This is a genomic window from Microbispora sp. NPDC088329, assembly GCF_040685655.1.
GTDB lineage: Bacteria > Actinomycetota > Actinomycetes > Streptosporangiales > Streptosporangiaceae > Microbispora.
Genome location: NZ_JBFBIP010000017.1, coordinates 1 through 114,527, shown reverse-complemented (window position 1 = coordinate 114,527; position 114,527 = coordinate 1). Strand labels below are relative to the sequence as shown.

At 70.8% G+C, this 114,527-nt stretch carries 102 protein-coding genes (1 of these 102 running past the window's edge); 54 read left to right on the top strand and 48 right to left on the bottom strand.

Translation table 11 applies throughout. The features are described 5' to 3' along the window. The 4 genes from AB0O28_RS27880 to pulA form a co-directional block, all read right to left on the bottom strand. On the bottom strand, positions 1-2,023 hold the 5' portion of the coding sequence (locus tag AB0O28_RS27880; RefSeq protein WP_363645146.1) for an N-acetylneuraminate synthase family protein. Its footprint begins 56 nt before the window's first position; only the first 2,023 of its 2,079 coding nucleotides appear in the window; it begins with the start codon at positions 2,021-2,023; the stop codon falls past the left edge of the window. Positions 2,024-2,133: 110 nt separating this feature from the next. Continuing rightward, positions 2,134-3,531, bottom strand: coding sequence for a HAMP domain-containing sensor histidine kinase (locus AB0O28_RS27875; RefSeq protein WP_363645144.1), 1,398 nt, complete (start codon positions 3,529-3,531; stop codon positions 2,134-2,136). 139 nt (positions 3,532-3,670) lie between these two features. Continuing rightward, positions 3,671-5,101, bottom strand: a complete 1,431-nt coding sequence (locus tag AB0O28_RS27870; RefSeq protein ID WP_363645142.1) for a serine hydrolase — start codon at positions 5,099-5,101, stop codon at positions 3,671-3,673. 87 nt (positions 5,102-5,188) lie between these two features. After that, positions 5,189-7,783, bottom strand: coding sequence for a pullulanase-type alpha-1,6-glucosidase (pulA, locus tag AB0O28_RS27865; RefSeq protein ID WP_363645140.1), 2,595 nt, complete (start codon positions 7,781-7,783; stop codon positions 5,189-5,191). Positions 7,784-7,973: 190 nt separating this feature from the next. On the opposite strand from pulA, the gene AB0O28_RS27860 reads away from it, so the two are divergent. Then, positions 7,974-8,591, top strand: a complete 618-nt coding sequence (locus AB0O28_RS27860) for an amino acid-binding protein (RefSeq protein WP_363645296.1) — start codon at positions 7,974-7,976, stop codon at positions 8,589-8,591. Between the two features lie 18 nt (positions 8,592-8,609). Here AB0O28_RS27860 and AB0O28_RS27855 read toward each other — a convergent pair whose 3' ends face one another. Then, positions 8,610-9,878, bottom strand: coding sequence for an ATP-binding cassette domain-containing protein (locus AB0O28_RS27855; protein ID WP_363645138.1), 1,269 nt, complete (start codon positions 9,876-9,878; stop codon positions 8,610-8,612). Positions 9,879-10,296: 418 nt separating this feature from the next. On the opposite strand from AB0O28_RS27855, the gene AB0O28_RS27850 reads away from it, so the two are divergent. From AB0O28_RS27850 to AB0O28_RS27825, 6 genes are all read left to right on the top strand, one after another. Continuing rightward, positions 10,297-11,592 carry an extracellular solute-binding protein gene (locus AB0O28_RS27850; RefSeq protein WP_363645136.1) on the top strand — a complete coding sequence of 432 codons (1,296 nt, stop codon included), beginning with the start codon at positions 10,297-10,299 and terminating at the stop codon, positions 11,590-11,592. A gap of 3 nt (positions 11,593-11,595) precedes the next feature. Beyond that, positions 11,596-12,558, top strand: coding sequence for a sugar ABC transporter permease (locus AB0O28_RS27845; protein ID WP_363645134.1), 963 nt, complete (start codon positions 11,596-11,598; stop codon positions 12,556-12,558). Then, positions 12,552-13,418 (top strand): sugar ABC transporter permease, encoded by an 867-nt coding sequence (locus AB0O28_RS27840; RefSeq protein ID WP_363645132.1) that lies wholly within the window; start codon positions 12,552-12,554, stop codon positions 13,416-13,418. Before AB0O28_RS27845 ends, AB0O28_RS27840 begins: the two co-directional genes overlap by 7 nt. 26 nt (positions 13,419-13,444) lie before the next feature. Then, positions 13,445-15,058, top strand: a complete 1,614-nt coding sequence (locus AB0O28_RS27835) for a glycoside hydrolase family 13 protein (RefSeq protein WP_363645130.1) — start codon at positions 13,445-13,447, stop codon at positions 15,056-15,058. 10 nt (positions 15,059-15,068) lie between these two features. Continuing rightward, positions 15,069-16,091 (top strand): LacI family DNA-binding transcriptional regulator, encoded by a 1,023-nt coding sequence (locus AB0O28_RS27830; RefSeq protein WP_363645128.1) that lies wholly within the window; start codon positions 15,069-15,071, stop codon positions 16,089-16,091. Between the two features lie 223 nt (positions 16,092-16,314). Continuing rightward, the gene (locus AB0O28_RS27825) at positions 16,315-17,247 is read left to right on the top strand and encodes a PfkB family carbohydrate kinase (RefSeq protein ID WP_363645126.1); all 933 of its coding nucleotides are present in this window, start codon (positions 16,315-16,317) and stop codon (positions 17,245-17,247) included. A gap of 188 nt (positions 17,248-17,435) precedes the next feature. Here the strand turns inward: AB0O28_RS27825 and eda are convergent, their stop codons facing one another. Genes eda through edd form a run of 3 tightly spaced genes read right to left on the bottom strand, consistent with a single transcriptional unit; the run spans position 17,436 to position 20,850 of the window. Beyond that, positions 17,436-18,053, bottom strand: coding sequence for a bifunctional 4-hydroxy-2-oxoglutarate aldolase/2-dehydro-3-deoxy-phosphogluconate aldolase (gene eda / locus AB0O28_RS27820; protein ID WP_363645124.1), 618 nt, complete (start codon positions 18,051-18,053; stop codon positions 17,436-17,438). Further along, positions 18,050-19,024 (bottom strand): glucokinase, encoded by a 975-nt coding sequence (locus AB0O28_RS27815; RefSeq protein ID WP_363645122.1) that lies wholly within the window; start codon positions 19,022-19,024, stop codon positions 18,050-18,052. The genes eda and AB0O28_RS27815 overlap by 4 nt, the downstream gene beginning before the upstream one ends. Next, positions 19,021-20,850, bottom strand: coding sequence for a phosphogluconate dehydratase (gene edd / locus AB0O28_RS27810; protein WP_363645120.1), 1,830 nt, complete (start codon positions 20,848-20,850; stop codon positions 19,021-19,023). Before edd ends, AB0O28_RS27815 begins: the two co-directional genes overlap by 4 nt. Positions 20,851-21,091: 241 nt before the next feature. On the opposite strand from edd, the gene AB0O28_RS27805 reads away from it, so the two are divergent. The 3 genes from AB0O28_RS27805 to AB0O28_RS27795 all read left to right on the top strand — a co-directional run bounded on the left by AB0O28_RS27805 (position 21,092) and on the right by AB0O28_RS27795 (position 23,242). Continuing rightward, complete coding sequence (locus AB0O28_RS27805) at positions 21,092-22,243, top strand: ROK family transcriptional regulator (RefSeq protein WP_363645118.1); 1,152 nt, start codon at positions 21,092-21,094, stop codon at positions 22,241-22,243. A gap of 264 nt (positions 22,244-22,507) precedes the next feature. Beyond that, a complete protein-coding gene (locus AB0O28_RS27800; protein ID WP_363645116.1) occupies positions 22,508-22,822 on the top strand; it encodes a hypothetical protein in 315 nt (104 codons plus the stop codon). A gap of 60 nt (positions 22,823-22,882) precedes the next feature. Continuing rightward, positions 22,883-23,242, top strand: coding sequence for a hypothetical protein (locus AB0O28_RS27795; protein ID WP_363645114.1), 360 nt, complete (start codon positions 22,883-22,885; stop codon positions 23,240-23,242). 19 nt (positions 23,243-23,261) lie between these two features. Here AB0O28_RS27795 and AB0O28_RS27790 read toward each other — a convergent pair whose 3' ends face one another. Beyond that, positions 23,262-23,813 (bottom strand): helix-turn-helix transcriptional regulator, encoded by a 552-nt coding sequence (locus tag AB0O28_RS27790; RefSeq protein WP_363645112.1) that lies wholly within the window; start codon positions 23,811-23,813, stop codon positions 23,262-23,264. A 319-nt stretch (positions 23,814-24,132) separates the two neighbouring features. Here AB0O28_RS27790 and AB0O28_RS27785 point away from each other — a divergent pair, with 319 nt between their 5' ends. The 3 genes from AB0O28_RS27785 to AB0O28_RS27775 are packed head-to-tail and all read left to right on the top strand — an operon-like array spanning position 24,133 to position 25,757. Next, positions 24,133-24,918 carry an ion transporter gene (locus AB0O28_RS27785; RefSeq protein WP_363645110.1) on the top strand — a complete coding sequence of 262 codons (786 nt, stop codon included), beginning with the start codon at positions 24,133-24,135 and terminating at the stop codon, positions 24,916-24,918. Beyond that, on the top strand, positions 24,915-25,538 hold the full coding sequence (locus tag AB0O28_RS27780; protein WP_363645108.1) for an HD domain-containing protein: 624 nt from the start codon (positions 24,915-24,917) through the stop codon (positions 25,536-25,538). Before AB0O28_RS27785 ends, AB0O28_RS27780 begins: the two co-directional genes overlap by 4 nt. Positions 25,539-25,550: 12 nt before the next feature. Continuing rightward, positions 25,551-25,757, top strand: coding sequence for a hypothetical protein (locus AB0O28_RS27775; RefSeq protein ID WP_363645106.1), 207 nt, complete (start codon positions 25,551-25,553; stop codon positions 25,755-25,757). A gap of 58 nt (positions 25,758-25,815) precedes the next feature. On the opposite strand, the gene AB0O28_RS27770 is transcribed toward AB0O28_RS27775, so the two are convergent. From AB0O28_RS27770 to AB0O28_RS27715, 12 genes are all read right to left on the bottom strand, one after another. After that, positions 25,816-26,118: a hypothetical protein gene (locus AB0O28_RS27770; RefSeq protein WP_363645104.1), complete on the bottom strand. Its 303-nt coding sequence runs from the start codon at positions 26,116-26,118 to the stop codon at positions 25,816-25,818. A 7-nt stretch (positions 26,119-26,125) separates the two neighbouring features. Further along, complete coding sequence (locus AB0O28_RS27765; RefSeq protein ID WP_363645102.1) at positions 26,126-26,707, bottom strand: hypothetical protein; 582 nt, start codon at positions 26,705-26,707, stop codon at positions 26,126-26,128. Continuing rightward, positions 26,707-26,871, bottom strand: coding sequence for a hypothetical protein (locus AB0O28_RS27760; protein WP_363645100.1), 165 nt, complete (start codon positions 26,869-26,871; stop codon positions 26,707-26,709). The genes AB0O28_RS27765 and AB0O28_RS27760 overlap by 1 nt, the downstream gene beginning before the upstream one ends. A gap of 7 nt (positions 26,872-26,878) precedes the next feature. After that, positions 26,879-27,364 carry a hypothetical protein gene (locus AB0O28_RS27755; RefSeq protein ID WP_363645098.1) on the bottom strand — a complete coding sequence of 162 codons (486 nt, stop codon included), beginning with the start codon at positions 27,362-27,364 and terminating at the stop codon, positions 26,879-26,881. Between the two features lie 98 nt (positions 27,365-27,462). Then, positions 27,463-27,627, bottom strand: coding sequence for a hypothetical protein (locus AB0O28_RS27750; protein WP_363645096.1), 165 nt, complete (start codon positions 27,625-27,627; stop codon positions 27,463-27,465). A gap of 7 nt (positions 27,628-27,634) precedes the next feature. Further along, positions 27,635-28,219 (bottom strand): hypothetical protein, encoded by a 585-nt coding sequence (locus tag AB0O28_RS27745; RefSeq protein WP_363645094.1) that lies wholly within the window; start codon positions 28,217-28,219, stop codon positions 27,635-27,637. Continuing rightward, entirely contained in the window at positions 28,219-30,114 is a 1,896-nt protein-coding gene (locus AB0O28_RS27740) for a hypothetical protein (protein ID WP_363645092.1), read from the bottom strand. The genes AB0O28_RS27745 and AB0O28_RS27740 overlap by 1 nt, the downstream gene beginning before the upstream one ends. Positions 30,115-30,682: 568 nt before the next feature. After that, positions 30,683-31,255 carry an AAA family ATPase gene (locus AB0O28_RS27735; RefSeq protein ID WP_363645090.1) on the bottom strand — a complete coding sequence of 191 codons (573 nt, stop codon included), beginning with the start codon at positions 31,253-31,255 and terminating at the stop codon, positions 30,683-30,685. Then, on the bottom strand, positions 31,252-31,539 hold the full coding sequence (locus AB0O28_RS27730; protein ID WP_363645088.1) for a hypothetical protein: 288 nt from the start codon (positions 31,537-31,539) through the stop codon (positions 31,252-31,254). Before AB0O28_RS27730 ends, AB0O28_RS27735 begins: the two co-directional genes overlap by 4 nt. Before the next feature lie 121 nt (positions 31,540-31,660). Beyond that, positions 31,661-33,022, bottom strand: coding sequence for a S8 family serine peptidase (locus tag AB0O28_RS27725; protein WP_363645086.1), 1,362 nt, complete (start codon positions 33,020-33,022; stop codon positions 31,661-31,663). Between the two features lie 161 nt (positions 33,023-33,183). Further along, entirely contained in the window at positions 33,184-34,809 is a 1,626-nt protein-coding gene (locus AB0O28_RS27720) for an LCP family protein (protein ID WP_363645084.1), read from the bottom strand. Between the two features lie 86 nt (positions 34,810-34,895). After that, the gene (locus AB0O28_RS27715) at positions 34,896-36,050 is read right to left on the bottom strand and encodes a neutral zinc metallopeptidase (protein WP_363645082.1); all 1,155 of its coding nucleotides are present in this window, start codon (positions 36,048-36,050) and stop codon (positions 34,896-34,898) included. A gap of 997 nt (positions 36,051-37,047) precedes the next feature. Here AB0O28_RS27715 and AB0O28_RS27710 point away from each other — a divergent pair. Both AB0O28_RS27710 and folP read left to right on the top strand, forming a co-directional pair. Beyond that, positions 37,048-37,917: a LysR family transcriptional regulator gene (locus tag AB0O28_RS27710; RefSeq protein ID WP_363645080.1), complete on the top strand. Its 870-nt coding sequence runs from the start codon at positions 37,048-37,050 to the stop codon at positions 37,915-37,917. Positions 37,918-38,081: 164 nt separating this feature from the next. After that, positions 38,082-38,984, top strand: a complete 903-nt coding sequence (gene folP / locus AB0O28_RS27705; RefSeq protein ID WP_363645078.1) for a dihydropteroate synthase — start codon at positions 38,082-38,084, stop codon at positions 38,982-38,984. A 214-nt stretch (positions 38,985-39,198) separates the two neighbouring features. Here folP and AB0O28_RS27700 read toward each other — a convergent pair whose 3' ends face one another. From AB0O28_RS27700 to AB0O28_RS27690, 3 genes are all read right to left on the bottom strand, one after another. Then, positions 39,199-40,617, bottom strand: coding sequence for an aspartate aminotransferase family protein (locus AB0O28_RS27700; RefSeq protein ID WP_363645076.1), 1,419 nt, complete (start codon positions 40,615-40,617; stop codon positions 39,199-39,201). 8 nt (positions 40,618-40,625) lie between these two features. Next, positions 40,626-41,978 (bottom strand): ATP-binding protein, encoded by a 1,353-nt coding sequence (locus AB0O28_RS27695; protein ID WP_363645074.1) that lies wholly within the window; start codon positions 41,976-41,978, stop codon positions 40,626-40,628. A gap of 122 nt (positions 41,979-42,100) precedes the next feature. Beyond that, positions 42,101-42,775 (bottom strand): response regulator transcription factor, encoded by a 675-nt coding sequence (locus AB0O28_RS27690; protein ID WP_363645072.1) that lies wholly within the window; start codon positions 42,773-42,775, stop codon positions 42,101-42,103. 135 nt (positions 42,776-42,910) lie between these two features. Between AB0O28_RS27690 and AB0O28_RS27685 the strand changes: the two genes are divergently transcribed. From AB0O28_RS27685 to AB0O28_RS27670, 4 genes are all read left to right on the top strand, one after another. After that, entirely contained in the window at positions 42,911-44,107 is a 1,197-nt protein-coding gene (locus AB0O28_RS27685) for a DUF2092 domain-containing protein (RefSeq protein WP_363645070.1), read from the top strand. Between the two features lie 85 nt (positions 44,108-44,192). Further along, a complete protein-coding gene (locus AB0O28_RS27680) occupies positions 44,193-45,350 on the top strand; it encodes an ABC transporter ATP-binding protein (RefSeq protein ID WP_363645068.1) in 1,158 nt (385 codons plus the stop codon). Further along, positions 45,337-46,290 carry an ABC transporter permease subunit gene (locus AB0O28_RS27675; protein WP_363645066.1) on the top strand — a complete coding sequence of 318 codons (954 nt, stop codon included), beginning with the start codon at positions 45,337-45,339 and terminating at the stop codon, positions 46,288-46,290. Before AB0O28_RS27680 ends, AB0O28_RS27675 begins: the two co-directional genes overlap by 14 nt. Before the next feature lie 64 nt (positions 46,291-46,354). Further along, the gene (locus tag AB0O28_RS27670) at positions 46,355-46,825 is read left to right on the top strand and encodes a hypothetical protein (protein WP_363645064.1); all 471 of its coding nucleotides are present in this window, start codon (positions 46,355-46,357) and stop codon (positions 46,823-46,825) included. Here AB0O28_RS27670 and AB0O28_RS27665 read toward each other — a convergent pair. The 4 genes from AB0O28_RS27665 to AB0O28_RS27650 are packed head-to-tail and all read right to left on the bottom strand — an operon-like array spanning position 46,755 to position 49,536. After that, a complete protein-coding gene (locus AB0O28_RS27665) occupies positions 46,755-47,555 on the bottom strand; it encodes an ATP-binding cassette domain-containing protein (RefSeq protein ID WP_363645062.1) in 801 nt (266 codons plus the stop codon). The two genes, AB0O28_RS27670 and AB0O28_RS27665, sit on opposite strands and share 71 nt — an antisense overlap. Positions 47,556-47,557: 2 nt before the next feature. After that, a complete protein-coding gene (locus tag AB0O28_RS27660) occupies positions 47,558-48,346 on the bottom strand; it encodes an ABC-2 family transporter protein (protein ID WP_363645060.1) in 789 nt (262 codons plus the stop codon). Between the two features lie 6 nt (positions 48,347-48,352). After that, complete coding sequence (locus tag AB0O28_RS27655) at positions 48,353-49,153, bottom strand: ABC-2 family transporter protein (RefSeq protein WP_363645058.1); 801 nt, start codon at positions 49,151-49,153, stop codon at positions 48,353-48,355. Continuing rightward, positions 49,150-49,536, bottom strand: a complete 387-nt coding sequence (locus tag AB0O28_RS27650) for a hypothetical protein (RefSeq protein WP_363645056.1) — start codon at positions 49,534-49,536, stop codon at positions 49,150-49,152. Before AB0O28_RS27650 ends, AB0O28_RS27655 begins: the two co-directional genes overlap by 4 nt. A gap of 116 nt (positions 49,537-49,652) precedes the next feature. Here AB0O28_RS27650 and AB0O28_RS27645 point away from each other — a divergent pair, with 116 nt between their 5' ends. The 4 genes from AB0O28_RS27645 (at position 49,653) to AB0O28_RS27630 (ending at position 54,309) form a co-directional block, all read left to right on the top strand. Then, positions 49,653-50,633 (top strand): alpha/beta hydrolase, encoded by a 981-nt coding sequence (locus AB0O28_RS27645; RefSeq protein WP_363645054.1) that lies wholly within the window; start codon positions 49,653-49,655, stop codon positions 50,631-50,633. 129 nt (positions 50,634-50,762) lie between these two features. Next, positions 50,763-51,479, top strand: coding sequence for a type 1 glutamine amidotransferase (locus tag AB0O28_RS27640; protein WP_363645052.1), 717 nt, complete (start codon positions 50,763-50,765; stop codon positions 51,477-51,479). 268 nt (positions 51,480-51,747) lie between these two features. Further along, positions 51,748-53,460: a serine/threonine-protein kinase gene (locus tag AB0O28_RS27635; protein WP_363645050.1), complete on the top strand. Its 1,713-nt coding sequence runs from the start codon at positions 51,748-51,750 to the stop codon at positions 53,458-53,460. Between the two features lie 45 nt (positions 53,461-53,505). After that, complete coding sequence (locus tag AB0O28_RS27630) at positions 53,506-54,309, top strand: ATP-binding cassette domain-containing protein (RefSeq protein ID WP_363645048.1); 804 nt, start codon at positions 53,506-53,508, stop codon at positions 54,307-54,309. A gap of 134 nt (positions 54,310-54,443) precedes the next feature. Here AB0O28_RS27630 and aceA read toward each other — a convergent pair whose 3' ends face one another. Then, positions 54,444-55,736, bottom strand: a complete 1,293-nt coding sequence (gene aceA, locus AB0O28_RS27625; RefSeq protein ID WP_363645046.1) for an isocitrate lyase — start codon at positions 55,734-55,736, stop codon at positions 54,444-54,446. Between the two features lie 243 nt (positions 55,737-55,979). On the opposite strand from aceA, the gene AB0O28_RS27620 reads away from it, so the two are divergent. The 3 genes from AB0O28_RS27620 to AB0O28_RS27610 all read left to right on the top strand — a co-directional run bounded on the left by AB0O28_RS27620 (position 55,980) and on the right by AB0O28_RS27610 (position 59,514). Next, positions 55,980-57,452: a helix-turn-helix domain-containing protein gene (locus AB0O28_RS27620; RefSeq protein ID WP_363645044.1), complete on the top strand. Its 1,473-nt coding sequence runs from the start codon at positions 55,980-55,982 to the stop codon at positions 57,450-57,452. Positions 57,453-57,754: 302 nt separating this feature from the next. Then, positions 57,755-59,212, top strand: coding sequence for an arabinofuranosidase catalytic domain-containing protein (locus AB0O28_RS27615; RefSeq protein WP_363645042.1), 1,458 nt, complete (start codon positions 57,755-57,757; stop codon positions 59,210-59,212). A 164-nt stretch (positions 59,213-59,376) separates the two neighbouring features. After that, positions 59,377-59,514, top strand: a complete 138-nt coding sequence (locus AB0O28_RS27610; protein WP_363645040.1) for a hypothetical protein — start codon at positions 59,377-59,379, stop codon at positions 59,512-59,514. 153 nt (positions 59,515-59,667) lie between these two features. Here the strand turns inward: AB0O28_RS27610 and AB0O28_RS27605 are convergent, their stop codons facing one another. After that, positions 59,668-60,267 (bottom strand): TetR family transcriptional regulator, encoded by a 600-nt coding sequence (locus AB0O28_RS27605; protein WP_363645038.1) that lies wholly within the window; start codon positions 60,265-60,267, stop codon positions 59,668-59,670. A gap of 118 nt (positions 60,268-60,385) precedes the next feature. Between AB0O28_RS27605 and AB0O28_RS27600 the strand changes: the two genes are divergently transcribed. Genes AB0O28_RS27600 through AB0O28_RS27590 form a run of 3 tightly spaced genes read left to right on the top strand, consistent with a single transcriptional unit; the run spans position 60,386 to position 63,880 of the window. Then, positions 60,386-61,615, top strand: coding sequence for an MFS transporter (locus AB0O28_RS27600; protein ID WP_363645036.1), 1,230 nt, complete (start codon positions 60,386-60,388; stop codon positions 61,613-61,615). Between the two features lie 35 nt (positions 61,616-61,650). Then, a complete protein-coding gene (locus AB0O28_RS27595) occupies positions 61,651-62,616 on the top strand; it encodes a glucosyl-3-phosphoglycerate synthase (protein ID WP_363645294.1) in 966 nt (321 codons plus the stop codon). A 52-nt stretch (positions 62,617-62,668) separates the two neighbouring features. Continuing rightward, a complete protein-coding gene (locus tag AB0O28_RS27590) occupies positions 62,669-63,880 on the top strand; it encodes an acyl-CoA dehydrogenase family protein (protein ID WP_363645034.1) in 1,212 nt (403 codons plus the stop codon). A 115-nt stretch (positions 63,881-63,995) separates the two neighbouring features. Here the strand turns inward: AB0O28_RS27590 and AB0O28_RS27585 are convergent, their stop codons facing one another. The 5 genes from AB0O28_RS27585 to AB0O28_RS27565 are packed head-to-tail and all read right to left on the bottom strand — an operon-like array spanning position 63,996 to position 69,246. Next, positions 63,996-65,984 (bottom strand): hypothetical protein, encoded by a 1,989-nt coding sequence (locus AB0O28_RS27585; RefSeq protein WP_363645032.1) that lies wholly within the window; start codon positions 65,982-65,984, stop codon positions 63,996-63,998. Further along, positions 65,981-67,144, bottom strand: coding sequence for a 5'-methylthioadenosine/S-adenosylhomocysteine nucleosidase (locus tag AB0O28_RS27580; RefSeq protein WP_363645030.1), 1,164 nt, complete (start codon positions 67,142-67,144; stop codon positions 65,981-65,983). The genes AB0O28_RS27585 and AB0O28_RS27580 overlap by 4 nt, the downstream gene beginning before the upstream one ends. A 4-nt stretch (positions 67,145-67,148) precedes the next feature. Beyond that, positions 67,149-67,874 (bottom strand): NUDIX domain-containing protein, encoded by a 726-nt coding sequence (locus AB0O28_RS27575; RefSeq protein ID WP_363645028.1) that lies wholly within the window; start codon positions 67,872-67,874, stop codon positions 67,149-67,151. A 56-nt stretch (positions 67,875-67,930) separates the two neighbouring features. Further along, on the bottom strand, positions 67,931-68,890 hold the full coding sequence (locus AB0O28_RS27570) for a hypothetical protein (protein ID WP_363645026.1): 960 nt from the start codon (positions 68,888-68,890) through the stop codon (positions 67,931-67,933). Positions 68,891-68,898: 8 nt separating this feature from the next. Further along, complete coding sequence (locus AB0O28_RS27565) at positions 68,899-69,246, bottom strand: hypothetical protein (protein WP_363645024.1); 348 nt, start codon at positions 69,244-69,246, stop codon at positions 68,899-68,901. A 261-nt stretch (positions 69,247-69,507) separates the two neighbouring features. On the opposite strand from AB0O28_RS27565, the gene AB0O28_RS27560 reads away from it, so the two are divergent. Then, entirely contained in the window at positions 69,508-70,488 is a 981-nt protein-coding gene (locus AB0O28_RS27560; RefSeq protein WP_363645022.1) for a patatin-like phospholipase family protein, read from the top strand. 128 nt (positions 70,489-70,616) lie between these two features. Here AB0O28_RS27560 and AB0O28_RS27555 read toward each other — a convergent pair whose 3' ends face one another. Then, complete coding sequence (locus AB0O28_RS27555; RefSeq protein ID WP_363645292.1) at positions 70,617-71,786, bottom strand: IS701 family transposase; 1,170 nt, start codon at positions 71,784-71,786, stop codon at positions 70,617-70,619. A 335-nt stretch (positions 71,787-72,121) separates the two neighbouring features. On the opposite strand from AB0O28_RS27555, the gene AB0O28_RS27550 reads away from it, so the two are divergent. After that, positions 72,122-72,994, top strand: a complete 873-nt coding sequence (locus tag AB0O28_RS27550; protein WP_363645020.1) for a class I SAM-dependent methyltransferase — start codon at positions 72,122-72,124, stop codon at positions 72,992-72,994. Positions 72,995-72,998: 4 nt separating this feature from the next. Here the strand turns inward: AB0O28_RS27550 and AB0O28_RS27545 are convergent, their stop codons facing one another. Beyond that, a complete protein-coding gene (locus AB0O28_RS27545) occupies positions 72,999-73,514 on the bottom strand; it encodes an NUDIX domain-containing protein (RefSeq protein WP_363645018.1) in 516 nt (171 codons plus the stop codon). A 57-nt stretch (positions 73,515-73,571) separates the two neighbouring features. On the opposite strand from AB0O28_RS27545, the gene AB0O28_RS27540 reads away from it, so the two are divergent. The 6 genes from AB0O28_RS27540 (at position 73,572) to AB0O28_RS27515 (ending at position 80,618) form a co-directional block, all read left to right on the top strand. Beyond that, the gene (locus AB0O28_RS27540) at positions 73,572-74,609 is read left to right on the top strand and encodes an alcohol dehydrogenase catalytic domain-containing protein (protein WP_363645290.1); all 1,038 of its coding nucleotides are present in this window, start codon (positions 73,572-73,574) and stop codon (positions 74,607-74,609) included. Between the two features lie 199 nt (positions 74,610-74,808). Continuing rightward, a complete protein-coding gene (locus AB0O28_RS27535; RefSeq protein WP_363645016.1) occupies positions 74,809-75,948 on the top strand; it encodes an aminotransferase class I/II-fold pyridoxal phosphate-dependent enzyme in 1,140 nt (379 codons plus the stop codon). A 34-nt stretch (positions 75,949-75,982) separates the two neighbouring features. Continuing rightward, positions 75,983-76,870 carry a hypothetical protein gene (locus tag AB0O28_RS27530; RefSeq protein WP_363645014.1) on the top strand — a complete coding sequence of 296 codons (888 nt, stop codon included), beginning with the start codon at positions 75,983-75,985 and terminating at the stop codon, positions 76,868-76,870. Further along, positions 76,867-77,907: a hypothetical protein gene (locus tag AB0O28_RS27525; protein ID WP_363645012.1), complete on the top strand. Its 1,041-nt coding sequence runs from the start codon at positions 76,867-76,869 to the stop codon at positions 77,905-77,907. The genes AB0O28_RS27530 and AB0O28_RS27525 overlap by 4 nt, the downstream gene beginning before the upstream one ends. Then, positions 77,904-79,547, top strand: a complete 1,644-nt coding sequence (locus AB0O28_RS27520; protein ID WP_363645010.1) for a thiamine pyrophosphate-binding protein — start codon at positions 77,904-77,906, stop codon at positions 79,545-79,547. The genes AB0O28_RS27525 and AB0O28_RS27520 overlap by 4 nt, the downstream gene beginning before the upstream one ends. A 51-nt stretch (positions 79,548-79,598) precedes the next feature. Further along, positions 79,599-80,618 (top strand): fatty acid desaturase family protein, encoded by a 1,020-nt coding sequence (locus tag AB0O28_RS27515; protein WP_363645008.1) that lies wholly within the window; start codon positions 79,599-79,601, stop codon positions 80,616-80,618. A 15-nt stretch (positions 80,619-80,633) separates the two neighbouring features. Here AB0O28_RS27515 and AB0O28_RS27510 read toward each other — a convergent pair whose 3' ends face one another. Further along, complete coding sequence (locus AB0O28_RS27510) at positions 80,634-81,470, bottom strand: hypothetical protein (RefSeq protein WP_363645006.1); 837 nt, start codon at positions 81,468-81,470, stop codon at positions 80,634-80,636. Between the two features lie 304 nt (positions 81,471-81,774). Between AB0O28_RS27510 and AB0O28_RS27505 the strand changes: the two genes are divergently transcribed. The 7 genes from AB0O28_RS27505 (at position 81,775) to AB0O28_RS27475 (ending at position 90,624) form a co-directional block, all read left to right on the top strand. Then, positions 81,775-83,493, top strand: a complete 1,719-nt coding sequence (locus AB0O28_RS27505) for a carbamoyltransferase C-terminal domain-containing protein (RefSeq protein WP_363645004.1) — start codon at positions 81,775-81,777, stop codon at positions 83,491-83,493. 251 nt (positions 83,494-83,744) lie between these two features. Further along, positions 83,745-85,094 (top strand): aminoglycoside phosphotransferase family protein, encoded by a 1,350-nt coding sequence (locus AB0O28_RS27500; RefSeq protein WP_363645002.1) that lies wholly within the window; start codon positions 83,745-83,747, stop codon positions 85,092-85,094. Positions 85,095-85,576: 482 nt separating this feature from the next. After that, entirely contained in the window at positions 85,577-86,446 is an 870-nt protein-coding gene (locus AB0O28_RS27495; RefSeq protein WP_363645000.1) for a class I SAM-dependent methyltransferase, read from the top strand. A gap of 226 nt (positions 86,447-86,672) precedes the next feature. After that, the gene (locus AB0O28_RS27490) at positions 86,673-89,054 is read left to right on the top strand and encodes a beta-ketoacyl synthase N-terminal-like domain-containing protein (RefSeq protein ID WP_363644998.1); all 2,382 of its coding nucleotides are present in this window, start codon (positions 86,673-86,675) and stop codon (positions 89,052-89,054) included. After that, complete coding sequence (locus AB0O28_RS27485; RefSeq protein ID WP_363644996.1) at positions 89,051-89,389, top strand: PqqD family protein; 339 nt, start codon at positions 89,051-89,053, stop codon at positions 89,387-89,389. Before AB0O28_RS27490 ends, AB0O28_RS27485 begins: the two co-directional genes overlap by 4 nt. 7 nt (positions 89,390-89,396) lie before the next feature. Further along, entirely contained in the window at positions 89,397-90,371 is a 975-nt protein-coding gene (locus tag AB0O28_RS27480) for a TIGR03560 family F420-dependent LLM class oxidoreductase (RefSeq protein ID WP_363644994.1), read from the top strand. Then, complete coding sequence (locus tag AB0O28_RS27475) at positions 90,364-90,624, top strand: acyl carrier protein (protein WP_363644992.1); 261 nt, start codon at positions 90,364-90,366, stop codon at positions 90,622-90,624. Before AB0O28_RS27480 ends, AB0O28_RS27475 begins: the two co-directional genes overlap by 8 nt. A 22-nt stretch (positions 90,625-90,646) precedes the next feature. Here AB0O28_RS27475 and AB0O28_RS27470 read toward each other — a convergent pair whose 3' ends face one another. Then, positions 90,647-91,303 (bottom strand): thioesterase domain-containing protein, encoded by a 657-nt coding sequence (locus AB0O28_RS27470; protein WP_363644990.1) that lies wholly within the window; start codon positions 91,301-91,303, stop codon positions 90,647-90,649. 181 nt (positions 91,304-91,484) lie between these two features. Here AB0O28_RS27470 and AB0O28_RS27465 point away from each other — a divergent pair, with 181 nt between their 5' ends. The 6 genes from AB0O28_RS27465 (at position 91,485) to AB0O28_RS27440 (ending at position 99,543) form a co-directional block, all read left to right on the top strand. Further along, positions 91,485-92,321 (top strand): hypothetical protein, encoded by an 837-nt coding sequence (locus tag AB0O28_RS27465; RefSeq protein WP_363644988.1) that lies wholly within the window; start codon positions 91,485-91,487, stop codon positions 92,319-92,321. A 180-nt stretch (positions 92,322-92,501) separates the two neighbouring features. Next, positions 92,502-93,776 (top strand): MFS transporter, encoded by a 1,275-nt coding sequence (locus tag AB0O28_RS27460; RefSeq protein WP_363644986.1) that lies wholly within the window; start codon positions 92,502-92,504, stop codon positions 93,774-93,776. A gap of 87 nt (positions 93,777-93,863) precedes the next feature. Beyond that, positions 93,864-94,100: a phosphopantetheine-binding protein gene (locus AB0O28_RS27455; RefSeq protein ID WP_363644985.1), complete on the top strand. Its 237-nt coding sequence runs from the start codon at positions 93,864-93,866 to the stop codon at positions 94,098-94,100. Next, positions 94,097-95,617 (top strand): amino acid adenylation domain-containing protein, encoded by a 1,521-nt coding sequence (locus AB0O28_RS27450; protein ID WP_363644983.1) that lies wholly within the window; start codon positions 94,097-94,099, stop codon positions 95,615-95,617. The genes AB0O28_RS27455 and AB0O28_RS27450 overlap by 4 nt, the downstream gene beginning before the upstream one ends. 136 nt (positions 95,618-95,753) lie before the next feature. After that, the gene (locus AB0O28_RS27445) at positions 95,754-98,879 is read left to right on the top strand and encodes an amino acid adenylation domain-containing protein (protein ID WP_363644981.1); all 3,126 of its coding nucleotides are present in this window, start codon (positions 95,754-95,756) and stop codon (positions 98,877-98,879) included. A gap of 136 nt (positions 98,880-99,015) precedes the next feature. Next, complete coding sequence (locus tag AB0O28_RS27440; RefSeq protein WP_363645288.1) at positions 99,016-99,543, top strand: NUDIX hydrolase family protein; 528 nt, start codon at positions 99,016-99,018, stop codon at positions 99,541-99,543. 6 nt (positions 99,544-99,549) lie between these two features. Here the strand turns inward: AB0O28_RS27440 and AB0O28_RS27435 are convergent, their stop codons facing one another. The 4 genes from AB0O28_RS27435 to AB0O28_RS27420 are packed head-to-tail and all read right to left on the bottom strand — an operon-like array spanning position 99,550 to position 103,287. Continuing rightward, positions 99,550-100,533, bottom strand: coding sequence for a nucleotidyl transferase AbiEii/AbiGii toxin family protein (locus tag AB0O28_RS27435; RefSeq protein ID WP_363644979.1), 984 nt, complete (start codon positions 100,531-100,533; stop codon positions 99,550-99,552). Then, positions 100,530-101,150 carry a hypothetical protein gene (locus AB0O28_RS27430; RefSeq protein WP_363644977.1) on the bottom strand — a complete coding sequence of 207 codons (621 nt, stop codon included), beginning with the start codon at positions 101,148-101,150 and terminating at the stop codon, positions 100,530-100,532. The genes AB0O28_RS27435 and AB0O28_RS27430 overlap by 4 nt, the downstream gene beginning before the upstream one ends. Further along, positions 101,147-102,064, bottom strand: coding sequence for an ADP-ribosylglycohydrolase family protein (locus AB0O28_RS27425; RefSeq protein ID WP_363644975.1), 918 nt, complete (start codon positions 102,062-102,064; stop codon positions 101,147-101,149). The genes AB0O28_RS27430 and AB0O28_RS27425 overlap by 4 nt, the downstream gene beginning before the upstream one ends. Continuing rightward, entirely contained in the window at positions 102,061-103,287 is a 1,227-nt protein-coding gene (locus AB0O28_RS27420; RefSeq protein ID WP_363644973.1) for an MFS transporter, read from the bottom strand. Before AB0O28_RS27420 ends, AB0O28_RS27425 begins: the two co-directional genes overlap by 4 nt. Positions 103,288-103,426: 139 nt before the next feature. On the opposite strand from AB0O28_RS27420, the gene AB0O28_RS27415 reads away from it, so the two are divergent. Then, the gene (locus tag AB0O28_RS27415; RefSeq protein ID WP_363644971.1) at positions 103,427-104,413 is read left to right on the top strand and encodes a helix-turn-helix domain-containing protein; all 987 of its coding nucleotides are present in this window, start codon (positions 103,427-103,429) and stop codon (positions 104,411-104,413) included. An 8-nt stretch (positions 104,414-104,421) separates the two neighbouring features. On the opposite strand, the gene AB0O28_RS27410 is transcribed toward AB0O28_RS27415, so the two are convergent. Beyond that, the gene (locus tag AB0O28_RS27410; protein WP_363644969.1) at positions 104,422-105,705 is read right to left on the bottom strand and encodes an alkaline phosphatase; all 1,284 of its coding nucleotides are present in this window, start codon (positions 105,703-105,705) and stop codon (positions 104,422-104,424) included. A gap of 352 nt (positions 105,706-106,057) precedes the next feature. Here AB0O28_RS27410 and AB0O28_RS27405 point away from each other — a divergent pair, with 352 nt between their 5' ends. The 3 genes from AB0O28_RS27405 to AB0O28_RS27395 are packed head-to-tail and all read left to right on the top strand — an operon-like array spanning position 106,058 to position 111,222. Next, a complete protein-coding gene (locus AB0O28_RS27405; RefSeq protein WP_363644967.1) occupies positions 106,058-107,113 on the top strand; it encodes an ABC transporter ATP-binding protein in 1,056 nt (351 codons plus the stop codon). Then, the gene (locus AB0O28_RS27400; RefSeq protein ID WP_363644965.1) at positions 107,110-108,465 is read left to right on the top strand and encodes an ABC transporter permease; all 1,356 of its coding nucleotides are present in this window, start codon (positions 107,110-107,112) and stop codon (positions 108,463-108,465) included. The genes AB0O28_RS27405 and AB0O28_RS27400 overlap by 4 nt, the downstream gene beginning before the upstream one ends. A gap of 3 nt (positions 108,466-108,468) precedes the next feature. After that, the gene (locus AB0O28_RS27395; protein ID WP_363644963.1) at positions 108,469-111,222 is read left to right on the top strand and encodes an alkaline phosphatase family protein; all 2,754 of its coding nucleotides are present in this window, start codon (positions 108,469-108,471) and stop codon (positions 111,220-111,222) included. 112 nt (positions 111,223-111,334) lie between these two features. Here the strand turns inward: AB0O28_RS27395 and AB0O28_RS27390 are convergent, their stop codons facing one another. The 4 genes from AB0O28_RS27390 to AB0O28_RS27375 form a co-directional block, all read right to left on the bottom strand. Then, complete coding sequence (locus tag AB0O28_RS27390) at positions 111,335-112,510, bottom strand: glycosyltransferase family 4 protein (RefSeq protein WP_363644961.1); 1,176 nt, start codon at positions 112,508-112,510, stop codon at positions 111,335-111,337. After that, entirely contained in the window at positions 112,507-113,394 is an 888-nt protein-coding gene (locus AB0O28_RS27385; protein WP_363644959.1) for a sulfotransferase, read from the bottom strand. Before AB0O28_RS27385 ends, AB0O28_RS27390 begins: the two co-directional genes overlap by 4 nt. A gap of 11 nt (positions 113,395-113,405) precedes the next feature. Beyond that, entirely contained in the window at positions 113,406-113,972 is a 567-nt protein-coding gene (locus AB0O28_RS27380; protein ID WP_363644957.1) for an HAD domain-containing protein, read from the bottom strand. A gap of 120 nt (positions 113,973-114,092) precedes the next feature. Further along, the coding region (locus AB0O28_RS27375; protein WP_363644955.1) for a cellulose binding domain-containing protein at positions 114,093-114,527 on the bottom strand (435 nt) is incomplete at its 5' end.

Genomic DNA, 114,527 nt, shown 5'->3' with positions numbered 1-114,527 from the left:
GCTTGACGCCGTCGCCGAGAGCGGTCTCGATGATGCGGATGTCACGGATCAGGTGCTCCAGGCCGGTGGGCTCCAGCGAGGCGGCGTGGTCGGAGCCCCACATCGCGCGGTCGAGGGTGATGTGCCGCTCGACGGTCACCGCGCCCAGCGTCACGGCCGCCAGCGAGATCTGCAACCCGCGCTCGTGCCCCGAGTAGCCGACCGGCACGCCGTACCGCTGCCGGAGGCTGGTGATCATGAGGAGGTTGGCCTCCTCCGGAGGCAGCGGGTAGGTGGAGGTGGCGTGCATCATCACCAGGCGCTCGGTGCCGAGGATCTCCACGGCCGCGTCGATCTCCTCGATCGTCGACATGCCGGTGGACAGGATGACCGGCTTACGGGTGGCGGCCAGCGCGCGCAGCAGTTCGTGGTCGGTCACCGAGGCCGAGGCCACCTTGTGCGCGACGACGTCCATGTCCTCGAGGAACTCCACCGACGGAACGTCCCAGGGCGAGGCGAACCAGTCGATGCCGCGCTCATCGCAGTATTTGGCGATGTGGGCGTACTCGTCCGCGCCGAACTCGGTCCGGAGCTTGTACTCCATGTAGGTCATCTCGCCCCACGGCGTCTGCCGGATCTGGTCGCGCTGCTCCGGCGGCACGCAGATCTCCGGCGTGCGCTTCTGGAACTTGACGGCCTGGCAGCCGGCGTCGGCGGCCACGTCGATCAGCTTGCGGGCGATGTCGACGTCGCCGTTGTGGTTGATGCCGATCTCGCCGATCACGTAGACGGGCTGCCCGGGGCCGACCAGCGACCGGCCGATCCGCACCGGCCGCGGCGTGCCGGAGACGGCACGGCCGTACGCCACGGGCGCGGGGACCGGGACGGTCTCCAGCGCGGCGGCCGGGCGGGCCGCGAGCACCCGGTCGGACAGCTCGCGCACGGCTCCGGCGCCCCCGGGGGCCGACAGCACGACGCGGGCGGCGGCGCGCACCCGGGGGTGGGCGTCGGGCACCGCGACCGGCCAGCCGACGATCGCCATGCAGGACAGGTCGTTGACGTCGTTGCCGACGTACGCCACCCGCTCGGGAGCCAGGCCCTCGGCGGCCAGCCACTCGCGCAGCGCGACGTCCTTGGCGCCGAGGCCCTGCACCACCGGCACGCCCAGCTTGGCGGCGCGGGCGGCGACGACCGGGTCGCGCTCGGTGGACAGCACGAGCACCTTCACGCCGGCCCGGCGCAGCAGCGCGATCCCCATCCCGTCGGAGCGGCTGACCGCGACCATCTCCCGGCCGTCGGAGCCGACGAACGCGCGGTCGTCGGTGTGCACGCCGTCGAAGTCGGTGACGACCGCGTCGACGTCGATCGGCAGCGGCTCGTCCACGAACGGCGCGAGCGCCCGGGCGATCTCCAGGTCCTCGGGGGTGTCGATCTCGACCGCGTGCCGGGCGGGCACCGGCTGCACGGCCACCCTGCCGAAGAAGCGGTGGCCGCGCTCGCGCAGGCCCTCCGCCCGCATGACGTAGAACGCGCCGGTCTCGCGGAAGTGGGGTTCGCGGTCCTGGCGGCGCGGGCGCACGGCCGGGTCGTGGTTCACCCCGTCGCCGGCGCCGGTCCAGACGAACTCGTAGGTCTCGGTGCCGGAGAAGACCGAGTCGGCCGCGCCGTCCAGCACCTTCGCGACGGCGGCGTCGAGGTCGCGGGGGTCGAGGAACGCGCTGGTGCACTGGACGAGCACGACGATCTCCGGCTCCTCGCCGGCACGTCCTGACAGCTCCGACAACGCGTGCAGCACGGCGGACTCGCTGGAGGCGGTCGAGCCGCTGAGATCGGCGGGCCGGCGCACGACCCGGGCGCCCGCGGCCTCGGCCACCGCGGCGATCCCGTCGTGGTCGGTGCTGACGACCACCTGGTCCACGAGTTCGGCGCGCAGACAGGCGTCCACCGCGCGGGCGACGAGAGGGATGCCGCCCACCTTCTCCAGGTTCTTCAGCGGGACGCCCACCGAGCCTCCACGGGCGGGGACGACGGCCAGCACTCGCACGAGTGACTCCTCTACCTGCGACATCGGGAACCCGCGTGACCCAAGGGGGCCGGGGGTGTCCCGAAAACTAGCCAGCAGGTCCTTTCGTTCGGGGTTACTCGGCTGAACGATCAGGGGCGCGGCTCTGAATTCTGCGTGTCGCCGCCGTCGGCGGGGTCGTCCGGAGCCAGCGGCAGCGTGATCACGAACCGCACGCCGGGCTCGCCGTCCGTGACGTCCTCGACCCTGATGGAGCCGCCGTGGGCCTCGACGACCTCGCGGGCGATGGCCAGGCCGAGGCCCGTGCCGCCGCGGTCGCGGCTGCGCGCGGCGTCGGTGCGGTAGAAGCGCTCGAAGATCCGCTCGCGGTCGGCCTCGGGGATCGGCCGGCCGTCGTTGCGCACGTACAGGACGGCCTCGTCCCCGGTGCGCTCGACCCGCACGCACACCAGCGTCAGCGCGTGCCGTTCGGCGTTGTCGAGCAGGTTCGCCACGACCCGGGCGAGGTGGCGGCGCATCCCCCTGACCGTCACCCCCGGGGTGTTGTGGAGGTGGGTCGGCAGCCGTTCCGCCCGCCGCCCGACCTCGGTGACGACCAGGTGGGACAGGTCGACCTCCTCCCGGGCGGCCTCCGGCACCGTGGGGATCCGGGCGAGCAGGAGCAGGTCGGCGACGATCGCCTCCAGGCGTTCGGTGTCGCGCAGCGCGGCGCCGACCGCCTCGTCGGTGTCCTCGGGATGCAGCCGCGCGCTCTCCAGCTGGGCGCGGATCCCGGCGATGGGAGTGAGCAGTTCGTGCGAGGCGTCGGCGGCGAACTGCCGCTGCCGCTGGATCGACATGTCCAGCCGGGACAGCGCGTCGTTGGCCGCCTGAGCCAGCCGGGAGAACTCGTGGTCGCCGGGCGGTTCGGGCACCCGGCCGCCCGGGTTCCTCTCGCTGATCCCGGCGAGCTCCGACCGGATCGCCTCCACGGGCCGCAGCGCGCGGCCGGTCACCTTCCAGGCCGTCCAGCCCGCCAGCGCGGCGAGCAGCAGGGCCGCGAGAAGCAGCGCCGGCAGCGTCAAGGGGGTGTCGAGGATCGGCGGGGCCGCCCGGCCCGCGTAGACGAGACTCGAGCCGGAGCCCGGGGACACCCGCAGCACGGTCACGTAGAGGCAGTCGTGCCCGGTGGGCGAGCAGGCCGTCGTCTGGGTGATCTCGCGGCCGGGGGCCGTGCGTAACGGGCTCAGGCGCGGCAGGTTCTTGGCGGCGGCGCTCTCGGCGACGATGCGGCCGTCCGGCCCCGTCACCTCGATCAGGTCGATGCCGTCGTCGCCGACCGGGATGGGGTCGCTCAGGTGCCCGTCGCGGATCTGCCCCGCGACGTGGGTGGCGGTGTCCAGGCTCCGGTCCCAGATGCGGTCCGCTACCGCGTCGCGGACGAGCACGTGCACCACGACCGCGAGCGGGATCAGCAGGATCGCCGCGGTCCCGGCGGCGAGAAGTGCCAGCCGGGCTCGCAGTGACGGGGAGCGCCTGGGGAGGAGCATTACCCGAGGCTACTGATGGTCATCTTTAGGAAAACTCGCGACACCGAAAAGCTCCCACCAAAGTTGCTCAAAGTCTCCTAATTCTCCGCAGTTCGTGCTCGGTGCCGCGAGGCCGTCGTCACGGACCGGTACATGTCGCCTACGCCACGTCAGGCCGTGTCATCAGCGGCGACCGCAGATGCAACGCCAGATCGGGGCCGGTCAGGGGCACGGCGTTCCACGTCGCCACCGCTGTGCCCGCGGCGGCGTCGACCACCAGCCGCACCCGGTGCGGCGTGGTGATGACGAAGAGCTCGGCGACGAACGTGTCGCCCTGCCAGGCGCCGGCCGCGACGACGGGGCGGCCGAGCGGCGAGGTCTCCCGCCATTCGCCGTGGCCGGCCTCGACGTCGAGGAACGACCCGAATCGCAGGAGCCATCCGCCGTCCACGGGATCGACGATCACCGTGGTGCCGTCGGGCAGAGCCGAGTCCTCGGCGGAGGCGTCGAGTCTCGCCGTGACGGAACGCTCCGGGGCGGCCAGACCCGGCACCGGCGCGAACGACAGCCGCCGCAGCCGCTCGGCGAGGATCTCGTCGTCCCGGCTGCTCCCCGCCTGGTCCACGCCGGGCAGCAGGCACTCCCAGATCGCGCCGAGTATCTCCTCCCCCTGCGGCACGGCGGCGGTCACGGCGATCACGAGATCGTGTGACGGGACGACCACGCACAGCTGGCCGAGGGCGCCCTCGCCGCGGTAACCGTGACGTGACATCCAGAACTGGTAGCCGTACCCGCACAGGGCGTCGGGGTTGTCCGACCAGCCCTCGACCTGCTGGGTGTCGATGTGCCGTCTGGTCGCGAGCTCCACCCATTCGCGCGGGACGAGCCGCCGGTCGCCCCAGAGGCCTCCGCGCAGCAGCAGTTCACCGAAGGCGGCGACGGCCTCGGTCGTGAGGTGCAGCCCGTGGAATCCGAAGGCGGCACCGCTCGCCACCCGGTCCCATTCCGCGTGGTCGACGCCCATCGGCGTGAAGAGGCGCTCGTCGAGCAGTTCGGGCAGGCCCCGGCCCGTGACCCGTTCCACCATCCGGGCCAGGATGAAGGTGGTCGAGTTGTCGTAGGCGTGCCGTGTTCCCCCGGGCTCGGGAAACGGCAGGCGCAGGAAGCCCTTCACCAGGTCGCCCGGCTCCAGCCGCCAGGCCTCGGCGAGGCTGTCCGCGGGGTGTCCGGTCGTCATGGACAGCAGGTGGTGCACGGTGAGGCGGCGCCCCCGCTCCGAGATGCCGGCCGGAACGTGGTCGGGCAGCACGTCCACCACCCGGTCGTCCAGCGACAGCAGCCCGTCGGCGATCGCGAGCCCCACGGCGACCGAGGTGAACGACTTGGTCAGCGAGTAGAGAAGGTGCGGGCGTCCGGCCGAGTACGGCGCCCACCAGCCTTCGGCGACGACGTGACCGTGGCGTACGACCATGAGGGAGTGACACTCGACGGATCGCGCGTCGAGCCGGTCCAGCAGCGCGGCGACCGAACGCGACGACATCCCCGAGGCGGCCGGCGCCGAGCGCGGCAGTAGGGGGCGTTGAGTAGGCATTCGGGGACCCTACCGATCGCCCGATCACGTGGACGACTGATTTTCCGGGGCCACCGATCACGTGAGGCCCGTTCCGGTCCGGCCACGTCACCGAGGCCGCGCCGGGTTCCCCTGATGAGTCTGGGTGAAGACCGCGACCGTGCGGGCCGGCACGGTCAGCGTGCCGGTCGCCGGGTCCGCCGACGCCCGCCGGACCACGGGGTCGCCCGAGGCCGCCTGCACGGGGTGCAGCGCGGCCCCGGCGCCCCTCAGCGCGGGCACGGCCGGCGTGGCGGTCCTCCCGGTGGCGTTGAACACCACGTAGATCGCCGTGTTCACGGGATCGACGCCGGTGGTGTCGATGCGCATGACGATCACGCCGGGAGCGCCGGACGGCGGGAAGGAGACCCGCCTGCCGATCTCCGCGGCCGAGCCCAGCGAGAAGGCGGGGGAGGAGTAGCGGATCCGCAGGAACTCGCCGAATCTCGCCCGGGCCGCCCCGATCGCCGCGCAGCCGGGCCGCAGCGCGGGGTCGGCCAGCAGGGGCCGCGCGTACGGCCAGCGCGCCTCGTTGTCCTTCGCGGGCGGCAGGCCGCCACCGAAGCCGTTGCCGTCGCGGCAGTCCCACAGCAGGCGGTTGAACCAGTCGCCGGAGTCGTAGGAGTTGCGGTCGAGCGACTTGGACCGCAGGCGCTCGCTGCCGGCGTGGACGAAGGCGGTGCCCTGGCCGAGCAGGACCGCCGCCAGCGACAGCGACTGCATCCTGACCCGGTCGGCCATCGGGGTGTCCCCGGGCAGCTTGTAGGCGAGCGCGTCGAACAACGTCTCGTTGTCGTGGGCGTCCACGTAGGTCACCGTGTCGCCGGGACCGGCGGCGTACCCGGCGGGGCCGCCGTTGTAGTCGACCTCCGACCCCTTGACGGACGTGCCGGCCGAGCCGGTGAACGTGAAGTCGCGCAGGTTGCCCGCGAGCCCGAGCTTGATCAGGTCCTCGTAGTGCGCGAGCCGGTCGCAGGGCCGATCGCCCAGGCCGGAGCCGAAGCCCTGCACGCCGGGGTCGGCGTCGAACGGCGTGCCGCCGCGCACGGCGTCGCGCAGCCGGTCGCTGAACGTACCGATCCCGGTCCCGGCCATGCCGGTCTGGGTGGCCTGCTCGAACCGGGCGTCGCCGGCCACCTCGCCGAAGCTCCAGCCCTCGCCGTACAGGATGATCGACCTTCCGTCCACGCCGTCCTCCGCGAGCGTGAGCGCGTCGAGGGCCGCGCGCACGGCGAGGATGTTCGCCTTCGGGTGGTGGCCCATCAGATCGAACCGGAAGCCGTCGATCTTGTACTCCCTGGCCCAGGTGACGATCGAGTCGACGACGAGCCGGCCCATCATCGTGTGCTCGGGGGCGGTGTTCGCGCAGCAGGTGGAGGTGGCCACCGTGCCGTCGTCCATGAGCCGGTGGTAGTAGCCGGGGACGACGCGGTCGAGCACGCTCGCGGGGTCCTGCCCGGCGGCGTGGGTGTGGTTGTAGACCACGTCCATGACCACCCGCAGGCCCGCGCCGTTGAGCCCGGCGACCATCTCGCGGAACTCCCTGATCCTCCGGTCCGGGTCGGTCGCGTACGAGCCCTCGGGCACGGTGTAGTGCAGGGGGTCGTAGCCCCAGTTGAAGGAGTCCTTCGCGGCCGTCTCCGCGACGCACGCCTGCTGCCGGTCGGAGTCCGGCGGCAGCGCGGTCAGGTCACCGGCGGGCTCGGTGCGGTCGGCCTTCCGGTCGGGCACGGTCGCGAAGTCGAAGACCGGCAGCAGGTGGACGTGGGTCAGCCCGTCCTTCGCCAGGCTGCGCAGCTCGGTCATCCCGGCGCCGCCGCTCTCGGTGAAGGCCTTGTAGGTGCCGCGGGCGGCCTCGGGAACCGTGGCGTCGGAGGCGGAGAAGTCGCGGACGTGCAGTTCGTAGATCGACGCCCGGTCCTGGCGCACCGCCCGGGGCTTTGCCAGCGCCGTCCACCCCTCGGGCCGCAGCGACCGGTCGCCGAGATCGACGATCTGGCTGCGCCCGGAGCCCGCCGAGACCGACAGGCTGTAGGGGTCGGTCACCTCGTTGGTCACGATCTTCCCGGCGGCCGGGGCGTAGACGGTGACGAGGTAGGTGTAGTACCGGCCCCGCCACGACGCCGGGCCGTCGACCGACCACACGCCCGTCGCGTCGTCCCTGCGCATCGGGTGGACCGTCCGGCGATCGGTGGACGCGCCGTCGTAGAGGGCCAGCTCGACCGTGCGCGCCGTCGGCGCCCACACCGCGAGCCCGCCGTTTTCGGTGGGGCCGAGCGGGACCTTCGCCGCCCCGGCGTACAGGTCGTCGAGCACGCCGGGGATCTGCACCCCGGTGGCGGCCAGCAATGCGCCCGAAGGCCCGCGCTCGATGGCCAAGACCTGCCCGCGCAGCGCGTCGCGCACGAGGTCCGCGTCGCGCGGGTCCACCTTCAGCGCGCCGTACGCCGCCAGATGCGGCCACGTGGCCTTCTGGGCATCGGTGAGCTGCCCGGGAGTCAGCCGGACGAGGTGGACGTCGCCGGTCAGGTCGCCGTCGGCGCACGCGATGTCGCCCTCGGCGGAGCAGGCCAGCGCGTAGTGGTTCGCCGCGACGACCTCGCCCTTCCACACGACCGTGGCCCGGTCGATCCACTGGGCCGTCGCCTCGAGGTATCCGTCCACACCTGACAGTTTCCACGCCCCGTGGCCGGTCATGCCCGAGGCGCGGGCGGCGCACGGCGCTGCCGCGGGGTCCGGAAACATCGCGGCCAATCCGTGACCCACCGCTGTAACAGCCGCGAAACGCGTGTCCGACACTGTTGGTGTCGACGTTGGGCCGCGTGAAGAGGATCGTGAAGAGGATGTGGTGGGGATGTTGCTGCGGCTGCGGGTTTCGCTCCCCGACCGGCCCGGGGTGCTCGGTCAGGTGGCGCGCGCGTTCGGGGTGATGGGCGCGGACATCCTGCAGGTCACCGTGCTGGAGCGGCAGGCGGGCCGCGCGGTCGACGACTTCACCGTCTCCTGGTCGGGCGTGTTCGAGCCCGGCGAGCTGCGCGAGCGGATCGGCGTGGTCCCCGGCACGCGGGTGGAGGCCGTGTGGCCGACCAGGGAGGTGCCCGGCACGAGCCCCGACTACGACCTGCTCGGCCATGTCGCCGCGGACCCCGACCGGGCGTACATCACCCTGGTCGACGCGGTGCCCGACCTGGTGAGCGCGGAGTGGGCGGTGGCGGTCGAGTCGGCCGACGGCACGATCGTCCACGGCAGCTGGCAGGCGCCGCAGATCGTGCCCGCGGCCGAGCTGACCCCGCTGCGCGCGTCGGCGTTCGAGGAGGGCGGGCTGCACCTGGCGAGCGTGCCGATGGACGGCGTCCACCTGGTGGTGGCCCGCGAGCAGGGCCCGGCGTTCCACCGGGCGGAGCTCGACAAGATCGTCCGCCTGGTGGGGATCGTCTCCGTGCTGGCCGGCGGCGTCAGCCGCCCGGTGTGAGGGGCGGCGTGAGCGGCGTCAGCGGCGCGGCGGGTCGATGCGACCGCCGTCCATGGTGAACAGCATGAGCCGGGAGACGTCGACGGCGACCCGGCCGTGCTCGCCCGCGCGCCACACGGGGCGGTTGCCGAGCCTGACGATCAGGTCCGCGCGGCGGTGCGTGCCCGACTGCGAGATCGGCGGCGGCTCCTCCTCCACGGGGGCGGAGCCGTTCAGCAGGCGGCGCATCATCGACCGCGCCCTGCCGCCGCCTCCCGAGCCGTTCAGCTGACGGCGGTCCGGCGGCTCCGGCACCACGACGCCCGGGATCCCGGCCTCCAGATAGGCGAGCCACTCATGGCCGTGATACTCCAGCGTCCGCACCCGCCCGAAGAAGGTCGGCCCTTCGGTCTTCTCCGGTACGGGGACCAGCCCGTCGGGCCGGATCCCCACGATGATCTGCATGCCGGTGTGCTGGGACACGGCGTACGCCCGTGGATCGGTCCAGGGCATGGTGAGCTGATGTGGACCGAAATCGAGCATTATGTACTGATTTTGCGGCGTGCGGACCGTGGCCGCGAGCAGGTTGAGCTGCTGCGAGTTGAGGAACGCCGCGGTGAACGCGGTCGCGGGGTCGTTGTAGACCTGCGCCGGAGTGCCGATGTCCTGCAGCACGCCCCGGTTCATGATGGCGATGCGGTCGGCCAGGGTGAGGGCCTCGACCTGATCGTGTGTCACGTAGATGGTGGTGACCCCGAGGGCGCGCACCAGCGACGAGATCTCCATGCGCAGCTCGGTGCGCATGCCCGCGTCCAGGTTGGACAGCGGCTCGTCCATCAGGAACAGCGAGGGCTGGCGCACGATCGCGCGGCCCATCGCCACGCGCTGGCGCTGGCCGCCGGACAGCGTGCCCGGCCGCCGGTCCAGCGTGTCGCCGATGTGCAGCGCGCGTGACAGCTCGACGACCCGCTGCTTGACCATGGCCGGGTCGGCCTTGGCGATCTCCAGCGGGAAGGACAGGTTGCCGCGCACCGTCCGATGGGGATACAGGGCGCCGTTCTGGAAGACCATCGCGACGTCCCGGTCCCGGGGGGCGAGGTTGTTGGCCAGCTGCCCGCCCAGCCACAGGTCGCCGGAGGTGATGTCCTCCAGGCCCGCGATCATCCGCAGCAGCGTGGACTTCCCGCAGCCGGACGGCCCGAGCAGGACGAGGAGTTCACCCTCTTCCGCGCGCAGGTTCATACGGTCGACCGCGAGATACCCCCCCGGGTAGACCTTCGTCACGTTGTCGAGGACGACGGTGCTCATGCCACCTCCTCGACTTCGGCCCCGATTGGGGTCGTGCCGTAGGCGCGCAGGTAAACGCCTTGCCAGACGCCGTCTTCACTGATGCGCTCGCTACGCTCGCTCATGCAAGCTCGTTCCTCCCGAGCAGGCGCGCCCGGATCCCCAGCCGTCGGTGTAAATGATGAGGTAGTACATCGCGTTGCGGGCGCCCGTGTCCATACGTGTCGTGAAAGATCCGGCATCTGCGTGCAACTGCTCGTTACTCGTTACTTTCCCCTCGCTCAAGGCGCCTGTCAGGGCCCGGTCGTGACCTCCCGATGGCCCTTCGGGAAACGTCAAAGGTAACGAAATTGCTGAAAGTTTCTGCAAGGCCTTTCATCCCCTCCCCGCCCCTGTTACGTTCCGCTCAAATCCCCCCTGAGCAAGGAGTGCGACGCAGATGAGGCGAGTCCTCACGTCCGCGGCGGTGGCCGCGGCGCTCGCTTTGGCGGTCACCGCCTGTGGCAGCTCTTCCGGCGGCGCCGGATCGGCCCCGGCCAAGAGCGCCGTCCCCGCTGAGGTGTCCGGCACGGTCACCTGGTGGGACACCTCGGACGCCACGACCGAGGGCCCGGTCTTCCAGGAGATCATCAAGGGTTTCGAGAGCACGTACCCGAAGATCAAGGTCAACTACGTCAACGTGCCGTTCGCGGACGCGCGGGACAAGTTCAAGACCGCCGCGCAGTCCGGCTCCGGCGCTCCCGATGTGCTGCGCACCGACGTGGGCTGGGTCGCGGAGTTCGCCTCGCTGGGGTATCTCGCCCCGCTCGACGGCACCCCCGCCCTCGACAAGCCCGAGGAGTTCCTGCCCGTCCCGGCCGCCAGCGGCAAGTTCAACGGCAAGACCTACGGCGTGCCGCAGGTGACGGACACCCTCGGCCTCCTGTACAACAAGGAACTACTGAAGAAGGCGGGCTACGACGAGCCTCCGGCCACGATGGCCGACCTCAAGAAGGTGGCGCTCGACGTCAAGTCGAAGACCGGAGCCGGCGGCATCGCCCTGAACGTGGACGCCTACTTCCTGCTTCCGTTCATCTACGGCGAGGGCGGCGACTTCGTCGACGTCCAGAACAAGAAGATCACGATCTCGTCCCCGCAAAGCGTGGCGGGGGTGAAGATCGTCGAGGACCTCATCACGTCCGGCGCCGCCGTCAAGCCCGCGCTGCAGGACAGCTACACGAACGCCGAGACCGCGTTCAAGGACGGCAAGGTCGCGATGATCTTCAACGGGCCGTGGTCGAACGCCGACAACCTCGGTGGCAAGGTGTTCAAGGACAATCCGGACAACTTCGGCGTCGCCCCGGTCCCCGCCGGTTCGGTGAAGGCGGGCTCGCCGCTGGGCGGCCACGACTACACCGTGTACGCGGGGTCGCAGAACCTCGACGCGTCCTACCTGTTCGTCCAGTACATGGCGAGCGCGGAGAGCCAGGCGAAGATCGCCGGCAAGCTCGGCCTGCTGCCGACCCGGCTACCCGCCTACAGCGCGCCGGAGGCCACCGCGAACCCGAAGATCGCCCAGTGGGCGAAGCCGATGGAGACGGCCGTCGAGCGCCCCTGGATCCCCGAGGCCGCCTCACTGTTCCAGCCGCTGGTCGAGGGCTACCAGAAGCTCGCCGGCGGGCAGACGACGACCGAGCCCATGCTCAAGGACGTCGCCACCGCCTACCAGGGCATCCTCAAGGGCTGGAGCCTGTAGGCCATGACGGCTGACGTCGTCGCGACGAGAAGGGCCGCGCCCCGCAGTGGGGCGCGGCGCCTCCTGTCGCGCCACTGGTACGCCTGGGCGATGACCGCGCCGGTCGTCATCGTGACGCTGGTGCTGGTCGGCTATCCCCTCGTGCGGGGCGTGTACCTGTCGCTCACCGACGCGACCGAGGCCACCATGGGCCGCACGATCGGGATGAACGTCATCCCGTCCACGTACGAGTTCGTGGGCCTGCAGAACTACGCCGACATCATCACCTCGTCGGAGTTCCTCGGCCGGCTCGCCTGGACGGTCGTGTGGACCGTCGCGTGCGTGGCCCTGCACGTGGGCATCGGCCTCGGGCTGGCCCTGCTGCTCAACCGGCCCATGCGCCTGCGGTCGTTCTACCGCGTGCTGCTCGTGCTGCCCTGGGCCGTGCCCGCCTTCGTGTCCGCCTTCATCTGGCGCTACCTGCTGAACGGCGAGTTCGGCGTGGTCAACGCCATGCTGCGGGCGGCCGGGTTCGCCGGGGTGGCCTGGCTCGACGACCCGTTCTGGGCCAAGGTCTCGGTGATCGCCTGCAACGTCTGGCTGGGCGTGCCGTTCATGATGCTCGCGATGCTCGGCGGCCTGCAGGCCATCCCGCGCGAGCTGTACGAGGCCGCCGAGGTCGACGGCGCCACGCCGTGGCAGCGGTTCCGCCACATCACGCTGCCGGGCCTGCGTCCGGTGTCGAGCACGGTCGTGCTGCTCGGCACGATCTGGACGTTCAACCAGTTCCCGGTCATCTACCTGCTGACCAAGGGAGGACCGGGCGGAGCCACGGAGATCCTCGTGACGTACGCCTACCGCCAGGCGTTCGAGGGCATCAGGAACTACTCGGGCTCCGCCGCCTGGGGCATGGTGATCCTCGCGCTGCTCGTCGTCCTGGCCGCGGTCTACCGGCGCGCGCTCAAGCAGCAGGGGGAGGCATGGTGAGCCGGGCCGCTCCCACGGGCGCGTGGAGCCGAGACAGGCGCAGCCCGGGCAGGTCGATCGCCCTGCACCTCACGCTGATCGCCGCGAGCATCGTGTCGGTGTTCCCGGTCGCGTGGCTGGTGCTGACCTCGCTCAAGCCGCGGACGGTCATCGAGACCGCCTCGGTCGCGCCGATCGACCACCCCACGCTCGCCAACTACACGCAGGTCCTGGGGGAGACCCGGTTCCTGACGTGGGCCGCCAACTCCGTCATCGTCTCGCTCATCACCGCCGTGCTCGGCGTGCTGCTGGCGGCCACCACCGGCTACGCGGTCAGCCGCTTCCGCTTCCCCGGTTTCCGCTCGGTGATGTGGATGCTGCTGATCACGCAGATGTTCCCCGTGGCGATCCTGATCGTGCCGATCTACAACCTGATGGCCGGGCTCGGGCTGATCAACCAGTTCCCGTCCCTGGTCATCGCGTACCTCACCTCCACCGTGCCGTTCTGCGCGTGGATGATGAAGGGCTACTTCGACACCGTCCCCGTGACGATCGACGAGGCGGGCCGGGTGGACGGCCTGACCCCGTTCGGCACGTTCTGGCGGCTCATCCTGCCGCTGGCCAAGCCCGGCCTGGCCGTGGCCGCGTTCTACTCGTTCCTCACCGCCTGGGCGGAGGTCGCGTACGCCAAGGCGTTCATGACCGGGGACGACAAGTACACGCTCGCGGTCGGCCTCGACCAGTTCGTCGGCCAGCACAAGGCGGAGTGGGGCCTGCTCACGGCGTCGTCGGTGCTGATCGCCATCCCGGCGGCCGTCGTCTTCCTGCTCGTCCAGCGCCACCTCGTCACCGGCCTGACGGCCGGCGCGACGAAGGCGTGACCCTATATGAGAATCGGGGGATCCCAATGACCGAACTCGTCGTCCAGCCGTCCGCGGTCACCACCAGATGGTGGCGCGACGCGGTGATCTACCAGGTGTACGTCCGCAGCTTCGCGGACGGCAACGGCGACGGGGTCGGCGACCTGCTCGGCGTCCGCAGCCGCCTGCGGTACCTGTCCGACCTCGGCGTGGACGCGATCTGGCTGACGCCGTTCTACCCCTCGCCCATGGCCGACTTCGGGTACGACGTGGCCGACTACCGCAACGTCGATCCGATCTTCGGGTCGCTGGCGGACGCCCAGGCGCTGATCGCCGACGCCCACCGGCTCGGCCTGCGGGTGATCGTGGACGTGGTGCCCAACCACACCTCCGACCGGCACCCTTGGTTCGAGGCGGCGCTGAAGGCCGGGCCGGGCAGCCCGGAGCGGGAGCGCTACATCTTCCGCGAGGGCAAGGGCGCGGCGGGCGAGTTGCCGCCCAACGACTGGGAGTCGATCTTCGGCGGGCCCGCCTGGACCCGGGTCGGGGACGGCCAGTGGTATCTGCACCTGTTCGCCCCCGAGCAGCCCGACCTCAACTGGGAGCACCCCGAGGTGCACGAGGAGTTCGCCGACGTGCTGCGGTTCTGGCTCGACCTCGGGGTGGACGGCTTCCGGATCGACGTGGCGCACGGCATGATCAAGGCCCCCGGGCTGCCCGACGTGGGGGCCACGGGCCAGGCCGAGATGATCGGCGCGCAGATCGTGCCGTTCTTCGACCAGGACGGCGTGCACGAGATCCACCGGGCCTGGCGCCGCATCCTCGACTCCTACGAGGGCGAGCGGATCGGGGTGGCGGAGGCGTGGGCGCCCTCGCCCGAGCGCCTGGCCAACTACGTCCGCCCCGACGAGCTGCACCAGGCGTTCAACTTCCACTTCCTGAAGACGCCCTGGGAGGCCGCCCGCTTCCGGGAGGTCATCGACGAGTCGGTGCGCACGTCGGCGCTGGTGGGCGCGCCCGCGACCTGGGTGCTGTCCAACCACGACGTCAAGCGGCACGTCACCCGCTACGGCGGCGGCGAGCGCGGCCTGCGGCGGGCGCGGGCGGCGGCGCTGCTCATGCTGGCGCTGCCCGGCTCGGCCTACGTCTACCAGGGCGAGGAGCTGGGGCTGCCCGAGGTGCTCGACCTGCCCGAGCAGTACCTGCAGGACCCGCAGCGGCTGCGCGACCCCGACAGTGGGCGCGACGGCTGCCGGGTGCCGCTTCCGTGGACCGCCGCGGGCGAGCCGCCGTACGGCTTCACCCCGCCGGGCATCTACGAGAGCTGGCTGCCGATGCCGGCCGAGTGGCGCGACATGTCGGTGGAGGCGCAGCTGCGGGACGGCGCGTCGACGCTCAGCCTCTACCGGACCGCCCTCGCCCTCAGGCGGGAGCACCCGGAGCTGGGCGACGGCTCGCTGACCTGGCTCGACAGCCCGGCCGGCACGCTCGCGTTCCGGCGCGGCGATGCGTTCGTCTGCGTCCTCAACATGACCCCGGAATGGGTGGAGACCGGGACGCCGGGCGACCTGCTGCTCGCCAGCGGGGGACCGGAGATCGCCGGCGGAGTGGTGCGGCTCGCGCCCGACTCCGCCACCTGGTGGACCCCGAAGAATGTCTAAAGTGATGCTCATGAACACCACACGGCTCGCCGACATCGCCGCTCAGGCCGGAGTGAGCGAGGCGACGGTGAGCCGTGTGCTCAACGGCAAGGCGGGGGTCTCCCCGGCCACCCGCCAGGCCGTGCTCACCGCCCTCGACCTGATGGGCTACGAGCGACCCCAGCGGCTGCGCCAGCGCAGCAACGGCCTGATCGGCCTGGTGATCCCGGAGCTCGGCAACCCGATCTTCCCGGCGTTCGCGCAGGCGATGGAGAAGTCGCTGATCCAGCACGGTTACACGCCGATCCTGTGCACCCAGGAGCCGGGCGGCGCCCCCGAGGACGAGTTCACCGAGATGCTCCTCGACCGGGGCGTGTCCGGCATCGTCTTCGTCTCCGGCCTGCACGCCGACACCACCGCGCGGATGGACCGCTACACGCGGCTCACCGACCGGGGGCTGCCGATCGTGCTGGTGGACGGCTACAACGAGGCCATCCCCGCGCCGTTCATCTCGCCCGACGACCGGCTCGCCGCGCGCCTGGCCGTACAGCACCTGGTGGACCTCGGGCACGAGCGCATCGGCCTCGCGCTGGGGCAGCGGCGGTTCGTCCCGGTCATCCGCAAGATCGACGGCTTCCGCCTGGCGATGGCGCAGCTGCTCGGCCTGTCCGACGTCGACGACCTCATCCGGCACTCGCTGTTCTCCGTCGAGGGCGGGCAGGCCGCCGCCTCGGCGCTGCTCGACCGCGGCTGCACCGGGATCTTCTGCGCGAGCGACCTCATGGCCCTCGGCGCGATCCGCGCCGCGCGCGAGCGGGGGCTGTCCGTGCCCGGCGACGTGTCGGTCGTCGGGTTCGACGACTCACCGCTGATGGCGTTCACCGACCCGCCGCTGACGACCGTGCGCAAGCCGATCGGCGCGATGGCGGCCGCGGCCGTCGAGACGCTGCTCGAGGAGATCGGCGGCACCCCGGCCAAACACGTCGAACTGATCTACCAGCCCGAGCTCGTTGTGCGCGGCTCCACCAGCTCGGGCCCCCTCGTCAACCGCTGAGCCCTGTCCCTGAGCCCTGTCGCCGAGCCCCGCTGTCCGGTCCTGACGCGGATGGCCGCCGCCGGTCCCGGCCGCTCGTGACCGCGTGAAGCGCCGGCGCCGTCCGGCGTGCCCGCAGGCCGGTGCGGGCACGCCGCATCGGACCGATCGTCTTTCCCCTCTTCCCGCGCGGACGCGCGAGGTCACCGCGCCGGATCTCCACATGTCCTCAGGAGCGTTGCGAATGACCGATCACACCTTCGACGTCGTGGTCGTCGGCGGCGCCGGCGTCGACACGACCGTCTACGTGCCCGAACTGCCCCTGCCGTACGCCGACACCTACGCCGTGCCGCCCGTCGTGGACCGGATCGGCAACACCGGCGCGGGCGTGGCGCTCGGCTGCCACGCCCTCGGCCTGCGCGTGAAGTTCGTCGACCTGATCGGCGACGATCCGCAGGGCGCGCTGATCCGCGGCCACCTCGCCGCCCGCGGCGTGGACTTCGCCCACGCGGTGTCGGAGGCGGGCACCCGCCGCAGCGTCCTGCTCGTGGGCCCGGACGGCAGGCGCCTGTCGCTCTTCGACCCCCGGGTCGTCCCCGGCCAGCGGATGCCCGCCGGCCTCTACCTGCCCGCCCTCCGGGCGGCCCGGCATGCCCACATCTCGATCGTGGACTTCGCCCGGCACGCGTACGCCGACATCCCGGACGGCACGACGGTCTCGACCGACCTGCACGACTGGGACGGCGAGAACCCGCACCACGAGGACTTCGCCTACTCCTCCGACCTGGTCTTCCTGTCCGCCGCGAAGCTCGGCGGACGGCGGGAGGAGGTCATGCGGGCGATCGCGGAGCGGGGCCGTGCGTCGGTGGTCGTGTGCACGGCCGGGGCCGAGGGCTGCCACGTGCTCGCCGTGCCGGAACGGAGCCGCGGCGAGATCCCGGAACAGGGCCGCGGCGAGGTCCGGCACTTCCCGGCCGAGCCGCTGCCCGGCCCGATGGCCGACAGCGACGGCGCCGGCGACGCGTTCGTGTCCGGCTTCCTGTACGGACGGCTGGCCGGCCGGCCCCTGGAGGAGTGCGTACGGCTGGGCGCCGTGGCCGGGGCGCACGCGTGCACCTCGGAGGGCACCCATGAGGACCCCATCGGCCCGGACGCCCTGCTGGACGCCCTCCCATGAGACGACGCCGGGCCCGCGACCGCCGGTGAGCGGTCACGGGCCCGGCACCCATGGACGTGCCCGGATCGCGGGCACGGGCATGGCCACCGGCTCGGCAGAGGGAGGACGGCCGGACCGGCGAGCTGGGAAGGCTCAGGAAGCGCTCACGGACCCAGCGCTTATGGGCACAGCGCTTATGGGCAGAACGCTCACGGACGCAGCGCCGCGGCCTCGGATGCGAGCTTCTCGATCCTGGCGAAGTCGCCCGCCGTGACCAGGCTGCGCGGGGTGAGCCAGCTTCCGCCGACGCAGCCGACGTTCGGCAGGGCGAGGTAGGCCGGCGCGTTCGACGGGGTGATGCCGCCCGTCGGGCAGAACCGCACGTCGGGCAGCGGGCCGCCCAGGGCCTTGAGGTACGTGACGCCGCCGGCCGGCTCGGCCGGGAAGAACTTCAGCTCGCGCACCCCGCGCTCGGCCAGGGTCATCGCCTCGGTGGCCGTGGCGACGCCCGGCAGGAACGGCACGCCCGCGGCGAGCATGGCCGCGAGCAGGCCGGGCGTGGTGCCGGGGGAGACCAGGAAGCGGGCGCCGGCTCCGGTGGCGGCCTCCACGTCCTCCGGCGACCGCACGGTGCCCGCGCCGATCACGGCCTCCGGCACCTCGGCGGCGATCCGCCGGATCGCGTCGAGGGCGACCGGGGTGCGCAGCGTCACCTCGATGACCGGCAGACCCCCGGCAACCAGGGCCCGGGCGAGAGGGACGGCGCTCTCGGCGTCGTCGAGGACGACCACCGGGACGACCGGCGCGAGGTCGAGAAGGTTGCTCATACACGCTCCACATCGGGAAATCGTTGGGCGAGCCAGGCGGCCGCACCCGTAAGCGCCGGCTGCTCGGCGATGATCAGTGAGGTGGCGATCGCGGCGGCGTACTCCGACAGCGCGGGCGCGGTCGTCTCGAACCGGACCCGGAACGCGCTGCCGGGGATCCGCGAGACCAGGCGGGGGAGAACCCCGCCGCCCAGGTAGACCCCGCCCCGCGCGCCGAGGGTGAGCGCCACACCGCCGGCGAAGCCGCCGAGCAGGGCGAGGAAGACCTCGACGGTCTCCGCGCACAGAGGGTCGTCCGAGGCGGTGATCTGCGCTGCCGTGATCGGAGGCGCCGGACGGGCCCCGGGTGCGACGCCGCGCACGAGCGCGAGCCCGCGGTGCAGGCGGGGCAGCCCGGTGCCGGACAGCAGGTGCTCGGCGTCCACGTACGGCAGGCCGTCCGCGCGCAGCGCCCGGACGATCTCCATCTCCAGATCCGTGACGGCGGGAACCGCCACGTGCCCGCCCTCGCCGGGCACCGGCTGCCAGCCCTCCCGTACGGGGACGAGCCCGGCCACGCCGAGTCCGGTGCCGGGTCCGAGCACGGCCTTCGTCAGGCCGGCGGCCGGCGGCGGGCCGCCGAGCGGCACGAGATCGTCCCCCGCGAGGTGCGGCAGCGAGATCGCCAGCGCCTCGAAGTCGTTGAGCAGCACCGTGCGCGGGATGCCGAGTTCCTCCACGGACCCCGACCATCCCGCGTTCGTCAGCCGGTACCGGTCCCTGTCGACCGGACCGGCGATCGCCAGGCACGCGGCCCCCGGCCGAACTCCGCCCGCATTGTCTGCGAGATAGGCGGCTACGGCATCGGCAAGGCCGAGATGCTGGGAAACGTCGAGTACGGCTACCGCCTCCGGCTGCCCTCCGGGCCGGGCGACCAAACCGAAACGGGCATTCGTGCCGCCGATATCGGCGACCAGCCAGGGAAGGCTCATGCCACACCGCCGAAGACGCTCGCTCCGCGCTCGGCGGGGCCGACCGTGCGGCGGAAGGCGGCGAACAGCTCGCGGCCGGTGCCGGTCCACTGCTCGTCGGTCAGGGGCGCGCCCTCCGGCGTACGCCCGGTGAGGTCGGCGAGCACGGTGAGGGTCCCGGCGGCGGAGTCGAGGCGGATCACGTCGCCGTCGCGCACCAGCGCGATCGGCCCGCCGTCGGCGGCCTCGGGGGACAGGTGGATCGCCGCGGGGACCTTCCCCGAGGCGCCGGACATGCGGCCGTCGGTGACGATGGCCACCTTCTGGCCGCGGTCGAGCAGGACGGCCAGCGGCGGCGTGAGCTTGTGCAGCTCCGGCATGCCGTTGGCGCGGGGCCCCTGGTAGCGGATGACCGCGACGAAGTCCTGCCCGTCGAGCTCGCCCCGCTCGAACGCGGCGAGCAGGTCGAGCTGGTCGTCGAACACCTTGGCCGGGGCCTCGATCACCAGATGCCCGGGCTTGACGGCGGAGACCTTGCTCACCGCCCGGCCCAGGTTGCCCGACAGCATGTGGATGCCGCCGTCGGGGGAGAACGGCTCGGCGACCGGCCGCAGGACCTCGGGGTCGGTGCTGGGCGCGGTCCGCTCCTCCCACACCAGCGCGCCCTCCTTCAGCGCGGGCGCGGACCGGTAGAGGCCGAGGCCGCGCCCGGCGACCGTGAGCACGTCCTCGTGGAGCAGCCCGGCGTCCAGCAGGTCGCCGATGAACACGGGCATGCCACCCGCGGCCTGGAAGTGGTTCACGTCCGCCTGGCCGTTGGGGTACATGCGGGTGATCAGCGGCACGACCTTGGACAGGTCCGCCATGTCGTCCCACGTCAGTTCGATGCCGGCGGCCGCCGCCATGGCGACCAGGTGCATCGTGTGGTTGGTGGAGCCGCCGGAGGCGAGCAGCGCGACGACCGCGTTGACGATCGCCTTCTCGTTCACGACCTCGGCGACGGGCGTGTACTCCTCGCCGTGCGGGATGATCTCGACCGCGCGGCGCGCCGCCGCCGCGGTCAGGGCGTGCCGCAGCTCGGTGTGCGGGTTGACGAACGTCGCCCCCGGCAGGTGGAGGCCCATGACCTCCATGAGGAGCTGGTTGGAGTTGGCGGTGCCGTAGAACGTGCAGGTGCCGGGGGAGTGGTAGGAGGCCGCCTCGGCGTCGAGCAGCTCCAGGCGGCCGATCTTGCCCTCAGCGAAGGCCTGCCGCGCCCTGGCCTTGACCTTGTTGGGCAGGCCCGAGGTCATCGGCCCGGCGGGCACGAATATCGCCGGTAGGTGCCCGAAGCGTAAGGCGCCGATGAGCAGCCCCGGGACGATCTTGTCGCAGACCCCGAGGAGCAGGGTCGCGTCGAACATGTCGTGCGACAGCGCGATCGCGGTCGCCATCGCGATCACGTCGCGGCTGTAGAGCGACAGCTCCATGCCCGCCCGGCCCTGCGTGACGCCGTCGCACATCGCGGGGACGCCGCCCGCCACCTGCGCCACGCCGCCCGCCTCCCGGACCGCCCGCTTGAGCTCCGGCGGGTAGGTCTCGTACGGCTGGTGCGCCGACAGCATGTCGTTGTACGACGTCACGATGGCCACGCCGGGCTTCGCCGTACCGCGCAGGTCGAGCTTGTCCTCGGCGGGCGCGGCGGCGAAGCCGTGGGCCAGGTTGGCGCAGCCGAGCCGTCCCCGGGCCGGCCCCCGCTCGCGCAGCTCGGCCCCGGCGCGGCGCACCCGCTCCAGATAGACCCCGCGGCTGTCGCGGCTGCGCCTGACCACGCGCTCGGTGACCTCGGTGATAACGGGGTTCGTCACGGAAGGTCCTCCTCCTGCCGGGGCCGCCGCGAGGCGGGGTCCAACTCGCCCGGGAAGCGTCGTCCCGGGACGTGTGCCCGGCGGCACGTCCGGCCCCCGATCCGTTGATCGGGCACCAGGTGTCGATCAGGCACGGAAGGGACAGTATCGGGAAGTTATGCCACTTTTCAAGCCTAGTTTTGTAACTCAAAATGAATAAGTCGTTGAACTTAGGTGAGTTCCTATGCTCTACTTAGGCTCGATGTCGCGTTTAGCTACCACAGGTGAGGTCCTCCAGCTCATCCGGAGCGGGGAGGCGGTGACGCGTGCCGATATCGGCCGCGTGACGGGCCTGTCCCGCCCGGCCGTCGCGCACCGCGTCGCCGACCTGCTCCAGCGCGGTCTGATCCTGGAGGACGCCGAAGGGCCGTCCACCGGGGGCCGCCCGCCCGTACGGCTGCGTTTCGCCGCCTCCGGAGGAATCGTGCCGGTGGCCTCGCTGGGCGCCCGGCGCACGCAGATCGCGCTGTGCGACCTCGCGGGTGAGGTGGTGCGCCGCACCGACCTGGACATCGACGTCGAGGAGGGGCCGGCCGTCGTGCTGCCCTTGCTCATGGACACCTGGGAGAAGCTGCTCGACGGGCGGACCGACGTCGTCGGCATCGGCCTCGGCGTCCCCGCCACGGTGGAGTTCGCCGCCGGGCGGGTCGAGAGCGCCCGCGTGATGGCGAGCTGGACCGGCGTGGTGATCCCGCCGGTCATCGCCGAGCGGTTCCGCGTGCCCGTGCTGGTGGACAACGACGTGAACGTCATCGCGATGGGCGAGCACCGCGTCGTCTACGCATCCGAACTCGACGACCTGCTGTTCGTGAAGGTCTCCACCCGCATCGGCGCGGGCGTGATCTCCGGCGGCGGCATCCTGCGCGGCGCGCTCGGCGCGGCCGGGGAGATCGGGCACATCCCGGTGCGGGACGGCGGGGGCGTGCTGTGCCGCTGCGGCAACCTCGACTGCGTCGACTCGGTCGCCAGCGGCACCGCGATCCTGCGCGAGCTGAGGGCCAAAGGCCGTGACGTGACGTCGCTCGCCGACGTGACCGCCCTGGTCCGGGCCGGCGACGCGGAGACCATGGCCGTGGTGCGGCAGGCCGGCCGCTGGCTCGGCGAGGTCATCTCCGGCGCGGTCAACCTGCTCAACCCCGCCGTCGTGGTGCTCGGCGGCGACGTCGCCGAGATGTTCCAGCCGCTCGTGTCCGGCGTGCGCGAGGTGGTCTACCGGCGCTCCACCCAGCTCGCCACCCGCAGCCTGCGCATCGAGCGCAGCCGGCTCGGGCCCGGTGCGGGCATCACCGGCTGCGCCCTCATGGTCCTCGACCACGTCCTGTCGGCCCAGGCCGTCGACGCCGCCGCCCGCTGAGATCCGCCACCGCGGAGTGGCGATCCCGCCTCAACCCCTCCTGCGAGGAATTCCCGCAGGAGGCCGGCACGCCGCGGATGCCCGGCGAATGTCCGGTGGACGCCCTGGTCCGCCGTGCACAAAGCCATGAGAGTGGATCCCAAGAGTGATGCGTGCACGTCGATCCGCGGCAGGGCGCCCGCTTTTTCCCCCGCCCTCCGCAGCCGGCGTGAAGCCGCACGACGCGGTCGCCCGGAAACGGGTCGGCAGAAGGGAGAAACTCGCATGTTCGGACGGTTCCGGGCGGCCACGACGGTGGCTGTCGCCGTTGTGGCGGCCGGATCGGCGGTCTTCGTCGCGTCCCCCGCCGAGGCGTCCCCCAGTGACTGCCTCTCGTATCTCGCCGGTGCGGGTTACCCGGAGACGACGGCGAAGAGGATGGCCTGCGAACGGGCCGCCGGCGGCGAGATCGGCGGCTACGTCTTCTGCTACGACGTGCTCAGGGAGACCGGCGTCAGCCCCGCGCACGCCGCCGAGGCCTGCGACCGGGCCGACGGCGTGTGGGCCGCCTCGGCGGGCGCCGCCTCCGTGAAGCGCTGACAGCCGCGTCGACCGGCGGCGACGGTCACGCCCAACGGAAGCCATCGAAAGGAAGGCATCGTGACCGTGCGCTTCAAGAAGACGGCCATCGGACTGGGCACGGCGCTCACGCTGATGGCGGGTGGAATCGCCGGCACGGCCCCGGTGTGGGCGGAACCGGCTGCGTCCGGCCTCGCGCCCGCGGTGAGTTGCTCGATCTCGCTTCCCCCGTCGGGCTCCTTCCTGGAAGCCACCTACTCCCCGCCCAACGCGTGCGGGAAGTGCGTGGCCGCGGGCAGCGCGTACGAGGCGACCGGGAACTACCGCGCCTACTGCCGGAACATCCGCGACGGCGGCAGCGTCGTCGCCGTCCAGCTCTGGCTCTTCTGTGTGGTCTGCAGACGCGGCGAGCCGCTCGCGAGCCGTGCCGCGGCCGCCTGATGGGAGGGGATGAGCGGGATCAGCGCCGGGCATTCCGGCGTGACCGGCACCGGCACCGGCAGGCGGGTACGACCCTCACGGACGCGGAGTCCGCGAGCACGATCAGCGGTCTGTGGCCGGTCAGGACCGTCCGGTAGAGGCGGCCCCATTCTCCGGGGTCGCCGTTTCCGGGGGCGCAGCCTTCGGGGTCCGAGGTCGCCTCGCGAGGCGGGCGGAGCGTGCACAACAGGTGGCGGAGAACCTCGCCGGGCTCCGGCCCGCCCGACAGGTCGACGAGGAGGCACCGCTCGGGTAACCGGCGGACGAGGAGCCGGCCGTCGGACCGCACCGCCGCGGCGAGCGCGGCCCGCTCCCGCCCGTCCAGGTCCAGGGCCTCGGCCAGCCGCCGAAGCGACGCACTGCGGGGCCGCTCCACGACGTCGCCTTCGAGCCTGCCGATGGTACGTACGTTGACGCCCGCCCGGTCGGCGAGCTGCTCCTGGGTCAGCAGCGCACGAGCCCGCCAGGCCCGGATGAGCGCTCCCAGGGTGGGGTGCTCCTTCTCGTGAGTTTCGGGTGTCGTCCGAGTCATGGCTCGACTCTTCCTGCGGCGCGAAGACGGGCCAAGGGCAGCCCCGAAGACAGGTCCGGAAACCTGGGCCGTCTGTCCGTCATCCCACCTCGCGGCCGCGGCCGCGAGGTGGGGTTGTCGTGGATGACCAGGAGGATGCCGTGGCGTGTCCGTCCGACGCGCCGCCCACGCCGGACGCCCGGCGACTTCCGCTGTCCGCCGGCGTGGTGGCCGCCGTGGCGGCGAGAATTCGGCGATCTTGCCGCGCGGCCGGGAACGGATATGTCGGGCGGGGGCACTAGGCTCTGTGCCGATCTTTCATGGCCCCCAGGAGTCCTCCGTGCGTGAACGTGTCCGCCGCCTGATCGAGTCGCGGCGGTTCCAGCAGGCGATCACCGTGGTGATCCTCGTCAACGCCGCCACGCTGGGTGTCGAGACCTCCACCGAGGCGGTCGCGCGCTACGGCACCGAGTTGCACATCGCCGACCACGTGGCCCTGTACGTCTTCGTGGCGGAGATTCTGGCCAAGATCTACGTCTACGGGTGGCGGTTCCTCCGCGACGCCTGGAACGTCTTCGACCTGCTGATCATCGGCCTCTCGTTCCTGCCCACCGCGGGCGGCCTGTCGGTGCTGCGAGCCCTGCGCGTCCTGCGGGCGCTGCGGCTGATCTCGGTGGTGCCGTCACTGCGCCGCGTGGTCTCCGCGCTGCTCACCGCCATCCCCGGGATGTCCTCGATCGTCGTCCTGCTCGGCCTCGTCCTGTACGTCGCCGCCGTGATGGGCACGAAGTTGTACGGCGCCGCCGCGCCCCGGTATTTCGGCGATCTGCCCACGTCGCTGTACACGCTGTTCCAGGTCATGACGGGGGACGGCTGGTCGGACATCAACCGCGAGTTGATGGACACCCACCCCTCGTCGTGGATCTACTTCATCGTATTCGTGCTGATCTGCACCTTCGTCGTGCTGAACCTCTTCATCGCGGTCGTGGTCAGCGCGATGGAGGAGGAGGCCAGGGAGGGCAGAGAGGACAGGCAGGACAGCTTGACGCTCGCCGAGCTGTCGGCCCTGCGGGAGGAGATCAGGGGGCTGCGTGAGAGCCTGGGCGAGAGGGTTCCCAGCTCGTGACCGAGGCCTCGCGGACTCCGCGCACGCGGCTTCCGACGGACGCGGAGATCCGCGCGCTGCACGCGAGACACGCGCCCACGGAGGAGGCGTTCGCCCTCGTCCACACGCACTGCGAGATCGTCTGCGCGATCGCCCTGCGCCTGGCCCGCAGCGCCGGTCTCGACGTCGACGTCGAGCTGGTGCGGGCCGGAAGCCTCCTGCACGACGTCGGGGTCTACCGGCTCTACGACGACCGCGGCCGGCTCGATCACGCCGGCTACGTGCGCCACGGGATCCTCGGCCACGAACTGCTCCGCGCGGAGGGCTTGCCCGAGAGCCTGGGCCGGTTCTGCTCCCATCACACGGGTGTGGGAATCACCCGGGAGGACGTGGTGCGGCAGGGACTGCCGCTGCCTCCCGGCGACTACCTCGCCGAGTCGGCCGAGGAGAAGCTCGTGATGTTCGCGGACAAGTTCCACAGCAAGACCGACCCGCCGAGATTCCTCACCGCCGGCTCATACGCGGCCCACGTCCGGCGATACGGCGACGACAAGGCCGAGCTGTTCGCCGCGATGTGCGCGACCTTCGGCGTTCCCGACCTGCGCCCGCTCGCCGCCGAGTACGGGCACGAGATCGTGTGACCGGCGACCGCCGTGAACTCGGCCGATAACGGCCTCGTGATCACCAGGCGGCTGCGCGTGGTACTGGCCGAGGACGCCGCCGTTCTCCGCGACGGCACGGTCGAGCTGCTCACGGCCCGCCAATGCGAGGTGGTGGCCACCGCAGGGACGGCGCCCGAACTGCTCGCCGCCGTGGCCGAGCACCCGCCCGCGGAGGCACGGCCCTCGACCCGGAGGTGATCACGCGTGCGCTCGTAGGGCGGGAGCGGCTTCACGAGTGACGGTGTGTCCTTCTGGTTCAGGTGAGGCCGTACCTGGCGCTGATGTCCCTGGCCTGCTCGGCGGTGACCTCGGGCGGGGTGTTCGCCAGGGCGCGCCGCAGGTCGGACAGGACGGCGTCGGCGCAGCCGCGGACACGGGTGCGATGCAGGGTCAGTTGCTCGTCGAATCGCTGCGCGGCCGGCCCCGTCCACACGCGCCCGGAATGAAAGGTTCGGTACTGCGTCTCGAGATGGTCGGTGATCTCCGTGAGCATCGGCTGCGCTGTACGCAGCGTGTCCCGCAGCGCCAGATACAGCGGATTGGGCACGAGGCCGGCCATGTCGTGGTCACCCCCTTGTCGTGGACGGGGTGAGGGTAGGCGTGCTGTCCGGCTTGATCAGCTTCGGCGCGATCAGTTTCATCAATGCCACCACATCCGCCGCATTGTCCCGCCCCTCAACCCCTTTCTCTGATTTGATGAGGAGCTCTGCATGGCCTCGTGCGAGCATCGCGTGGGCAGAATTATCGTCGGTCGACGAGTTTTCGCCGTAGTAGCCGATGGCTCCGGGAATGATTGCGGGCAAAGGAGAGGCGCCGTTCTGCAGCTGATCTTTGACCCGATCTTCACTGCTCAACGGGACCAGGAGAATCTGCAACACCTTCAGCCGGTCGCCGCCTCGTTGATAGATGGCGCAGTCTCCGTCACCGGCGTCCGGCCGGTCGAGGTCCATGTAGCCGCGTACCAGCGGATTGTGTTCCCCGGTCATCAGTTCGACGGCTTTCAGTGGAATATATTTGCACACGTAGGGCGGGGCGGCGACTGTCGGCATCGGCGTTCGGTCAATTTTGATCTCCGTGTGCTGGCAGCCACTGAAAAGGGTCAACGCGCAGATCAACCCTGCCGTCCCGGCAGCTCGTGACGTTTTCATCAATAATACTCGACAAAGGCTTGCATGAAATTGGTGTTCACGCGGCTCAGCAGGTCGTCCCAGCGCTTCCCTATGAGGTTCACGTCGCGAAGCCGCATCGGCTCCGCTGTACGCAGCGTGTCCCGCAGCGCCACATACAGCGGATTGGGCACGAGGCCGGCCATGTCGTGGTCACCCTTTTGTCGCGGACGGGGTGAGGGTAGGCGTGCTGTCCGATTTGATCAGCTTCGGCGCGATTAGTTTCATCAACGCCACCACGTCCGCCTGGTTGTCCCGCCCCTCGGCCCCTCTGTCCAGCCTGACGATCAGTTCGGCATGGCCCCGGACGATGGTCGCATGAGCGGAGGGTCCTTTGTCGAACGGGTCCTTTCCGTAGTAGCCGATGGCTCCTGGCACGATCGTGGGCAAGGGGGAGGCCCCGATCTGCAGCTGATCTTTGACCTTCTCCTCAGTTCCCATCGGCACCAGGATTATCTGCAGGACCTTCAGCCGGTCGCTCTTCGGCTCATAAATCGCGAAGTCTCCATCACCGAGGCCGCTGGGGCGATCGAAGTTGAAGTCGCCGCTCACTAGAGGATCGCGTTCTCCGGTCATCAGTTCGACGGCTTTCAATGGAATGTAGTCGCAAACGTAGGGCCGGGCGGCGACTGTCGGCATCGGTGTTCGGTCGGCTTTGATCTCCGTGTGCTGGCAGCCACTAACCAGGGCCAACGCGCAGATCAACCCTGCCGTCCCGGCAGCTAGTGACGTTTTCATCATTTGTACTCGGCAAAGGCTTGAGCAGAGGTGGTGTTCACGCGGCTCAGCAGGTCGTCCCAGCGCTTACCTGTGAGGTTCACGTCGCGAAACCACATTGGCTCCGCTGTACGCAGCGTGTCCCGCAGCGCCACATACAGCGGATTGGGCACGAGGCCGGCCATGTCGTGGTCACCCCTTTGTCGCGGACGGGGTGAGGGTAGGCGTGCTGTCCGATTTGATCAGCTTCGGCGCGATCAGTTTCATCAACGCCACCACATCAGCCGCGTTGTCCCGCCCCTTGACACCCTCCTCCAGCTTAATGACGAGTTCGGCATCGCCGCGCGCGAGAATCGCGTGAGCGGAGTTGTGCTTGATCGATGAGTTGTTCCCGTAGTAGCCGATGGCATCGGGCACGATCGTCGGCAAAGGGGAGGCGCCGATACTAAGCTGATCTCTGACCCGCGCTTCGCCTCCCATCGGCACCAGGACGATCTGAAGAACCTTCAGTTGGTCGCCATCGCGTTGATAGACCGCACACCCGCCATCGCCGAGGCCACTGGGGCGATCGAAGCTGAAGCCACCGCGCACCAGTGGATTGGTTTCTCCGGTCATCAGTTCGACGGCCTTCAACGGGACGTAGTCGCAGATGAAAGGCGGGGCGGCGGCCGTGGGCAGAGGTGTCTGATCGACCTTCGCCTCCCTGCTCTGGCAACTGGCGGTCAGGGCAAGCAGGCAACTCAGTCCTGCTGCTCCGGCGGCTCGTGTCCATCTCATCATTTGAACTCTGAGAAAGCTCGCGAGTAGCTCTGGTTCAGACGTTCCAGGAGCTCCTTCCAGTGACTTCCAATCAATTTATCATCGCGGATCCATCGTTTGTATGCGTCGAGTCGTTGCTCGCCGACAACCTCACCGCGAGCTGTTCTATCGAGCATCTCGTCCCTGCTCATGATGGTCCGGCCATCCTTCAGGAAGTTGTTGGGATTTCCGCGAGGGTCTTGGTCTTTCTTCAGACTCTCGAGCGAAGCCCAGGGGTGGTTCGGCGCAGGTGGATCGGCTGAGCCGAAGAGGCCGTACTTGAGCATCGCCTGCACGGTCAGGTCACTCAGAAGTTCCTGCGTCGTCCTCGCCGCTGAGTTGGCGTTCTTTTTGGCCTTGTCTTCGGAATCGCCTTCGGCGGTGTCTTCGATCATCCCCGTCCACGCGCCGGCGACACCGGAGACTACCGGCCAGGCCCCTGACTGCGGTATGGCAAGGCCGGTGTTCACGATGGCGAGGAGGACCTTCATGTTCCTTTCCTGTGCTTCGTCGAGATCCTTGCCCTGACCTATTTCGGCAAGTCCGCCCGTGTCCGTGATCAAGCCGAACCCTGCTCCAATCCATTCGGCCTGGGTCGACAGCGCCGCGTCACGCCCGGTGAGGGCCATATCGGCGGCGCCGTGATCGAGGAGCTTCTTGGCAAACGCAGTCTGAGCGACCATGACGGTGCTGAATGCCCGGGAGTCGCCGAATGTCTCCATCATGACTTCATGGATTTCATCTCTTACGATTCGCGCACCCCAATAAGGTGATTTAGGAATACTTGGATAGGTTGTGTACGCGACGTCGGGCACGCTCTTGTCCCCGGTATCGTAGGCGACGCGATTGACGTCGAAAATGTAGTCGGCCAGGATTCTGGCCGTGGTGGTGGGGGGAACGGCGGGTGGGGAATCCGCGGAAATCCGTTCGGCCTCCAGATGGAAGAAACGAGAGGCCAGTTGGGCGGACAGGTATCCGCGGGAAGGCCGATCGGGGGTGCCCTCGTGGTCGCGGAAGGTGAGCATGGCGGCCTCCAGCGCCTCGCCCAGTGCCGCGCCGTGGTCCGGCATGTAAGGCCACGACAAGTAGCGTTCCAGTGCCTTGGGATCGCCGAGGAAGAAGTCCTGCGCCGCTATGGGATTGCGGGCAAGGGCCCGCATGAGGGTCTTCCTGATCGCGGGCTCGCCCGCCATCGCCGACGCACTCTTGTCGATTCTCCGGGCCACCGCCACGAGGAAGGCGGCGGAGGCGAAGGTGCCGTGCTCAAGCGCCAGCGCCAGGGCGTAGCCCGGACGCCAGTCGACGATGGCCTTATCGAGCGTGGCGGTCAGTTCGTCCCCGTAGACGGGGCTCAGGCGTGGGCTCGCGGTGCCGAGGGTCTTGCCGAGGGCCTTCTGCAGCCGCTGCATGGTCGCGTCATCGGTGTGCTCGACGGTTTTGATCAGCAGGTCGCGTAGCCGTGCGGCGCCAAGTGTGTTCATCAGCGCCAGAGCGAACGCCGGGTCTCCCGTCCGCTTCTCCAGCGCCGCCACGGTCTTCGCGTCGGCCTCGCCGTTCCTGCCCGCCTCGGTCAGAGTGCTGACCGCTGCGTACACGTCGGGATCCCGGCCGGCTCTGCCGTACAGGCTCTCGTCGAAGGCGGTCATGCCATCGGGCGCGGCGGCGGAGGCGGCCCACTCGTCGTGCTCGGCGCGGATCGTGTCGCGTCGTCGCCGCAGGTCGGGCCGGGCCGTCTCGATCCAGCCCCGCGCCTCGCGCAGGGCGCCCAGCCGGGAGGTGTCCAGGTCGAGCCGCTCCAACATGCCACGAAGTCTCGGCTCGGCACGGCCGATGGCGTCCTGCGCCTGGCCGAGTCCGCGTTCGAAGGCGTCCATCGCGGCCGGATCTATGCCGGCGAAGCCTCCGCTGCGGTTCACCCAGCCCTCGGGTGGTGCCGTGGGTTCCGGCCGGCCGGGCGTGCCGGGCCGCGTCGAAGGGGCCTGCGCGGGTGTGGGTGACGGAGCGGTGGGCGCCGGCTGAGGGTGCGGCGACGGGACGGAGGCCGGGCCGGGTGGAGACGGCTGAGGCGAGGCCGGTGGGGGAGTGGGCGGGGATTCGGGGCGCGGTGACGGCCGAGGGTTGCCTGACGGATGGGTCATACGGCCCGGACTCCCCTGATGTCGATGACGGGCGACGACTCAGGCAGCAAGATTATTTACATTGCTCTCGTTTCGTAAACAGCACCGATAGATCCGATATAGCGGATCAATGGCTGTCGCGCACTCCCGCATTCTCCCGTGCCGTTCCCGGGGCGGTGAAGAGGGTTCGCGACCTGCTGCTCCAACGAAATCAGGAAGATGCGCCGGTCGAATTCCCCGTGCGGCACGACTTACCGGCCGCCGATCCGGGCGGGCGGCAAACAGCGTGAAGGACCGCCCCTTTTTGCCGTGAGGCGGTGAGCGGTCAGGTGCGGGCGGAGGCGACGAGACGGTCGACCTGCCGCTCCAGTGGAACAGCCCTCAGGCGATTGTCGATCTCGTCGTACGGCACGGCGGGCGGGTCGTCGACGCGGATGGCGCGCAGGTATTCGGCGAACCTCTCCAGCTTCTGCCCGTCCCTGGCGAGGCCCCGGCGGATCAGCCGCTCACGCAGCGTCGGGCCGTCGGAACGGACCCAGACCAGGCGCACCTCGTGGCCGCCCAGCGCCTCCGCCCACGCGTGCCAGAGCGCCGCGTCGTGCACCTGTGAGGTGAAGGGCCCGCCGAGCATCACCGGGCAGCCGTGGGAGCGGATCTCCCTGGCGGTCGCCGTCATGCCTGCGTACTCGTGCCGCTTGACGTGCTCGTCGTACCACGGACCCTCGCGCTCGCCGTGCGGCCTGCCGTACGCGGCGAGGGTGGCCTCGACGAAGCCGCCGTACATGGTGTCCTTGTCGAGCAGGGCGGGCACGGGGTCGAGACGGGCCAGCAGCAGGTCGCAGACGGTCGACTTGCCCGCGCCCGGTGGGCCGGACACCACCCAGAGAGGGGCGGTCATCGCGGCGGGCCGTAGGGCTCGATGGGCGGATCGGAGTAGGGCCCGCCGTCCGCGCGCCCGCGGCCGTCGCCGGAGTCCCCGCCGTCCGCCGCCCCGGCGCCCGGATCACCGACGCGCCGGCCGGCGTCCTCCGTCACCCGCAGGACGTACAGGTTCCTGGCCGGGTCGACCGGCACGAGGCCATAGGCGGTGTCGACCTCGTCCGCGGTAAGGTCGAGCCGCCGCATGGCCTCCTCCAGCGTCGCGGGCGCGGGAAGCCGCACGGTGATCAGCACCTCGGCCACCGGCCCCGCCTCCCCCTGCTGGACGTCTCATCACCGACGGCGCGGCCGCCTTCACGGCGCTGCGATCTCAGGCCGCCTTCGCCGCGCTGTGTTCTCAGGCGGCTTTCGCCGCGCTGTGTTCTCAGGCGGCTTTCGCCGCCCGGCGGCGCAGCGCGGCGACGATGCCGGCGGCGTCCACCACGCCGTACCCGTAGTCGTTGTCATACCCTACGGCACTGCGATCATCGGCCGTCCGGCGCAGCAGGGTCCGGAGCTGGGCGGGCGACAGCACGGTGGCGGGCCAGCGGGTGCGGACGGCGGCGACCAGCCCGGCCGCGACGGGACAGGCGGCCGAGGTGCCGGAGTCGGGCTCGCCGTCGCCGAGCGCGCCCGAGCCGGCGAAGTGGGTGTAGGCGCAGACGTCCGGCTTGCGCGCGGTCAGCCGCCCCGGACCCTGGGAGGAGTAGCCCACCCGCGTCCCCGCCGTGTCGATCCCGCCGATGGACAGCGCCCGGGGATGGGAGTTGGCTCCGACGATGGGCCGGTCGGGGTAGGCGCATCTGCCGTCGCGGCACTGCGTCCCGCAGTTGCCGGCGGCGAAGAGGATGTCGGCCCCGGCCTCGGCCAGACTGCCGACGATCAGGTTGAACGGGTGGGCGGGGTTGTCGGAGTAGTTGCCGGGATTGCCCGGTGGGAAGTCCCAGCGGGGCGAGAACGACCCCCAGCTGTTGGTCACCACGAGCGCCCGCGACTCGGCCGGCTGGGCGTCGAGGACCTCGCGCAGGTGGGCGTACGCGGCGATCGCGTCGGACAGCAGGCCGTCGAGCGTCGAGCCGCCCTGCCGCCGGGACAGCAGCACGGGCACGTCCACGAGTGACGCCTTGGGCGCGGCGATGAGCGCGTCGAAGGCGCACATCGTGCCGTGGTCGACCGGGAAGTCTCCCGGCGTTCCGGAGACGCTCTTGGGGTTCCAGCTCCGCTCGTGATCGACGGTCACGTCGTGCCCGCGTGCGGCCTTGACGTACGCCGCGTTGATGCCCGTGTCGATGACCGCGAGGGGGACGCCGGAGCCGTCCAGCCCCTCGGCCGCCAGGTCGGGCACGCGCAGCAGCCGTTCGACGTCGTGCCAGTCGCCGACGGCGGGGTCGCCCGCGCACGTGAGCGTGGTCTCGATCGCCGGGTCGGCGTACACCGCGACCACATCGCGGTGGGCCGTGGGCAGGAGGGCGACCCTGCTGGTGACCTCGTCGTCGGCGATCTCCCCGCGGACGACCACCGAGGCGTCCTGCGGCGCCATGGAGAAGACCAGCGGCTGGTTGAGCGACAGCGGGTCCCCGCCGGGGAACGCGGGCATCGGGCGGGGCACGGCCACAGGGGCGTACGAATGGTCGAGGACGACCCCGGGCAGGCCGTCGGCCACGTCGGACGGCATCGACGGGACCGACGGGTCGGCGACGGCGGCGACCAGATCGGGGGACGGACGCAACTGGATGAGTACGCGCACGACGAGTCCACTCCGTTACTCAGCGGATTGTGGCTGGGTGGATACGTTACGTGACAACCTTGCTGCATCCGTGAAGGCGGCGTCCACACCTTCACCGAAAAACCGCCCGGTGCCGCCCGGCCGAGGCCCTCGCCCGAAAGCCCCGGCTCAGAAGTCCTCGGTCAGAAGCCGCACAGCTCCGAGAGGCTCTTGGCCGCCTTGTCGTTCGGGGTGGGGGTCGAGCGGGGGCTCGCCCCGGCGAGGACCGGCGTACGTGAGGGGGACGGGCTCGGCGACGCGGACCGGCTGGGCGAGCCGGAGGGACTCGCGGACGCCGGCGATCCCGTGGACGTCATCGGCGAGGCGGTGGCCGCGACGGTGCCCCTCTCGGTCATCGACTCCCGGATGGCGTCCAGGGTCAGTTTCCTGATCTTCGCCCAGTCCGGGTTGCCGGTGTAGATGAGCGGCGGCACGAACTGCAGGCTGGTGATCTTGGCGCCGCGCACCTTCATGCCGAGGGGGACGAGGTGCTCCAGCAGGTCGCGGGGAATGTCGGTGCGGAACATGTGCCGGGCCGCCGCTGCGATCTTGTTGAAGTTCGCGAGAACCGTGGCCGGGGTCACCTGCTGGGCGAGCGCGCCGATGACGCAGCGCTGGCGGGACATGCGGGAGAAGTCGTCGCTGTCCACCCGGGAGCGGCCGTACCAGAGCACCTCCTCGCCGTTCAGCGTCCGGTAGCCGGCCTTGATGGTCCCGGCGGTGCCGAACTTGCCGCCCCACTTGACGTCCTGCTCGACCCGGATCTTGAGCCCGCCCACAGCGTCGATCAGAGCCGCGAAGCCGAACATGTCGACCATCGCGTAGTAGTCGATGTGCAGTCCCAGGGTGTAGCCGATGGCGTCCTTCAGCGCCTGGGCGCCCTTGTTCTTGCCACCCATGACCTGGGGGTTGTTGTCGGCGTAGTACCAGACCGAGTTCAGCAGCCCCTGCCCCTCGGCGTTGAAGCCGTCGGGGAACACCTTGCGCAGCGGGCTGCTCGGGGGGAAGCGGATGTACTGGAGGTTGCGCGGCAGGCTGAACAGGACGGTGTTGCCGGTGGCGACGTTCACGCTGGCCACGGTCATCGAGTCGGTGCGCACCCCGACCCGGTTGCCCGCCGCGTCGCCGCCGATCAGCAGGAAGTTCACCCGCTTGCGGCCGTTCCACGGGTCCTCGGCGCGTACGGGGACGGGAGTCGTTCCCTCCGCCGGCGCCATGACGTCGTCGAGTAACTGGTTGGCCGTCCTGATCGTGTTCGCGGTCAAGGCGAACGGGGCCATCACGGCCACGCACAGCACGCCCGCGACGATGCCGGACACCACCTGCCCGGTCTGCGGCAGGCGCTGCGGGCGCAGGGCGACGAACGACAGGAGCACGAGCGTGAACCAGGCGAGCGCGCACACGGCGGCGCCGGCCATGATGGCGGTGAGCGTGCTGCCGCGCAGCGCGGCCCCCGCGTCGTCCTTCAGGCGCAGGACCAGGACCACCAGGGCGACCAGCACGACGCCGAACGTCGCCAGCAGCGCGATCCCGGTGCGGCGGTTGCCCGCCCGCAGGTGGGCCGCCCCGGGGAGGACGGCCGACAGCGCCGTCCAGCCGATCAGGGAGGCGGTGGTCAGCGGAGGGCCGAAACGCGGCGCCTCGCCGCGAGCGGCCGCCGCGGGCGGCGGGTCCGTGGGCTTCTCGTCGCTCCCACTCCCACCACGCTGACCTGCACTCTGACCTTCCCGGGGACCCCCGGGATCGTCAGCGGGACCCCCGCCTCGCATGGTTCACCGCTCTCTCCTCCGAAGCTGTGGCTAGGGATTCTAACCCCCATATCCGGACAAGGTAGACGTAAACCAAGGACTGTTGATCACGAGACGGACGCGGAGCCGACGACCCAGGTGTTGCACTGGTAGGCCATCGGGCGGGTGTACCCCTGGCGGAACCACGCGGCGTTGCTGCGCGTGTTCCCGTGGTCACGCGGTCCTCCCGGCGGGTCGCCCAGGTGGCTGTACGCCCACAGGAGCGTGTTGCGCCGGGTGGCGTCGATCGGATACGAGGCGGCGACCGACCGCATGAACATGCCGCCGAAACACGTCGCCTGCAGTTCGTGCCGGCGGCTGAGGGCCATTTTGCCGCTGCGCGAGGTGGAGTCGAGCGTCTGCCGCCACCAGGAGTCGGAGATGCCCGACAGGCTCTGGATGTGATGACCGTACTCGTGGGCCATCATGCTGACGATGATCCCGTTCCACGACCCGAGCGGGCCGTACTCCCGCGCCATGGCCGAGGTGGAGGCGTAGATCGTGCTGTTGGTGGGGCAGTAGTACGGCACGTTGCTGCCGGGCGAGGGATAGTCGCCGCACGCGCCCCTGCCCTTGCGGGCCGCGATCATGTATTTGGGCGGGCTCCAGTCGATTCCCACCCGCTCGAGCGCCGGCGCCCACGCCTTGCTCATGCACGCGCCGGTCTTGAGGATCAGCGCCTTGAACTGGGCGTGGTTGTAGATGCTGGCGTTCCCGCCCCGGCAGTTCGTCTTCGCCGGCGACCCGGCCCGATAGAGGCTGTTGTTCTTCGCCGTCCGGTTGAGTACGGGCCTCGGCCGCGTCGTGGGCTGTGACGTCGGCTTCGAGGTCGGCTTCTGCGTCGGTTGCGTGTCCGTGGTGGCGTCGTCCGAGGGAAACGACGAGAAGGTGGAGGTCGGGATCGCGATCGGCGAGACCGTCTCGTCGTGGTGCGACAGACCGGCCAGCGCGCTCACGATCACGACGAGCACGAAGACCAGTGCGAGCATGCCCATGACCGCGCCGACGATCACCCCCGCGCCCGACTTGCGGCGTGGCGGGCGCCAGGCGGGCGGCGGATAGGCGGCGGCCGGCCCGCGCGGGGGAGGCGGGGGCTGCGGCGCCCATCCCGGACCCTGGGACGCCCGCCCCGGACCCTGCGGCGCCTGCGCCGGGACCGGGGGGAACGGCGCGCCCTGCGGCGTCTGCGGCATCCCCTGGGGCGGCATCCCCTGGGGCGGCATCGCCTGAGGCGGGGGCTGTGGCGGCATCCCCTGCGGAGGCATCGCCTGAGGCGGGGGCTGTGGCGGCATCTGCTGGGGCGGCATCGCCTGAGGCGGCGCGGGGACCGCCATGTGCGCCTGCGCCGCCGGGGCGCCGCCGTTCCGCGGGTACGCGAGCCCGCCCGGCGCGTACCCCTGGCCTCCCGGCTGGCCCGCCGCTCCGTCCACCGGGGCGTACGCGGGGCCGGTCGGCGGACCCGCCGGAACGGAGGGGGCCGGCGCGGGCGCGTAGGGCTGTGGGTAGGGCCCGGCCTGAGACTGCGCGGCGGATTGCGCGGGGTACGGAACCCCGCCCTGCGGCTGAGACCCGGGGTACGCCCCGGCGCCTTGCGGCGGCCCGCTCGGCGGGTAGGGGCCGCCCTGCGGCATGCCGGAAGCATGGGGACCCTGGGGCTGGGGGCCGCCCTGAGGCGAGGGGGTCGCCGGATACCCCGGGCCGCCAGAGGAGGCGTTCCCCGGATACGCGGGCGGGCCCGGCGGATTGGCCCCGGGCGGATTGGCCCCGGGCGGATTGACCCCGGGCGCCCCGGGCGGCGGATAGGGACCGCCGTAGGGCTGACCTCCCGGCGCCTGGGAGCCGTTGTGCGCCTGTGCCGGCGGCGGGTAAGGAGCGGCGCCGGCCCCCGGCTGCCACGCACCGTTCTCCGGGCCGCCCCACCCCGGTGGACCGTACGGCCCCGGCGCCGTGCCGGGGGGTCGTGATCCGTCAGGTGCACCGGATGTGGCCTCCGGTCGCGGCGGATACGGCGGCCCCGAATTCGGAGAACTCCCCCCGGGCGGCTCCTGCGGAGGGTACTGCTGCGGCACGACGTTGCCCCCTTTGTGGATTTGGGGCAAAAGAATACTGATTTCCCATCCCTCACGGATGTAGCAGATGTCGGGCACGATGTGTAATCGACCGGCGTGATCTCTGCGATGTTCCGGAATCGCCGGGCTCGTCTGCCCTAGCGTTTTTCGCATGAATCTGCAGCAGCTCCGTTACGTGGTCGCCACTGCGGAGCACCGCACCATGACCGATGCCGCCAGATCGCTCTATATCGCGCAGCCCGCTCTGTCCCGCGCGATACGCGACCTGGAACGCGAACTCGGGATGACGCTTTTCGCACGCTCGGGCCGCGGGGTCGTCGTGACGGCCCAGGGGCGCCGGGTCGTGAAGCTGGCCCGCGAGGCCCTCGACGCGGTGGCCGAGATCGAGGCCCTCGCGACGCAGGGCAACTCCTCCGGCGCCGAACTGCGGATCGCGTCCACTCCGAGTCTCGAGCCCGGTCTCGCCGGGCGCCTGCTGCCCGCCTACGCCGCCGAGCATCCGGGAATCCGGGTGCAGATCGTGCGCTGCGAGGGCCGCGAGGGGGTGGTCAGCGCTGTCCGCGAGCAGCGTGCCGATCTCGGCCTGACCGACCTTCCGGTTCCCACCGACCTGGTCAGCCACCCCCTCGAACGCCAGGAGATCGTGCTGATCTCCCCGCCGCGCATCGATCTGCCCGACCCCGTCCCCGTGGCCAGGCTGGACGGCATGCGGCTGGTGCTGCCCGCCCCCGGCAGCCCGCGCCGCAGGGAGTTCGACCAGATCTTCGCCACGTACGGCGTGCGCCCGATCCCGGCCGTCGAGTCCGACGAGCGCCGGGGCTGGCTGCGGGCCGTACGGGAGGGGCGGGCCTCGCTGCTGTGGTACCGCGGCATGGCCGAGCAGGCGGCGAGGGCGGGCCTGGTGGTCCGGTCGCTCGATCCCTGCCTCCGGAAGATCATCGCGGTGGTGCACGCCCGGCGCCGGCTTCCCGCGATGGCGCAGGACTTCCTGGCCCTGGCCGAAGGCGGATCCGCGGCGTGACGCATGTCCGGCGGTTGGACCGTTCCAGCACACCCGGCGCCCGGCCCGGCGCGACGAGCCCACCCGGGGAGTGCCCCCGTGATCTTCTGCCGTAGCGAGGCGCCATCGGGGCGACCGCAGTGGACCGGCAAGATCACGGGACACGACCTAGTACGCTGGCGGCGATGTCCACTACGCCGCCGCTGCCCGCCGCGGCGCCCGGCCGGCCGGGCGTCCTGCGTTTGCGCGGGCGTGCCTTCGGCCCCGGCGACTTCGCGGTCATGGCCGTGGTCAACCGGACCCCCGACTCCTTCTACGACAGGGGATCGACCTACGCATTTTCCGCCGCTGTGGACGCCGCCTCCCGGCTCATCGAGGAAGGCGCGGACATCGTGGACATCGGCGGCGTGAAGGCCGGTCCCGGCACGGAGGTCGATCCGGCCGAGGAGATACGCCGCGTGGCCGAGGTCGTCGCCGCGGTGCGCGACCGGCATCCCGATGTGATCATCAGTGTCGACACCTGGCGGTCGGAGGTCGCCAAGGTCGTCGCCGAGGCCGGAGCCGACCTGCTCAACGACACCTGGGGCGGCGTGGACCCCGAGCTCGCCGAGGTCGCCGCGGCCTACGGCATCGGGCTGGTCTGCGCGCACGCCGGGCGGGTGGAGCCGCGCACCCGGCCGCATCGCATCGCGTACGCCGACGTGGTGGCCGACGTGGTCGCGTACACGACGGACCTCGCGGAGCGGGCGGTCGCCGCGGGCGTGCGCCGCGACGCGATCCTGGTCGACCCGGCGCACGACTTCGGCAAGAACACCTGGCACTCGCTGGAGGTCACCAGGCGGCTCGGCGAGCTGGCCGCGACGGGGTGGCCGGTGCTGGTCGCCGTCTCCAACAAGGACTTCGTCGGAGAGACGCTGGGCGGCCTGCCCGTGGAGGAACGCCACGCCGGCACACTGGCGACGCTCGCCGTTTCGGCGCTGCAGGGCGCCCGGGTGTTCCGCGTCCACGACGCGGCGAGCGCCCGTACGGCTCTCGCGGTGGTCGCCCGCCTCGGCGGCGCGTCCGCCGGCCCATCCACGCCGTCCTGAAGGTCCGCGAGGTCGGCGTCGCACAGCCTCACGACCTGAGTGATGTCCGTGTCGATGTCCCCGATCATCTGGTCGGGATCGCCGCCGGTCATGCCGGTCAGCCGGAACCGCGGTTCCCGGAGTTCGGCGGCCGGTCGATGGTCATGCCACCGTCCCCCCCGCGCGTGGAGCACGGCGCCCATCGGATCGGAGTACGCCCGGCGTTTCAGGCGGCTCAGGAGTACAGGACCGACAGGAAACGGACGAGGATCGCCTCGCGGGTCGCGGCGGGCAGCGCGTCGAGCACCGCGTTCACGACCGCCATCCCCGGCTGCCCCGTCGCGGTGAGGTCGATTCCCACCGACGCGGCGAGTTCGGCGAACGTGGCGTCGTCCAGCGCGTCGAGGTCGAGGGACGCGATGAGCTCGGGCAGGCCGTCGGGCACCTCGGCCGGCCCCCGCCGCCGGGCGGCCGCGGCCGCCTCCGCGATCACCTCCAGCATCGCGTCCACGCCCGCCAGCGTCACGCCGGTGACCGTGATGTGGATGTTGGCCGGGATCCCGGCGTACGACAGCTGCGGCTGGAGGAACCAGCCGAGCCGGCGTGCCTCGTCGGCCAGCACGAACACGTCCACCTCGGGCGACCCGGCGACGGCGACCAGCGCGGCCTCGGGCTCGCCGAGCACCCGCAGGCCGGGGATCTTCCCCACACCCTCGACCAGCCGCCTGGCCGCCTCCACGGTCCTGCGGCCGAGCTCCAGGTAGCCCTCCCGGCCGAGGGCCTGCAGGGTGGCCCAGGCGCCGCCGAGCGGCCCGGCCGAGCGCGAGCTCTGCACGGTCGCGTTGATGATCGTGTAGCCGGGCCAGGCCGCCGAGGCGAAGTAGGCCCTGCGGCGCAGCTCCGCGTCGCGGAACAACAGCACCGACGCCCCCTTCGGCGCGTACCCGAACTTGTGCAGGTCGCACGAGATCGAGGTGACGCCGGGCACGCTCAGGTCGAAGGGCGGGATCGCGGCGCCCGCCTCGCGCAGCCACGGCAGCAGCCACCCTCCGACGCAGGCGTCCACGTGGCACGGCACGCCGCGGGCGGCCGCGAGCGCGGCGACCTCCTCGACCGGGTCGACGACGCCCTGCGGGTAGGACGGCGCGGAGACCACCGCGAGCGCCGTACGGTCGTCCAGCGCGGCCTCGAACGCCGGGACGGAGGCCCGATAGGTGATCGGGTCGACCGTAACCGGCACGATCTCCAGGCCGAGGTAGTGCGCGGCCTTGTGGAACGCCGGGTGCGCGGTGACCGGCAGCACGACCCGGGTGGCGCCCGGACGGGCGTCGCGCGCGGCCTTCACCGCCAGCATGATCGATTCGGTGCCGCCGCTGGTGAAGATCCCCGGCGCGCCGGGGCGTCCGAGCAGCTCGGCGACCGCCCCGACCACCTGCCGCTCCAGTGCGACCATGCTGGGAAAGGCCGTCGGGTCGAGCATGTTGACCTCGAGCATCTCCGCGTACGCCCGGTGCGCGGCCTCGTGCACCTCCGGCAGGCCGGTGTCGTAGACGTAGGCCGTCACTTTGCCGCCGCGGACCGGCAGGTCGGCCGCCTTCAGGGCGGTCAGCTCGGCGAGCAGTTCGGTGACGGGCCTGCCGTGGTCGGGAAGCATGAAACTCCTCAACGTGCCAGGGGGAGCCGGACGACGGCACGCAGTCCGGGGGAGGCGTCCTCCAGATGGACCGTACCGCCATGCGCCTCGACCGTGGTGCGCACGATCGCGAGGCCGAGCCCGGCCCCGCCGACGTCGCGGCTGCGCGCGTCGTCGAGCCGGGTGAACCGGTCGAAGACACGCTCCCGGTCCTCGGGCGGGATGCCCGGCCCGTCGTCGGTGACGGTGAGCTCCGCGGTCGTCCCGTCGGCCCGTACGCCGATCCGGACCGTGGACGCGGCATGCCGCAGCGCGTTGTCGACCAGGTTGGCGAGCACCCGCCGCAGGTCCAGCGCGTCGCCCGGCACGACGGGAGACGGGCCGGGCCCGAGGTCGAGTTCGAGGCCGTACCGCTCGGCCGTACGGCGGGCCATGTCGGCCAGGTCGACGGGCTCCCGCCGGCCCAGGCGGCCCTCGTCGAGCCGGGCGAGCGCGAGCAGATCCTCGGCGAGGCGCGACAGCCGGAGGGTGTCCTCGAGCACCCCCTCGGCGGTCTCCTTCCAGTCCTGCCCGTCCGGGTGGCTGAGCGCGACCTCAAGCTGAAGCCGGATGCTCGCGAGCGGGCTGCGCAGCTCGTGCGCCGCGTCGGAGACCAGCGCCCGCTGGCGGGCGTCGGCCTCCTCCAGCCGCCCGAGCATGTCGTTGAGAGTCGTGGCGAGCGCGTGGACCTCGTCGCGCGCCTCGGGCACCGGCAGCCGCCGCGACCGCGCGGTGCCGCCGACCTCGGCCGCGCCCCGCCGCAGCAGCGCGATCGGCCGCAGCGTGCGCCCGACGACCAGCCATGAGACCGCGGCCAGCAGCGCGAGCAGGATCGGCATGCCGGCGATCAGCACGTGCCCGGTGGTCACCAGGCTGCTCTCCACCTCGGCGAAGGACCGGGCCACGATCACCGTCACGCCGCGGTCCGCGCTGAGCGCCCGCACCCGCAGCGGCCCCGGCAGCGCGTACGGCCGGCCGTCCAGGAAGCGGGGCGCGCCGGTGCGCACGGCGGCCTCCCGCTCCCGCGCCGGCAACAGGGGAACCAGACGGTCGGTGTTCGGCGTGGCGTCGACGATCCGCCCGTCCCGGTCGAGCACCTGCACGATCGTGTTGTCCGCCGGGACGACGGGATCGGACAGCCGGTTCGCGTCGGACAGCGCGACGATCTCACGGCCCCGCTGGTACACCTGGTCGTCGATGCCGCGGACGAGCGCCTCGCCGAGCACCCCCACGAACACGTACGCCGACACGCCGAGGGCGAGCGCCAGCACGGCGGTCGCCGCGGCGGTCACCCGGAACCGCAGGCTCTGCCGCCGCCACCACGTCACCGGGCGCGCGAGCACGGCCGGACCGGGCGCGACCGGATCGGGCGCGCGTGAGTCCGGCGCGGGTGGCTTCGGGGCGGGTGATTTGGGGGCGGCCGGCTGCGGTGCGGGTGATCTGGGTGGGGGTGATCCGGGCACGCTCAGCCGCCGTCGCTCGCGAGCCGGTATCCCGCCCCGCGCACGGTCTGCAGGGCGGCGCGGCCGAAGGGTGTGTCGATCTTCCTGCGGAGATACCCGACGTACACCTCGACCACGTTCGGATCGGTGTCATAGGTGTCCCAGACGTGCTCCAGGATCTCGGGTTTCGACACCACCTCGCCCGGCCGGCGCATCAGGTATTCGAGCAGGGCGAACTCCCTGGGCGTCAGCTCGACCGGCGTCTCGTTCCGTGCGACCAGCCGGGCCGCGGGGTCGAGCGACAGGTCGCCCGCGCGCAGCACGGACGGCCTGCGGCCGCCGCCCCGGCGCAGCAGCGCCCTGAGCCTGGCCACCAGCACGACGTACGAGAACGGCTTGGTGAGGTAGTCGTCGGCGCCGAGGTCGAGCCCGTCGGCCATGTCGTACTCGCCGTCCTTGGCCGACAGCATGAGGATCGGCACCCAGTTCTCCTCCGCGCGCAGCTGCTTGCACACGTTGTAGCCGGACAGGCCGGGCAGCATGATGTCGAGCACGACCACGTCGTAGTCGCCGACGCGGGCCAGATGCAGGCCCTCGTTGCCGTCGTGCGCCAGGTCGACGGCGAAGCCCTCCGCCTGCAGCCCGCGGCGCAGCGCCGCCGCCATCCGCCGCTCGTCCTCCACCACCAGAACCCGCATTGTCCCAGTGTGGACCTTTTCGCGGGCGCGGGTGCGACGAGCCTGAGAGCCCTCTCAGCCCGTCTCAGCGTCAGCACAGGTACGTCCCGGCAGTCTCGGGTCGTCAGGTTTTCCGCCCATAGTGGGAGATGTGAAATGGCGAAGAGAGCCCGCGCCGTGAGGTGGGGAGTTCCGGTGGCGGCGGTGGCCGTCGTGGCGGCGGCCGTGGGGACCGGCCCGGTGATCGCCGCGGTGCGCAGCGAACCGTCCCTGCCGGACCGTACGGCTGAGCAGTTGCTGGCCGAAGTCGCGCGCACCTGGCAGAACGGCCGGATGCCGCAGATGTCCGGCACCATCGTCGAGACGGCGTCGCTCGGCCTGCCCGCGCTGCCCGGCATGTCGGGCCTGTCCGGGCCGCCCGGGTCGTCCGGGGCCTCGCCGTTGTCGCTGCTGTCGGGGTCGCACCAGCTCAAGATCTGGTACGCGGGGGAGAACCGGTTCCGCCTCATGCTGCCGGGGGAGATGAGCGAGACCGACGTCATCGCGAACGGCGGCACGGTCTGGATGTGGGACAGCGCCGCCAACACGGCGACGCGCCTCACCGCCCCGGCGGCCACCGGCGGCGGGCCGGACGGCGCCTTCCCGATGCGGCCAGGACCCGGGTCCCCGATGCGGCCCGGAGCGTCGTCGTTCGCGACGCCCGAGCAGGCCGCGCGGCAGGCCCTGAACGCGGCCGGCACCGACACCGCGATCAGCGTCGGCGAGAACGTCACGGTCGCGGGCCGCGCGGCCTACCAGATCGTGCTGACGCCCAAGGCGGCCGACTCGCTGATCAAGGACATCCGGGTGGCGCTCGACGGCGAGAAGCTGATGCCACTGCGTGTCCAGGTGCACGCGAAGGGAGCGGCGGAGCCGGTCTTCGAGGTCGGCTTCGAGTCGCTGTCGTTCACCGCTCCGGCCCCGGAGAACTTCTCCTTCACGCCGCCGCACGGCGCGAAGGTCGAGCAGGGGACGGCCGCGCCTCCGGCCGGCCACCGTCCTGAGGCGGTCGCCGAGGCGCACGACCGGGGCCGTGTGGTCGGCTCCGGCTGGGACAGCGTGCTCGTCACGTCCCTGCCCGGCGTCACCGGCCAGAAGCAGGACGGCCAGAAGCAGGACGACAAGGGGCGTGACGGCGTGGACATCGCCGCACTGCTCGACGGCGTGAAGGCGGCGGCGACCCCCGTCAGCGGACAGTGGGGGAGCGGCCGGCTGCTGCGCACGAAGGTCGTGTCGATCCTGATCACCGACGACGGCCGCCTGCTCGCCGGCGCCGTGACCCCGGAGGCCCTCTACCGGGCGGCGGTGCGATGAGCGAGCCCGCACACCGTACGGCGGCCGCGTCCACGCTGTGTGCGCCGACGCCGGGAACGGCTCGGACGCGGCAAGCGCGAGGGACATGGCGGACAGGATGGACACCAACCGGATGGACACCAACCGGATGGACACCAACCGGATGGACACCAACCGGATGGACACCGACCGGATGGACATGGACCGGATGGACACCGACCGGATGGACATGGACCGGATGGACGCGGTGAGCACGGTGACTGCGGGCACGCGCGCGGGGGCGCCCAGGGAAGACATCGGGGCGCCCCCGCCCTCCCCCGGGGACGCGGCGGCGCAGGCCATCGTCACGTCCGGTCTCACCAAACGCTTCCGGGGCGGCCAGGTGGCGGTCGACGGCGTCGATCTGGCCGTGCCGCGCGGCGCGGTCTTCGGCTTCCTCGGCCCCAACGGCTCGGGCAAGACCACGACGATCCGCATGCTGCTCGGCCTGGTCGCCCCGACCTCCGGCACGTGGTCGCTGCTCGGGACGCCCATGCCCGCGGGGCTGGCCCGGGCGCTGCCGCGCGTCGGCGCGGTGGTCGAGGGGCCGGCCTTCTACCCGTACCTGTCGGGCGAGGCGAACCTGCGCCGCTTCGACGCGGCCGACCCGGGCGCCGACCCGCGGACGGCTCGGGCCAGGATCGGGGCGGCACTGGAGCGTGTCGGGCTGACCGCCGCGGCGGGCAAGCGTTACCGCGCCTACTCCCTGGGCATGCGCCAGCGCCTGGCCATCGCCGCCGCGTTGCTGGTCCCGAGGGAGCTGCTCGTGCTGGACGAGCCGACCAACGGCCTCGACCCACAGGGCACCCGGGAGGTCCGCACGCTGATCAGACGGATCGCCGAGGACGGCACGACCGTCTTCGTCTCCTCCCACCTGCTGAGCGAGGTCGAGCAGATGTGCACCCACCTGGGTGTCATGCGTACCGGCCGGCTCGTCGCCCAGGGCCCGATCGCCGCGCTGCGCGCGTCGGGCGAGCGGCCGCGGCTGCGTGTGGAGACGCCGGACGTGGCCGAGGCGGCGGCCGTGCTGATCCGGGCCGGGCTGGAGGACGTGCGCCCGGGGGACGGCGAGGTGACGGCGGTCGCCGGCGAGCGGGCGCCGGAGCGGATCTGCGCGCTGCTCGTCGGCGAGGACGTGGCCGTGCGCGGATTCGGCGTGGTGCGTCCCACGCTTGAGGAGGTCTTCGTCGGCTTGACGGGGGAGGGGTTCGATGTCGGTGCGTGAGAAGCCGGTGAGTGAGATTCCGGTGAGTGAGGAGGCGGCGGCCGTGCCCGATACCCGGCCGGCCGAGGCGGCGCGGGACGCGAAGCCGCCGTCGGCGCCGGAGGGCGCCCCGCCCGCGCCGGTTCGCCTGCGGCACCTGACGCGGCTGCTGGCCTCCGAGATCGGTCTGACGTTCCGCCGTCCGCGCAACCTCGCGATGCTCGGGGTGCTCGCGGTCGTGCCGGTGCTGGTCGGCGTCGCGGTGCGGGTCGCCTCGGGGGGCGACGTGGGCGGCTCGATCGTCGGCCAGATCGCGGGCAACGGCCTGATGCTGACGTTCGCGGCGTTCGTCGTCATGATGCCGATCGTGCTGCCGCTGACCGTGGCGGTCGTGGCGGGCGACGCGGTCGCCGGCGAGGCGGCCCAGGGCACGCTGCGCTACCTGCTCGTCGCTCCGGCGGGCCGGACCAGGCTGCTCGCGGTCAAGTACGCCAACATCGTGGTCTACTGCCTCGCGGCGTGCGCGGTGGTGGCGCTGTCCGCGCTGGCGGTCGGGCTGGTGCTCTTCCCCGTCGGGCCGGTGACGCTGCTGTCCGGCACGACGATCCCGGCGGCCGGCGCCCTGCTGCGCGTCGGGCTGGTCGTCCTGTACGCCGCAGCGGGGATGGCCGCGCTCGGCGCGGTCGCGCTCGCGGTCTCCACGCTCACCGAGGCGCCGATCGGTGCGGTGGCCGCGAGCGTCGTGCTGGTGGTGGTCAGCCAGGTGCTGACCGCGATCCCGCAGGTCGCGACCGTACGGCCGGTCCTGCTCACGTGGTGGTGGGACGCGTTCGACGGGGCCCTGCGGGAGCCGATGGCGACCGACCGGATGGGTCAGGGACTGCTCGTCTTCGCCGCCTACGCGCTGGTTTTCGGCTCCGTCGCCTGGGCGCGCTTCACGAGCGAGGACATCACGGCGTAAGTGCTGCCCTTTACCGTTCTTTGTCGCTAGTGTTGCCGCGGACCTCTCACCCAAGGCGGTGTTCATGCGGCACTTCTTCGGGCTGCTTCTGGGCGCTCTCGTCGCGGCGGCTCTTCTCCTCGGTGGCGGATGGGCGTCCCAGGAGGCGGTCCGGGGAGCGGCGCAGAGCGTCGACCCGGCCAAGGACACGCGCATGCTGATCGCTCTGGGCGTGATGGCCGTCGTGGGTCTGCTGCTCGGGCTGGTGCTGGTGGGCCGGGTGTCCCCGCTGGCGGCGTTCGTCCCGTCGATGGCGCTGCTGGCCTGGACCGTGGTCTACGTCCTGGACGTGTCGCGCGCCGCGAGCCTCGTGCCCACCGGCCCCGCGGTGCAGGCCGAGCTGCTGCAGGCGGGCCGGGGCATGCTCACGCTGCTGTCCACCGGCGTCTACGGCCTGCTCGGCGTCGCGTTGTTCCTCCCGGTGCTCATGCCGTCCCGCTGGGCCGGTCCGGTGCGGGACGAGGAGGAGGAGTACGAGGAGTCGTTCGGCTACTGAGATAGAGGCCGGCCACCACGTCCTCGATCGACGCGGGCCCGGGCGCCGTCGCGCGCAGGTCGTCCACGGTGCCGTCGAAGGCCAGCCGGCCGTGGTCGATCAGCAGCACCCGGCGGCACAGCCTTTCGACGTCGCCCAGGTCGTGGGTGGTCAGCAGCACGGTGGTCCCTCGTTCGGCGCATCGCCTCCGCAGGAAGTCGCGCACCTCCGCCTTGCTGACGACGTCGAGCCCGATCGTCGGCTCGTCGAGCACCAGCACGTCGGGATCGTGCAGCAGAGCGGCGGCGATGTCGCCCCGCATCCGCTGTCCGAGGCTGAGCTGGCGCACCGGCGTCCGCAGGAAATCGCCCAGGTCGAGCAGGTCGCACATCTCGTCGAGCCGCTCCCGGAACACCTTACGATCTACCTTGTAAAGGAGCCGGGCCAGTTCCAGGCTGTCACGCAGCGGCAGGTCCCACCACAGCGTCGTCCGCTGGCCGAAGACGACGCCGATTTTGCGGGCCAGAGCCGTACGGCGCCGGGAGGGGTCGAGACCGGCCACCCTGATCCGGCCCGACGTGGGCGTGAGGATCCCGGTCAGCATTTTGATCGTGGTGGACTTGCCCGCGCCGTTCGGGCCGAGGAAGGCGGCGAACTCCCCGGCCGCGATGCGGAAGGACAGGTCCCGCACGGCGTGCACGACCCGGCGGCGGACCGTGAAGGTCCGGCCGGCCCCGTCTGCCTCGATCATGGTCAGCTCCCCGTCGATCGGTAGCGGCGGATCCCCGCACGCCAGGCGAGCGCGGCGACGGCGGCCAGCGCGAGCGCGGCGGCGGGGGACAGCAGGCCCGTCCAGGACGGCAGCCCGAGCGGGTCGGGCCGGCCGAGCACGTACAGGCCCGGCTGCCAGTTGACGAACGCCAGCGGCAGCACGAAGGTGAGCCCTCGGACGATGCGGGCGTCGTAGACGCTCAGCGGATACTGGTTGAGCATGGCCCCGCCGTAGGTGAACGCGTTGGCCACCTCGGGGGCGTCGGTGAGCAGGAACTGCAGCGCTCCGCCCAGCGTGAACAACGCCGTGAAGATCACGATGCCCGACGCCACCATGACGGGCACCATCCAGACGCGGCCGATGGGGATTTCCAGCCGTGCGAGGGCCACGCCCAGCACCGCGGCGGCCTGCACGGCCCGGCCGATCCGGTGCGGGCTGAAGCGGTCGGCCGCCACCTGCACGAAGAGCGACGCGGGCCGGATCAGCATGACGTCGAGGGTGCCCGCCCTGATGTGCTGGCTGATCCGGTCGACGTTGCCGAACAGCATGTCGGCGAGCGCGAAGGCCAGCTCCGACGCGCCGTACAGCAACATGACCTCGGCCAGGCCGAAGCCGGCCAGCGTGTCGGTGTTGGCGAAGATCACCCAGATCACCGCGATGTCCAGGCCGCCGACGACGAAGGCGCCCGCCGTCGTGAGCGCGAACGAGACCCGGTATTGCGCCGCCGCCCGCGTCCACGTCCAGGCGAGCAGCGCGTACGTCCTGATCACGGGCGCTCAGCCACCCTGGATCACGACCTTCCTTCGGGCGGCGCCGGTCATGAGCGCGCCCAGGGCCAGCAGGACGGCGGCCCACAGCGCCTGGAAGGCGAGGGCGCGGGCGGGCTCGGCCGTGCCGAGGTAGACGTCGGCCGGCACCTGGGCCATCGCCGACCACGGCAGCGCGCGGGCGAGTTCGCCGAACCACCCGGGGAAGATGGTCAGGGGCAGCATGAGCCCGCTGAAGAACGTGGTGAGCACCATCGACAGGGTCGCGAGGCCCCGGTCGTCCATGATCCAGCACGTCGCCAGCGCGATGATGTACCTCCACCCGAAGCTCACGACCACGCCCAGGGCGACGCTCGCGAGGAACGCGGCCGGGGCGCGCGGGGCGACGATGCCGAACAGCGAGGCGCCGACGAGAGCCGGCGGCGCGCCGCGGACGGCGAACAGGTACGCCGCCCGGCCCAGGTCCTCCGACAGGCACCAGGCCTGCAGGGACGCCGGGCGGACCAGGTCGAGCGCCACGTCGCCGCTGCGGATGCGCTGCGGCAGGTCCAGGCCGCCGCCGAACAGCTGCATGGGCCCGATGAACGCCTGCGTGAGGAACGTGAAGGTCACCGCCGCCGCGAGGTCGTACCCGCCGAGCCCCGGCCGGGCCTGCCACAGCGCGATCAGCACGTACGCGCGCAGCACCCCGAAGACGGTGTTGGTGAAGGCTCCGGCCAGCGCGGCGGCCCAGTAGGTCGCGTGCCTGCGGAAGCCGTACCAGGCGAGCCGCGGATAGAGGGCGACGGCGGCGCCGTGGCCGGGGATCAACGGTCGGCGAGGCGGTAGACGAACCGCAGCCCCGACCACACCTCGTCCACGGCGCACACCTTGTTGTCCACCAGGCCCTCGCCGAGCCCGAAGGCGCGGACGACGTCGCCCGACAGAATGGTGGCGACGCCGCTCGCCTTCTTGGGCCAGCTCACCCACAGGCCGCCGCTCCGGGCCAGGCGCTCGCGAGCCCGGGGGAACCCGGACCGCAGGGCGGCCTCGTCGGGGCAGAACATCACGATCACGTCATAGGGCGCGGAACTTCCGTCGTCCTTGTCGTGACCGTCGATCGGCAGATTTTGCGGAGCGTTTACCAGCAACACGCGGTGGCCGGGCTTGACGCCGAGCTTCCGGGGCGGCGGAGCCCCCGAATATCCAGTCATGGATGCCTCATGTCCTGCGGATGTTACCTTCTCGTAACACGGTTGTAAGGGGGGTGAAACATGCCAACCGATAGAACGGATGACCAAACGGGGAATGTCCCTTTTGGGAGGCTTTTATGGGCCATGATCTAAATGTAGACGTCCGTCCGGAATATCCGGTCAGCTGGCAGGCTGCCGCGATCAACGGGGTCCTGCGCGGCACCATGAAGCCGATCTCCACGATCCTCGTGCGCAACACCACGGGCATGGCCATGGCCAGCCGCATCATCTGCCTCGGCGAGCGGGTCTCCGGCATCCTCCCCAAGCACGTGTCCATCGTTCCAGACGGATTCGGCTCGTGCACCGGGGAATGGGTGCACGGCGGGCCCGGCCTGGACGAGGGCAAGGCGGTGCTCTACTTCCACGGCGGGGCCTACTTCGTCTGCTCCCCGGCCACCCACCGGCCGATCACCTGGCGGCTGTCGGCCGCCACCGGCCGCCCGGTGTTCTCCCTCGACTACCGCCAGGGGCCGGTCCATTCCCTCGCCGAGTCGCTGACGGACGCGCTCCGGGCGTACGAGTGCCTGCTCGGCCTCGGCTACGCCGCCCAGGACATCGTGCTGGCCGGAGACTCCGCGGGAGGTCATCTCACCCTCGCCACGCTGCTGTCCCTCCGGGACCGGGGCATGCCCCTCCCCGCAGCCGGGATCTGTCTGTCCCCCTGGACCGACCTCAGCTCCAGCCGCCGCCGCGCCAACGTCTGGTCCGACCCGATGCTCCCCGCGGGCCGCGTCGACTGGCTCGCCCGCCGATGGACCGACGGCCTCGACTGCTTCGACCCCCTGGTGTCCCCCGTGTACGGCGACTACACCGGCATCCCCCCGCTGATGATCGTCACCGGCTCCACCGAGGTCCTGCGCGACGAGGCCCGCAGGGTCGCCGTCAGCGCCCGCGAGAACGGCGTGCAGGTGACCTACGAGGAGTGGAACCGCATGCCGCACATCTTCCCCCTCCTCGCCGACGTCCTCCCCGAGGGCCGCCTGTTCTTCGAGCACGTCTCCCGCTTCCTCGACGCCGTCCACGCCCGCCATTCCGCCTCCGGCGCCGAGGCCGCCTGATCGGGGCCGCGGTTCACCGGACGTCGCTCAACGCGCGGATGAGCGCGTCGAGGTCCTTGCCGTACGCGTGCTCGGGCGGCGTCGCGTAGCCGATGACGAGGCCGGGCGGGGCCGGTAGAGTCGGGCCTCGTGCCGGAAACGCCGCGTGTGCTCGCCGTACAGAACGCAGCGAACGGAGGCCCTGGGCGGTTCGGGGAATGGCTGGACGCCGCCGGGGTCGCCGTCGACGTGGTCGCGGCCTTCGACGGGTCCGCCCTGCCGTCACGGCTGGAGCTTGACGGCCTGATCGTACTCGGGGGCGGTTACCTGCCGGACGACGACGACGGGGCGCCCTGGCTGCCGGCCGCCCGCGCTCTGGTCGAGCAGGCACTCGCCCGGTCGGTGCCGTTCTTCGGCATCTGCCTCGGCGGGCAGATGCTGGCCTCGGTCGGCGGCGGGAAGGTCCAGGGCGACGCCGGGGCGCCCGAGCACGGCAGCACGTCCATCACCGTCCGCGCCGAGGCGGCGGACGACGTGGTCTTCGGCGGGCTGCCCGCCGCCGTCCCGGCGATCGAGAACCACATCGACGCCATCACGGCCCTGCCGCCGGGCGCGGTCTGGCTCGCCGAGACCGGACGCTGCCCCTATCAGGCCTTCCGGCTGGGCGAGCGCGCCTGGGGTGTGCAGTTCCACCCCGAGGTGGGGCCAGAACGCATCCGGCAGTGGGACGTCGAGCACACCCGCAGGCGAGGTCTCGACCTCGACGAGCTGTACGCCGCCGCCGTGGCCGGCGACGCGCTCTCGCGGGCGGCCTGGGGCGAGGCGGCCTCCCGCTTCGCCGCCTTGGTCCGCGAGGGACGACCCTAGGGTCGTGGTTCCGGCGCGCGGCGTTCGCCGCGACGGACGGTCCGGCCCTGGCCGCAGCCTGTTCGCGGGTCGTTTTGGGGCTTATGAGACCTATGTGACCTGCGGTTTCTCGATCTGACCTAACCGAACGGTGGCATTGGCCTTACCTCTCATGCCGCTTGTCGCTACTTGAGCGCGTGGCGCGTTCCAAACGGCCACAGTGGCTGTGCGGCACTTCGAGAGAGGTAGCTTCCGTATGGCACGTGGCGGAACGGCCCCCGGAAACGGCATGCCTCCCGGTGTGCGCCCGCTGACGGTGGGCGACCCGGTCGTCATCGGGCGTTATCTACTGCTCGGCCGGCTGGGCAGCGGCGGAATGGGCGTGGTCTACCTGGCCGGGCATCCCGGCGGGGGATACGTCGCGCTGAAGACACCGCATCCGATGCACCTGGGAGACCCCACGCTGCGGGCCCGCTTCGCCGAGGAGGTCGCGCTCTCCCGGCGGGTGGTGCCGTTCTGCACGGCCGCCGTCATCGAGGACGGTCTCGACGGCGAGCGGCCCTATCTCGTGACCGAGTACGTCCCCGGCCCCCCGCTCTCCCATGTCGTCGCCGCGCAGGGGCCGCTCACCCCCGACCTCGCGTACGGCGTGGCCCTCGGCACGGCCGCCGCGCTGGTGGCCACGCACGAGGCCGGGCTGGTCCACCGGGACCTGAAGCCCGGCAACGTGCTGCTGTCGCCGCGCGGGCCGTTCGTCATCGACTTCGGGATCGCTCGCGATCTGGACGTCGCGATGGCGCACACGCAGGCCGGGCAGATCATGGGCAGCCCCGGCTGGGTCGCGCCCGAGCGGCTGCGGGGTCACCACGCCGTCCCCGCCTCGGACGTGTTCTCCTGGGGCTGCCTGGTCGCGTTCGCGGCGACCGGGCTGCATCCGTTCGGCGCCGGTGATCTCGACGTGCTCACCCGGCGCATCCTGGTCGAGGAGCCCCGGATCGACGCCGTGCCGAAGATGCTGTGGGACGGCGTGGCGGCGGCGCTGCGGCGCGACCCCGCCGGCCGTCCGGACGCGGCCCGGCTGCTGGCCTCCCTGCTCGCGGCGAGCGGGATCCACGCGGCCGCCGATCCCCGGCGGGCGGTCGCCGCCGTGCTCGACGAGATCTGGCAGCCCGTGTCCTACCCGGCGGGCGCCCTGCCCGGCCGGGCGGCCGTGCGCGGCCAGCGTACGGAGAGCGGGACGGCACAGGGATCGGCACAGGGGCCGGCACAGGGCCGATCGACGCAGGGCAGGTCGACGCAGGGCAGGTCGACACAGGGCAGGGCGGCGCGGCGCCGTGCGGCGCGTTCGGGGGCGCAGATGTCCCACGCGGGTTTCGCGGCGCTCGCCACCGTGACGATCGCCGCGGTGACCGTGGTCGCGGCGGGCGCCGGCTCGGCCCACATGGAGAGCACGGCGGATCCGCCGCCCGCGCTGCCCGTGGCCGTCCCCGGCGAGGACAGCGCCCTGCCGCCCGAGGACGTGCTCGGCACCTTCCGCCCGCCGGTGGTTCCCATCGCGGACGGCGCCGGGCCCCGGGTGACGGTGACGGCCACGCGGACCATGCCGCCACCCGCACCACCGTCCGCGCCGCCGTCCGCACAGCCGTCCGCACCGTCCACGCCGCCGCCCGGGACGGAGGCCCGGGACGACGCGTGGACCACTTCGGCGCCGTCGCCGCCCCCCGGGGTGATCCGGCGCCCGCCGGCGAAGGGGGACTGCGCCACCGGGCGGCCGCGGGACTGCCGTTCGCCCCGGCCGTCCCCGCCCGTCCGGCCCGGACAGACCCGGCAGCCGGGGAATCCCGAACATCCCGGACAGGGCCATACCCCGATCCCGTCGCCGGGGATCACCAGGGAGCCGCAGTGGGGAGACGGAGAGTCTTCTCCGCCCAGCCCCACTCCGCCGTCCCCGGTGGGCGAGTCGCCGGGCGTGGTCGCCACTCCGGCGCCGTCCATCCCCTGAAACGCCGTCGTGAGCGGGTGCGTTCATGCACCATGCTGTGTGTCCATGGACGCAGCTCTCGAACTCGACGACGTGACCGTCCGCGTGGTCGGCCGGACCCTGGTGACCGGGGCCGACTGGCGGGTGGAGCACGGCCAGCACTGGGTGATCCTCGGCCCCAACGGCGCCGGGAAGACGACGATGCTCTCGGTCGCCGCCGCCGTACGCCACCCGAGTTCGGGCACGGCCACCGTGCTCGGGCGTCGGCTCGGCCGGGTCGACCTGCGGGAACTGCGCCGGACCATCGGCCTGGTGGCGGCCAGTCAGCGTCTGGTGGACGAGTCGCTGCTGGAGGAGGAGGGCGCGACCGCGCTGACCGTCGTGCTCACCGGCCACACCGGGACGAGCGCGCCGCTGTGGGACCGGTACGGCGACGAGGAGCGGGAGCGGGCGCACCGGCTGCTGGCCGACCTCGGCTGCAAGGACCTGGCCGACCGCAGGTTCCAGGTGTGCTCGCAGGGGGAGCGGGCTCGGGTCCGGGTGGCCAGGGCGCTGATGGCCGATCCGGCGATCCTGCTGCTCGACGAGCCGTTCGCCGGCCTCGACCTGCCGGCGCGGGAGGACCTGATCGAGGCGCTGGAGGACCTGGCCCGCACCCGGCAGGGGCTCACCACCGTGATGGTCACGCACCACCTGGAGGAGGTGCCGGCCACCACGACGCACGCCCTGCTGATGCGCGACACCCGCATCCTGACCGCCGGTCCCGTCGAGGAGGTGCTGACAGGACCGAACCTGTCCGACTGCTTCGGCCGTCGTCTGCGCATCGACTCGCTGGACGGCCGCTGGTATGCCCGCGCGCTCCGCGTCTGACCGCGTCTGACCGTGTCTGACCCGGGGCTCGCCCGCGTCGCGGCCCCGCCGCCGATTCGTCAGAGCCCCGAGGGTGACCTGCGGATCGGCGGCGGGACCCGATCGTCCGACCTGTGTCCGTGCGCCGGCGCCGCTCAGCGAGCCCCGGCGAACTGCGCCTCCTCTGTCGAGCCGCTCAGGGCCGTCGTGGAGGAGTCCGGCGCGACGGCCGTGCTGACCAGGTCGAAGTATCCGGTGCCGACCTCGCGCTGGTGGCGGGTGGCGGTGTAGCCGAGCCGTTCGGCGGCGAACTCGGCCTCCTGGAGGCCGACGTAGGCCGTCATGCCCTCCTCGGCGTAGCCGCGGGCGAGGTCGAACATGGAGTAGTTCAGCGAGTGGAAGCCGGCCAGGGTGATGAACTGGAACTTGTATCCCATGTGGCCCAGCTCGCGCTGGAACTTGGCGATCGTCGCGTCGTCCAGGTGCTGCTTCCAGTTGAACGACGGCGAGCAGTTGTAGGCCAGCATCTGGTCGGGATACACGCGCTTGATCGCGTCGGCGAACTCGCGCGCCACGTCGAGGTCGGGCGTGGAGGTCTCCATCCACAACAGGTCGGCGTACGGCGCGTAGGCCAGGCCCCGGGCGATGCAGGCGTCGACGCCGTTGCGGACCCGGTAGAAACCCTCGGCGGTGCGGTCGCCGATGCAGAAGGCGCGGTCGCGGGGGTCCACGTCGCTGGTGAGCAGCGTCGCGGCCTGGGCGTCGGTCCGCGCGATGACCAGGGTGGGGACGCCCGCCACGTCGGCCGCCAGGCGGGCCGCGTTGAGAGTCTTGACGTGCTGGCCGGTGGGGATCAGCACCTTGCCGCCGAGGTGGCCGCACTTCTTCTCGGACGCGAGCTGGTCCTCCCAGTGCACGCCCGCGGCGCCGGCCGCGATCATCGCCTTCATCAGCTCGAACGCGTTGAGCACGCCGCCGAAGCCGGCCTCGGCGTCGGCCACGATGGGCGCCAGCCAGTGCGGGGCCTCCTCGTCGCCCTCCGCCCAGCTGATCTGGTCGGCCCGGAGCAGCGCGTTGTTGATCCGGCGGACCACGGTGGGGACGGAGTTGGCCGGGTAGAGGCTCTGGTCGGGATAGGTGTGACCGCTGAGGTTGGCGTCGGCCGCCACCTGCCAGCCGGACAGGTAGACGGCCTTGAGGCCCGCCTTCACCTGCTGGACCGCCTGGTTGCCGGTCAGCGCGCCCAGCGCGTGGACGTAGTCCTCGTGGTGCAGCAGGCTCCACAGGCGCTCGGCGCCGAGGCGGGCCAGCGTGTGCTCCTCCTGCACGGAGCCGCGCAGGCGGATGACGTCCTCGGCCGTGTAGGTCCGCTCGACGTTCGTCCACCGCGGATTGCTGTCCCAGTCCTGCTGCAGCCGCTGGACGGCTGCGGTGAGGCGATCCGACATCTCCGGTCACTCCCTTGTTGCGTACGTTGTCGTCACCTGGGGCTTGCTTCCGAGTTTGTGTCGATATCAAGACACTCACAAGGCCTCACAATCGAAAGAACGGCAGATTTTCTCCTTCTCGTAAGACTCGGGGGTATTCAAGGGTGAAGAAACGTCAAGTTTTCGCTATGGACTAGACCAATCCGTGCGAGGTGGGTCACGTCCGGTTGGAAGAAGCGCTGATTTTCCGCATAAGATCGGATTATGACCTCCGTTCTGGGCGAAGAACCGCTGTCTTTGACGCACGAGCTCGATCTCCTGGCCTTCGGTCAGCGGCTCAAGCACCTGCGCAAGCAGCGCGGTCTCACGCTCACCGAGCTCGGCGAGCGCGTCGGGCGTGCCCCCAGCCAGCTGTCGCTGCTGGAGAACGGCAAGCGCGAGCCCAAGCTCTCGCTGCTGAAGTCGCTGGCCGCCGCGCTGAGCGTGCCGGTGGAGGAGCTGCTGCGCAGACAGGCGCCGAACCGGCGCGCCCAGCTCGAGATCGCCCTGGAGGAGGCGCAGCGCGACCCGCTGTACGCGGGACTCGGGCTGAGCCGGCTGAAGGTCTCCTCGCGGGTGCCCAACGACGTGCTCGAACACATCCTCGGCCTGTTCGAGGAGCTCAAGGCCAGGGAGGCGAAGGGCACGGCCACGCCGGAGGAGGCGCGCGCCGCCAACGCCGAGCTGCGGCGCAGGCAACGCGAGCTGGGCAACTACTTCGAGGACATCGAGAAGGCCGCCGCCGAGGCGTTGACCGCCGTCGGCTACCGGACCGGCGCGCTGTCGGAGAGCACCGTCCAGGCGCTGGTGTCGCACTTCGGGTTCGCCGTGCACACCGCGCCCGACCTGCCGCGGTCGGCGCGGTCGGTGACCGACCTGCGCAACCGGCGTATCTACGTCAAACGCCAGCAGCTGGGCATGCACACGCCGCGTACCGTGCTGCTCCAGACCCTCGGGCACATCGCGCTGCAGCACCACAAGCCGCGCGACTTCGCCGACTTCCTGCGCCAGCGGGTGGAGGCCAACTACTTCGCCGCGGCCGTCCTCGTGCCCGAGGCGGCGGCCGTGCCGTACCTGCGGGAGGCCAAGCAGGACAAGGCGCTGTCGGTGGAGGACCTGCGTGACGTGTTCGCGGTGTCCTACGAGATGGCGGCGCACCGGTTCACCAACCTGGCCACGCGCCATCTCGACCTCGTGTGCCACTTCGTGCGCAACGACGCCGGCGGGATCATCTACAAGGCGTACGAGAACGACGGGATCGTCTTCCCCGCCGACGAGCAGGGGGCGATCGAGGGCCAGCGGATGTGCCAGCAGTGGTCGGGGCGCCAGGTGTTCCTGTCGCCCGACCGGTTCTCGCTGTACTACCAGTACTCCGACTCGCCCACCGGCACGTACTTCTGCGTCGCCCACGTGGACCCGTCGCAGGAGAAGGACTTCGCGATCACACTCGGCGTGCCGTACCGGGAGTCGCGGTGGTTCCGGGGCCGGGAGACCACTCACCGCACCAAGTCGAACTGCCCGAACGGCGAGTGCTGCCGCCGCCCGCCGGCCGAGCTGGCGCAGCGCTGGGAGGGCTACGCCTGGCCGTCGGCGCGCGCCAACTCCCACGTGCTGGCCGCACTGCCGCCCGGGTCGTTCCCCGGCGTCGACGAGGCCGACGTGTACGCGTTCCTGGAGCGCCACGCCGCCCAGGACTGAGCGGACCGGGGTCCGGGTGAGGCGGGCGACGGCTCACCACCCGCATGAAAGTTTCACGACATCCCATCACGCCGGTGCGTACGTGGGGCGGATAGAGCCCAGGCGGGGCGCCGACGGCACCCGGACGTCCGAGACGTCATATTTCTCCTCTTGACGCCGGGACCTTCGTTCAATTGACTCCGCACTACCGTCAAACCGCGAATCGGTGTCGGGCGCCGACTGATGTTAGCGCTAACATTGCTTGGCCAGGCCTGCCGTCTCGCCGTCGTCCGATCATGATTCCTGATCGAGAGAAGAAGGCAATGATGCTTTCCGGGAGCCTGAGAAGGGCGCTCGCGGCGGGGGCGAGCGCGTTCATCGCCGCCACGTGCCTGGTCGGGGGTGCCGCAGCCCAGGCCGCGACGTCGCAGCCGTGTGACATCTACGCCGCGGGCGGGACGCCGTGTGTGGCGGCGCACAGCACGACCCGTGCTCTGTACGGCGCCTACAACGGCCCGCTGTACCAGGTCCGGCGCGCCTCGGACAACACCACCCGCGACATCGGCGTGCTGAGCGCGGGCGGGGTGGCCAACGCGGCCGCGCAGGACTCGTTCTGCGCCGGCACGACGTGCCTCATCACGATCATCTACGACCAGTCCGGCCGCAACAACCGCCTCACCCAGGCACCTCCCGGCTACTGGAAGGGCCCCGCTCCGGGCGGATGGGACAACCTCGCCGACGCGAAGGCGGCCCCGATCACCATCGGCGGCCAGAAGGCGTACGGTGTCCGCGTGGAGCCCGGCACCGGCTATCGCAACAACAACACCAACGGCGTCGCGACCGGTGACCAGCCCGAGGGCATCTACGCCGTCGTCGACGGCACGCACTACAACCAGTGGTGCTGCTTCGACTACGGCAACGCGCAGACGGACGGCCAGGCCGACTCCCCCGCCATCATGGAGACGGTCTACTTCGGCGCCGACAAGCAGTGGGGCTACGGGTCCGGAGCCGGCCCCTGGATCATGGCCGACTTGGAGTGGGGACTGTTCTCCGGCGTGAACGCGGGCTACAACAACCTCGCGCCCATAAACCACCGTTTCGTCACGGCCATGGTGAAGGGCGAGCCGAATCACTGGGCCATCCGGGGTGGGGACGCGCAGTCGGGCGGCCTGACGACCTACTTCGACGGACGGCGCCCCAACGGCTACAACCCGATGAAGAAGGAAGGCGCCATCCTGCTCGGCATCGGCGGCGACAACAGCGTCTCCGGCCGCGGCACCTTCTTCGAGGGTGTGTTGACCTCCGGCTATCCGAGCGCCGCCACCGAGGACGCCGTACAGGCGAACATCGCCGCCGCCGGCTACGCGCCGACGGGCGGCGGAGACCCGCAGCAGGGCGTCCAGATCGTGGGCGGCCAGTCCGGCCGGTGTGTCGACGTGCCGAACTCCAGCACCGCCAACGGCACTCAGCTGCAGCTGTGGGACTGCGGGAGCGGTACCAACCAGCGGTTCACCTACACCTCGGGCAAGAGTCTGCAGGTGTACGGCAACAAGTGTCTGGACGCCTACGGGCAGGGCACCGCCAACGGCACCCAAGTGATCATTTGGGACTGCAACGGCCAGGCCAACCAGCAGTGGAACGTCAACTCCAACGGCACCATCACCGGGGTGCAGTCCGGGCTGTGCCTCGACGCCAACGCGGCCGGCACCGCCAACGGGACGAAACTCATCCTGTGGTCCTGCAATGGACAGGCCAACCAGCGGTGGACCCTGCGCAGCTGATTCCGGCCATCTGTTTCGGCGCATGAGGGCGATCGGGTGAAACGCCCCGGGCGGAGGTCCGGACACCTGGGCAGGGCCACGGGCTCCCCGGGCCGGGCCTCCGCCGGTGTGCCGGCTGCCGGCGTTCAGCGGCTCTCGGGCTGTCAGCTCCCGGCGAGCCGGTGGTGCTCACCACCCAGACCGCCAACGTCGCCTCGATGCGCCTCGCGGCGAAGCTGGGGTTCACCGAGGTGGAGCGGTTCGAAGCCTGGGGCGCCGAGCAGTGGCTCGGCCTGCGGTCCCCGGTCACGCCGCCCGCGTGAGCCGAAGGCCGTCAGGCCGGCCGATCGGACTCTCTCGGGCCACCGACCTCGCGTGTGCACCCTGCAGGATGTGCGGGTGGCCGCTGCGGAGCAGGCGCAGCGACGCCTCTACGCCTGCCGGTAGCCGGTGACGTCGGTTCCTGGCGGTGCGGGTCACTTCTCGACGGCGGCGCGGACGAACGCCACGAGATGCTCGCGCAGCGCCTCGTGGCCCTCGGAGGTCGCCGCCTCCTCGCCGACCGTGATCCGGGCGAGCTGCGGCATGACACTCGGCCACATCGCCATGCCGACCAGCGAGAACACCATCCGGGCGACCGAGGCGTCCGGCTCGCGGCCGAGACCCTCGGCGAGGGATTCGGTTTTCGACCGGCACTTGTCCACCCGCAGCTCCTGACCGGGCAGCAGGTCGTCCTCACCCCGGTAGTGCAGCGCCTCCCACATCAGCAGGCGTACCAGGTCGGGGTGGGCGGAGTAGAAGTCGAAGAGGTTGCCGACGTACTCCGCCGGGTCCTTGCCCGGCATCGCCACCGCGGCGGCGACCTCGTCCAGCGCCGCCTTGATGACGGTGTCGAACAGCTTCTCCTTGCTGCCGAAGTGCCCGTAGATCCGCTCCTTGTTGACCCCGGCCCGCTCGGCGATGCGGTCCACCCGGGCGCCCGCCACGCCGTACGCCGCGAACTCCGTCCGCGCGGCCTCCAGCAGGGCGGCCTTGGTGGCGGCGGTGGGGTCCTTGGCGTCTTTGCGCGGCGACATCGGCTTCCTCCGGGTTCGCGAGCGGACGGGGCTCAGGGTGGGTTCCGCCCAGCATACCGAACCGTGCCACCAACTAGTTGGTTGACACCCAACTGGTTGGTTGGCTACTGTCCCGGCCATGAGCAGATCAACTCACGCCGTCATCGAGACGGCACCCGCGATGCACCGTCCCCCTGAGGCGGTCTCCGAGGGCTACGCGCCGTTCGCGCGGACCGTGGCCGCGTTCGTGCCGGCCGGGCTGCTCGCCACCGGGCACCTCTACGTCGTGATCCCCCTGCTGGCGCGGATGTCGGCGGAATGGGGCGCCCCCGCCGCCGTCCTGACCTGGCTGGTCAGCGCGTTCGGCCTCGGATACGCGGCGGGCTTCCTGCTGTTCGGCCCGCTGTCCGACCTGTACGGCAGGCGTCGCGTGATGACCTGGGGCATGGCGGCCACGGCGGTGACGACCGCGCTGGTCGCGCTGAGCCCCGGCTCCGGGGCTGCGCTCGCGCTCCGGGTGGTCGAGGGCGTCACCACCGCCGTCTTCGCCCCCACCGCGTTCGCGTACATCGCCGAGCGCGTCGAACCCCGCCGCCGGCCCGTGACGATGACCTCCGTGGTCAGCGCCCTGTTCGCCTCGGCCGTGGTCGCCCAGCTCGCCGCCAAGGCCCTCGGGGACCTGCTCGGATGGCGGACGGTCTTCCTGCTCGGCGCCGCCGCGTTCGCCGTCGTGACCGTCGTGCTGCGCCGGGTGATGCTGCCCGACACCGGCCGCGGGGCGGGAGGGAACCCCTACGCCGCCGTTCCGGCGCTGCTGCGCGATCCGCGCCTGGTCCTGGTGTACGCCGCCACGCTCACGGTCCTCGGCGCGTTCGTCGCCCTCTACACCGCGCTGCAGCTCGAAGGCCCCGCGGGCATCGCCGGCGACCCCTCGGCGCTGCTGACGCTGCGGGCCACCGCACTGCCGGCGATCGTCGCGATCCCGTTCGCCACGCCGTACCTCGCCCGGATCTCCCCGGCCCGCAGGGCGGCGCTGGCCCTCGGGCTCGCCGCGGCGATCGCGCTGGTGGTCGGGCTGACCGCCCCCGGTGTCGCCGCTCTGGCGGTGCTGCTGGCCGTCTTCGCCTTCGCGATCGGCGTCGCCGCTCCCGCCGTGATCGAGACCGTGGGCCTGCTGGCCGGCCCCGCGCGGGCCACGGCCGTCTCCCTGTTCACCTTCTTCCTGTTCACGGGGGCCAGCATCGGCCCGGTCGCGGCCTCGGCCGCCGCGCCGTACGGCTTCGCCGCTCTCATCTACGGCGTGGCGGGGGTGCTCGCGCTGGGAGGGGGGCTCGTGCTGATCGCCTCCTCCGGCCGCCGCATAAGGTGATGCCAGTGAACGTGGCGGACAGGGGGAGGACGGGCGTGCTGCCTGAGGTGGAGGCCTGGCTGAGTCGGCGTGCCTCGTCGGCGGCCGACTGGCCGGCCCGCGCCCTGCTGTCCGCCAAGGGAGGCACCACGATCTCGGTGGTGCTGCCCGCGAGGAACGAGGAGGAGACGGTCGGGGAGATCGTCTCGGCCGTGCGGCGCGACCTCGTCGAGGCCGTGCCGCTGGTGGACGAGCTGGTCGTGATCGACTCCCGGTCGTCGGACGACACGGCGGCCCGGGCCTTACGCGCCGGGGCGAAGGTCTTCGCGCAGGACGAGATCCTGCCCGAGCTGTACGATCCGCGCTTCGACGGCAAGGGCGAGGCGTTGTGGAAGTCCCTCGCGGTGACGACCGGCGACCTGGTGGTGTTCGTCGACGCCGATCTGCGCGAGTTCCGGACCTCGTTCGTGACCGGCCTGCTGGGGCCGCTGCTGGCCGACGCCGCGGTGGGGTACGTGAAGGCGTGCTACGACAGGCCGCTGCTCGGCGCGGCGGAGCCGAACGCCGGGGGCAGGGTCACCGAGCTGGTCGCCCGGCCGCTGCTCAACCTGCACTGGCCGCTGCTCGCCGGGTTCGTGCAGCCGCTCGCGGGGGAGTACGCCGGCCGCCGCGCGGTCCTGGAACGGGTGCCGTTCGTCACCGGGTACGGCGTGGAGCTGGGGCTCCTCATCGACCTGCTGGATCTGGTGGGGCTCGACGCGCTCGCGCAGGTCGACCTGGGCCGCAGGGTCCACTCCCACCAGTCGACCGAGGCGCTCGGCGGGATGGCCGGGCAGATCATGCACACCGCCTGGGCGCGGCTGGAGCGTCAGAACAAGATCGTCCCGTTGCACGAGCCGTCCGCGCGGCTCGTCCAGTTCGAACGCGGCCCGGCGGGACACCGCCCGGTGACCCGGGACGTCGGGGTGGCCGAGCGTCCGCCGATGGCGACGGTCCCCCAATACGCCTCCCGGCTGCGCTGACCGGCTCCTCGGGTGTTACCGTTGGTAACACTTCAGGAGAGGAGAGCCCCCGATGACCTTCTGCCCCGAGTTGAGCGACGACCTCCGCGAACTGCGCGGCTGGGTCCGCGAGTTCGCCCGGGACGTCGTCCGCCCCGCCGGTGCGGAATGGGACGAGCGCGAGGAGACGCCCTGGCCGCTCATCGAGGAGGCCGCCAAGATCGGGCTGTACTCGCTGGACTTCTTCGCCCAGCAGTGGTTCGAGGAGTCGGGGCTCGGCCTGCCCGTGGCGTTCGAGGAGTTGTTCTGGGGCGACGCCGGCATCGGCCTGTCGATCGTGGGCACCGGCCTGGCCGCCGCCTCCATCGCCGCGAACGGCACCCCCGAGCAGATGGGGGAGTGGCTGCCCCAGATGTTCGGCACTCCCGGCGACGTCAAGCTCGGCGCGTTCTGCTCCTCGGAGCCGGACGCCGGCAGCGACGTCGGCGCGATCAGGACGCGCGCCGTCTACGACGAGGCGAAGGACGAGTGGGTCCTGAACGGCGTGAAGACCTGGGTCACCAACGGCGGCATCGCCAACGTCCACGTCGTCGTGGCCTCGGTCGACCCCGCCCTGGGCACCCGGGGGCAGGCGTCCTTCGTGGTGCCGCCCGGCACGCCGGGCCTGTCCCAGGGCCAGAAGTTCAAGAAGCACGGCATCCGCGCCTCACACACGGCCGAGGTCGTCCTGGACGACGTACGGGTGCCCGGACGGTGCCTGGTGGGCGGCAAGGAGAAGCTGGACGAGCGGCTCGCCCGGGCACGCGCCGGCGCGCGGTCCGGCGGGCAGGCGGCGATGCGGACCTTCGAGACCACCCGCCCCCTCGTCGCCGCCATGGCCGTCGGCGTCGCCCGCGCGGCCTACGAGTACGCCCGCGACTACGCCCGGGAGCGGGAGCAGTTCGGCCGTAAGATCGGGGAGAACCAGGCAGTCGCGTTCCTGCTGGCCGACATGGCCACCCGGGTGGACGTCGCCCGGCTGATGACCTGGCGAGCCGCGTGGACGGCCCGCAACGGCCGGGGGTTCGAGCAGGCCGAAGGCTCGATGAGCAAGCTGGTCGCGAGCGAGACCGCCGTCTGGGCGACCGAGCAGGCCATCCAGATCCTCGGCGGGGCCGGCTACACCCGCGAGCACCCGGTCGAGCGCTTCCACCGCGACGCCAAGATTTTCACGATCTTCGAGGGCACCAGCGAGATCCAGCGCCTCATCATCGGCCGCGCCGTCACCGGCCTCCCCGTCCGTTAGTGGTGGCTGCCGGGCCGATTGCTCGGCGGGCAGAGCGATCCGATGAGGTGCACGTCCGATCTTTGCCGGCGGCTGCCGTTCCAGCCGCCGGCGGAACCGCTGTCTCCCAGCCCGCCTACGCGGCGGGACGTTCAGGGTCATCCAGGCTGGTCGCGCCGCGGCGGCGCTCGGGGGTCATCCACGCCTTGCCCTCCGCCGCGACACCCTCGAGGACATGCAGAGTGTGGCGCAGCCCGGCCGCGTCCAGCGATACCTCGGAGATCTCTTCGGGATCCTCGGACTGCTGGTGTTCCTCCGGTTCCGGCCCGATCATCTGAGCGGGGATCTTCTGGCCGTCGATGAGGGAGAGCTCGAAGGTGTGCGCGTTGTCGTCCGACTGCCGCACGTGGACGGCCGTGACCGCCTCGAATCGGTAGTTCAGCCGATTCCGATCGTGGAAGGTGCCGTCCGCGAAGTGAAGCCTGGCGTTGCACTGCCGCACCCCGTCGGCGGTGATGAGGAAAATCATCATCTCGTACTTCCGGTACCGCCAGGGTCCGCCTGATACCCGCGCCCGGGTCGCGGAACCGCTCCGCGCCTCGATGAAGGCGTAGGCGACGACGTCGCTCATCTTGAGCCGGTAGTGCCGCAGCGCCTCGTTCAGCAGCACTTTGCGATCGCAGTCCAGCCAGGCGGCCATCTCTCTGTCGTCGGGCTTGTCGGCGAGCCGGTGCTTCCAACGGACGTAGGCCGCCGCGCACTCGGCCGACAGCTTCTCGGCATCAGACGTGTCGGCGATGAACCGGCGCCGCGCGAGGGCGATCCGCAGCCAGGCCCGCTCGGCGATCCAGCCGGCCGCGATGGCCAGGACGACCGACGCGATCCCGGCCGGCCCGCCGGTCCGCACCGCGCCGCTCACCGCCCAGGCCCCTCCTGCGGCGAAGGCCATCGCGCCGAGCACGGCCGTCGCCATCGTGCGCGGGGGAGTGGCAAGTTCGTGACGGTAGCTCCACAGCGTGCCCTTCGCCCATCGGTCCGCCACCGCACCGGCTCGATGGCGGATCAGCCAGTTGAACGCCTCGACCTTGATACCCGTGTCGCGATACGCGTCCGCCACCTCGTCGCGCATGCGCCTGCGGATGCCGGCCGTCCACGTGAGCCACACCTCGCGGTCCATCCCGTTCGGCATGTACTTGACGAGGTAGTACGCGAACCGATGGTCGACTCTCCGCGCGAAGCGATCGGGGGGCGTGTCGGTCCTGGGGCGTGGAGTCGGCGCGTACGCCTCGTCCATCTCCCGCCGCCGCCCGGAACGGAAGCGCCATTCCAGGCCGGCAGGGGCGGCGACACAGGCCCCGACGATGCCAAGCAGATAGGCGAACAGAGCGGAGATCCGGCCGCCCTGCACCAGCAGCAGGCCGATGTGCGCGGTTCCCGTGACGGACGCGACCGTCCCCGCCACCGCCTTGAGCCACGTCGGAACGGGAACCCCTTCCTGTTCGGGCTGCCGCACCTGTGGATCGGCCGGCTCCGGCTGGAAGAACTTCCAGACCCGGTCCTCGCGGCTGCCGGCCTTCTGCCGCTCACAGGCGTCCCGCAGCGTGAGACGCCACATCTGGTCCTTGATCGGCCCGTCGAGGAACAGCTCCATATGGCGCAGGATCATGGTCCGCTGAGCCGGGCGGAGCCCGTCGAGCTCCGTCATCAGACTGCGGACGTCCGCGTCGGGCTTCTCCGCCGCGTCCAGAAGCCGGCGGACGGTCCGCACGCCGTCGGCCCAGGAGTCGTCGCCGGTGAGCGGGAGAAAGCGGTCCGAGTCTCGAAGGCGGGCCGCCTCCTGGGCGGACAGCTCCCGGCGGGTCCTGCCGCTGACCATGGCGAGCAGCCAGTAGAAGCACAGCCGGTTCGTGACGTAGCAGGATGCGAGTGCCTCGTCGATGAGCCGCAAGGCCCGGCCCGCCGCGCCGCCCTCGAGGAAACGCGCGCCGGTCTCGAACTTCTCCTGAGGCGACGGATTCAGCGACATCTTGTAGTGGTTGACATCGCCGTGTACGACGGCCGCCTGCACGTCGACATGCGCGGAATCTGTGGCGGAGTTCGTCGCGGTGTTCTGCGGCGGCGTCATGACAGGGCCTGCGCGAGGGCAATGACGGCCGCCAGTTCCGCCGCCAGCTCGCCGACATCGCTGATCAATCCCCGCAGCTTCTTGAGCGCCAGGGTCAGCCTGCTTTTGCGCTCCGGCGCCTTCGACCGCAGAGCCTCGTCCGCCACCGTGAGCTCGGCCTCGGCCGCTGCGTAGGTGTCCTCGTCCAGGTGGCCGTCCGCGCGCGTCCGTTCCAGCCGGGCGCGGAAGGCGGCGAGCGCCTGCTCCAGGTCGACCGGCTGACCCGGGTCGGGGCCGAATCGGACGCCGCCGTGCACGACGCCGGCCTGAACGCCGACCTGGGCGTTGTCACGTGCGATGTTGTACGTCGTTCCCTGCTCCGGCATCCTGGTTCCTCTCGCCGCCGCCTTCGGTAGCCAGCCGCCGTCCCGGTCCTCGGCGGCGATCTCTTCGGCCAGCGCGGCCGCGAACGTCGCGGCGTTGGCCACGGCCCGCTGCTGCCACCGTTCGCGGTCCGTCACCTCCTTGGTTCCGTCGGCCCGGTCGCTGATGCCCCTGATGACGACCACAGGCAGTGCGCCGTTCAGATGTCCCGCCTGGGCCACACCGGCGCCTTCCATCTCGACAGCGAAAGCGTCGTTGTAGTTCTGCTGGATCCACCGGGCATGTCCGGACACCTTGGAGTTCAGGACCACCTCACCGGCCGCGATCGCGCCGAAATGCACCTGTGGGACATGGCCGGAATCGGGGAGATCACGCGTCCACGCGCCGATGCGGCCGATGTGCCGTGCGATTTGATCGGCAGCGTGCGAGGTCTCCCAACCGCGAGGGCGGCTCTTGAGTCCGTCGTCCTCGCTCGTTCCCCCGTGATAGGCGTAGACGCGGGTCGCCACAACGACGTCCCCGAGAGCGATGTGAGACTGGAGGGCGCCCGCCACGCCCACGAACAGCAGAGCGGCCGGGGCGAACTCGGCGATGGCCCGCTCGGCCAGCACGGCCGCCGACTGGTTGCCCGTCCCGACATGGGCCAGGGCCAGACGGCAGCGGTCGCCGTTCAGACGACCGACCTCGAAACGGGTGCCCTGCTGATGGCGGTGTAGCTCCGGGTCGAGCAGCTTTCTCCGGATCGCTTGATATTCCAGGTCCAGCGCGGTGAGGATCACGATCGGGCGGTCGCTCACTGTCCTACTCCTTTGCGTTCGGCGGCTCGGCGGGCCGGACCATCGGCGGATAGAGGACTGTGCACGGGCCGGCTCGGAACAGCCGGGCCGGCCGGCCAGTGGTGGCCTTGCGGGCTGTCCCTGCCGGGACGATGAACCCTTCGGTCTTCTGGACCTTGCGATAGAAGTTCCGGGGATCGAGTGGGATCCCCCAGACCGCCTCGTACACGTCCTGCAGATCGGTGATGGTGAACGTCGGTCCGCAGAAGGCCGTGGCGAGGGAGGAATGCTCAAGCTTGACGCGAGCACGTTCTACGCCATCCGTGATGATGCGCCGATGGTCGAAAGCGAGCTCGACATCGCCGGAGAACACGTGCTCGATGGGCTGCCATCCTGCGTCGGCCGCGTCCGTTCCCGCGGTCGGCTCCGGCAGGCGGGGTGCGATGGCCAGGTACGCCACGGACACCACACGGCCACGCGGGTCGCGACCCGGGTCTCCGTACACGCCCAGTTGCTCAAGGCTGAGGGTTTCGACGTCGAGGTCGGCCTCCTCCGACAGCTCCCGGCGGGCCGCGGCGGTGATGTCCTCCTCGGCGTGCTGGAGAAATCCGCCGGGTAGCGCGAGAGCACCTTTGTACGGCTCGACACCGCGCTCGACGAGCAGCACGTGCAGGCTCGACTGGCGCAACGTCAGGATCACCAGGTCAACCGCGAGGAGAACGACGGGCGGCACCCATTGGTCCTCGGTCATGCGGCAGAGACTATCTTTTTGTCAAACTGACAGAAATAGCCGCGAGGTAAGACGTGTCAGTCCCGGAACGGGGCCGAGGCGAGTGCGGCCAGGCCTGACATGCTTCGCTGAGGAACGAGGGGAAGGCGCCACCACGTGCGCCGCAGGCGCGAGGCGTACGCGGGCCGCCTCTTGGCGCCACGCCTGATCGTCCTTTCGGTTCGGGGCTGTAGCGAGGGGTATTTCGCGTAGCCGGCGGATTCGAGCTGGTCGCGCAGACGGGCCGAGGTCCTGACCCCTGCTGCCGAAGGGGCGCCTCGCATCTCGCCCGGACTGCCGGGGCTCGGAGCGGGAAGGGTGTCCCCGAGGGCCAGTTGGATGGCGATGGCCATCGTTTCGAGCCACTCGATGGTCGCCTCCGCCTCGTCTGCGGTGATGGGGGCCTTCTGCCCGGGGCGTACCGGATCGTGGTCGGCGGTGTGGGCGATGTTGTTCCTGCGCCAGGCGATCTCCCGCAGCCTCGCGCGGACGCCGTCCGCGGTGATCGGATTCTTGGCGTCCTGCCCGGTCAGGACCTCGGCGACCTTCACCCAAAGGTTCACCGTGCTGACGTAGGCGAACCCTTCCTTGATCTTCTCCGGGTTCTGGAAGGTCAAGAAGGCGAAATGCCGCTCCAAGTGGGCACGGAAGGTCTCCCCGACAGGTTCGCCGCGATAGTGAACACGCTCGAACAGCTCGACGGGGATGCTCAGATTGTCGAACGCGGCAGGAGCCGGGTCGGGCGGAGGCGTGGGCTCGGGGCCGCCTGCCGGGGGCAGGACGACGCCGGCCTGGGCGAGCATCGTACGGAACCGGTCGGCGGTGACGCGCCGCTGCGGGTCGGCCCGGCCGGCGTGGTCGAAGATCAGGCCTTCCTTCTCGAGCACCTCACGCGGATCATCGGTCCGTTCCGGGTTCAGCCAGCGGAACTGCGGGGAGATCCGCCCTCCCGACTGCAGGACCCGATGAGCATGGCCCGTGTCCGCGCTCTCGGCCATGAAGCCTCTCACCGACTGCGCCGACATGCCCACCGGGCCGGCAGATCGCCATACGTGGTCCAGTGGCCCGGTTCCAGACGCTCCAGGGCCTCCAGGACGACGTTCCAGCGGGGGTCGCTGTAGACACGGCCCTGTGGCGGCAGCCTCCTCGCCCGGTACTGCCGCGCCAGTTCGCGGTAGAGCTCGGTGCCCTCGAAGTCGTCGAGCGCGCGGACGCCGGCCTCGGTGATCGCCCAGCCGTTCCGTTTCGTCATCCAGCCGAGAGATGCGGCCTCTCCCGTGCGGAAGCCCAGTTGCGCCCACCACCGCGCCTGGCCGTGCGCGTTGGGCCCCCGCGGCTCCGGGGGTATCGTCACTCTCCCTTCGGCTTCCTTACGAACCTCTTCGGGTCGCAGCGGCCGCCCAGCCTCACACAGGAGCTCGAGCGTGGCACGGAGAATGGGAGAGATCTTGTCGGCATAGGCCATCGGGGGATTTCTGCCTTCCAACTGTCGCCCCCGGCGGGATAAACAGGCGCTCGGCGTAACCCTCACCACTCCGGACGGCGGGTGACGCGGGGGCCGTACGGGTAGGAAGGGGACCGGGACCGGGGCCGGGAGAGCGTGGGGAAGCGGCCGGTGACGACGGCGTTCATCCTGTGGGGAGGCGGCAGCCTGGGGGCCGCGCAGGTCGGCATGCTCCGCGCGCTCACCGCTCACGGGATCCGCGCCGACATGGTGGTGGGCGCATCGATCGGAGGGCTCAACGGCGCCTACTACGCCTCCCGTCCCGACGCCGCGGGCGTGGAGGAGCTGGCCCGGCTGTGGCTGTCGGTGAGCAGCCACGACGTGTATCCGGTGAGCGGCCCCGATGTGCTCCGCACGCTGACGGGAAACCTGCCCTTCCATCCCCTGCGGGGAGCCCTGCAGGCGCTGGGCGTGCTCAACTACGCCTTCCCACTCAATCCGGCCACGCTGGCCGCGGCCGCGCTCGGCCGCCGCAACTACCTGTTCGACAACTCCTCCCTGCGACGGTTCCTCGAACGCATCCTGCCGATCGACGCCCTGGAGGAGACGGCGACCCCGCTGTCGGTGCTCACCGCGGATGTGCGGACGGGGCGGCCGGTGGTCCTGTCGCGGGGACCCGCGCTGCCGGCCCTGCTGGCCAGCACCGCGATCCCGGCCCTGTATCCCACCGTGACGATCGGGGACCGCGTGCTCATGGACGGCGGCGTCGCGGACCTGACCACGCTGGACTACGCGGTGGAGGCGGGCGCCGACGAGGTGTACCTGCTGGCACCCGGATTCTCCTGCCACCTGCCGGCCGCGCCGTCGACGGCCATCGCCATGGCCCTGCACGGTTACAACCTGCTCAGTGAGCAGCGCATCAGCGCCTCGATCAGGCAGAACAGGCGGCGGACCCGGCTGCACGTGCTGCCGCCGCTGTGCCCGGTCGAGGTGCTGCCCGTCGACTTCCGCGGTACGGCCGACATGATCGAGCGGGCGACCCTGTCGACCACTCATTGGCTGGAGCGGCGCGGACCGCACCCTGGTCTCGCCCGTCCGCTCGGCCCTCCGCACGGCGACCACCCCCGGCGGCGCGGACCGGGCTGGCGATGAGGGCCCGTTTCTCCGCCAGCCACTGCCGTGACACCTGGCCCGCCGAAGGGGCCGGTACTACAACCGGGTTTCGTGACATGGATCGTGAACGTGTCGTGGCGGAGCCGCCGTCTTCCCGGCGGGGGTGCTCACAGGTGCCAGGAGACGGCGGATTCCGGCCGGTGTGAGGGGGACCGGGCCGCACGGGCTCTCCGGGCGTGGACGGCGGAGACGGCCAGGTACGCGTGGGCGAGCATCGCCAGGGTGATGTGCCGGTGCCAGCCGTCGAACCGCCTGACCTGGTAGTGGTCCAGGCCGACCTCGTCCTTGGCGGCGCGCAGGCACTCCTCTGCCGCCCGGCGGGCGCCGGCGACGCGGACGAGCTGCTCGATGGTGGTGCCCGTGGGGCCGAAGCACAGGTGGTACACCAGGTCCTGGGGGTCGGGGATAGTCCGGCGGATCAGGAGCCACCGCTGCCACGCGTCCTGCCCGCCGAGAGGGCCGCCGGGAGGGTCGCCGGGCCATGGCGGCAGGGTCGCCATGGCCCAGTCGTGCATGAGACCTTCGGCGGCTTGGCCCGCCGAGATGCGTTTCCATGCCCGCGCAGGCGCGTCGGCGGTCACCGTGTCGAAGCGCGGGCCGGTGTCGCCGGGGCCGATCGATCGGCTCCCCGGCACGGCCAGCACATACCCGATCCGGCGGTGCTCCAGGTGGCGGCGGAATTCGCGATCATCGCCGTAGGTCTCGTCGGCCGTCATCCACCCGGCCGGGACGCCGGCGTCCAGAGCCCGGTCGAGCATGGCGGCGGCCAAGTCGGATTCGGTGGCGAACCGCGTCTGCTCGGGGATGCCGGCTCGCGCGCATCGCGCCGGGTCGCCGATCCAGCTCTCGGGCAGGTACAACTCGGCGTCGATCAGCGCGCACCCGCGCGCGGAGGCGTAGGCCAGGAACACCCCCAGCTGGCAGTTCTCCACCCTCCCGGCCGTGCCGGAGTACTGACGCCGCACCCCTGCGGACTGGTCCCCCTTCTTCGGGAATCCGGTCTCGTCCACGACCAGCACCCCATCGGGTCCCCCGAGGTGCTCGACGACGTAATCCCGCAGATCGGCGCGTACTTCCCGGTGCTCCCAGCGCATGTCGTTCAGCAGTCGTTGCATGCGATGGGGCCGGGCGTCACCGGCGGCCTCCGCCAGTTGCCAGCCGTTCTTGCGCTCCACCGGCGCGAGGAGCCCGACCAGGTAGGCGCGGGCCTGACGGCGGGGCTCCACCCGGCCGAATCGGCCGGCCACCCGGCCGAACAGTTCATCCAGTCCCACCATCCGGGACCGTGCGTCATCGGCCGTCACCGCATCCGGCACGGAATCGACTATAGATAACGAAACCTGACTGCAGAAGGGGCGGATCCATGGTTCGCCGGCTCGTCTGGGTGATGTTATCTCAGGTCGGAGAATTCGGGATGTCCGTAACTCAGTAAAGGTATGAGTCATGGCTTTTTTCGCCTTCGCGATGTGATGCAGTCTGCTGCGAAACCCCAGGTCAATCGGTCTTTGCCGTGCTCGGATCGAGCCGTCGAGCGGAAATCGAGGGGGTTGCGATGTGTACCTATTGTTCACTTATAGTTGATACGTACTTCACCATCAGAGGGGGCTGATCCGTGGATTCGGTACGTTCTACCGCTGTCAGTGGCCATATGCAGTTGCGGGAGTTGCTGCTCGGTATCGAGGGTCTGGCCCTGCTGCGCGGGATGAACGACGGCGACGAGAAGACGGTCGAAGCGCGCATCGACGAGGTTCGGTGGCTGGCGGACGCGGGGAACACCGCCGTCGATGAGCGCATTCCGGTGCGCGAACTGGACGTCGAGTCTCTGTATCGGGCCTGGGCGGACACCTACGACGACGCCAGCCGGCCGATCCGCCCGATCGAGGAACCTGTGGTCTGGTCTCTGCTGGAGCAGGCGGCGCCGGGCCGGGCTCTGGACGCGGCATGCGGCACCGGTCGGCACGCTCGCAAGCTGGTCGAGCTGGGCCACCGGGTGACCGGCGTCGATCTCTCTCCGGAAATGCTGGCCAAGGCCAAGGAGCAGTCTCCCGAGGTGGATTGGCGGACGGGCGACCTGGCCGACCTTCCCCTGGAGTCCGGGTCGTTCGACCTGGTGGTCTGCGGTCTGGCGCTGGACCACTGCCCCTCGCTCCTGGAGCCGGTGGCCGAGCTGGCCCGGGTGACCCGGCCGGGTGGCCGTGTCATCGTTTCCGACATAAACCCCCTGATGTCGATTCTCGGGGGCGCGGCGCACGTCAAGCTGGACCAGGGGGTGCGTGGCTTCGCCCGTAATCACAGCCATCTGCACAACGATTTTCTGACCGCGTTCCAGGAGGCCGGCCTCGAAGTGCGACGGCTCCACGAGCCGCGATACGAAGCCGGCCACCTGGCGCTCAAGCGGACCGCTATGTCGCTGGTTCCGGACGCGACGCTGGCCGCCTATCTCGGGTTGCCGGCTGTCGTGGTCTGGGATCTGCGGCGTCTATAAGCGGTCAAGACCAGAGTTCGAACGGCTCACTGAGCTTCTCCCCGGCCAGGAAGCCAGTCAGCAATTGGGGAAGACTGCGGGGATAGAACTGTTCGGAGCTGGCCACCACTTCGGCGATCGGCCACCAGCGAAAGTCGAAGTAGTCATCGCGCTCGTAGTCGAGGCGACCGGCCTCGTCGATCAGGTCGCCGGGGCGGTCAAGGCGCACCTCGACCACGACCTCATGCTGAAGATGCCGTCGATCGCGGTGCCGGAACGAGGCGGTCCGGCTCCAGTTCGGTGGCCCGACCTGTTCGGGGGAAATGATGATGCCGGTCTCTTCACGCAGTTCCCGCACCGTGGTTTCCAGGTAGGTCTCGCCCTCGTCAATGCCGCCTCCGGGTAGTTCCCACCACTGGCCGAGTTCCGGCGCGGTCAGTTCGTGAGTGTGAAAAAGCAGGATGCGGTCGTCGGTGTCGCGAAGCACGATGCGAACCGCGTCACGTTCGAAAATCGGCAGGTCCTGGGGGATCTCGACCATGACCAAACCTTTCGTCTCGGGAGTGTCAGCCAAGCGTATAAGAAGGAGTGGCGGGTGATGCGTGCTGTCGTATTCGACAGGGTTGGATCGGTGGTGGTCGACGAAATCGACGATCCGGTCCTCAGCGCCCCCACTGATGCGGTGGTCGGCGTAGTCGCCGCCGGTGTGTGCGGATCCGACTTGTGGTACTTCCGGGGAATCGACCCGGTGGAGCGGGGCGCGCCGCTCGGACACGAATTCGTGGGTGTGGTGCGCCAGGTCGGCACGCAGGTCGAGAATTTCCGGGTCGGCGACGCGGTGGTGGCGCCGTTCAACTACGCGGACGGCACGTGCGCCGCGTGCCGGCGCGGACTGCCGTCGTCCTGCCCGGCAGGCGGCTTCTGGGGAGGGGCGCCGGGGCGCGGCGGCGCCCAGGCCGAGGCGATCACGGTTCCCTTCGCCGACGCCAATCTGGTCCGCGTGCCCGCCCCCTCCGACGACAAGGAGCTTTTCCGCTACCTGCTCGCGGCGGACGTGCTGCCGACCGCCTGTCACGCGGTGGCCAACGGCGAGATCACCGGTGACTCCTCGGTGGCCATCGTCGGGGACGGTCCGGTCGCCCTCGCCACGGTGCTGATGGCGAGCCGGGCCGGGGCGGGCGCCATCACCGTGGTCGGCCATCACGCGGATCGGCTGGCGGTCGCCAGTTCGTTCGGCGCGACTCATGTGCTCCTCGCCGAGGGCGATGCGGTTTCGGCCGGCGAGCAGACACGAGGACTCGCGGGAGAGATCACGACGGTCATCGAGTGCGTCGGCACCCAGGCCGCCCTGGACACCGCCCTGGCCTGCGTGCGGGACGGTGGCCTGCTTTCCTGGGTGGGGTTGCCGGTGGGTGACAGCGTCATCTCCATGATTGACGTGTTCGACCGGAATCTGACTCTGCGTGGTGGGGTGACCCCGGCCCGGCATTACCTGCCGGGAATTATTGACTCGATGTCGTCGGAGCTGGACCGATTGGCGTCTCTTGTCGATTTCTCGTTCCGCCTGGATGACGCGCAGGCGGCCTATGAGGCGATGGACCGACGTCGCGTGATCAAGTCGGCACTCATCCCTTGACTGGTTACTTGACCGTCTCCACTTATTAATGTTATGTTCACTCGCGGTTTATGTGCAGATCGGCTGACATCTTCCACCCGCGCCCGTCTCGATTTGAATAGGTCGATGGCGGCTTGCGCGAAGAGGGGGTACGGAAGTCATGCGCGAAATAACCTACCGAACTCCATCCATTCCCGGACCTGACATTTATGTCGAGGTCATGACGCTCGCCGCCAAACTGGACGCCATCAATCTCGCGCAGGGCTTTCCGCAGGACGCTCGGGCTGCCGCGGTGGCGGAGCAGGCCATCGATGAAGGTCTTCTGCGACACACTCAATACACCTCCCTGTTCGGTCTCGCCGAGCTGCGGGAGGTGCTGGCGGAGCGGGCCGCGGCCGCGGGTCTGAACTACGACCCCACGACCGAGATCACCGTCACGATCGGGTGCACAGAAGCGGTCGCCGTGGCGTTGCTGGCGGTCGCTCCCGCGGGATCGGAGGTCCTGACTCCCGAGCCCTTCTACGACAGCTACCCGGGGGTCGCCCGGTTGGCCGGGGCGCGCCTGGTCCCTGTCCCGATGGCCGACCGGAACGGCGGCTTCGAGCTCGACATCGAGGGGATACGGCGTGCCGTCACTCCCGCGACCCGGGCCATCCTGCTGAACTCGCCGCACAATCCCACCGGATACATACTGTCCGAACGTGCCGGTGCGGAGCTCGCCCGGCTGGCCGTCGAGCATGACCTGTACGTCGTCAGCGACGAGGTCTACGAGGAGCACGTCTACGACGGCCCCCACGTCCGCATCGCCGCCTATCCGGGCATGCGAGAGCGCACCGTGGTCTGCTCGTCGGCCTCGAAGATGCTCGCTGTCGGCGGATGGCGGGTCGGCTGGGTGCTCGCGCCGGAGGCGGTCAGCGATGCGATCCAGCACCACCACCGCCATCTCACCTTCGCCGTGCCGACGCCGCTGCAGGCCGGGGTGGCGGGGGGACTGAGGTGGGCCGGGCGAACCGGGTACTTCGCCGACCTGCGGGCCGACTATCGGCACCGCCGGGACGTGTTGTCCGCCGCGCTCGCCGAAGCGGGGCTCGCGCCGCGGGCCGCGCCGGGCGGCTTCTTCGTGGTCGCCGACGTGGCGCCGTGGGGCGCGACGCCGTCCGCCATGGGGCCCTTCGCCAAGCGGCTGATCCGCCGAGCCGGTGTCGCCGCCCTGCCGATGGGCGACTTCTTCGCGGAGCCGAAGCAAGCTGGAACGCTCATGCGCTTCGCTTTCTGCAAACCACTGCCGATGCTGCTCGAAGCGGCGCGCCGGCTCGGTGAACACGGCAGCTCAGGAGGGCTGGCCGTCGAGCACGACTGACCATGCCGGAGATTCACGCGGGAGAGGAACGCGCGTGCCAGATCGGGGCCTTCACGTCGCCATGCTCGGCATCGACGGAACGGGCAAGTCGACGATGGCCGAAATGCTGTCCGAGCTGCTGTCAGCGGACGGCCATGCGGTGAAGAAACTCAGTTATCGCGGCGAGCTGAGAGAGGCGAGCCGGACCAACACACGGCACGCCCTGCAGGAGCTTTGGGTGGAATCACTTCGGCTGCTGTATCTGGGCGTAGAGGAACTGGTGCCGCCGCCGTCGTACGTGGAGTTCGACGGCGAGGACTGGGAGCGGCGGCTCCGCGACACGCCGGTCGCGGCGAACGTTCCCGTGGGCCCCCTGGCCGCCGCCTGGCTGGAATGGGTCGGCCAGGTGCTTCTGCGCCACGAGTCGGTGATCCCGAACCTCGCGGCCGGAGTGCATGTGGTGGATGAGAGCTTCGGGCTCAAGACGGCGTTCCGCGAGCTCCTGCTCGCTTCCCGGCTGAACGCCGATCCCGCCATGGCCGACGAGATCGATACCGCGAAGACCGTTCTCAGCCGGCTGTTCGCCACCTGCCGGCCGGACATCGGCCTGGTCATCACCTCGCCGATCGAGCAGGCGTACCGCTGGCGGATGCGCCAGAAGGGCGCGCTGGGCATCTTGGAGTCGATGACGGTCGCCGGGGGTGATGCGCACCTGGACGGCTTCGTCGAGATCCAGTCCACGTGTGACGCCTATTTCCGCGAGTTCGCGGCGTCGGCGGGCTGGACCGTCTTCGAGATGGAGGACCTGTCGCCACAGGACAACTTCGACCGGCTTCTCGGCGTGCTGAGAGCGCATCCCGTGATGGCATCGCTGCTGCCGGATCGGGGCGAGCACGCCGGCTCCGTCAGCACGGCCGACGCGACCGGAGGACTGAACGTATGAGCCTTGTCAGCGCCTACAACGAATGGGATCCGTTGGAGGAAGTCATCGTCGGATCCGCGATCGGGGCCCGGGTGCCACGTGCCGAGCGCAGCATCCTGTCGATCGACTACCACGAGGTAGGCGACCCCGCCGCCCTGCCGTCCGGCCCGTACCCGAAGGACGTCGTCGATCAGACGGAAGAGGAGCTGGAACAGTTCTGCACGGCCCTGGCCGGTCTGGGGATCACCGTGCGCCGGCCGGCGCCGTCCGATCCCGACGCCGTGCTGCGCACCCCGCTGTGGGAGACGGACGGCTATTACGACCACGCCCCTCGCGACACCGTGCTGGTCGTCGGCGATCTGCTCATCGAGGCGCCCATGGTGATTCGGGGACGGGCCCTGAAGCAGGCGCTCTACCGCGATCTGATGCTCGAGTACTTCCACAGCGGCGCCCGGTGGATCGCGGCGCCGAGGCCCCGGCTGGCCGATGAGACCTATCGCCCGGAGCTGCCGGAAGGACAACGGCTGGCGAACCTGGAGCCGGTCTTCGACGCGGCCAACGTGTTACGCGTCGGCACCGACCTGCTCTATCTCGTCTCGGACGGCGGCAACGAGCTCGGCGCCCGATGGCTGCAGGAGGCGGTCGGTCCGCAGTACACGGTGCACCCCTGCCGCGGTCTCTACACCGCCGCGCACGTCGACACCACCATCGTGCCGCTGCGCCCCGGCCTGGTGCTGCTGAACCCGGAGCGCGTGACCGAGGAGAACCTGCCGGAAATCTTCGCGTCGTGGGACAAGATCTGGTGCCCGGAACTGGTGGACATCGGCTTCGCCGGGCCCGCGCCGGTGAACTCCGTCTGGATCGGCATGAACCTCCTCAGCCTCAGCCCCGACCTTGTCGTGGTGGAGCGGCGCCAGGTCGGTCTGATCAAAGAGCTGGAGGACAAGGGCATCGACGTACTGCCGCTTCCACTGAGCCATGCCCGTACCTTCGGCGGCGGCTTCCACTGCGCGACACTCGACGTCCGTCGTCGCGGAACCCTCGAGTCGTACCGATGACCGGCGCCGATCTCGTCGTCGACGTGCTGGCCGACGAGGGCGTCCGGCACGTCTTCGGCAACCCCGGGACCACGGAGCTGCCGTTGGTCGCCGCGTTGTCGCGCCGCGGAGAGCCGGGTTATGTGCTCGGCCTCCAAGAGAGCGTGGTCGTCGGTATGGCGGACGGATACGCCCAGGCCACGCGCCGGCCCAGCTTCGTCAACGTGCATGCGATGGCCGGGCTCGGCAACGCCTTGGGCAATCTGACGAACGCCCAGGTGCAGGGCTCCCCCATGGTGGTCACCGCCGGCCAGGCCGACCAGCGTCACCTGGTGGCCGACCCGCTGTTGTCCGGGGATCTGACGGGTCTCGCCGCGCCGGTGACGAAGTGGGCGCACGAGGTCCGCCGGGTCGACGATCTGGAGGTCGTGCTGCGCCGCGCCTTCCGCGACGCGGCGTCGCCACGACGCGGCCCGGTGTTCGTCTCCTTGCCGACGGATGTGCTGCAGGCTGAGACGCCCGCCACGGACCGGACCCCGAAGTCGGCCGTGATCCGGGACGGCACCGCGCCGGGCGTGGAGGATCTTCTCGACATTCTGCTCGGCACCGCCCCGGATCGAATCCTGATGGTGGCGGGCGACGACGTATCCGCCGGTGACGCGGTCGGAGCGCTGGTGGAACTCGCCGAGGCCCTGGGAGCCGCGGTGCTCGGCTCGTCGTTGTACGGCACGACCGTCTTCCCGACGACGCACCCGCTGTGGGCCGGTGAGATCGGCCTGACGGCCGGAGACATCCGGGAGACGCTCCGCGGCTACGACCGGGTACTGGTGCTGGGCGGCCGGGCCTTCATGGCGTACGGCTTCGATCCCGGTCCGATGGTGCCGTCCGGCGTCGAGCTGCTCCAGATCGCCGAGGACCCGCACCAGATCGCCCGGTTCGTTCCGGTTCGCCTCGGCCTGGTCGGCGGCCTGCGTGCCACCCTGCGGAAGCTTGCCGCGGAAGTACGCAAGCGCGGCGATGCCGGCCGGGCGGCGACGTCGGCCGCGGGGCTGGCCACGACGCATCTGGCGAACCGGGCCGAGCGCGAGGCGGCCGCGCTGGACCGGTATCCGGACTCGCCGATGGCGCCGCAGGCGGCGGTGCATGCCCTGCTCCGCGCGATCCCGGATGACGTCGTCGTCGTGGACGAGTCCATGACCTGCGACGAGCACGTGCGCGCCCTCCACCGGGCCGACGGTCCCGGACGCTACTTCGCGGCGCGGGGCGGAGGCCTGGGCTGGGCGATGCCGGCCGCCCTCGGAATCTCCCTGGCGTACGAACGGGAGCCGGTGTTGTGCGTCGTGGGCGACGGGTCGGCCATGTACAGCCCGCAGGCGATGTGGACGGCCGCGCACGAGGGCCTGCCGGTGGTTTTCGCGGTCGTCAACAACGCCCAGTACCTGATGCTCAAGCGGAACCTCCGCCGGACGACCGGGCGGGACGACATGTCGTTCGTCGGCATGGACGTCGACGACCCGGCGGTGGACTTCCTCGCGCTGGCCGAGGCGATGGGCGTGGAAGCACGCCGCGCCACCAGTCCTGCCGACGTCGCCGAAGCGGCGGAATTCGCCTGGTCCCTCGGCCGGCCCTACCTCATCGACCTGCCCATCGGCCCGGGATGATCAGGCGCTCGCCCCCAGCGCCGGCCGTCCGTCTCACGGAGAGGAGATGTGATGTCCTCCACGATCTACAAGAACCGATTACCGGCCGCATCCCCGGAACCCCCGTCCGCCAAGCCGTACCACCGCGGCTACACCGCCCCACCCGAGCTCAGATCGGCGATCGCGGCAGCCCACCGCAACCGGAGCTGGATCACGATCGGGGCCGCGCTCGCCGATCATCTGGTGATCTACCTGGCCCTGGCGGCGACCGTCTGGACGGTGACGAACGGCTGGTGGCCGCTGAGCCTGATCGTCGTCCCAGCCGGGCTGGTCGTCGTCGGGCGTAACCTGCGGGCGCTCGAGTGCCTGATCCACGAGGGGTCGCACTTCAACCTGAGCCGGACCCGTCGCCGGGCCAACGACGTGCTGACCTTCGTCTTGTGCGGGTTGCCGGCGGGCATCATCGTCGCCGACTACCGTGCCTCGCATCTGCTGCACCACGGTCGTTTCGGCGGAAGTCAAGATCCTGATCGGCAGCGCTACATCGAACTGGACCTGGAGCCGATGCGCCGGGACGACTGGCGTATGTTCCTGATGGGGCTGAGCCGGCGCCTGCCGCGCTACCAGATCGGCTGGCTGCGTGCGATCGGCGCCGACCGGCTCTGCCTGGCGATGCCGCTGGGCTGGGCCCTCATCGCGGTGGGGGCGCCCTTCTGGGCTCTGGCCGGCCCGCACGAGGGCATCGTCGCGGCGGTCGTCTGGCTCGGCGCCTATCTGCTGGTGCTTCCCGTGATCAGATTCCTGGCGGAGTCGTCCGAGCACGTCTACTCCGACGCCACCACCGTCTTCGACGCGACGATCTCGAACCTGGGCCGGATGCAACGCCTCCTCCTGCACGCGCACAACGACGGCTACCACACGGTGCACCACATGTGGCCCGGCGTGCCGCACCACGCCCTGCGGAAGCTTCACGAGCTGCTGCTCGTCGAGGATCCGGACGGCTACGGCGCGCGGCTGCGATTCCGTACCCGTTTCCTGCAGGAACCGCAGACCCGGCCAGGTGGACCGGCCGGGCGGCGGCGCACGCGGTGAGGGGACGCTGTGTCCTCACGAGTCGTGCAGGAGGCTCCCGATGGCCGGATGGCCGGCGAGCAACTCACGAAGCCGCGCGAAGTTGACCGGGGGCGCCGCGTCCTGCATCTCCAGCACCACCCAGTTCGGCTGCCGGGCGAAGCGGCGGAAGAAGGAGTCGCACTCCTGCTGCAGGCGCACAAAGCCGTCGCGCCCGCGGGCGCCGGCCGCCGCGCCAAGATCTTCGAGGCTGCCCAGTGCGCCCTCCTGCCGAATGCGCCACCGGTACGCCTGATCCACCGAGGAGCTGCTGATCACGATGCCGACGTCGGGGGCGGTGGATTTGAATAATTCCGTGATGATCTCTCGGGCGCGGCCGATTTCCGCGGCGACGGCCGGATCGTCATTGAGCAGATCGGCGATCAGGAGTTCTTTGTACGCCATCTTCAAACTGAAGCTCTCGTCGATGACGTGGACCCCGCGGGCGCGATGCGGGTTGACGATCTCGTGCATCAACAATGTCTGCCCCACCCATTCCAGCCAGGCGGCCGCAAGGGGGCCGCCCGGCACGTTGGTGGAGAATTTCGAGCCGGCGTACCGCTTCTCCCACTGCTGGCTGTGAAATTCATCGTAGGAGGCGGGGGCCGGCGGCAGATCCACCCCCAGGTGAACGAGCCGGAGCGACTCGACCCACAGTTGACGAAGCGATTCTCGGGTGTTCGGCCGCTCTGCCAGCTCGAGCTCCTCCCGCCAGCTCAGGACCTTCGCCTCATGGCCGCTCCGCTTCAGTTCGTCGGCCAGCATCCTCGTCATGGTTGTCTTTCCCGTGCCGTCGATGCCCAGCACGGCGATATACAACCCGGCTTCGCGCATTTCCGATCCCTTTGATTGAGGTCGCCCGGAGCCTTTGTCTATCATCGTGCAAAGTAGCTCGGCAACCGTTCGGAAGAAGTTCGCAATCTGTGGTTGCGGGGCCTATTGCAGTCAGGTAGCTTGATATTCGGTCAATGTCGGTAATTGCGCCGGGATCGCTTCCGGAAGTGGCGGTCACATCATGTCCGGCGTGCATGAATCTTCGATTATCAATGTCTCTCAACGCCATTCCTGTCGGTTTGGGCCGGAGGCGTTGGTAGTGAGTGTCAGCGGCGACGAAGCGCGATCACCGGGGAGTTTGACATTGAAAAGCAATCCCATCGTCATCGGGATCAACACCGTCTACCACGAGTCGTCGGTCTGCGTGGTCCGCGGCGCCGAGGTGCTGGCCTTCGCGGAGGAGGAGCGCTTCAACCGCCGCAAGCACGCCAAGCCGGCCGACATCGACACGGTCGACGAGATCCCGGTCGAAGCCCTGCGGGACTGCATGCTGCGGGCCGGCATCACCGCCGAGGACGTCGACTACGTGGCGACGTCCTTCGACCCGGCACTGCGTCAGCCGCCCCTGGACGAGCCGGTGACCGCCGGCTCCTGGGGTCATGCGGACGGTGAGCGCTTGTTGCTGGAGCGACTCAACCGCATCCCGGACGAAGTGTCCAAGGTGCTGGGCGCGGACATCCGGGATCGCTGGGTCTGGGTGCCGCACGAAATGAGCCACGCGGCCAGCGCCTACCTCGCCTCCCCGTTCGAGGAGGCCGCGGTGCTCAGCATCGACGGTATCGGCGAGCATTCGACCGCGCTGCTCGCGTACGGCCGTGACGGCCGGATCGAACCGCTGGACACCGTGGTCTACCCGAACTCGCTCGGCTTCGTGTGGGAGAAGCTGGCGAAGTTCGTCGGGCTGGACGAGTACTCCGCGCCGAAACTCATGGCCTTGGCGGCGTTCGCCTCGCCCGACCGCTATCGGGAGACGTTCGAGAAGATCGTCCAGCGGGACGGCGGTGGGTTCACGGTCGACCTGGACACCTTCCGCTTCCGCGTGGAGGACTACGAGCCGCTGGAGGAGCTGTTCGGCCCCCGCCGGACCGGTGGACCCGGCGCTCCGTTCGAGTACCGGTACGCCGAGGTCGCCGCGAGCCTGCAGGAGATGACCGAGGAGGTGCTTCTCACCCTTGCGGGCCGCCTGAAGGAGATGACGGGCTCGGCCAACCTGTGCCTGGCCGGCGGAGTCGCGCTCAACTGTGTCGGAATGGGCCGCCTGCTCAACGACGGACCGTTCGACGGGGTCTTCGTCCAGCCGCTGGCGCATGACGGCGGCACCGCCTTGGGAGCGGCTCTGCTGGTCGCGCGCCAGAAGGGGCGGGTCAGCGGCCGCTTCGTCATGACCGACCCGTACATCGGGTCGCTGCCGCCCACTCCGGCGCAGGTCGAGGCCGCGATCGCGGCCGCGCCGGTCAAGGCCACCCGCCTGGACGACGCTCCGCGTACCGCTGCGGAGCTCGTCGCCGACGGCAAGGTCCTCGGTTGGATGCAGGGCGCCGCCGAGGTGGGTCCCCGGGCGCTCGGGAACCGCTCCATCATCGGCGATCCGCGGAATCCGTCCACCAAGGACAGGATCAACGTACGCGCCAAGCACCGCGAATACTTCCGGCCGTTCGCGCCCTCGGTCCTGGAGTCGGAGGCGGCGGACTGGTTCGAGTTCGCCAGGCCGTCGCTGTCGACCCGGTTCATGTCGTTCGCCGTCAAGGTGCGGGCCGACAAGCGAGCGCTCGTTCCCGCCATCGTGCACGTCGACGGCACGGCTCGCATGCAGACCGTGTCCGCCGAGGTGAACGCGCGATACCACGCTCTCATCCGCGAGTTCAAGGAGCTGACCGGCATCCCGCTGGTGCTCAACACCTCGTTCAACACCTATGACGAGCCGATCGTCTACACGCCCGCGGACGCCATTCGCACCTTCCTGCGAACCGGCATGGACGCGTTGATCATCGATGACTACCTCATCGAGCGTGACCCGCAGTGACCGTGGGGGTGTCAGCGGTGCGGCGCGCCGGCTCGGCCGTGAGCGGCCGGCGCGTCCACCGTCCAGCCGTCGCGCCGGGCGATCTCGATGGCGGCCGGGCGCGGGAGGGTTCCGAGCGGATGAACGGCGGGTGGCATCACGTGGCGTGCTCCGGTGCCGGCAACGCCGGCGTGGTGAGGACGACGTGGTGAGGACGGCGTGGTGAGGACGACGCGCACCCGTGACGAGCGCACTCCGGAGGAGATCGGCGGATGACCGACGTGATCGTGGCCGCGCTGCGTGGCGCACTGGCCACGGGATCCTTCGCTCGGCTGCGCTCCTTCTACGCGCCCGAGCCGGTTCTGGAAAGCTACGTGACGGGTCACCGGGAAACCACCGTCGGGGTGGACGCCATCGAGCGGAGCTGGGCCCGGATAGCACCGGGACCCGGCGCCGAGACCTACTTCTCGGTCGACGTCCATCCGGGCGGATATGACATCGACGTCCAGCGTACGGTGCGACCGACCGGCCGTCCGGAGCGGTACCTGCACCGAATCGGCGTGGTCGACGGCCGTGTCTCCCGGCACATCGTCTACCCGTCCCTGCCCAGAGAACCGGTGCGGCTGCTCCCCGAGCCGGTCGCGAAGTCGCTCGTCGCCGGCTCCGTCGGCGATCTGGCGCACCGGGGATTCTCCGGCGCGACGTTGATGCGGGCGCGGCTTGCGAGCGGCGAGCCTGTCGTCATCAAGCACATCCGGCCGGGTCGTGACTGGCTGGCACGGGCGAGCGGAGACGAGGGGCGGGAGGGGTGGTTGTTCGTCGAGGGCGTCTACGACCGGCTTCCCGCGCAGATCACCACCCCGGTGATCGACGCCGTCGCCTCTGACGACGGTTGGGTGATCGTCATGCGCGACGTGAGCAGGGCGCTCGACACCGTGAGACACGGCGACCCGGTCGCCGGCGGCAGAGTCCTGCTCGCCGCCGTCGCCGAGATGCATCGGGCCTTCCGCGACACCCGGCCGAGTGCCGTCCTGTGCTCACCGGCGGACCGGCTGCGGTTGTTCTCGCCCTTGCGGCCGCTGATCGAGCGGCGCGGCCGTGACATGCTGCCCAAGACCCTGAACACCGCCTGGGAGTCGTTCGCTGACGGCGCCGGCGATGCGATAGCCGACGCGGTGCTGCGCCTGGTCGCCGACCCGGCGCCGCTGTTGAGTGCGCTCGCAGCCGAGGCGCCGGCCACGCTTCTGCACGGCGACTACCGGCCGGACAACCTCGGTGTCGAAGGCGGCAGGGTCGTTGCGCTGGATTGGGGGCTCGCCTGCCATGGCCCGGCGGAGCTGGACTTCGTGTGGTTCTTGTCCAACACCGCCTGGGCCGGTGATGAGGCACGGGCGGCGTTGGAGACGGAGTGGGAGAGAGTCAACGGCGGTCACCGGGCGGGCCTCGCGCTCGACCTGGCGGTGATCTTCCACGCTGTCATGGGCGAAGTGGCGTTTGTGATGTCCGAGGCGCGGCACCAGCCCGACGGCTTTCCCAAGCCTTCCGCCGCGACCGTGCGATGGTGGCTGCGGCGGCTTGAGCAGGCGTTCGAGCGAGCCGGCGACCTTCGCGGCGAAGGCTGAGGCGCGATGACGCATCACCCCGAATACGTTCCACCCGGATGACCATGAATGGTCGACATGCCGTTTCGTCGAGAGAGGGGAGTGATTTCTCCACTGATTTGCCCGTCGCCGTGCGCGCGACCATTCGAATTTGATCGGCATCGGCACGTCCGGGTCGCCGCTCTCGTTTGAGCTGGGAAGAAGTCGCCGTGAACGGCGGGATGTCGCGGCGCTTACCAGATGGCGAGAGGACGTCCGGCGGTCAATCCGGCGAGTTTATGATCGCGCCCTTCGCCGATTAATTCGGCACTGGACATCAGTAGATGATCGTGGCAATCTTGCAGGAGTCGTGGTTGAAGTACGCGACGGTCGCGATGATGCATGACGGCTGCGAGCGTTGAACGGTCCGGGAGGGCCGGAGTGAACGCGATGAAAGGTAGACCTGAATGGCGACGACGAGGCCACTTCATCCTGTCTTCGACTTACCGATATCGCACCTGAAGATGCTGAACGATCGCACTCGGACCCAGCGTTACTTCGAAGCGCTGCGGGAATCGGTCCGGCCGGACTCTGTCGTCGTCGACGTGGGTACGGGCTCCGGGGTCCTGGCGCTGGCGGCGGCCAAGGCGGGCGCGCGGCATGTCTACGCGTTCGAGATCGGGCGTATGGCGGACGCAGCCGAGGCGCTCTTCGCCGGCAACGGGATGGCCGACCGCATCACCCTGCTCCGCGGCGACGCCTTCGAGCTGGAACTGCCCGAAGCCGCCGACATCCTGGTGAGCGAGACGATCGGGCGTGAACCGCTCGAGCAGTACGCGCTCGAGCTCTCCATCGACGCGAGGGAACGCCTGCTCAAGCCCGACGGCATCCTCATTCCGCACGCCATGGCGATCCACGCGACGCCGGTGGAGATCCCGGCGGACGAGCTCGACCGGATCCACTTCACCGAAGCCACCACGGCGCGGCTCAGGCAGTGGTACGACATCGACTTCACGCCGTTGGCCACCGCGCCGGTCCCGCGGGTGATGTTCAAGCCCGGACGTACGGTGCTCGGCTGGCCGCGCCTGGCCGCACCCGTCGAAGTGGCGTTCGTCGACTTCGCGCGGGCGACGGAGCGGTTCGTCGAACAGTCCGGCACGGCCAAGGTCGACAGGCCGGGCACCGTCAACGGAATTCTGGTCTCCTTCGATCTCCGGCTGTCGCCGGGCAGCACGTTCACCACGCACCCGGACCGGGTGAGCCCCGACAACAGCTGGAAATACACCGTGATCCTGCCCGAGCCCGTATCCGTCGAGCCCGGGGCGGAACTGGACCTCACCTACCGTTATCGCGTGCCCGGCCGGCAGCCGGGTGTGGATCTGACGATTCGCTGATGAATTCGTGTGGAGCTGGAAAACTGGCATCGGGACAGCCGTGGCGATGTGGCGTCCGATACGGTCGCCGGCTCAGGGGATGACAACGGGGAGATGAAATGAAGAGAAGTGGAGTGTCCGATCGCCGCCCACCGGCTCACCCGATGAAAAGCTCTTCAATTCGTGAGTATTGCGCGCGCTTCTTCGCCGAAGGCAGGGACTCGCGCCGGACGCAGGGAGCGGCCCGATGACGAATGCGTCACTTCGCGGTCTTCCCGTCGCCGTCATCGGAATGGCCGGCCGCTTCGCCGGAGCGGGCGATGTCGCGCAGTACTGGAAGAATCTGCTGGACGGTCTCGACACGGTGAGCCGGCTGGATCAGGACAAGGCCGGGGAGGATGAGCAGCCGGCGTCCGGGCGCGTGGCCGACGGCGGGTTCGTGCGCGCGGTGGGCAAGGTCGGCGACGTCGATCAATTCGACGCCGACCACTTCCGGGTGCCGCCGGCGGAAGCCGTCACCATGGATCCGCAGCAGCGGGTCCTCCTGGAGGTCGCGGCCGAGGCCATGGACGACGCCGGCTACTCCGGCGATCGTGACTGTGTCGTCGGCGTGTTCGTCGGGTGCGGGGAGAACCTGTACTTCCGCGATTTCCTGGCTCCCACCGAGACCGGCACGGGACGGCTCCGCGACGTACGCCTCACCATGGCGAACGAGAAGGACTTCCTCGCGCCGCGGCTCGCCTTCAAGCTGGGTCTCACCGGGCCGGCGATCACCGTGCAGACCGGTTGTGCCACGGCGCTCAGCGCGGTCGCGATGGCATGCTCGTCCCTGGCCGCCGGGGACTGCGACATCGCTCTGGCCGGTGGTGTCAGTCTCCTGCTGCCCGATGTCGACGGTTACACCTACAACGAGGGCGGCATCCTGTCGGCCGACGGGCGCTGCCGCGCCTTCGACGCGGAAGCATCCGGGACGGTGCCCAGTTCGGGCGCCGGAATCGTCGTCCTCAAGCGGGACGACGACGCGCGGGCCGATCGAGACAACCGCCGGGTCGTGATCCGAGGCTGGGCGATCAACAACGACGGCGGATCGCGCGCGGGCTTCTCCGCACCGAACGTCGACGGTCAGGAGGCCGTGATCCGGGCCGCGCTGGCCCGGGCGGGTGTCTCCCCCGGGCAGGTGGGCTACGTCGAGACGCACGGGACCGGGACCGCCATAGGCGACTCCGTCGAGTTCGAGGCCCTGCGGCGGGTCTTCGCCGGTGACGGCCGGCCGCCTGGGTCCATCACCCTCGGGGCGGTCAAGGCGAACATCGGCCACGCCGATGCGGCGGCGGGCATAGCGGGGCTCATCAAGGCGATTCTCGCCGTCGAAACCGGCACGCTGCCGGGAACGGCGCACTTCCGCACGCCGAATCCCGAGCTCGACATGGAATCGACGCCCTTCGTGGTGACCGCCGAGACCCGGCCCTGGCGGACGGAGGGATCACGCATCGCCGGCGTGAGCTCCTTCGGGCTGGGCGGGTCCAACGCCCACGTCATCGTGGAACGGGCGCTCACCGCGCCGACGGCCCCTGCCGTGCGATCGCGCAAGGTGCTGGCGCTGTCCGCCCGTACAGAGGACGAGCTGGATCGGATGCGCATGCGGCTCGCCGAACGGATCGAGTCGATGGACTCGATCGACTCCGCCGAACTGTCCGACATCGCCTACACGCTCGCGGTCGGGCGCGGTCGCTTCGTCCGGAGGTGGGCGGCGGTGGTCGGCAGCGGCGCCGACGCCATCGCGAAGCTACGGGCACCCGATGAGGCAGGGCCGTCCGCTCCGCGATGGTCGCTGGTGATCGCCGGGGCCCCCAACGACCTGGCGGAGATGGGGAAACGGCTGCGGGAAGCCGAGCCGATGGTGCGGTCGGGTCTCGTTGAACTCACCGGATCGGCCGAACTGGACGGCCTGCCCTCGCACAAAGCCGGCGCGCTCGCGGCGGCCGTCGTCGGCCGGACACTGCGGCGCCTCGGGCTGACCTTCTCCCGAGTGGACGCGCCGGGTTGGGTGCGGCCGGTCGCGGAATGGCTGACCGGCGGCGCCGACGCCGCGTCGCTGGCCGCGGCCCTGGACGCATGCACCGACGACGCGGCGTCGAAGGACGCCCGTCACGGCCCCGGCCAGGTGGTGATCGGGCCGTCGTTCGACCTGGAGGACGTGCTGGCCGCGGCGTGGCGCGCCGGAGCCGGCATCGACTGGGCCGCCTACTACGCCGAAGAACGACGCAGGCGTGTCTCGCTGCCCGCTTACCCGTTCACCCGCCGCCGGTTCTGGCTCAAGCGTCCCGTCCGCGTCCTGGATGCGGGCGGTGATTCCCCGGGCGCGTCGGCGCCGGCGAACGGGATGAGCACCGCCGACTACGTCGAGCAGGTGTGGCGCGAGGTTCTCGGCGTCGAGCACATTCCGCCGGACGCGCACTTCTCGCACGACCTCGGCGGCGACTCCATCTACGCGGTGGAGATCGGTGCCCGCCTGAGCGAAGGACTCGGGCTGGAGCTGCCGGTCGACCTGCCGTTCATCGCACCCACCATCACTGCCACAGCGGCTTACGTCGAGAAGACCTCGGCCGAGGAGGAGGCGGACTCATGACCACCGTAAGCGACGACATGATCCTGGTTCGCGGGCTGGACGTGACGGCCCGCCTCAGCGACACGGTCGCCGAGCTCAGCGACCGTGCTGCCGGCGGCTTGCTGCTCGAGACACTGATCGGCCGCTACGTTCTCGACCGCGATGCCCGCATGGCGTGGCTGCTGATCGATGGGCGCCGCACCGTGGGTCAACTGCTCGAAGGTGTCGCCGAGGCCTCGGGTCAGCCGCTCGAAGAGGTTCGGCAGCCGACATACGACCTCTGTGAGCAGCTCCTCGAACGCGGCCTGGTCGAAGTGGCCACGCCCGCCGACGTCGAAGCCCTGACCAGTCTTTAGGTGTGGCATGACTCGCCGACCCATCACGCGCGTTGGCCTGCAGTTCAGTGGCTACTCGTTCGCGGGCGTCCCGGATCAGAAGCTTTTCGAGCATGTCGTGGACGCCGCGCGCGCGGCCGAGAACGCCGGCTTCGACAGCCTGTGGACCATGGATCACCTCCACCAGATCGCATCGGTGGGCAGCCAGGACGAGCCCATCCTGGAGGCCTACACCACCATCGCCGCGTTGGCGGCCGTCACCTCGGCCGCACGTCTCGGCGTGCTCGTCACCGCCTGCGGATTCCGCAATCCGGCGCTTCTGGCCAAGATGGTTACCACTATCGACATCATCAGCGGTGGCCGGGCGATTCTCGGGATCGGTGCCGGTTGGCACGAGGAGGAGTACCGAGCGTATGGCCTGAGTTTCCCGCCTCCGCGGCAGCGATTGGCCGAGCTCGACGAGGCGGTGCGGATCTGCCGTGCGATGTTCACCGAGTATGCGCCGAAGTTCTCGGGGACCTACCACAGCATCGACGAGCCGCTGAACATGCCCCGTCCGATCAATCCCGACGGTCCGCCCATTCTCATCGGCGGAGGTGGCGAGCGGGTGCTGATCCCCCTCATCGCCAGGCTCGGGGACGCCTGTAATTTCTTCGGCGGACCGGCGACCGTACGCCACAAGATCGAGGTACTCGAACGGGCATGCGCGGCCGTGGGCCGTGACAGCGGCGAGATCACGAGGACGTGGCTGGGCCATGCGATCATCACCGAATCCGAGTGGGAACTCCAGGACTCGCTGGATCGGCTCGGAACGCTGCTGAATCTGCCGCCGAACGCGGCTCGCGGCTTCGCCCTTTGCGGCACCAGGAAAGAGGTCCGGCGCCAGGTGGCGGAATACCGCAAGTCCGGGGTGGACGGATTCATCCTCGCCGTCCTCGACCCCACCGATCTCGCGCATCTGCACAGCGTCGGCACGACCTTACGGGAGGCGATGGATGACTGATCGGGCGTGCGCACCGGAGGTCGAGTTCGACCTCGACGGCACCCCGGCCGAGGTCGTGCGGGCGGTATGGGCAGACGCTCTCGGCGTGGCGACGATCGAGCCGGACGTCGGCTTCTTCGACCTCGGCGCGACGTCGGCGATGATACTCGGCGTGGTTCGCGTCCTTCGCCGGCGCTGGCCCAATCTCAAGGTCGTGGACGTCTTCTCTCACCCGACCGTCGCGCAGCTCGCGGCACTCCTCGACGATGAGTGAGGTGAACACCGGACGTGGTCCGTCACTCCAGCGCGACGCGGATCGTCTCCGCGAGTTCCAGCCACGCTTCACCTTCGAGCAGGTGATCACCCCCGGCTATCTCATGGAAGCTCGTCGGGCCCGTCGTCACCCGGTGCCAGCCGTCGACCTGGGCTCTGCCGAGCACCTCGTCGCCCGCGCCGTACACCACGGTGAGCGGTACCTCGAGGGGATCGCCAGGCTCGTACGCGTAGCGCGACATCAGCTCGATGTCCGCGGCGATGATGGGGAGCAGCAACTCGACGAGGTCGGGCTCCTCCCGGAATTCCGCCGGCACGTACGTCATGAGGTCCTGGTCCACCGCGATGCCGGCCTCGGCGAAGTCCCGCGGTGGCCGCTGCGACGCGACAACGAGGCGGGTGACGTCGATGCCGCGGCCGGGATCGGCCAGAGCCTTCGCCAGCTCGAAGGCGAGCACCGCTCCGGAGCACTGGCCGAACAGCGCCACGCGCGACACGCCCAGGTCGGCCAGCTCGGCGACGGTCTCGGCGACGACGTGGGACATCGTGTCCGCGGGCGGCTCCGTCCGGCGGCTCTCGCGCCCCGCGAGCCGCAGGCCGTACACCGTGGCCACGTCGCCCAGCAGTGGGCCCCACGAGCGGAAGGGAGCCGCCCCGGCGCCGGCCCATGGAATGCACACGAGCGCCGGGCCGTCGCTCGCCGGCTCATTCCATGGAATGAGCGACTTTCCCGGCCTTGCCGTCACGGAATTCGATTGATTCATAGTGTGGATACTATGCCGCCGAGAGTCCGGTGTACATCACGAGAACGCCTGGACAGTGTTTTCGATAATAACGGCAGACCGATCGGAGGAATTCGTCATGTTCAAGCCCACCATTGAGGTCATCGTCTCTCAGCCGCGATTCCGGCAACCGCCGGACCTGACCTTCGAGGGTATCCTCAAGCGGTTCCCGGGATTAGCGGAAGCGCACGCGGTGTGCCGTACGGGGTCGACCGCGGCCGGCTGGGGGAACGTCTTCAGCGATTTCGACCTGTACGCGTTCTCGGATCAGCCGCTCGAGCTTCCCGTGGACGAGACCATGGAGAAGTGGCCGGGGTCGGACAAGAGCGGGATACGCTGGGACAACTGGATGGGCGAGTACGAGAAGTCGCGCGTCGATCTGACAATCTGGCCGACCGACGCCCTCGCCACCATAATCGCGCCCTACCTCGAGTCCGAGGTCGAATTCTGCGGCATGAGCGACGTGCTGCTGGACTTCGTCTACCGGTTCTCCATCGGCATTCCCCTGAAGAATGAGAGTTACTTCCGGGAGATGCGCGAGATGCTCCACAGGTCGTCGTTCCGCCGCGCACTCGCTCGGTCCATCAAGGTGTGGTCGGAAAATGCGCTTACCGATGTGGCGGGCCAGCTGGACGCCGGCGACGACGCGTCCGCACGCATTGCCGCAGGGCTCGCGGCGGCCAGAGCCGTGGATGCGTGCCTCGTTCTGTTCGGGGAGTTCTGCCGACGCGACAAATGGGTGATGCGCCGCCTGGCGAACACGCCGCAATGCGGGATCGGTGTCGATGAGTATCGATCGGTGGTGCTGAACGGCACCCGCCCCGGAGAGTCCGACGGGGACTACGCGCGGCGCGTGGCGCGCTGGGCGCAGGGGCACCTGGTCCGGCTCGAAGGCGAGTTCCTGGCGACCTCCTGACCTCACGAAGCCGCAGAACCGGACCGGGCGCAGGACGAGGAGGGCCGAATTGGATACCGCAGGACATGTCACCAGGGTCGTCGCGCGGGCGCGCGGACGCCGCCGGGGAGCGTCCGGCGCCGGCCGGGCCATCCTCGCTGAGACGGCCGGCGTTTGCGCGGTCACGATCGAGGTCCGCCGGTGAGCGGGACCGTTCGGCCGACCCGCCTCCGGGCTCTGCTGCACGGCCCGGAGGACCGTCGCCAGCGACTGTTGACGCAGGCGACGATCGTGAACACCGTCGGCATGGGGATGTTCATGTCCGTCGGCACGATCTTCCTCATCAGATTCGCCGGGCTGGATCCGGCCGAGGTGGGTGTGGGGCTCACGGTCGGATCGCTGGCCGGCCTCGGGGCGGGCGTACTGATCGGTGACCTGGCCGACCGCCGTGGCGCACGCGAGGTCGTCATCGCCGCCCTGGTGCTGGAAGCGGTGGGGAGCGCCGGCCTGTTGCTGGTACACAACCTGTGGTCCCTGATCGCCGTGTCCGCTGTCGCCGCCGTCGGCAGCGGGGGAACGAGCAGCGCCCGCGGCGCGATGATCGGTGTGCTCGCCGAAGCGGGCAAGGGCGCACGGTTGCGTTCGTACCTGCGTGCCGTGACGAATGTGGGACTGGCGATCGGCACCCTCACCGCCGCCGTCGGACTGCACATCGACACCCGTCCGGCCTACATCCTCCTCATCGTCACCGACGCGGTCACGTTCGTGCTGGCCGCCGCCATCCTCTCCCGGCTGCCGCATCTGCCGCCGACGCGCGTCAAGAGCACCGGCTCCACCGGGAAGGAACGCAGGTGGATCGCCGTGCGCGACCGCCATTACCTGAGCCTGACGGTCGCGGCGTCGGTGGCGAGCCTGCAGTACTGGGTCCTGATCCAAGCGCTCCCGGTGTGGATCGTGCTGAAGACGGACGCACCGCATTCCATGGCGGCGCTGGCGCTTTTCCTCGGTTCGGTCATCGTCGCGGCGCTCCAGGTCCCGGCGACGCGGTCGATCGACGGCCCGCGATCGGCCGCGCGGCTGGTCGCGCTGTCCGGCCCGCTCTTCCTGATCGCGTGGATCATGATGGCGATGTCGGCCGGCCCGTCCGCGTGGATCGCCGTCGTGCTGCTGCTTCTCGGGGTGCTCGTGCACTCGCTCGCCGAGGTGTGGCAGGCGGGTGGCTCCTTCGAGTTGTCCTTCGCCCTCGCCCGTCCCGAGGCGCAAGGGCAGTACCAGGGCGTTATGGGCATGGGGCACAGCCTGGTCGCCGCGGTGGCGCCGGCCATCGTCATCACGCTGTGCATCGACGGAGGAACCTACGGCTGGATAGTGCTGGCCGTGGTGGTCGCCGTGGCCGGCTTCGCCTGTGCGCTGATCGAAAGAAACTGGGGCCGCTCACGGCATCCGGTGCCCGGCAGCCCGGAGATGCAGACCTGAACGTACGACCGGGCGGTGCGGCGGTGCGATCGACCGGTCTCCGGGGCGCTGCGCATCGTCGCGCGGAACGGCGAAAGGAACATGGTGATGTCACACGTTGCAGCCAGTGAGCTCGTACCGAGACTCACGGCGATCTGGGAGGCCGAGCTGGGTGTCGCCGTGGCTCCCGACGACGACTTCTTCGACCTCGGCGGCGACTCGCTGCTCGCGCTCGCGGTCGCTCGTCAGGCGACCGCTGCGGGGATGCCGATGCAGGCGGGAGCGGTGTTGCGCCATCCGACGGTGGCGGCGCTCGCCGAAGCGGTGCGAAAGGGAACGGCGTGACCGGAGGACGCCCGCAGACGGTGCACGGGGTGTTCGCCGACGTCGCCCGCTCGATGCCCGGGGCGGTCGCCGTCGAGGACGACCGGGATCGCATGACCTACGCGGAGCTGGATCGGAGAGCGACAGCGCTGGCGGAGGTCATCGTCGCTCGAGGATGCCGCGGTGGGTTCGTGGGCGTCCTGCTCGACCGGTCGGCGCAGACCATCGTCGCCCTTCTCGCCGTCCTGAAGGCCGGCGCGGCCTACGTGCCACTCGATCCGGCATACCCACGGCCCCGGCTCCTGGAGATGGTCGAGCGATGCGGCGCCGCACTGGTGCTGACGACCGTCGCCGTCCATGAGGCCGTCGGCGACGTGGGTGCGAAGGCGATCCTCTTGGACGAGGTGCCGCGGCTCCCGGCGGCCGTCCCGTCCTCCGAGCCCCCGCGCGGGCCTTCGGACCCGGCGTACGCCATGTTCACGTCGGGTACGACCGGCCGGCCGAAGGCCGTCGTGATCTCCCATCACAACGTGGTCAATCTGGCGACCCGCGCCGACTATGTGGATCTGAGCCCGGCCCGGACGTTGCTGCAGTTCGCCCCGATCTCCTTCGACGCTTCGACGTTCGAGATCTGGGGTGCGCTCCTCAACGGCGCCAGGTTGGTGGTCGCCCCCGGGGGGTTGCTCGGCAGTGATCAGCTCGGTGCGACGCTCGTACGCCACCGGGTCGACTCGATGTGGCTGACCTCCGCGCTCTTCCACCAGATCGTGGACACGGATCTGGCGGCGCTCGGACCGGTGACGCAATTGCTGGCAGGCGGCGATGTGCTGTCCGCCGATCACGTGCGGCGGGCGCTGGCGGCGGTGCCGGGACGCGTGGTGGTGAACGGTTACGGTCCGACGGAGACCACCACCTTCGCCTGCTGCCATCGCATGTCGGCGGTGGAGGAGGTCGGTCATCCGGTGCCGATCGGTCGTGCGATCCCCGGGGTCCGGGTGTGGATCATGACGGAGGAGGGCGCGCCGGTGCCCGCCGGGGAGATGGGAGAGCTGTGGATCGCGGGTGAGGGCGTGTCGCTCGGCTATCTGCAGGACCCGGACGAGAACAGGCGCAAGTTCGTCCCCGAGCCGGGGAATCCCGGATCCCGCGCCTACCGGTCCGGCGACCTGGTGCGGTCGCGCAGCGACGGGGTGCTGGAGTTCCTCGGGCGGATCGACGACCAGATCAAGGTGCGCGGGCACCGCATCGAGCCCGCCGAGGTGGAAGCCGCCCTGGTCGCGCAGCCCACCGTACGCCGGGCCGTGGTCACCGCCCACGAGATCCGGCCGGGGGACAAGCGTCTCGTGGCCTACCTGGTCCTTGCGCCCGGCGCCGAACTCCGCGTTCCGGAACTCCGGCGTGCGTTGTCCGCGACGTTGCCGTCCTATCTGATACCGGCACGGTACGTGGTGCTGGACGATCTGCCGGTCACGAGGAACGGCAAGATCGACCGGCGCGCACTGCCGGCGCCGGAATGGACGCCCGCCCGCGCCGGATGAGCGGTGGCGCGCGTGCCGGTCCGCGCACGCCCTCCCGGCCTCTCACCCGACGGAAGAAAGGCGCACCGACATGGCAGGTTCTCCCCCTCCTCACCCGGAACAGCCGCGGACGCGGGATGATGGCGCGAAGGAGCGTGTGAGCCGGTTGTCGCGCGGGATCGGGCCGGCGGCCTACCGGAACGGTGACCGGATCGAGCACATCGTCCGTCATCATGAACGGCTGACGCCGGACGCCGTCGCGGTGCGGCAGGGGAGCCGCGCACTCTCGTATCGGGAACTGGTCGCCATGGCGGACAGGGTGGCGGGCGGCCTGGCCGAGCGGCGCATCGGGCCCGGCGACATCGTGCCGGTGTGCTTGCCTCGCTCGCCGGAATTCGTGGGCGTTCTGCTGGGCGTACTGACCACCGGCGCGGCCTACCTGGCCATGGATCCCGGTTGGCCGGTCGCCCGGCGCGAGTACATCCTCGCCGGCAGCGGCGCCACGTTGTCGGTCACCTCCGAGGGGCGGGCGGACCCTGTGGCCGGTGTCCGGCGGTTGACGGTCGCCGAGCTGACGGCGGGTGGCGGCGTCACGCCGCCACCCGGGCTGAGCGGTACGGACGCCGCCTGTGTCTTCTACACCTCCGGATCGACCGGACAACCCAAGGGAGTCGTGTCGCCTCATCGCGGCACGGTGCGGGTGCTGGTGGGCAACGACGACGTTCCCCTTGACGCCGGCACCGTCTTTCTCCAGGCAGCGCCGCTGCCGTGGGATGGAGCGTCGCTCGAACTGTGGGCCCCGTTGCTCAACGGCGGCTGCAGTGTGCTGCTCGACGCGGAGGCGCCGGTGCTCGACGTGGCGGCCTTGCGAGAGGCCGTGGACGGAGGCGTGAACAGTCTCTGGCTCACCAGCTCGTTGTTCAACGTGTTCGTCGACGAGGCGATCGAGCTGTTCGGCACCGTACGGGTGGTGCTCATCGGCGGCGAGCGGGTCTCGGTGACCCATGTGCGGCGACTTCTCGACCGGTTCCCGGAGCTGCCCGTGGTCAACGGATACGGACCTGTGGAAAGCACCATCTTCGCCACGACGCATGCCATCCGCCGATCGGACGTCGAACCGCCGTCCCTTGACATCCCCATCGGGCGCCCGGTGCCCGGCACCGGTGTAGTCATCGTGGACGACGCGTTGCGGCCGCTTCCTCCCGGGCATCCGGGGGAGCTGCTCATCTCCGGTGACGGGCTCGCACATGGGTACCTGGGAGATCCCGATCAGACCTCGCGTGCTTTCGTCGAGGTCGACGGTGTCCGGCATTATCGGACGGGTGACCTGACGGTCCTCGACGATGGCGTCCTGCGCTACCGCGGGCGCATCGATCGGCAGGTGAAGGTGAACGGTGTCCGTATCGAGCCGGGCGAGGTGGAGGCGACCCTCGAGAACCACCCGGGAGTACGGGCCTGCTCGGTCGTCAGGGTGGAGAACGACGGCCGTCCCCTGCTGGTGGCGCTGTTCGAAAGCGCCGACGAGGTGCCGCCCACGGCGGAAACACTCCGGGCGTTCGCCGCGGAACGCCTTCTTCCGGCCATGATTCCGGCGGTTCTGCACCGGGTCGATCGTCTCCCACTCGGGGTGACCGGCAAGGTGGACACGGCGCGGGTCACGGCCATGGCGGAGCGTGTCGTCGAGGACAGAACCCCTGAGACCGACTCCGGCGTCGGCGCGGCCGTGGAATCCGCCGTACCGGACGTCCCCTTTCTCTCGGTGGCCCGATCCCTGCTGGGTGTCCCGGATCTCCGGCTCGACGACGACCTCTTCGCCGCGGGAGCCACCTCGCTCGACGTGGTCCGCCTGGCGTCACGGTCCGCCGCGTTGCTGCCGTCCCCGGTCGGCCTGACGGACGTCTACCGGACGCCGACCGTCCGGGGTCTGCTCGACACGGCCCGCGTGCGAGCAGGACGACAGCCGGCCGTCGCTGAGAACTCCTCGGCGGCCGATGCGCCGCTGTCGCACGCGCAGACCCGTTTCTGGCTGTCCGAGCAGTTCTGCCCGGGCGCCGCCGACAACATGATCGTTCTCGCGTACGTCGTCACCGGCAGATTGGAGCCGCAGATCCTGGAGACGGCGTTCCGCGACGTCATCGAGCACCACGCGATACTCCGGACGGTATACACGCAGCCGCGACCGAAGGTGGTGCGGCAGACGGTCGTGACGTCGCCGTTTCGCATCGAGACGGTCCCGGCTCCCGCCGGAGCGGAAAGCGACGTCGAGGCCGCGGCGCGGCTGCTGACGGCGGACTGGTGGCGGACGCCTTTCGACCTGGAGCGCGAGGCACCCCTCCGTGTCCGGGTGAGCCGGCTCGACGAGGAGCGGTACCTGCTGGGGCTGCACCTGCACCACATCGCCTTCGACGGCTGGTCGGAACGGATCCTGATGGCCGATCTCGCGACCGCCTACCGGGCCAGGACGACCGGTGCGGTCCCAGTCCTGCCGGACACACCGGCATACGCCGCGTACAGCCGGGCGGAGCCGGGCGACGCCGGGAGCGGTGTGGAGGCGGAGCTGCGTCACTGGCGGCGCGTCCTGGAGCCGCCGGTCGCCCCGGCCTTCGCGCCACCGCACTCGAATTCGCCCGAAGGACCGCGATGCGAGATCACCCGGATGCTGCCGGGGTCCCTGGTCGGCGAACTGCAGACCATCGCATCCGGGCTGGGATCGCCGTCCGCCGCGCTCCTGTCCGCGGCGGTGGCGCAGGCGGAGGCGCGCACGTTCGGCGTCGCGGAGGTATGCGTCGGCACCCTGGCGCCGTCGCGGCCGGATCCGCGCTTCGACAACGTCGTCGGCTGCTTCGTCAACCCTCTCCCTCTGGTGTTTCGCGCGGCGGGGAACCCGGGACGGCGTCTGCTACCGGCCGAGGCGGCCGAGCAGCTCCGCGCCGCCATGAGCCACAGCGGGATCCCTTTCGACGCGCTGGTTCGCGCGCTCGGACCGGCCCGGGGCAGACATCCCTGGTTCCAGACCTGGGCAGTGGTGCAGCACGAGCCGCCCCGCGGCGAGCTGAGTCCGCACGTCCGATACCGGCCGGTCCGCGTGACTCCTCCGTCGACCGCGATGGAGCTTCTCGTGGAGGCCGTCCCGCAGGGCGATGGCAGCTGGGAGCTGGTGGCCTCCTGCCGTGCGGATGGAATCGGGGCGGCCACGTTGCGGGATCTGGTGGAGAGGCTGACCGAGGCGCTCGAGCGGTATGCCCACGACGGCGTCATCGAGGAGCCGCCCATCACCGCTTGAGGCGGACCGAGCGGAACCGGACTATACAGTGATCGTCCCGAAGGTGCGCCTCGAGCGCCGTAGAGGTCCGACCGGGAACCTCGCCGAGATGCGAACCGCCCCCCGCCTGGGCAAGTACGATCGATCCGTGACCGAAATGACCGAAACGACGCCAGGCTGGCTCGCTCCCGACGAGATCGAGTCGATGCGGGGCCGGATGCCGATCCTGTACGTGGACGCCGTGCCCGTGCGCGTGGACGACACGGGCACTGTCACCCGCGTCGGCCTGCTGCTGCGGATAGGCGCCGACGGCACCGTGAGCCGGGCGCTGGTGTCCGGGCGGGTGTACTACCACGAGCGCATCCGCGACGCGCTTCTGCGCCATCTGGAGAAGGATCTCGGACCGGTGGCGCTGCCGAGCGTGCCGGTCTCGCCGACGCCGTTCACGGTGGCGGAGTACTTTCCCACCCCGGGGGTCACGCCGTTCCACGACCCCCGCCAGCACGCGGTCTCCCTGGCGTACATCGTCCCGGTGCGCGGTGACTGCCGGCCCCGGCAGGACGCGCTGGACCTGGAGTGGTTCACGCCCGAGGAGGCGGCCGCCCCGGTCGTCCAGCAGGAGATGACCGGCGGTCAGGGCGTGCTGCTGAAGCAGGCGCTCGCCTACGTCGGCCGCCTGACCTGATGGGGGTCACTCCTCCGCGGCGGCAGGGCCGAGCGCCCGCGCCAGCCGGTCAAGCCAGTCGCGGGCGGTCCCGGTGACGTGTGGATACTCGGCGCGGAACTCGTCCCAGTCCACCTCGTCGAGAGAACGGATCGTTTCCGGACCGAACTCACCGGCCTCGCGCTCCCCGAGCGCGTCGCGCAGAACCCCGTGAAGAAGGTCGCGGGGAAGCGCCACGCGCTCGGCGAGCAGGACGGCGTCGTAGAGGTCCTTGCCCTGCGGGTGTCCGTCGGAGACCAGCCAGAGCACTTTCCACGCCAGCGACAGCTCCGGGGTGGCGGCGAGTATCGGCGTGGAGTCACCCCCGCCGGGGCGGGGGATCAGGGCGACTTCCGGCGGAACGGGCAGGCGCTCGTTGAAGGTGAAGTCGAGCTGGACGGTTCCCGGCGGAAGGTCGCCGGCCCGCCAGGTGAACACGAGCCGCCGTCCGGGGACACGGTCGTACGTCCAGATCTCGTCCGTCGCGATGTCGCCCGGGTCGAAGGTCACCGTGCCGTCGGCAGGTCCGGCCACAGTGGCGGCGATGACGCCCTTGAACATCATGACGGTGAGCGGGCTGTCCATGTTCACGGTGGGCGGGACGACGACCCAGTCGAGGTCGCCCGGCTCACGCGCCTCCTCGCCGACCCAGGCCTCGAGCAGCAGACTTCCGCGCAGCACGAGGTTCTCGTGCCACGGGGACTCGGCGACTACCCGGACCACATGATCGATCGCCCGGCGGCGAGCCCGCCGCCACCGGCGCCCGGCCTCCGGGTCGTCGAAGACCGGCTCGCCGGCCCGGAACGCACGGTAGAACTGCTTCAGCGCCGGGTCGAAGATCGGCGGCTGGCGAATGCCCGGCCTGTCCGTGACGGGCAGGTAGGTCGTGGGGAACAACGGTGTGCCGCGCGGCGGCACCGTGATCCCCTCGGGGAGAGTCACTCCCTTGAACCGATCCCAGCTTGACGTCATCGCTCCTCGATCCAGCCGTGGTCGATACCCGGGTTGTCGTCGTGGACGACATACTCTCGCTCGGCTTCGAGTACGACGTAGCCGTGCTTTCCGAGATCGGACAGCAGCGCCTCGAAGCGGCGGCCGGCCGTGGCCAGCCCGACACCCCGGCATCGCTGCGTGACGAAACGCTCGTGTGAACCGTCGTCGCGCTGCCGGCGGGCGTTCCGCGACACGTGCGCGCCGTGGACGACGGCGAGATCGGTGAGTGGCGCCAGGTCTGCGCGGACGGCGACCTTGACGTGGTGTTCGAAGTAGAGGCCGGGCATCGCCGCGGCGGCCTCGGCGGTCTGAGGGACGTCCTCGTTCCAGGGGGCCGCCTCGATCTTGACCCGGACCACGCGGAACCCCTCGCCCCGCAGTCGCTCGGTGTGGGCGGAGGCGGTCGTCCTCTGCGCGCCGAGCGTGCCCTCGCCCCGGACGGTGAGCATCGGCTGGGAACGGGCCGTCCCGCGTGCGAGCACGATGTGCGTGAACTTCATGCCGTTCTCCCGCGCCCAGGCGCCGAGCGACCCGGCGTCGTCCGCGGCCACCGTCAGGTGGATGTCGAAGACGCCCCTGAACTCCGGGCCGCTCACCGGCGGGTGCCGTTTCCCGGCGAGCTCGCCGGCACCCCGGCCCAGCCGGGCAGCGGTTCCACCCGGCGCAGCCAGTCCTGCGGCAGCCCGCCGAGCCCGGCCCGGCCGCCCAGGATGCCGCCGACGATCGCGCAGGTGGTGTCGACGTCGCCGCCCGCCGTCGCCGTCGTCCAGATCGCCCGCTCGACGTCGCCGAGATGCCGGGCCGCGGCCCACAACGTGAACGGCACGGTGTCGTGCGCCGTCACCTTCCGGCCGTTGCCCAGGGCGTCGGCGGCGAGCAGGGGATCGGTGATCGTGAGCAGCCGCCGGGCTGCGCCGATCCCGCTCCGCAGGCGGCCGGGCGGCGTGTGCTCCAGGACGGCGTCGAGGAAACGGCCGGGAGACAGGTCCGCTTCGCCCGCCGCCACGGCGGCGGCCACGGCCACGGCGACCGCACCCGCCACGGCCTCGGAATGGGTGTGCGTGACCCGGGCGGACAGTTCGGCCTGCCGTGCGGCGCGGACCGGATCCCCGGCGAACCAGGCGCCCAGCGGGGCGACGCGCATGGCAGCGCCGTTCCCCCACGAGCCGTTCCCGTCGAAGAGCCCGGACGCGAGTGCCCGCCAGTCGCCTCCCTGCCGGACGAGCCGCAGCATGCGGCCGGTGGCCGGGCCGTAGCCGCGGTCGAAGTCGTGGCGGGCGGCGAACGAGGCCGCCAGCGCGTCCTGGTCGACCGTGCCCCGGTCGGCCAGGAGGCGGTAGATCGAGCAGGCCATCTCCGTGTCGTCGGTCCACTGCCACGACCCGGGTGGCAGGGTTCGGGTGGCGAGCGCCTCGCGGTTGGCGGGCACGAAGAACTGGGAACCGAGCGCGTCGCCCAATGCCAGGCCGTACAGGGACGCGGTCGCGCGAATGAGGGGATCGGACGTCATCGCCGCCCAGTCTGGCACGTGCGTGCGCTACGCGGATGATCGTTGGTGCTCGTGATCGGGCGCCGGCCGTGCATCGACAGGAGGTGGCGGGTCAGGGCGACCGCGGTGAGCAGGGCGGCGAGCGCGCACACGCCCCGCCAGCCGGCCGCGTTCCAGACGCGTATCCCGATCCAGGACCCCGCGCTGCCGCCGAGGTAGGCGCAGGTCATGTAGGCGGTGTTGAGCCTGCCGCGGGCGTCGGGACGCAGGGCGTAGACCCGGGCCTGGTTGGCGACCATGCCGCACTGCATCGCGACGTCGAGCAGCAGCGTGCCGATGGTCAGCGCGGCCAGGCCCGCCGTGCCGCCGAGCGACCCGGCGGCGAGGACCGCCGCCGAGAGGAGGACCCCGAGCATGCAGACGAGGTTCACCGGATCCGGTCCCACGCGGTCCACGAGACGGCCGGCGACGGGAGTGCACAGCATGCTCGCCGCGCCGACCAGGGCGAGCACTCCGACGGCCTGGGCGCCCAGCCCGTACGCCGGGCCGGTGAGCAGGAGCGCGAGGCAGGTCCAGACGGCCGAGAACCCGGCGAAGACGGCCGCCTGGTAGAGGCAGGAGCGGCGCAGTTCGGGCTCGGCGCGCAGCAGGCGCAGCGGTTCGGCCAGGAGCGCGGGGTAGCGCCGGTTGGTGGATGCGGCCGTGACCGGCACCGTGACGGCCAGGCCCGCCGCGAGGAGCAGCGCCAGGGCCGCGGCCACCAGGTATGGAGCCCGCCAGCCCAGCCACTCGCCGAGGGTGCCGCTGAAGGTGCGGGCCAGCAGCATACCGCCGGTCGATCCGCTCAGCAGCGTGCCGATCACCGCTCCCCGGCGGTCGGCCGCCACCAGACCGGCCGCCAGCGGCCCGACGACCTGCGCGGCCACGGTGGTGAGGCCGACCAGGGCGGCGGCGACGACGAGCGGCGGCAGGGCCGGCGCGCAGCCCGCCGCGAGCAGGCCCAGCCCGGTCAGAGCGAGCAGGGTCACCAGGAACGGCCGGTGCGGGAAGCGGTCGCCGAGCGGCACCAGCAGGACGATCCCGGCCGTGTACCCGGCCTGGGTGGCGGTCACCACCAGGGCGCCCGCGCCGGGGGACAGGTGCAGCCCGGTGGCGACCAGCGGCCCGATCGCCTGCGGGAAGTAGACGTTGCCCACCGCCACCGCGCAGGTGAGGGTCAAAATCACGAGGATACGGCGGCTCATGCTTCGGCCACCGGCCCGTCGGCGGCATCGCGGACGCGGCGCTTGCCGGTCGTGCCGCTCACGACGACGAATACGTGGGTCATGGACCGAAGTCCACGCCCCGGGCATCCCGCCGCCAAACGATGTAGCTTGGGGCTTAATGATCAGCTTTGTGCTCGGCGTCGAGGATCTCGCGGACACGAGGTTCGCTCTCTCGCCCCTGACCGAGACGGTGCTCAGTCTGCGGGTGCTGCGCGACCCGGGCCTGTCCGCCGTGCATCTCCCATGGCGCAGATCCGTTGTCGGCGAACTCGGCACGCTCGACACGGACCTGCTGATGTCCCTGGTGGCGGAGAGGTTCACCGTTCCCGACTTCCTGACCCCGAGACCCGAGACCTTCGCCCCGGAGTTCGAGGAGGAGCTGGCGGCGGTCCGCCGGACCCCACCCGACCTGGTCCGCCGCGACCTGGCGGCCACGCACGCGCCGGGTCCGCTCCCCGGGCCGCTGCGCGACGGCGCCGCCACCGACGACGCGCCGGTCGTACGGCTCCGGGACGCCGTCTGCGACCTCCTGGAACGCTACTGGGAGATCGCGGTCAGGCCGTTGTGGCCGCAGATGCGGCTGGTGCTGGAGGCCGACATGACCTACCGGGCGCGACAGCTGGCCGTGGGAGGCGCCCGCCTGCTGTTCGCGGGCATGCATCCGAACCTGCGCTGGGACGACGGCGTGCTGCACGTCGACAAGATGATCGGCGGCTTCCGCGTCGCGGCGGCCGGCCGGGGACTGCTGCTCGTGCCGTCCGTGTTCGCGCACAAGCCCGCACCCCCGGTCGTCCCGGAGGAGCCTCCTGCGCTGGTCTACCCCAGCCGTGGCGTGGCGACGCTCTGGGCCCCGGCGCCCGTCGCGGACGGGACCGCTCTCGTGGCGCTTCTCGGCGCGCCGAGGGTTCGGCTGCTCGGTCTCCTCGGCGAGCCGCTGCCCACCGTCGAGATCGCCCGCCGGCTCAGGGTCACCCCGAGCGCCGTGTCCCAGCACCTGCGGGTGCTGTACGCCACAGGCCTGGTCACCCGGGCCCGCGACGGCCGGCAGGTCCTGTACCGCCGCAGTTCCCTGGGCGACCGGCTGGCCGGGGCAGCGTCCGCATGAGCGGTCGTTCAGCGGCGTGAGGTCAGCACCTGCGAGAGGACCTCGTGCACGTAGGTGTTGGGGTGCTTGCCGGTGAAGAGGGTGGAGAGGGGCCCCTCCGCCGTGACCGGCACATCCACGCCGGTGTGGCCGGTCGTGGTCCAGTCCATGACGAACGTGAGCTTGCTGCCGTGGACCGGGAACGGGCCGTCCTCGGTCGACAGGTCGCTGCCGCTCTCGTCGCTGTCGGAGGTGTCCTCCACGGTGAGGCCGCCGCAGTCGTGGTCACCCGTGACGACGAGAAGCGTGTCGGGGTGCGCGGCCACGTACGCCCTGGCGACCTGGACGGCCTTCTCCAGCGATCGCATGGCCTGGAGCATGCGGGTGCCGTTGTTCTCGTGCGCGAACTCGTCGATGCCCTCCTCCTCGACGAAGAGGAAGAAGCCCTTCTTGTTCGTCCCGAGGATGTCGAGGGCCTTCTTGGTCATGGTGGCCAGGTCCACGGCCGGAGAGTAGACGTCGCCCTGGCCTTCGGGCCTCTGCTGGAACATCTCCTCGTTGCCGAACAGGCCCAGCAGCTTCCCCCGCTTGGCCTTCGCGAGCTCCTTGGCGGTGGAGACGTACTGGTAGCCGGCGCTCTTGGCCTGGTCGATCAGGTTGCCCTTGGTGCCCTTGCTGGCCTCGCTCGGATCCTCGGCGGGCTTGTCCGGCCACGCGCCGGGCGTGCCCGCCGGGAGCCACCAGTCCTCGCCGCCGCCGAGGATGACATCCGGCTTGCTGACCGCCAGGTACTGCCGCGCGATCTCGTCCTGGGCCGAGCGGTCGGCGGTCTGGGAGAACCACGCGGCAGGGCTGGCGTCGGTCACCTGAGCCGTGGTGACGAGACCGGTGGACTTGCCCGCCGCCTTGGCCTGCCGGCCCAGGATCGGCAGCGGCTTGCGGTTGACGTCCACGCTGATGGCGCCGTTGTAGGTCTTGGTCCCCGTCGCCCAGGCGGTGGCCGCCGCGGCGGAGTCGGTGATCGCTGTCGCGGGGTCGTGCGGACTGGTGCTCAACTGCCCGGAAACCGGAAGCCTGTCCATGGTGAGCTGTCCGTCGAGACCGGTCAGGTACAGCCGCGCGGCTTCACGGTGAGCCGCGGACATGCCGTCACCGTTGATGAAGATCACGCTGCGCGCTCGGCCGGCGCCGTGGCCGGCAGCGGCGGCGTTCGCGGACAGGACAGGAGTGAGGACCGCGCCGACGACCGCTGTCGTGGCCACAGCCGTCGTCGGCACAAGCAGCCGCAGCAGGCGCTTGCGGGGGATATTCATCAAAACTCCCATGTAGGTATCTGTTGGCAGGACGGGGATATTACGGGCAGAAGGCCACGACGAGATGAACACGGCTTGGCAGGATCTTTAACCACGCCGGACCACGCGTCTCCCGGGGCTCTGCCGCCCGCCCGACCGTACGGGAGGGTGATGACGGCGGCGGCCGATCGACGCGAATTTGCCGTTCACATGAATTGATGACGAACATGCCCGGCGGATCATGACGTCTGTTCACGTGGCATAAACCCGGCATTGTCGTGATGCACACCGTGCCGCGTCCTTAGCGTGGCTAACTTTCTCGCTGCCGCACCCGAACCCACGAGCGGGTGCCGGTCGCCGAGGAAGGACACGGATGCGAAGAAGCGACATGGACAGGAGCCCGGCGGTCCGGGCTCGCGGAATCACGAAGTCCTTCGGCGATGTGGTCGCACTCGACGGCGTCGACCTCGATGTGGCGTACGGGCAGGTCCACGGCCTGGTCGGCCCGAACGGCGCGGGCAAGACGACGCTCCTCGGCCTGCTGCTGGGCTTGGCGGTCGCGGACGGCGGCCGCCTCGAGATCCTGGGTACGCCGGTCGGGCGGGCGCTGGCCGTTCCCGCCGGTGTCGCGGGCTTCGTGGACGGACCCGGGCTTTATCCCTCGCTCACCGCGCGCCAGAACCTCTCGGCCCTGGCCTCACTCGGCCGGTATGACACCGGTGGCGCCGCCGGCGTCGACGACGCCCTGGAGCAGGTCGGGCTCACCGGCGTCGCCGACGACCGCGTCCGGGGCTTCTCGCTCGGCATGCGCCAGCGGCTGGGGCTGGCCGCCGCGCTGCTCACCAGGCCGCGACTGCTGGTCCTCGACGAGCCGGCCAACGGCCTTGACCCCGCGGGTAAGCACCACGTGCACCGCGTCATCACCGAACTCACCGCGGACGGGACCGCGGTGGTCCTGTCCAGCCACCGGATGGACGACCTCGCCGCGCTGTGCTCCGAGGTGACCATCCTCGCCACCGGGCGGCTCGTCTTCTCCGGTCCGGTGAGCGAGCTCGCCGCCGAGAGCGGCGAACTCGACTACCGGCTGCTCACCTCCGACCCGGCGGCCGCCCATCGGCTGGCGTCGAAAACGCCCGGGCTGCGCGTCGTGCCCGGTCGCGACCCCGCTCGACGACCGGATGCCGACGTGCTCGTGGTCCGCGGGCCCGTGCCGTCGATCGACGATCTGGTCGTGCGGCTGGTGCGCGCCGGCGTGGCACTCCGGGAGCTGACGCCCGTGGTGACGCCGCTCGAGGCCGCGTTCCTCGCCCTGACCGGGACCGGCACCGTGCCCGCCCGGACCGGCCGGCAGGCCGGCCAGGAGGAGCAGGCCGGCCAGGAGGAGCAGGCCGGCCAGGAGGAGCAGATGGACCAGGAGGACCCGCGATGACCGTGACCGTCACCCGGCCCTCGATGGCCACCAGGCCGGCGCCCGTGCTGCCCGGTTACCGGTTCGAGCTGGTCAAGCTGCTCTCCCAGTGGCGCATCCGCCTGCTGCTGCTCGCCTGCTGGATCGCCCCGGCGGCCTTCGTGGCCGCGGTGAGCCTGCAGAGCTCGCTGCCCGCCGACACGGTCTTCGGCCGCTGGATGAACGCGACCGGCTGGGCGGGCGCGCTGGTCGTACTGGACTTCTCGTGCAGCTGGGCGCTCCCGCTGCTGACGGCGTTGGTCGCCGGCGACGTCTTCGCGGCCGAGGACCGGCTGGGCACCTGGCGCCACCTCCTCGTGGCGGTGCGTTCACCGAGGCGGATCTTCGTGGCGAAGGGCCTCGCCAGCCTCACCGTGCTCCTGCTGCTGGTGGCCGGGCTGGCCGCGTCGGGGATCATCGGCGGCCTGGCCGCGGTCGGCGACCGGCCGCTCGCCGGCCTGGACGGCCATCTCCTCGCCCCGGCGGACGCCGCCGCCACGGTCCTGCTCGCGTGGGCCTGCGCGCTGGCGCCGACGCTGGCGTTCGCCGCCGTCGGGCTCCTCGGCTCGGTGGCCCTCGGCCGCTCGCCGATGGGGCTGCTGATGCCCGCGCTGCTCGCCCTGGTGCTGCAGCTCGCCCAGCTGCTCCCGCTGCCGGTGGCGGTGCGGACGGCCCTGCCGAACGGCGCCTTCCTCGCCTGGCGCGGGCTCTTCACCAGCCCGGCGCAGGTGGGCCCCCTCCTCATCGGTCTCGCGGTGAGCCTGGTGTGGGCGGTCACCGCGACCGCGCTGGCCTACCGGCTGTTCCTGCGCCGCGACTTCACCGACCTGGCGTACGACGGGTCGGGCCGGCGGGCCGTCGTGGCGGCGATCCTGCCGCTGGCCGCACTGGTCGTCCTCACCGTGGGCGTGATCGCCGTCGCGACCCCGGCCACGGGCTCGGGCATCGAGAAGGGGAAGCTGCAGGACTCGCTCGCCACGGCGTACGCCCATCTCTATCGGCTGCAGATGCGGGAGCTCCATCGCCCCGACGTCACCGAGGCGCAGCTGGGGGCGTCCGCGTCCTGCGACAAGGGCGGCTCCCGGGTCCCCGACCGGGGACCGGGCAACGACTGGCGGTGTGTCGTGTCCTGGCACCTGCCCGGCGCGAGCGCTGTGGGCTCCGCCGTCTACCAGCTCGACGTCACCGCGGACGGGCGGTACGTCGCCGACGGAGACGGCCCCAAGGAGGTGAACGGCTACTTCCAGGTGCGCACCCCGGCCGGGGACGCACCCAACCCCCTGTGGCAGTTCGACGGGAACGTCGACCTGCTCGCACGCACCACGAAGGAATGATTCATGCACGTCACGCGCCAGCGCGTCGCCAAGGTCCCTCGCGGGCTCCTCACCGGACGCACCGGCCGGCGGACCCGCCTCCTCGCGGCCGCCACCGCCGCTCTCGTCGTCACCGGCGGCGGCATCGCCTACGCGTCCACCGACGGATTCGGCACCCAGCAGGTCGGCCAGACCACCGGCAAGGGCCTGGTCGTCTCCGCGGACCAGTACATCGACCCCATCGGCGAGCGCCTCGTCATCGACAACGGCAAGATCATGTCGTCCTCGGTCAGCCCGGACGCCACCCACCTCGCGGCCTCGATCACCGACGGCGGCATGGCGCTCGTCATCGTCGACCTGAAGAACCGGCGGGTGCAGCAGCTCGTCGGCAACAACGCGGCGGCGAACCTTCGCATCAGCGGCAACGACGTGGGCCAGGAGGGCCCGACGTACTCGCCGGACGGTTCCCAGCTGTGGCTGGGCCGGGCCGACGGCTACACCAGGTTCACCGTGAACCCCGACGGCACCCTCGCCGACCCGACGAACATCACCATCGCCGCACAGGGTTCGAAGCGCGCGCTGGTGGGCGAGGCGGTGTTCTCGCCCGACGGCTCCACCGTGTACTCCGCCGTCAACGGCCAGAACCGGGTGGTCGCCATCGACGCGGCGACCGGGGCCGTCCGGCAGAGCTGGGCCGTGGGCAACGCCCCCCGTGACCTGGTCATCGTCGGGACCAAGCTCTACGTGAGCAACGAGGGCGGGCGTCCGGCGAAGCCCGGCGAGACCACGATCAACTCCTACGGCACCCAGGTGCCGGCCGACCCGGAAACCGGCGCCACCACCACCGGCACGGTCAGCGTCATCGACGTGGCGAACCCGGCCGCCGCCGTCGCGAGCATCGACGTCGGCCTGCACCCGACCGCCCTGTACGCCAAGAACGGGGCGCTGTTCGTCACCAACACCGCCACCAACGACGTGTCGGTCATCGACACCTCCAGTGACAAGGTCGTCCAGACCATCGCCACCCAGCCGTGGCCGGAGGCCTCGGTGGGCTACGAGCCCGACGCGATGACGCTCACCGACGACGGCCACCTGCTGGTGACGCTCGGCCGTGCCAACGCGGTCGCCGTCTACCGGTACACGAGCCCGCAGGAGCCGGTCAGCTATGTCGGCCTGCTCCCGACGGACTACTTCCCCGCGGAGATCACCACCGTCGGCGGCGACGTGCTGGTCTCCAACACCCGCGGCGTCGACGCCCGCCGTCCCACCACCGCCGCCGGGCACGGCACCCACGACACCACGTCGAGCCTGCAGCGGTTCACGCTGCCGGACGACAGGGAGATCGCCAAGTACACGGCCAAAGTCTTCACGCAGAACGGCTGGGGCAAGAACGACGTCAAGCGGGCCGAGGGCGACAAGCAGAAGGCCGTGGCGGTCCCGAAGCGCCTCGGCGACGCCTCGACGATCAAGCACGTCTTCCTGATCGTCAAGGAGAACCGGACCTACGACCAGGTCTTCGGCGACATTCCGCAGGGCGACGGCGACCCGTCGCTGGCCCAGTACGGCGAGAACGTGACGCCGAACCAGCACGCCCTGGCACGTCAGTTCGGCCTGTACGACAACACCTACGACATCGGCACCAACTCGGCCGAGGGCCACAACTGGCTGATGCAGGCCGACAACCCGGAGTACACCGAGTCATCGGCCGGGGAGTACCTGCGCAGCTACGACACCGAGGACGACGCGCTCGGCCACCAGCGGACCGGTTTCCTGTGGACCGGCGCGCGGGCGGCGGGCAGGACCGTGCGGAACTTCGGCGAGTTCCACCAGTTCCTGACCAAGCCGTCCGGCGCGACCTGGCAGAACCTGTACTGCGACACCAGGAACATGCAGGCGACCGGCCAGAACACCGCCTACACCCTGAACTCGTCCTCACCGATCCCGTCGCTCGACGCCGTGTCGGTGCACGGCTTCCCGAAATTCGACACCAGTGTCCCGGACATCTACCGGTACGAGATCTGGAAGCGTGACTTCGAGGCCAACGGGCCGGCGAACCTGAACATGTTCTGGCTGTCCAGCGACCACACCGGCGGTCCGCCGAACGGGGCCGCCCAGGTCGCCGACAACGACCTGGCCGTCGGCAGGATCGTCGACACCATCTCGCACAGCGCGTACTGGAAGGATTCGGCGATCTTCGTCGTCGAGGACGACTCCCAGGCGGGCACCGACCACGTCGACGGCCACCGCGCCCCGATCCAGATCATCAGCCCCTGGGCCAGGCACGGTGTCGTGGACAGCCACTACTACACGCAGATCACCATGATCCGCACCATCGAGCAGATCCTCGGGATCCAGCCGATGAACCAGAAGGACAGCGCCGCCACCCCGATGGCCGCGGCCTTCACCAACAAGCCCGACTACACGCCGTTCACCGCCCTGCCGAACCGCACGTCGCTGACACTGGGCCTGTCGGGCTCCACCCTGCCGTCGTGCGGGGCGGACACCCCGGCGCCGCAGAACCCGGCCGCGGCGGCGGCGCCGTCGGCGAAGGTGCCCGCGGACAAGCAGGAGATCGCGAAGAAGTGGGGCGCCTGGAAGTCGCACCAGGCGTTCAACGGGCCCAGCGCCAGGGCCGACTCCGGGAACCCGGAGCAGATGAACCGCTTCTCGTGGTACGAGGCGCACGACTACAAGAAGCCCTACCCGGGTGACGGCGGGATCTACGCGCCGGACCAGGTGCCGGGCGCCTACATCCCGTCGCCGGACAACGACGGCTGACGCGGCCCGATCAGAAGGAAGGGCCCCTGGCCGGCGTCACCGCCGGCCCGGGGCCCTTCCCGTCCCCGCACGGGGCGGGAGGCCGGCCGGGGCGGCGTCCGCGTGAGCCGGGTCAGCGCCGCGCCCGCGCGTCGCTGCCCGTCTTGGCCCGGAGGAGTTCGGCGAACAGGTTCTCCCACAGCGGCATGACGTTCTCCGGCGCGTACTCCCTGGCGGTCGCCGCGGCGGCCGCGCCCATGCGCAGCCGCAGGCCGCGGTCGGCGATGAGCCGGTTGAGGGCCGCGGCGAGGGCGTCGACGTCCTCACAGGGCACCAGCAGACCGTCGGCGCCGTCGGTGAGCACGTCGCGGGGGCCGGTCGGGCAGTCGAAGGCCACGATCGGCAGCGCGTGGGTCATCGCCTCGATCATGACCATGGGCAGGCCCTCGAAGCGGCTGCTCAGCGCGTAGACGGAGGCCCGGGTGAGTTCGTCGTCGAGGCGGTCGGTCCGGCCCATCAGCGTCACGTGCGCGGACAGGCCGTGCTCGCCGATCAGCCTGCGCAGGGCGGCCTTCTTCGGGCCGGTGCCGAAGACCCGCAGGCGCCACTCCGGATGGTCCTTCACCACCTGGGCGAACGCGGGGAGCAGCAGGTCGAAGCCCTTCTGCCTGACCAGGCGGCCCGCGGCGACCACGATGGGGTGCTCCTGCCGGGACGGCTCCTGGTTCACCGAGTGCACCGCGTTGGGGATCCGCACGATCCTCGTCCCGGGCAGCGCGCGCTCGTATTCGCTCCGGTCGCCGGCCGTCAGCACGGCGACCGCGTCGAACGCGCCGTAGTGCCGGACGATCTCCTCGCGCAGCGTCTGCGGATAGGTGCCGAGGTTCATGTGCTCCTGCGCCACCCGTACGACGTTCGTGGAGCCGCGGCGCGCGGAGATCAGGTTCAGCGCCGGCCGCGTGGTGATGAGGATCCCGTCGTCCACCGAGGCGACGTAGTCGATGACGGCCTTCTCGACCCGCTCGGTGAAGTAGCCGGCGGCGAACTCGCCGTACGGCACGATCTTGCCGCGCAGCCGCCGCCACACGCGGCGGCCGAGGGAGTCGGCCAGCACGCCGGCCCGCTGGTCCACGAGCGTGGTGAGGGCGACGGCGGGATGCAACCGGAACTGCGGCTCCTCACGGCGGCGTACCACGCTGACGATCTCCACGTCGTGGCCGAGCGCGGCCATCGCGTTCGCCTGGTTGACCACGGTGCGGATCGTGCCGCCCATGCCGTAGGCGTGCAGGAGCATGTAGCGGATCCTCATCGGCCCTCCTCCCGGGGGAGGTAGCCCCAGCTGCGGCACATGGGTTTGAGCAGGTCGGGTATCTCGTCCGCCCCGGGCAGGTCGCGCCCCGGCTGCACCGTGCCCGACCGGATCTTGTCGCTCCAGTCGCCCAGGCCCTTCTGCACCACCTTCTGCTCGCCGTACGCCAGCATCGCGGGCTCCCACTCCACTCCGAGGAAGTCGCAGATGGCGCGGGTCGTCTTCTCGGGCTCGGCGGTCAGGTCCTCGTAGCGCACGGTCAGGCCGGTGAGCGCCTTCCTGGCCCGCTGCACCGCCTTCATGTAGCGCAGAGCGTCGGCGGCGGCCTCCTCCCTGGTCCGCTTGACGGGGTCGGCCTCATACCAGGAGGCGGCGATGGAGGCGGGGTGACGCAGCAGGAAGACGTACCGGGCGTCGGGCCAGCAGGCGGCGATCCGGGCGTACGCGAAGGCGTTGGCGGGGGTCTTGTCCACGATGGTCCGCTTGCCGCTGCGTACCAGTTCGCGGTGGAGCACCCGGTCCCACAGCATGTGCTCCAGGTCGGCCTGGTTGTGGCCGAGCGCCTCCATCGCCTTGCGGGCCAGCGGCGTGCCGAACCCGACGGTCAGCCGCCTGACGTGCAGCTCATGCGGGGCGTGCAGGTCGGGGTGGGCGTTCAGGATCGACCGCAGCAGGGTGGAGCCCGACCGCACCGGGGACATGACGAACACCGGAGCGACCAGAAGGCGATCGGCGCGAGGGTCGGCGGGAGGACGCACCAGTTCCTCCGGCGCCGGAGCCGGGGCGGGACCCGCGGGCGAGGACTGGGCGGCGGGCCGGACACGGGTGAGCTGGACTCCCGTGAACTTGACGAGTGCGCCGTTGATCCTCCGCTGCCATGTCATGGCCCGCGACGTTACCGGGGCTTCCGGGGAATTCCCTGAGAATCCACCCCCTGCTCACCTGTGACTCCCTCGCGTGTCACCAGGCGGCTTGCCGCGGTCAGCCATCGGCGCGCCGTGTCGAGGTGGCCGTCGCCCAGCCCGTCGCGGGGATCGACGGCCACGACCAGGAACTCGCCGACCCCCGGATGGCCGTCCAGATACTCCAGATCGGCCGGCCCGAGATCGTCGTCGAACCAGACGAACGGCCGGCCACGGACGTACTCGGCGACGTGCCAGGTTTTGAGGTTCACCCCGGGCGGGCGGGAGGCGTCGCCGTCGATCGGGACGACGGGCAGCGGCGGCAGGCCGATCCTGGGGCCGATCTCCTCGTTGGCGCGCTCGCCCCAGGTCGTCGCCCAGATCAGCGTCGCGCCGGTCTCCCGGCGCAGCGCGGTCAGCTTGGCGCCGTGCCGGGGATCGAGCAGCAGGCGGAACCCCTCGCCCTCCACCACGCACTCGAAGCGGCGGAAGCGCGGCGAGGAGCGCCGTGCGGGGTTGAGCACCCCGTCGACGTCCAGCAGCAGAAGAGCGCCGTCCATCACATGGCCATCATCTCGCCGCGGGCGCCGCCTCTCCACTCCGTATGGTGTGCGGAAGCGAAGCGGACCCGGCCGGACATCGTCCGGCCGGGTCCGTTCGTGGTCGTCAGAGGGTGAGGATCAGGAACAGGTGAGGGTCGGGGTGGCCGCGCTGCCGTTGGCGGTGAAGCCGAAGGTGGTCGACGAGCCGGCCGCGACGGAGCCGTTGTAGGGGGCGTTGCGGACGGTCACGTTGGAACCGGACCCGCTCTGCGTGCCGTTCCACAGGCTGCTGATGCTCTGCCCGCCGGGCCAGCTCCAATTGACCGTCCAGCCGTTCAGTGACGAGCCGCCGGCGCGGACCGTGACCTCGGACTGGAATCCGCCGGGCCAGGAGTTGACCGTACGGATGGTCGCGCTGCACGCTCCGCTCGGATCCGGCGAGGTGCTCGGCGAGGTCCCGGGCGACGGGCTGACCGGGGGGTTCGGGCTCGGGCTGACCGGTGGGGTGGGGCTGGGCGAGGTGTTCGGGGTGGCGGCGTTGAGGGCGTTCAGCACCGAGGTGTAGGCGGCCTT

Coding starts and splice junctions, on each gene's coding strand:
- AB0O28_RS27875 (WP_363645144.1), bottom strand. CDS start 3,531: ATGCTCCTCCCCAGGCGCTCCCCGTCACTGCGAGCCCGGCTGGCACTT.
- AB0O28_RS27870 (WP_363645142.1), bottom strand. CDS start 5,101: ATGCCTACTCAACGCCCCCTACTGCCGCGCTCGGCGCCGGCCGCCTCG.
- AB0O28_RS27860 (WP_363645296.1), top strand. CDS start 7,974: ATGTTGCTGCGGCTGCGGGTTTCGCTCCCCGACCGGCCCGGGGTGCTC.
- AB0O28_RS27855 (WP_363645138.1), bottom strand. CDS start 9,878: ATGAGCACCGTCGTCCTCGACAACGTGACGAAGGTCTACCCGGGGGGG.
- AB0O28_RS27850 (WP_363645136.1), top strand. CDS start 10,297: ATGAGGCGAGTCCTCACGTCCGCGGCGGTGGCCGCGGCGCTCGCTTTG.
- AB0O28_RS27845 (WP_363645134.1), top strand. CDS start 11,596: ATGACGGCTGACGTCGTCGCGACGAGAAGGGCCGCGCCCCGCAGTGGG.
- AB0O28_RS27840 (WP_363645132.1), top strand. CDS start 12,552: ATGGTGAGCCGGGCCGCTCCCACGGGCGCGTGGAGCCGAGACAGGCGC.
- AB0O28_RS27835 (WP_363645130.1), top strand. CDS start 13,445: ATGACCGAACTCGTCGTCCAGCCGTCCGCGGTCACCACCAGATGGTGG.
- AB0O28_RS27830 (WP_363645128.1), top strand. CDS start 15,069: ATGAACACCACACGGCTCGCCGACATCGCCGCTCAGGCCGGAGTGAGC.
- AB0O28_RS27825 (WP_363645126.1), top strand. CDS start 16,315: ATGACCGATCACACCTTCGACGTCGTGGTCGTCGGCGGCGCCGGCGTC.
- eda (WP_363645124.1), bottom strand. CDS start 18,053: ATGAGCAACCTTCTCGACCTCGCGCCGGTCGTCCCGGTGGTCGTCCTC.
- AB0O28_RS27815 (WP_363645122.1), bottom strand. CDS start 19,024: ATGAGCCTTCCCTGGCTGGTCGCCGATATCGGCGGCACGAATGCCCGT.
- AB0O28_RS27805 (WP_363645118.1), top strand. CDS start 21,092: ATGTCGCGTTTAGCTACCACAGGTGAGGTCCTCCAGCTCATCCGGAGC.
- AB0O28_RS27800 (WP_363645116.1), top strand. CDS start 22,508: ATGTTCGGACGGTTCCGGGCGGCCACGACGGTGGCTGTCGCCGTTGTG.
- AB0O28_RS27790 (WP_363645112.1), bottom strand. CDS start 23,813: ATGACTCGGACGACACCCGAAACTCACGAGAAGGAGCACCCCACCCTG.
- AB0O28_RS27770 (WP_363645104.1), bottom strand. CDS start 26,118: ATGGCCGGCCTCGTGCCCAATCCGCTGTATCTGGCGCTGCGGGACACG.
- AB0O28_RS27765 (WP_363645102.1), bottom strand. CDS start 26,707: ATGAAAACGTCACGAGCTGCCGGGACGGCAGGGTTGATCTGCGCGTTG.
- AB0O28_RS27760 (WP_363645100.1), bottom strand. CDS start 26,871: ATGGCCGGCCTCGTGCCCAATCCGCTGTATGTGGCGCTGCGGGACACG.
- AB0O28_RS27755 (WP_363645098.1), bottom strand. CDS start 27,364: ATGCCGACAGTCGCCGCCCGGCCCTACGTTTGCGACTACATTCCATTG.
- AB0O28_RS27750 (WP_363645096.1), bottom strand. CDS start 27,627: ATGGCCGGCCTCGTGCCCAATCCGCTGTATGTGGCGCTGCGGGACACG.
- AB0O28_RS27745 (WP_363645094.1), bottom strand. CDS start 28,219: ATGAGATGGACACGAGCCGCCGGAGCAGCAGGACTGAGTTGCCTGCTT.
- AB0O28_RS27740 (WP_363645092.1), bottom strand. CDS start 30,114: ATGGACGCCTTCGAACGCGGACTCGGCCAGGCGCAGGACGCCATCGGC.
- AB0O28_RS27735 (WP_363645090.1), bottom strand. CDS start 31,255: ATGACCGCCCCTCTCTGGGTGGTGTCCGGCCCACCGGGCGCGGGCAAG.
- AB0O28_RS27720 (WP_363645084.1), bottom strand. CDS start 34,809: ATGCGAGGCGGGGGTCCCGCTGACGATCCCGGGGGTCCCCGGGAAGGT.
- AB0O28_RS27715 (WP_363645082.1), bottom strand. CDS start 36,050: ATGCCGCCCCAGGGGATGCCGCCCCAGGGGATGCCGCAGACGCCGCAG.
- AB0O28_RS27710 (WP_363645080.1), top strand. CDS start 37,048: ATGAATCTGCAGCAGCTCCGTTACGTGGTCGCCACTGCGGAGCACCGC.
- folP (WP_363645078.1), top strand. CDS start 38,082: ATGTCCACTACGCCGCCGCTGCCCGCCGCGGCGCCCGGCCGGCCGGGC.
- AB0O28_RS27700 (WP_363645076.1), bottom strand. CDS start 40,617: ATGCTTCCCGACCACGGCAGGCCCGTCACCGAACTGCTCGCCGAGCTG.
- AB0O28_RS27690 (WP_363645072.1), bottom strand. CDS start 42,775: ATGCGGGTTCTGGTGGTGGAGGACGAGCGGCGGATGGCGGCGGCGCTG.
- AB0O28_RS27685 (WP_363645070.1), top strand. CDS start 42,911: ATGGCGAAGAGAGCCCGCGCCGTGAGGTGGGGAGTTCCGGTGGCGGCG.
- AB0O28_RS27680 (WP_363645068.1), top strand. CDS start 44,193: ATGGCGGACAGGATGGACACCAACCGGATGGACACCAACCGGATGGAC.
- AB0O28_RS27675 (WP_363645066.1), top strand. CDS start 45,337: ATGTCGGTGCGTGAGAAGCCGGTGAGTGAGATTCCGGTGAGTGAGGAG.
- AB0O28_RS27670 (WP_363645064.1), top strand. CDS start 46,355: ATGCGGCACTTCTTCGGGCTGCTTCTGGGCGCTCTCGTCGCGGCGGCT.
- AB0O28_RS27665 (WP_363645062.1), bottom strand. CDS start 47,555: ATGATCGAGGCAGACGGGGCCGGCCGGACCTTCACGGTCCGCCGCCGG.
- AB0O28_RS27650 (WP_363645056.1), bottom strand. CDS start 49,536: ATGACTGGATATTCGGGGGCTCCGCCGCCCCGGAAGCTCGGCGTCAAG.
- AB0O28_RS27645 (WP_363645054.1), top strand. CDS start 49,653: ATGGGCCATGATCTAAATGTAGACGTCCGTCCGGAATATCCGGTCAGC.
- AB0O28_RS27635 (WP_363645050.1), top strand. CDS start 51,748: ATGCCTCCCGGTGTGCGCCCGCTGACGGTGGGCGACCCGGTCGTCATC.
- AB0O28_RS27630 (WP_363645048.1), top strand. CDS start 53,506: ATGGACGCAGCTCTCGAACTCGACGACGTGACCGTCCGCGTGGTCGGC.
- aceA (WP_363645046.1), bottom strand. CDS start 55,736: ATGTCGGATCGCCTCACCGCAGCCGTCCAGCGGCTGCAGCAGGACTGG.
- AB0O28_RS27620 (WP_363645044.1), top strand. CDS start 55,980: ATGACCTCCGTTCTGGGCGAAGAACCGCTGTCTTTGACGCACGAGCTC.
- AB0O28_RS27615 (WP_363645042.1), top strand. CDS start 57,755: ATGATGCTTTCCGGGAGCCTGAGAAGGGCGCTCGCGGCGGGGGCGAGC.
- AB0O28_RS27605 (WP_363645038.1), bottom strand. CDS start 60,267: ATGTCGCCGCGCAAAGACGCCAAGGACCCCACCGCCGCCACCAAGGCC.
- AB0O28_RS27600 (WP_363645036.1), top strand. CDS start 60,386: ATGAGCAGATCAACTCACGCCGTCATCGAGACGGCACCCGCGATGCAC.
- AB0O28_RS27590 (WP_363645034.1), top strand. CDS start 62,669: ATGACCTTCTGCCCCGAGTTGAGCGACGACCTCCGCGAACTGCGCGGC.
- AB0O28_RS27585 (WP_363645032.1), bottom strand. CDS start 65,984: ATGACGCCGCCGCAGAACACCGCGACGAACTCCGCCACAGATTCCGCG.
- AB0O28_RS27575 (WP_363645028.1), bottom strand. CDS start 67,874: ATGACCGAGGACCAATGGGTGCCGCCCGTCGTTCTCCTCGCGGTTGAC.
- AB0O28_RS27570 (WP_363645026.1), bottom strand. CDS start 68,890: ATGGCCGAGAGCGCGGACACGGGCCATGCTCATCGGGTCCTGCAGTCG.
- AB0O28_RS27555 (WP_363645292.1), bottom strand. CDS start 71,786: ATGGTGGGACTGGATGAACTGTTCGGCCGGGTGGCCGGCCGATTCGGC.
- AB0O28_RS27545 (WP_363645018.1), bottom strand. CDS start 73,514: ATGGTCGAGATCCCCCAGGACCTGCCGATTTTCGAACGTGACGCGGTT.
- AB0O28_RS27540 (WP_363645290.1), top strand. CDS start 73,572: ATGCGTGCTGTCGTATTCGACAGGGTTGGATCGGTGGTGGTCGACGAA.
- AB0O28_RS27535 (WP_363645016.1), top strand. CDS start 74,809: ATGACGCTCGCCGCCAAACTGGACGCCATCAATCTCGCGCAGGGCTTT.
- AB0O28_RS27525 (WP_363645012.1), top strand. CDS start 76,867: ATGAGCCTTGTCAGCGCCTACAACGAATGGGATCCGTTGGAGGAAGTC.
- AB0O28_RS27520 (WP_363645010.1), top strand. CDS start 77,904: ATGACCGGCGCCGATCTCGTCGTCGACGTGCTGGCCGACGAGGGCGTC.
- AB0O28_RS27515 (WP_363645008.1), top strand. CDS start 79,599: ATGTCCTCCACGATCTACAAGAACCGATTACCGGCCGCATCCCCGGAA.
- AB0O28_RS27510 (WP_363645006.1), bottom strand. CDS start 81,470: ATGCGCGAAGCCGGGTTGTATATCGCCGTGCTGGGCATCGACGGCACG.
- AB0O28_RS27500 (WP_363645002.1), top strand. CDS start 83,745: ATGACCGACGTGATCGTGGCCGCGCTGCGTGGCGCACTGGCCACGGGA.
- AB0O28_RS27495 (WP_363645000.1), top strand. CDS start 85,577: ATGCTGAACGATCGCACTCGGACCCAGCGTTACTTCGAAGCGCTGCGG.
- AB0O28_RS27490 (WP_363644998.1), top strand. CDS start 86,673: ATGACGAATGCGTCACTTCGCGGTCTTCCCGTCGCCGTCATCGGAATG.
- AB0O28_RS27485 (WP_363644996.1), top strand. CDS start 89,051: ATGACCACCGTAAGCGACGACATGATCCTGGTTCGCGGGCTGGACGTG.
- AB0O28_RS27480 (WP_363644994.1), top strand. CDS start 89,397: ATGACTCGCCGACCCATCACGCGCGTTGGCCTGCAGTTCAGTGGCTAC.
- AB0O28_RS27475 (WP_363644992.1), top strand. CDS start 90,364: ATGACTGATCGGGCGTGCGCACCGGAGGTCGAGTTCGACCTCGACGGC.
- AB0O28_RS27465 (WP_363644988.1), top strand. CDS start 91,485: ATGTTCAAGCCCACCATTGAGGTCATCGTCTCTCAGCCGCGATTCCGG.
- AB0O28_RS27455 (WP_363644985.1), top strand. CDS start 93,864: ATGTCACACGTTGCAGCCAGTGAGCTCGTACCGAGACTCACGGCGATC.
- AB0O28_RS27440 (WP_363645288.1), top strand. CDS start 99,016: ATGACCGAAACGACGCCAGGCTGGCTCGCTCCCGACGAGATCGAGTCG.
- AB0O28_RS27435 (WP_363644979.1), bottom strand. CDS start 100,533: ATGACGTCAAGCTGGGATCGGTTCAAGGGAGTGACTCTCCCCGAGGGG.
- AB0O28_RS27425 (WP_363644975.1), bottom strand. CDS start 102,064: ATGACGTCCGATCCCCTCATTCGCGCGACCGCGTCCCTGTACGGCCTG.
- AB0O28_RS27420 (WP_363644973.1), bottom strand. CDS start 103,287: ATGAGCCGCCGTATCCTCGTGATTTTGACCCTCACCTGCGCGGTGGCG.
- AB0O28_RS27415 (WP_363644971.1), top strand. CDS start 103,427: ATGATCAGCTTTGTGCTCGGCGTCGAGGATCTCGCGGACACGAGGTTC.
- AB0O28_RS27410 (WP_363644969.1), bottom strand. CDS start 105,705: ATGAATATCCCCCGCAAGCGCCTGCTGCGGCTGCTTGTGCCGACGACG.
- AB0O28_RS27405 (WP_363644967.1), top strand. CDS start 106,058: ATGCGAAGAAGCGACATGGACAGGAGCCCGGCGGTCCGGGCTCGCGGA.
- AB0O28_RS27400 (WP_363644965.1), top strand. CDS start 107,110: ATGACCGTGACCGTCACCCGGCCCTCGATGGCCACCAGGCCGGCGCCC.
- AB0O28_RS27395 (WP_363644963.1), top strand. CDS start 108,469: ATGCACGTCACGCGCCAGCGCGTCGCCAAGGTCCCTCGCGGGCTCCTC.
- AB0O28_RS27390 (WP_363644961.1), bottom strand. CDS start 112,510: ATGAGGATCCGCTACATGCTCCTGCACGCCTACGGCATGGGCGGCACG.
- AB0O28_RS27385 (WP_363644959.1), bottom strand. CDS start 113,394: ATGACATGGCAGCGGAGGATCAACGGCGCACTCGTCAAGTTCACGGGA.
- AB0O28_RS27380 (WP_363644957.1), bottom strand. CDS start 113,972: ATGGACGGCGCTCTTCTGCTGCTGGACGTCGACGGGGTGCTCAACCCC.